Consider the following 113076-nt stretch of genomic DNA (forward strand, 5'->3'; position numbering starts at 1 on the left):
TGTGGATGCCCCGCCCGTGACCGTCATGCGCAGCGACGATACCGTTGAGGACATTGAGCTCGACCTCCTGATCGAGGCCATCTGGCGCCGCTACCAATACGACTTTCGCGACTATTCCCGCGCCTCCGTGCTGCGCCGCCTCCAGCGCGCGCAGGCGCATTTCGGGCATACCAACCTCTCCGGATTACTCGACCGGATCCTCCACCAGAGCGAGTGCCTGCCCGAACTGATCGGGTTCCTGACGATCCAGGTCAGCGACATGTTCCGCGACCCCGAATACTTCCGCGCGATCCGCGAGAAGGTCGTACCGCACTTGCGCACCTGGCCCTCGATCAAGGTGTGGATCGCAGGCTGCGCCAACGGCGAGGAATTCTATTCGCTGGCAATCCTCTTTCGCGAGGAGGGCCTCGAAGACCGCACGCTGTTCTACTGCACCGACATCAACACCGAGGCCCTTTCGCGGGCGAAAGCCGGCATCTTCGAGATCGACCGCCTCCCGGGCTTCTCGCGCAACTACCGCGAGGCCGGCGGCAAGGGCTCGCTCGCCGATTATTACACCGCCAGTTACGGCGTGGCGCGCTTCGACCCCACCTTGCGCAACCGGGTGGTCTTCGCCGACCACAACCTGGCAAGCGACGCGGTCTTCTCCGAGGTCCACTTCGTCTCCAGCCGCAACGTGCTGATCTACTTCGACCGCGCCTTGCAGGACCGCGCGCTCGGGCTCTTTGCCCGCTCGCTGCCGCCGGGCGGCTTCCTCGGACTAGGCTCGAAGGAGACCGTGCTGTTCTCGCCCGAGCGTGACAATTTCGCCGATTTCGCCCCCGAGGAAAAGGTCTGGCGCCGCCGCGCCCATTCAACCCAGGAGGTCGCCTATGCCGAATGAGCCGATCAAGATCCTTGCCGTCGACGACGTGCAGGAAAACCTGATCGCCCTCGAAGCCGCGCTCGATCAGCCCGGCGTCGAACTGGTCACGGCGAGCTCGGGCTTCGACGCGCTCGAATACCTCCTGCGCGATGACTTCGCGCTCGCTCTGCTCGACGTGCAGATGCCGGGGATGGACGGCTTCGAACTGGCCGAGCTGATGCGCGGCACCGAACGCACGCGCGGCATCCCGATCATCTTCCTGACCGCCGTTGCCACCGACGAGCGGCGCAAGTTCCGGGGCTTCGAGGCGGGCGCGGTCGACTACCTGCTCAAGCCCCTCGACATCATGATCCTCAACTCCAAGGTCGCGGTCTTCGTCGAGCTGGCCCGCCAGCGGCGCGAGATCGCCGACCAGCGCGACGCCCTGGGTGCGGCGCTCGGGCGTCTGCGCGCCTATGGCGACAATTCGCTGCTTTCGACCATCGAGATCGACGCGGACTTGCGCATCCTCAACTGGTTCAAGGGCGCCGAGCGCACGATGGGCTACCACGCCCAGGACATGATCGGCCAGCAGCTCGCCAGCGCGCCATTTCTTATCGACGAGGACCTTCCTGCGACGATCAATGCGATTCACGCGCTGCTCGAGAACGGCGGCGGGCGCGCCGTGCAGGACCACCGCTTCCGCCGGTCGGACGGCGCGCGGCGTGAGGGCGAATGGTACGCGACCGCACTGCCCGCCTGCGGACGTACACCCGCCAGCGTCATGCTCTCGATGATCGACGTGACCGAGCGCCGCCGCGCCGAACGCACCCAGCGCCTGCTTATCGGCGAGCTCAACCACCGGGTGAAGAACACCCTTGCCACGGTCCAGGCAATCGCCTCGCAGGGGTTTCGCCACGCCCGTTCGCCCGAGGAATTCCAGGAAGCCTTCTCGGGCCGGATCCAGGCACTTTCGCGCGCGCATTCGCTGCTCAGCGCCACGACCTGGGACAGCGCCAGCCTGCGCCACCTGATCGCCGACCAGGTCGCGATCGGCACGATCGGCGAGGACCGGCTGGACCTCTCCGGACCCGACGTCGACCTGCCGCCCGAAGTCGCGCTGCGTTTCTCGCTGATCCTCCACGAACTGGCGACCAACGCCAACAAATACGGCGCGCTTTCCAACGAGAACGGCACCGTCGCACTCACCTGGACCCGCCAGGGCGAGTGGCTCTCGCTGGTCTGGAAGGAGCGCGGCGGTCCGCGCGTCGCCCCGCCCACCCGGCGCGGCTTCGGCTCGACCCTGATCGAGGGCAGCCTCGCGTCCGACGGCGCCCGGATCGTGGCGGACTATGCCCCCGACGGGGTGTGCTGGCAGCTCGAAGTCCCGCTCGTCACCGGCTCGGAACCCGAAGCGCAGGCACGGACAGCCCCAACACCGCCCCCGTGCGAACCCTCCCCTCTTCCCGAGCCTGAGATCAGTTTGGCCCCCACCGCGGGCGAACCGGCCGCACCGGCCCCGTCCAGCGACGCACTGGCGAACCAACCCGCCCCTGCCGCACCTGCCGCACCGGCCGCCAGCCTGGAGAACCTGCGCATCCTCATCGTCGAGGACGAACCCCTCGTGGCGATGGAGCTGGCCATGGAGATCGAGGACAACGGCGGCATTCCGATCGGCCCGGCCTCCTCGTGCGAACAGGCCATCAACATCATCCGCGAAGTGTCCCCCGACATCGCGCTGCTCGACGGCAATCTCAACGGCGAACGCATCGATCCGGTCGCCGACGCCCTCGCCGCGAAGGCAACCCCCTTCGCATTCGTCAGTGGTTACGACCGCCAACACCTGCCCACCGCGCACAGCCATCGCCCGATGCTCGCCAAGCCGTTCCTGGGCCGCGAGGTCCACGCCGTGATCGCCGCCCTCGCGCACGAGATCTCCGACACGGCGAGCTGAACTCCCCGCGGGAGAACAGGGTTAACTTTCGACCTTCCGAGGATCGGTCGAACCCTCTGCTTGCATCCAAGGAAAAGGGTTACTCGCAAGGCTCCAGAGTGCGCATGGAAGGGGAACCTTCCACCTCGTTTCCCGTTTGACCGAGGCCCCGCCCGCCGCTGCGGGCGAGACGCGCAAGGAGCAGTCACGATGCACGATGGCCCACGCCCCCTGAGTTCCCCATCTTCCTCCTCGCGCGCCGCGTCGCCGCTGGACCCCTCCTTGCGGCGGCAACTGCATGGGCCGATCCTGCCCATGGACGAGCCGGGATTGATCGCGCGCCTCATGCGCTATCTCCGGCCGTTCTGACAGGCCGCAGCCCCGTCACGCAGATTCCCGCCACGCCGATTGATGACGCGAAGCCGCGGTTGGCCTAGACACCGGTCATGACCTCTCGCCCTCCTCCCCGCGTGCTCTTCGTCTGCCTTGGCAACATCTGCCGCTCGCCGCTGGCCGAGGCCGCCTTGCGCGACGCGGCCGAGCGAGCGAGCGTGGCGCTTACAATCGATTCGGCCGGGACCGGCTCCTGGCACGTCGGCAAGGGGCCCGATCCGCGCTCGCGCGCCGAGGCCTTGCGCCACGGGATCGACATTGCCCACTACCGCGCCCGCCAGGTCACGCGCGGCGACTTCGAGCGCTTCGACCACATCATCGCGATGGATCGCCAGAATCTCGCCGATCTCGAGGCGATGGCGCCAAGCGGAGCCGGCGTCCGCCTCTCGCTCCTGCTCGACCATGTGGCAGGCCTCGAGGGCGAGGACGTCGAGGATCCCTACTACGGCGGCGCCGAAGGCTTCGCGACGACCTGGGACCAGGTTCGCCGCGCTGCCGATACGCTGCTACGCGAACTGTCCGCTTCGGACTGACCGCCGCCCTGCATCCGCGCTCAGAAACGGCGCATCCAGTACTGCATCGGCTTGGGGCTCTCGTGCGCCTCGCCATGCTCCTTCCAGGCCAGTTCGGTCAGCAGGCCTTCGACTTTCGCGTAGCCCCGCTTGCGCCAGAATTCGTCGAGCGGGCGGTAATCGACGGGTCGCTCGCGATGATCCTCGGGCCGCATGACCGCCGCGAAAGTCGCGGCCGTTGCCCCCCGGGCCTTCGCCTCGCGCTCGCGCGCGTCGAAGAAGGCATGGCCTATCCCTTGCCCGCGATATTCGGGCAGGAGCACCGATTCGCCGAAGTAGAAGAGGCGCCCGGTATCGAGCCCGCGCGCCTCGAAGGGCGCCCGAAACGCGGCCTTCTGGCCGGCCATGGGCGAGGCCGTCGCCATCCCGACGGCCCTCTCACCCACACACGCGGCGATCACCACACTTCCCGGCTCGGCGACGAATTCGCGCAGATAGCTGCGCTCGTAGGCCATGTCGCCATCGTAGAGATAGGGCCAGGCGGCGAAGACCTCCATGCGCAGCGCCGCAAGGCTTTGCGCCATGCCAAGCACTTGCTCGCCTTTCAGCACCTGCACTTCGATCGCCATCGCGCCCTGCTCCCCATCCCGAAAATCACGAGGCTGCGCCCGCCGCGCGCCGAAGCAAAGCGCAAGGCGAGCCGTCATGCAATCGCGGCGTTTGATTTTGGGTCCGGTTGCTTTATATGCGGCCCGTGAACGACCCCGGTCCGCGCTGTCGTGAAGCGACGCCAGAGCCGGGGTTTGCTCTTTCCATTTTGCTCTATTTCACGTTGCAAGGATCACCCGAATGACCCGTCGCCGCCAGATTTACGAAGGCAAGGCCAAGATCCTGTACGAAGGCCCCGAGCCCGGTACCCTGATCCAGTACTTCAAGGACGACGCCACCGCCTTCAACGCCCAGAAGAAGGGCACGATCCAGGGCAAGGGCGTGATCAACAACCGCATCAGCGAGTACGTGTTCACGCGCCTCAACCACATCGGCGTGCCCAACCACTTCATCCGTCGCCTCAACATGCGCGAGCAGCTCGTGCGCCAGGTCGAGATCATCCCGATCGAGGTGGTCGTGCGCAACGTCGCGGCTGGCTCGATCTCCAAGCGCCTGGGCATCCCCGAGGGCGAGATGCTGCCGCACACGCTGATCGAGTACTGCTACAAGGACGACGCGCTGGGCGATCCGCTCATCGCCGAGGAACACATCGCGTGCTTCGGCTGGGCCAGCAACGAGGAGATGCAGGACATCTCGGCCATGGCGATCCGCGTGAACGACTTCATGGCGGGCATGTTCGCGGCAATCAACATCCGCCTCGTCGACTTCAAGCTCGAGTTCGGCCGCATCTGGGACGGCGACTTCAGCCGCGTGATCCTCGCCGACGAGATCAGCCCCGACGGCTGCCGCCTGTGGGACATGACCTCGGGCGAGAAGCTCGACAAGGACCGCTTCCGCCGCGATCTGGGCGGTGAGGAAGAGGCCTACCAGGAAGTCGCACGTCGCCTCGGCCTGCTCCAGGACGATGGTGGCCCGAGCGAAGTCTTCGACCTCACGCAGCACCGCAAGCTGCGCGGCAAGTAAGCTATTTCATACAACCCCCAGGGATTGTAGAACGAAAACGCCCTCGCTCCCAAACGGAGCGGGGGCGTTTTCGTTAAGCATTCGCGAATTCGGCGCACGCCCCCGCAAGCAAAGAAAATTCACCGCCAAATACATTTCGCGAGGTTCACGACACTTGCGCCCGAAAGTTACCCCAGCCCGACGACACATGAAAAGTCGCACACCGGCCATCGCGGCCATCAGATATCGCATGATTAAATACCATTAACTGAAAAAGCGCATTTGCCGCGAGAATTCTACTGGAAAATCAGGCGGCAAACGTTTGCCGGCTTGAGATGGTTATGAAATTTTCAAGAAACCTGGGGCATCTACTGCCCGTCGGGGCGCTGGCCCGCCGATCTTCGGCGCGGTCTGAAAGCCGGGCAATGAGAGGGAATTCGTGGGTCTTGCGTCCAAGACAGTCTGCCGATTGAGAGCGGTCGGCCAACGCCTGCTCGCGTCCGAACAGGGCAGCATCTACGTGATGTCGGCCGTAGCCCTCCTGGTGATCATCGCCGCGATCGGCGGCGGGGTCGAGATGGCCCGCGCCTACCAGGTCAAGAACCGCCTCCAGAACGCCTGCGACGCGGCCGCCCTTGCCGGTCGCCGCGCGGTCGACGTCAATGGCTACGATACGAGTGCCCAGGCCCAGACCGACAAATTCTTCGGTGCGAACTTCAACGCCGCCACCGAAGGGGTGACGGCATCGGCGTTTGATTCCTCGTCCGAAGACGACGGCGTGACCGTGACCGGCAATGCCAGCGCGACGCTGCCCCTCGTGCTGATGCCGATCTTCGGCTTCGAAACGATCACGGTAAGCGCAGACTGTTCGGCGACCGAGGGCATCGGCAACGTCGATGTGACCTTCGTGCTCGACACCACCGGGTCGATGACCAGCAACAACGTGACCGGCACGAACACGACCCGCCTCTCGGCCCTGCGCACGGCGATGAAGGACTTCTACACCGTGCTCGACAACGCGGTGACCGGATCGAGCGCGCGGGTGCGCTATGCCTTCGTGCCCTACAGCACCACGGTCAATGTCGGGCACCTGCTCTACAACCTCGACCCCGATTACCTTGTCGACACCTGGGGCATCCAGTCGCGCGTGGCCCGCTTTGAAACCACCACGACGCAGACCTACAGCTACACGACTTCGACCAAGTCCTCGTCCAACGGCTGGGGCGGCGGCGGCACGAGCACCAGCTCTGGCACGGCCGCGATGCCTATTACGGAGGAGGCTTACTATTCCACGCCCAACGGGAGTGCCACGTCCTATTCGGGAAGCTACGCCAGCCTGCCCGCCTGCCTCACCGCGATGCCCGACGACACCGCCTGGTCGAACAACGGCTCAACGTCGAGTTCGAGCGGTACCGGGACTACGGGCACCTATACCAGGACCTCCCAGCCGCAGATCATGACCTCGTACACCTGCTACCGCAGCGGGGACGTCTACTACGTCTACGCGTACAAGTCGTATCGTTACTATTACACCTACGCCTATGCCACCAGCAGCACGGTCACCTCGAACAACAAGACCACGACTTACACCGCCACCCCCGGAACCACGACGGCCACGACGACGAGCTACGACCATTTCGATTACAAGGTGGTGAAGTACGACACGTCCTCATTCAAGGCCTTCAATTCGGTGACCACCGCGACCGGGAACAGCGGCGCTGCGGTCTCGACGACCTGGGATGGCTGCATCGAGGAACGCTACACGGTTTCGAACGCCGATCCCGAGTACAGCTCGTCCTCGGACCGGATCACTCCCACCGACGCGCTCGATCTCGATATCGACAGCGCGCCGACTTCGGAGGACGCCACCAAGTGGGCCCCGCTCTGGGACATCGGCTATTACCGCTCGTCAAGCAGTTCGGTGGTGGCGACGAGCGGATCGAGCACGTACTACGCTTGTCCGTCCGCCGCGCGGGCGCTTTCCGAGATGACCGAAACGGCCTTCGACGCCTATGCCGATGGGATGACCTCGGGAGGCAACACCTACCACGACATCGGCATGCTCTGGGGCGCCCGCCTCAGTACCCCGGACGGGATCTTTTCCTCGGTGGTCAACGAGGCTCCCTCGAACGGGCAGAGCGTCTCGCGCCACCTCATCTTCATGACCGACGGCGAGCCGCAGCCGCTCAGCACCTACCATCAGGCCTATGGCACCGAGAAGAACGACAAGCGCGTGACTTCGGACGGCAGCGACGACAAGGACTACCACCAGGCGCGCTTCCGGGCGCTGTGCGACGCGGTCAAGGCCAAGGGCATCCGCATCTGGGTAATCGGCTTCGCCACCGACCTTACCGACGACCTCACCTATTGCGGCTCGGAAAGCAGCATCTACACGGCCAACACCGTCGACGAGCTCAACACCGCCTTCCAGACGATCGCCAAGCAGATCGGCGAATTGCGGCTCTCGCAATGAAGCGCCCCGACCTCTCGTGCAAGAAGGGCGCCGCGGCGGTCGAGCTGGCCTTCGTCGCGCCGGTCTTCCTCGTCCTGATCCTGGGCCTCATGGACATCGCCCAGATGCTCTACGTGCGCGCGATGCTGCACGGCGCGATCGAGGAGACCGGCCGCGCCAGCACGACCGAGGACGCCGACACCGACAGCCTCGACAGCGCGCTCCAGGCCTCGGTCAAGCCGGTCGCCCCCGACGCCACCTTTACGCTTAACCGCGAGAGCTACTACGACTTCACCGACGTGGGCCGCGCCGAAAAGTTCACCGATGCCAACAGCAACGGCACCTGCGACAAGGGCGAGACCTATATCGACGAGAACGGCAACAGCCAGTGGGACGCGGACATCGGCGTCAGCGGCAACGGCGGGGCAGACGACATCGTGGTCTACACCGCCAGCGTGAGCTACACCCCGTTCTTCCAGTTCCCGTTCTACACGATCGGCGACGGGCGCTTCACCGTCTCGGCCAAGACCGTGCGCAAGAACCAGCCTTTCACCTCGCAGACCAGCTACAGCACGACGACGGGGACCTGCTCGTGAGCCGCCCGGCGCCGGGACGGCTTGCCCGCCAGCTGCTGCGTGCGCGTTCGGGCCTCGCCATGCTCGAGTTCGCGCTGGTGCTGCCGGTCATCCTTCTCGTCGGGCTCTACGGCGCCGAACTCACCAACATGGCCGTCGTGCGCATGATGGTGAGCCAGATCGCGCTCTCCACCGCCGACAACGCCTCGCGCATGGAGCAGACCGACAACAGCGGAACGGCGCCCACGGTCACCGAGACCGACATCGAATCCGTACTGACCGGCGCCGTCCTCGAAGGCAGCGCGATCTCGCTTGCCGATAATGGCCGGGTCATCCTTTCCAGTCTCGAGGTCAAGGACGGCACCACCAGCACGCAGATCATCCACTGGCAGCGCTGCACCGGCAGCCTCGCCCTCGATTCCCAGTACGGCCTCCAGGGCGAGACCGTGACCAGCATGGGCAGCGGCGCGAACGCGGTCACGGCCGATGCAAACGACGCCGTCATGTTCGTCGAAGTCTACTACCGCTACACCGGCCTCTTCGGGTCAACCTTCGTGGCCCCCTTCACGCTGCATCGCGAAGGCGCCTTCCTCATCCGCGACGACCGCGACCTCGACAGCCTGTCCGGCACGAAGACCACGGGCTGCTGAGCGACCGCGGCACGCAGGCCACGCCCTGCCCCTGGCCTGGACCGTCGGCCTTGGCAAGCGCCGACGCTTCGGGCACTAGCCGCCGGATGAGATTGCCTATCCTGCCGGTCGCGCTTGTCCTACTCCTGCCCACGCCCTTGGTGGCGCATGCGGATGAGGCAAGGCATCTCCCGGTGGCCGAGGCGAGCTCGCCAGGCCCGCGCACAGATCAGGCCTGGGCGTTCGAGGCCAGCGACATCCCGCTCGACCCGGCGTTTCGCACCGGCCGCCTCGCCAATGGCCTGCGTTACGTGATCCGCCATAATGCCTACCCGTCGGGCACCGGGGTGCTGCGCATGAATGTCGAGACCGGTTCGCTTAACGAGACACCCGCCGAACGCGGGCTCGCGCACTTTCTCGAGCACATGGCCTTCAACGGCTCGCGCAAGGTGCCCGAAGGCCAGATGATCCCGCTGCTCGAGCGCAACGGCCTTGCCTTCGGGGCCGACACCAACGCCTCGACCAGCTTCGAGCGCACGACCTACAAACTCGACCTGCCGCGCAGCGATCCGACCCTGCTCGACACCGCACTCATGCTGATGCGCGAGACCGCGAGCAATCTCACGATCACGCCTGGCGCGGTCGCGCGCGAACGCGGCGTGATCCTTTCCGAGATGCGCGACCGCAACACCTACGCGTTTCGCAACACGCTCGAGAGCTTCCGCTTCCTTTACCCGGAGGCGCGCTTCGTCGACCGCTTTGCGATCGGCACGCCCGAAACCATAGCCGCCGCCACAAGCAAGAGCCTGCGCGCGCTCTACGAACGCGAATACGTGCCCGCCAACGTGACGCTGGTGATCGTTGGCGATTTCGACGTCGACGCGGTCGAGAAGGACATCCAACAGCGTTTCGGCGACTGGGCCGCTCCCTCGCCCGGACCCCAGCCGAGCGCCGGCCCGGTTTCGCCCGAGGACGCCGGGCGCACCGACATCTACCTCGATCCCTCGGTGTCCGAGCGGCTGACCATTGCGCGCAGCGGCCCCTGGCTCGACGAGCCCGACACCGTGGCCCAGCGGCAGGAAAATCTCCTGCGCATCGTCGGCTACCAGATCGTCAATCGCCGCCTGCAACGTCTGGCCCGCCTTGCCGAGCCGCCGTTTCGCGGCGCGGGCTACGGCACCGGAGACGTGTTCAAGGCGGCGCGCACGACACGCCTGGTGGTCGACACCACCGACGGGGGCTGGCGCAAGGGCCTCGCGGCCGCCGTCGCCGAATACCGCCGTGCGCTGGCTCAGGGTTTCACCGAGGGCGAGGTCGCCGAACAGCTTGCGGACATACGCCAGTCGCTCGAGGTCGCGGCACGCTCGGCCGACACGCGCAGCAACGCGGCGCTGGCCGCCGCCGCGCTCGATCTCGTCACCGACCGCAAGGTCCCATCCACCCCGCAATCGGCGCTCGCGCGCTTCATCGCCTTCGAACCCGCCATCACGCCCGATGCCGTGCTTGCTGCGATGAAGCGCGAGGCGCTCGCGCTCGACAACCCGCTGATCCGCTTCGAAGGCCGCAAGGCCCCCGAAGGCGGTGCAAAAGCACTGCGTGGAGCCTACGAGGAGGCCATGGCCGCACCGCTCGCCAAAGCCGCCACCGAGAGCGCGACGCCGTTCGCCTACACCGAATTCGGCACTCCCGGAACAATCGTCAGCGACCATCGCGAGCCGCAACTGGGCATCCGCGAAATCCGCTTTGCCAACGGCGTCATGCTTAACCTGCACAAGTCCGATCTCGAAAAGGACAAAGTGCGCGTCGAAGTTTCGGTGGATGGCGGCAGCCGGCTTGAGACCAGAGGCGATCCCACCGCAACCGAGATGGCCTCGTTCCTCCCCCAGGGCGGCCTTGGCAAGCACAGCCGCGACGAACTCGACACCCTATTTGCCGGCCGTTCGCTCAGCTTCGATTTCCAGGCGAGCACCGATGCCTTCGTCTCGCGCGCGGCGACCACCCCGGGCGATCTCGGACTGCAACTCGAACTGATCGCTGCGCTCATCACCGATCCGGGCTACCGGCCCGAGGGTGAGGTCCAGTACCACCAGGCGATCGCCACCTACTTCGCGCAGATGCGCGCCACGCCCTCTTCCGCGCTTCAGGCGGACCTTGGAGGGATTCTTTCCGGCGACGATCCGCGCTTCACCCTCCAGCCTCCCGCAACATATGCCGGGCTGACTTACGCCCGGCTCAAGCAGGCGATCGGCGAGCGGCTTGCCCATGGCGCAGTCGAGATCGCACTCGTCGGCGACTTCGACGAAGACACCGCCATCGCGCAAGTCGCGCGCACCTTCGGCGCACTCCCCCAGCGCGAGAGCGAATTCGGCACCTTTGCCGACCAGCCGCCCCGCCGCTTCACGCAGGATCGTTCGCCGCGCGTGCTCCACCACACCGGCGCGCGCGACCAGGCCCTGCTGCGCCTGACCTGGCCGACGCGCGACGATGCCGACCCGGAAGAGACCCTCGCGCTCGAACTGCTCGAGAGGGTCATGCGCGTGCGCCTGACCGACAGTCTGCGCGAAGCGATGGGCAAGACTTATTCGCCCGGCGCCTCAAGCTCGCTTTCGCGTTTCTGGAAGGGGTACGGCACGTTCGCGATCAGCGCCTCCGTCGACGTCTCCGACGTTAAGGCGACCCGCAAGGCCATCCGCAAGGTGGTCAAGGCGCTGCGCGCCAAGCCGGTGAGCAAGGATACGCTCGCGCGCGCGCGACAGCCTCTGCTCGAAAGTTTCGACAACGCGCTCAAGACCAACGCGGGCTGGATGGGCCTGGTCGATCACGCGCAGAGCCAGGCGGACCGGATCGAACGCTACGCCAAAGCGCGCGACCGCCTGCTCGCGCTCGATGCCAGCGACGTCCAGACACTGGCCCGGCGCTACCTCGATCCGGATGCGGCCCTCCAGATCACCGTGCTGCCGAGCGAGGCACCGGCCACACCCTGAAACAGGCTAAAGCGTTTCGGCACCGAGACGTTCGAGAACCGGGATCAGTTCGTCGAAATGGCCGATCACCGCATCGCCGCCCAGCGTCTCGGGCGGCGCATCGTTGAATCCGAAGTCGACCACCACGCAAGGCAGGCCCGCCGCCGCGGCCCCTCCCGTGTCGTAGCTGGTGTCGCCGACATAGGCCGCACGGCCACCTCCGGCGCGCTCGACCATCAATTCGATGAGGTCCGGCTGCGGCTTGGCCTTCCCCGGTCCCAGCGTGTCCCCGCCGATCACGGTGAAGAAGCGCTCCGACAGGCCCAGTTCGTCAAACAGCCGCACCGCGAGGTGCTCGAGCTTGTTGGTCACCACGCCGACCTTGACCCCGCGCGCGGCGAGCGCGTCGAGCATCGCCTCGCCGCCCGGGAACAGATGCGTATCCTGCGCGATATTGGCGGTGTAATTGGTCATCAGCTCGCGCTGGAGTTCCTCGAAGCGCTCCGCCGCGACAGGGCCTCCGGTCGCGGCGAGAGCCCGTTCGAGCAACTTGCGCACGCCGCCCCCGACCAGCGTTCGCACGAAGTCCTTGTCCAGCGCCGCACGCCCCTCAAGCGCGAGAGCATGGTTCACGGCCCGGGCAAGATCGCCATGCGTGTCGAGGAGCGTGCCGTCGAGGTCGAAACCGACGATGTCGTAAGGAAATGGTGTCATCCGCCCCTAACTGGTGGCTTGAAGTGGAAACTGCAACAAAATGCTGGCAGATGGCAAAATCATGACTGAATCGAACTCCCCGCTCGCCATCGTCGTCCTTGCCGCCGGCAAGGGCACGCGCATGAAAAGCGCGACGCACAAGGTCCTCCACCCGATCGCGGGCCGTCCGATGCTCGAGCATCTCCTCGCCAGCGCGGACACCCTCGCGCCCACCCGCAGCGTGGTCGTTGCCGGGCACGGGCGCGAGCAGCTCGAGGCCGCTCTGGGCTCGCGTGCGACGATCGCGGTGCAGGAACCCCAGCTTGGCACTGGCCACGCGGTGCAGCAGGCCGAAGCTGCGCTCGAAGGCTTTTCGGGCGACATACTCATCCTCTATGGCGACGTGCCCTTCGTGCGCCCGGAAACCATGCGTGCGATGATCGAAAGGCTCCACGCCGAGGACGCGCCCGCCGTGGTCGTGCTCGGTTTCGAGCCCGAAGATCCGTTGCGCTACGGACGCATCCTTGCCCACGAGGATGGGCGCATCGCGATGATGGTGGAATACAAGGACGCCACCGACGAGCAACGCGCCTGCCGCCTTTGCAATTCGGGGCTCATGGCGGTGAAGGCGCAAGACCTCTTCGCGCTTCTCGCCAAGGTCGGCAACGACAACGCCCAGGGCGAATACTACCTGATCGACATCGTCAACGTGGCCTCGCTCGAGGGGCGGACCTGTGCGGTCATCGTCACCGATGACCCTGACGAAGTGGGCGGCATCAACAGCCGTGCCGAACTGGCCCAGGCGGAAGCGCGCTGGCAGCTGCGGCGCCGCGCGCAGGCGATGGCCGATGGCGTCACGCTCATCGCGCCCGAAACGGTCTTCTTCGCCTGGGACACCGTGCTCGGCCAGGACGTGACGATCGAGCCCAACGTCGTCTTCGGCCCGGGTGTCACGGTGGCTGACGACGTCATGATTCACGCCTTCTCGCACCTCGAAGGCGCCACACTCGAAAGCGGCGTGGCGATCGGCCCTTACGCCCGTCTACGCCCGGGCGCGGTGCTCAAGAAGGGCTCGAAGGTCGGCAATTTCGTCGAAATGAAGAAGGCGGTGCTGGGCGAAGGCGCCAAGGCCAACCACCTCACCTACCTCGGCGACGCCGTGGTCGGCGCCAAGGCCAACATCGGTGCGGGCACGATCACCTGCAACTACGACGGCTATTTCAAGCACCAGACGGTCATCGGCGAGCGCGCCTTCATCGGTTCGAACTCGGCCCTGATCGCCCCTGTGAAGATCGGTGCCGACGCAATCGTCGCGGCGGGCAGCGCGGTGACGCGCGACGTCGCCGATGGCGAACTGCGCCTCGTTCGCGGCGAGCAACTGGTCAAGCCGGGCTGGGCCGACCGCTTCCACGATGCGATGCGCAAGAAGAAGGCCGAAAAGAAGGGGTAAGGCCGCCAAGGCCTCCCCCCTTCCCTTTGCCGCGCGCGCCCGCCGCACATGGCGGACGCAGGTATCTCAAATCACGAACCGATCGCCTGAAGGCGCGAGACGTGCGCGAGCTGTGCATGGGCCGCTTCGCTGTCGGGCTCATACTGGAGCGACTGCTCGATGAGGTCGTGCGCCGCGTCAAGCTCGCCCATCTTCTCCTTGGCGTAGGCCATGCCGCGCAGGGCACGCGCGGCGAGATCGGCATCCGGGCCCCCCACCGTCTTGTCGGCGACCGTCCAGGCCCGATCGAACTGGGTGTAGGCGACCTGCCATTCGCGGCGCGACTTGAACAGTTCGGCGTATTCGTTGGCGAAGTGCGCGTTGGTCGGCGCCATCTCGGTCGCCGCGCGCAAGTCCGCCTCGGCAAGGTCGCCGCGTCCCAGGTCGATCAGCGCGAAACCGCGCCCGAAATGCGCGTCGCACAAGGCATCGTCGATCGCCGCATGGCCTGCGACGCTCGCGGGCTTGTTCGCGGCCACGCAGCGGCGGGGGCGCGAATCACCCGCCAGCCAGGTGTCGGCGGCGCTGATCGCACGGTCGAAATAGGACACCGCCTTCTCGTCCTGGCCCTGCTGGAGCAGCGCGAAGCCTTTCTTCACGTCCGCCTTGAGGTCGGGCGGCGAGATCGGCGCGGTGACGAGCGCAGACGGCGACGGCGCCCGGTGGGGCTCGACAAAGCCGGCACTTTCCGCCTGAACCGAAACGGAAAAACCGCATGCCGCGACCAATACCGCAAGCGCACTGATCCCGATCCGATTACGCGAACGGCCTGAAAACGGATGGGTGGCGTACAGAGGTGCGTACAAGGCGGCTATCCTTCTCCCGGAAAACCGCCCCTGTCCGGCACTACTTTACGTGCGCCTGTCTTTTGCGATGGGACGATCTTCGTTGAAGCACCAAGAATATCCGATGAGCGGCATTTGACAAGAGAGTACGCACTTCGCACATGTCCATACACCGCAATATCCCGTGCTTTCAGCGACACGACCCGGAGCCGTCATGACCAACAACCCCTGGAGCCACGCCCGTTCATCGACCGTTGCCGACGACGTCGACTTCGAGATCAAGGGCCAGGAACTGCAGTTCGTCGAGATCGAGCTCGACCCCGGCGAAAGCGCGGTGGCCGAGGCCGGTGCGATGGTCTGGAAGGACGCCGCGATCGACATGTCGACCGTGTTCGGCGACGGCTCGGGCCAGTCGGGCGGGTTCATGGACAAGCTGCTGGGCGCGGGCAAGCGCCTCGTCACCGGCGAAAGCCTGTTCACCACGGTCTTCACCCACCGCGGCCGGGGCAAGGCCCGCGTCGCCTTCGCCGCGCCCGTGCCCGGCGCGATCCTGCCGATCAAGCTCGACGATATCGGCGGGCGGCTGATTTGCCAGAAGGACGCGTTCCTGTGCGCCGCACGCGGGGTCGAGATCGGCATCCAGTTCCAGCGCAAGATCATGACCGGCCTGTTCGGCGGCGAAGGTTTCATCATGCAGCGGCTCGATGGCGACGGCTGGGTCTTCGTGCAGATGGGCGGCACCGTCGTCGAACGCGAACTGGCGCCCGGCGAGGAGCTTCACATCGATACCGGCTGCCTTGCGGCCTATACGGAAGGGGTCGATTTCGATCTCGTGCGCGCGGGCTCGGTGAAGTCGATGTTCTTTGCCGGCGAAGGCATCTTCTTCGCCCGCCTGCGTGGCCCCGGCAAGGTCTGGATCCAGTCGCTGCCCTTCTCGCGCCTCGCGGGACGCATGCTGGCCGCTGCGGGCCCGCGCGGCGGGCAGAACCGTGGGGAAGGCTCGCTGCTCGGCAGTCTCGGCGATCTCCTCGACGGTGATTGAGCTCCGCGCGGATCTTTCATGCCTTTTCAGGGCAAATCGCAACGATCTGTTAACCCGGCGGCGGCAAGGCAGAACGCATGTTCTGGACCAAGGGCCCCGGCCGCTTCATCGTGCCCGTCACGTGGAGCCTGTTCGGTGCCTGCTTCCTCTTCGGCCGACTGCTCGCATGGCGTTATGGGCGCCCCTGCCCCGGTACCGACCCGCAGGCGCCGATTCATGTCGCCGAGATGGCATGCGGCACCCCGCATATCGCGATGATCGGCAACCTCAACACGCTCTTCGGACTGGGCTTTCTGTGCCTCGGCTTCCTGTTCACCGGACTTCGCCGCAAGGAGAAACGGCGCCTGGCCGCGCGCGCGGCGCTGCTGGCCGACGTCGACGTTGACGCCGATCCGATCCGCGTGAGGCTTGACCGCCGGGTGCAGGAAACCGCGCGACAGGCCGCATCGCCACGCGAGTAAATCTTTTGCTGGCGGCGCCGGCAAACGGGCACTAACGCGAGAGCAGACAGGCCCGGACCGCTTGCACGAGCGCTCCGGCGACAGAGGATACAGGTTCGCCATATGTGTGGAATTATCGGGATCGTCGGCAAGGAAGACGTGGCGGATCGCCTGGTCGATGGCCTGCGCCGCATGGAATACCGGGGCTATGACAGCGCCGGGGTCTGCACGCTTGCGGACGGCGAGATGATCCGCCGCCGCGCCGAAGGCAAGCTGGCCAACCTCGTGCGCGAACTGGCGCTCAACCCCGCTCCGGGCCTCACCGGCATTGCCCATACCCGCTGGGCCACCCACGGCGCCCCCACCGCGACCAACGCCCACCCGCACGCGACGCAGACGCTCGCGCTCGTCCATAACGGCATCATCGAGAATTTCCGCCCCTTGCGCGAAGCCCTCGAAGCGCGCGGACGCACCTTCGAGAGCCAGACCGACACCGAGGTCGTCGCACATCTCGTCTCCGAACAGGTGGAGGCCGGGCTCTCCCCGCAGGACGCGGTCAAGATCGCCCTGCCCCAGCTGCGCGGCGCCTTCGCGCTCGCCATTGCATTTCGCGCGCACCCCGACATGCTGATCGGCGCGCGCCTGGGCTCGCCGCTGGTGGTGGGCTATGGCGAGGGTGAGACCTACCTCGGCTCGGACGCGCTGGCTCTCGCGCCGCTGACCCAGCGCATCACCTACCTCGAGGAAGGCGACTGGGTCGTCATCACCCGCGAGGGCGCACAGATCTACGATGCGCAGAACACGCCGGTCGAGCGCGCGATCGTGCACTCGGGTGCTTCGGCGATCGCGATCGAGAAGGGCAATTACCGCCACTTCATGCAGAAGGAGATCTTCGAGCAGCCGACCGTGGTGGCCCAGACGCTGAGCAGCTACATCCGCCAGGTCACCCAGTCGGTCAGTCTGCCGCAGATGGATTTCGACCTCGGCACGGTCAACCGCATCACGATCGTCGCCTGCGGCACCAGCTACTACGCCGGAATGGTCGCCAAGTACTGGATCGAGACCTTCGCGCGCATCCCGGTCGACATCGACGTCGCCTCCGAGTTCCGCTACCGCGACCCGGTGCTCGAGCCCGGCGGCCTCGCGCTGTTCATCTCGCAATCGGGCGAGACGGCCGACACGCTTGCCGCCCTGCGCCACTGCAAGACGCAAGGCCAGACCATCGCGGTCGTCGTCAACGTCCCCACCAGCACGATGGCGCGCGACGCGGACCTCCTGCTGCCGACTTACGCGGGTCCCGAGATCGGCGTCGCCTCGACCAAGGCCTTTACCTGTCAGCTTGCTGTTCTCGCCGCGCTCGCCGCGCGCCTCGCCGTCCTGCGCGGACGGATGGACCGTGAAGACGAGACCCAGGTCGTCCAGCATCTCGTCGAGACCCCTGCCGCCCTCAACGCGGCGCTCGCCCACGACGAGGAGATCGCCGCCATGGCCCACCTCATCGCGCCCGCGCGCGACGTGCTCTACCTCGGCCGCGGTCCGGATTTCCCGCTGGCGCTCGAAGGTGCGTTGAAGCTGAAGGAAATCAGCTACATCCACGCCGAAGGTTACGCATCGGGTGAAATGAAGCACGGGCCAATCGCGCTGATTGACGAAGCAGTGCCGGTCATCGTTCTGGCCCCTTCCGGTCCGCTTTTCGAAAAGACCGTGAGCAACATGCAGGAAGTGCGCGCGCGCGGCGGCAAGGTGGTGCTGATCTCGGACGCCGAGGGCATCGCCGAGGCGGGCGAAGGCTGCATGGCGACGATCGAGATGCCCCGCGTCCACCCGTTGATCGCGCCGATCGTCTATGCGGTTCCGGTCCAGTTGCTCGCCTATCACGTTGCCTGCGTGAAGGGCACCGACGTCGATCAGCCGCGCAACCTGGCCAAGAGTGTCACCGTGGAGTAAGCCGGTTACGCAAGAGCCCTGAAAAGGGCGCGGGCTATTGCTTATCCTTTACCCGCCGCTAACCAGTGACGCGTAAGGCTCGCCGGGTGAAAAAGCATTCGCAACCGCAGCCCAAGGCGCTCCCCAGTCAACTCCCGACCTTCGCCGTTCTCGGCCTCGTCGACCCCGCCGACGGCGATTGGGAGCGCCTGCGCGGCCTGCAGTTTTCCGGGCTCCAGCAGGCCTCGCTGCTGCGCCGCGTGACCCAGATCAGCGCGATGCTGGCGATGCTGGCGATCTGCTATGGCCATGTGCCCGCGCTGGTGCTGGCGGCGTGGTTCCTCGTGACCGGCTTTACGCTGTGGCGCGGCTATCGCATCAGCCAGTTACTCTATGGCACCGATCGACGAGGCATCACCCGCAAGGAAGTTGATCGCCAACTCCATGGCTTTGCCCTCAACGCGCTGGCCTGGGCGCTTCCCTTCGCGATCTTCGGCCCCTTCCTCGATCCCGAACTGCAGTTGAAAATCTGGGCCATCCTGGCTGTCCTGATGACCGCCTCGGGGCTCCTCATGCCCGCAGTACCCATGGCCGCGCTGTTCTTCGGCGGGCTGATCGGCCTCTCCGAAATCGTCTTCTTCCTGTTCGTCCGCGCCTTTGACATGGCCGCGATCAGCCTGGTCCTTGCGGGGATCATCGTGTGGGGCGCGATCAAGTCCGCGCAACGCTACCTCAACGCCAAGATCGCGCAGGCGGGCCTATCCGAGAAGGAGGAAGTGGTCTCGATGCTCTTGCGCGAATACGAGGAAAGCGGGGCCGACTGGCTCTGGCAAACCGACACTGCGCGCCGCACCCGCTCGGTCTCCCCGCGCTTCGCCTTCGCGCTGGGACGCGAGGCAAGCGAGGTCGAGGGCATGCCCTTCGTCGAACTCATCGCCGGATCGAACTGGAATTCCGGTGAGTTCCATCCGAGCCTGCGCGAACTGGCCGAGCGCATCACCCGGCGCGAGAGCTTTTCCAATCTCCTCGTGCGCGTCACCGTCAACGGGCGCCATCGCTGGTGGGAACTGTCCGGCACCCCAAAACTCGACGAGAACGGCGCCTTCACCGGCTTTCGCGGCGTGGGCTCGGACGAGACCGAAGCGCGCGAGAGCTCGGACAAGATCGCCTACATGGCGCGCTACGATACGCTGACGGGGCTGCCCAACCGCATGATGCTGACCGAAGCGCTTGACGAGGCCCTCGCTTACGCGCGCAAGTGGCGCACGCGCTGCGCCTTCCTGATGATCGACCTCGATCGCTTCAAGGCCGTCAACGACACGCTGGGGCATCTGGTGGGCGACATGCTGCTGGCGCGCGTCTCCGAACGCATTCGCGAGCAGATGGGCGAGCACGACATCTGCGGGCGCCTGGGCGGGGACGAATTCGCCATCGTCATGCGCGACGCCGACGATCCCCGCCAGGTCGAGTCGCTCGCCGAGCGGGTGATCGATCGCCTCGCCCTGCCCTACGAGATCGATCACCACACGCTCTACGTCGGGGCCTCGATCGGCTCGGCCTTCGGCCTGCAGGACGGCGAGGATGTCGAAACGCTGATGCGCAACGCCGATCTCGCGCTCTACCGCGCCAAGGACGGAGGCGGCAACGCCTACCACCGCTACGAGCCGGCGCTGCACGCGCACGCCGAAGAACGGCGCAAGCTCGAATTCTCCTTGCGCCACGCGCTCGATCACCGCGAACTCTCGCTGCACTTCCAACCTGTGGTCGAGGCCGCAAGCGAGCAAGTAGTCAGCTTTGAGGCGCTCGTGCGCTGGAACAGCTCGGAACATGGCTTTGTCAGCCCGGCCAAGTTCATCCCGCTGGCGGAGGACACCCGGCTCATCGTGCCGATCGGCGAATGGGTCCTGCGCGAAGCCTGCCACCAGGCCATGCACTGGCCCGACCACGTGCGCGTCGCGGTCAACGTCTCGGGCGAACAGTTGCTGGACCACAACTTCGCGGCAAGCGTCGTAAGCGCGCTGGCCGAAAGTGGGCTGGCCCCCGAACGGCTCGAGATCGAAGTGACCGAAAGCATTTTCCTGCGCGACGGGACGAGCGCGAACCAGGTGCTCAAGCGGATCATGTCGCTCGGGTGCGCGATCGCGCTCGACGACTTCGGGACCGGCTATTCCTCGCTCGGGTACCTGCGCAAGCTGCGCTTCTCGACAATCAAGATCGACCGATCGTTCGTCCAGAGCGCGGCGGCGGGCAACGTGGAAAGCGTCGCGATCATCCGCGCCGTGGTCGCCATGGCCGAGAGCCTCGACATGTCCACGACCGCCGAAGGGGCGGAGACCGATCGCGAAGTCGAGATGATCCGACGCCTGGGCTGCCGCAAGATTCAGGGCTACTACTTCGGCCGCCCGATGAGCGCGGCCGATGCCGGCGCGATCTTCGTCAACCAGCACTACCTCGCCCGCCAGCGCGTAGCCTGACGACCTCACAGGTCCGATGAAAAAACCGCCCGAAAGCGAGAGCTTGCGGGCGGTTTTTCAATTGATCTGCGAACGTATCGAGCGATCAGGCCCCGATCAGGCCCTTGATCGCGCTCTCGAACAGAGCGCGTCCGTCGGTGCCGCCGTGGGTCGCCTCGATCGCGCGCTCGGGGTGCGGCATCATGCCCAGCACGTTGCCCCGGGCGTTGAGAACGCCCGCGATCCCGCGCACCGAACCGTTGACTTCCTCGGCGTAGCGGAAGGCCACCTGGCCCTCGCCCTCGAGGCGGTCGAGCGTCTCGGCGTCGGCGAAGTAGTTGCCGTCGTGGTGCGCGACGGGGATCGAGATCACCTGCCCGGCCGCGTAGCCCGAGGTGAACAGCGAATTCGCGTTCTCGACCTTGAGCGCGACGTCGCGGCACACGAAGCGGATCACCGAGTTGCGCAGCAGCGCGCCCGGCAGCAATCCGCTTTCGGTCAGGACCTGAAAGCCGTTGCATACGCCCAGCACCGGCACGCCCTTGTCGGCGGCGGCGATCACCGCCTGCATGATCGGCGAGCGCGAGGCGATCGCACCGCAGCGCAAGTAGTCACCGTAGGAGAAGCCACCCGGAAGCGCGATGAAGTCGAGGCCCTCGGGCAGCTGCGAATCGCCGTGCCACACGCGGGCGCACGGGCTTCCCGATACCTTCTCCAGCGCCACCGCCATGTCGCGGTCGCAGTTGGAGCCCGGGAACGTGATGACGGCCGAGCGGAACGCCATCAGGCGGCCACCTTCTCGATGCGGTAGTTCTCGATCACCATGTTGGCGAGGAGCTTCTGGCACATCTCGTCGAGCGCTTCGTCGCTCACGTTCTCCTCGACGTCGAGCTCGAACAGGCGGCCGGCGCGAACGTCGTTGACGCCCGAGAAGCCGAGGCCTTCGAGCGAGTGGTGGATCGCTCGGCCCTGCGGATCGAGGACACCGGGCTTGAGGCTGACGTGGACGCGGACTTTCATCACGGGGGCCTTTCGCTGAATGCGGCAGATTCGGTAAAATGCGCCTATGGCCTCGACACGGCCCCGGGGCAAGGGTGCGCGCGCGCTTTCGGCGTTGAATGCGCCAGCGCTTGGTGCCATCGCTTCGAGGCAACACCCATGCGGAAGGCCTCCCCCATGTCGATTTCCTTTGCCGGCCAGGTCGCCATCGTCACGGGCGCGGGGACCGGGCTTGGCCGCGCCTATGCGCTCGAGCTGGCCCGGCGCGGGGCGAAAGTGCTCGTCAACGACCTTGGCACGGGCCGCGACGGCACCGGAGAGGCCGAGGCGGCCGCAAAAGTCGTCGAGGAAATCCGCAGTTTCGGTGGCGAAGCGCTGGCCGACCCCGGAGACGTGTCCGACTTCACGCAGATGGAAGCGATGGCCGCGCGCGCGATCGAAGCCTGGGGGCGCATCGATGTGCTCATCAACAATGCCGGCATCCTGCGCGACCGCACCTTCCACAACATGGACATGGCTGATTTCGAGGCGGTGGTGCGGGTCAACCTGCTCGGCAGCGCGGGTGCCACCAAGGCGGTCTGGGCGCAGATGCGCAAGCAATCCTATGGCCGGGTGCTGATGACGACGTCCTCCTCGGGCCTCGGCGGCAATTTTGGACAGGCCAACTACGGCGCGGCGAAGCTCGGCGTGCTGGGCCTGGCCCGAACGCTGCGCCTGGAAGGCGCCAAGTACGACATCCGCGTCAACTGCATCGCCCCCACTGCGGGCACGCGCATGACCGCCGACATCTTCCCCGAGGAAGCCTACGCAACCTTCAGCCCCGAGACGGTCGTGCCCGCTGCGCTCTTCCTCGTTTCGCCCGAGGCGCCTAGCGACGCCGTCCTGGGCGCCTCGGGCGGGGTCTACCAAAGCGCCTACGTCACCATGAACGAAGGGGTCTTCATCCCGGCCCCGGCCTGCACGCCCGAAGCGATCGCCGCCGCCTGGCCCCGGATCGATGCGCGCGACGCACTTGCCATCTTCGAAAACGGCATGGAGCAATCGCACCATGCACTGGCCAAGATCCGAAACGAAATTCCGTGATTTTCTGAGCCCTTGCTTGACGCCCTGCGATCTCGAAGACAGTCTCGCGGGACAAAGCCGAGCGGCCGTCAGGGGGTGATGGTCGCGGCCGCGGGCAAACGGGGACTGTCGATTTGGCTTACATGGAATTGGAACGGGGGCTACGCGTACTTACGGGTCGAGCCCGTGCCGTCACGATCACGCTGGTTCTATTCGGCGCGGCGAACGTGATTTGCGCTGCCGGAGTACTTGCTGCGCTCGCGGCCGGAGAGGGCTTCGGCGATGCCGATGGCTACATCTCAGGCGTCCTCGGCCTCGGCATCCTCGCAATCGTGGCAACAGCCATTGCCAGCGTGGTTGCCGTCAGCCTCTGGATCTACCGCGCCCACGCCAATCTGCGCGCCACGCGGGACGAGAGCTTCGAGCATTCGCCGACCTGGGCGATCCTCTGGTTCTTCGTGCCGATCGCCAACCTGTTCAAGCCCTACCAGGCCATGCGCCAGTTGTGGAACGACAGCCACCTGCAGAGCGACGGCTACACCGCAAGTGGCCCTTTCGAGGTTAAGATCTGGTGGGGCTTTTGGATTGCAGGCAATTTTGCGACCCGCCTCTTCTTCCCGCTTGGCCTGCTTCTCTTCGTCGTCGACGCCTATTTCCTGTACCGCCTGGTGAGCGCGGTTACGCAGGCCCAGACACACGAGATGAACGCGAGCTACGCCTTCGCCTGACCGGCGGTCTTAGTCGACGATCTTGAGCAGCTTGCGCTCGAGCGGACTGAGCACGCCGGACAGTTCGTGGCCACGCTTCAGAATCTGGCCCGATTCGCCGAACAACGTCCACATGCCCTGCTTGCCGCGCAGCGACGGACGTTTCTCGATACGCGCCTGCGGGCGCTCGGCCGCGCGGCGAAATACCGAGAAATGCGCTGCGTCCTTCTCGAAGTTCATCGCGTAATCGCGCCAGAACCCGGCGGCGACCATGCGGCCGTAAAGATTGAGGATCTTCTGCAACTCGAACCGGTCGAACGCCACCTGGAGCGGCTTGCGCCCGGGAAAGGCGACGACACTGGCATCGACGGAGCTGGGAGTTGGTGCAACGGGACCCGACACGCGCGCGCTCAGATACCCTTGCAGACGGGCTCGGGTTCAGGCTCGGGAGTGCGCTCGGCCGCGCGTTCGAGCGCCTCGTGCGCGGCGGTCAGCGCCTGCGTCATCGTCGCCACTTCCTTGCGCAGCGCCTCGATCTGCTCCTCCAGTTCGTCGACGCGCTGGTTCGGCGCGGGCTCGCACGGCTCGCGGCACGGCGTGCCGTAGGGCATGAACTTCTTGGAATAGGTCTCGGCGGTCACCAGCGTCGAACGGGCCTTGACGCCCACCATCGTCGCCCCCTCGGGCACGTTCTCGGTGACTACCGCGCTGGCGCCGATGCGCGCGCGCTTGCCGATCGTCACCGGACCGATGATCTGCGCGCCCGAACCGACGATCACGTTGTCCTCCAGCGTCGGGTGGCGCTTGCCGCCAACGCCATTGGTGGGGTTCGAGCCGCCCAGCGTCACGCACTGGTAGATCGTCACGTTGTCACCGATATGCGCGGTTTCCCCAATCACGGTGAAGCCGTGGTCGATGAAGAAGTTCTTCCCGATCGTGGCGCCGGGATGAATGTCGATCGCGGTCATGAAGCGCGAGAAGTGGTTCACCGCGCGCGCGAGGAAGAACAGCTCGGCATTGAACAGGCGGTGCGAGATCTTGTGGAAGAACAGCGCCCAGACACCGGGGTAAAGCAGCACTTCCCAACGCGAGCGCGGCGCCGGGTCGCGCGCGACGACGGAATCCAGGTAGCGGACGAGTTTCCCAAACATGGGGCAAATCTCCCATCAATCTTCGCGCGATGCAAGCTTTCGCCTTGAAAGCCGCCGCCTATCGGTAAAGTCCCTAGGTCGGACGACCGTTCCCGAACTCGGCCAGAGCCTCGCGCCAGATCGCCAGGGTGGGCGGCTGCTTGCGCTCGAGACTCAGCCGGTCGATCGCGGCGACCAGACGTTCGGCCCCCAGATGGCTACGAACCGCGCGCGCTGCAAGATAGGCGCTCGCCGAAGGGTCGAGCACGAGGTGGCGCATCTGCGCATGGACGTCGATCAGCTCGGCGAGCATCTCGTCGTCCGGCTCCTCGATCTCGAGCTGGAGCGCGGAGCCCAGGCGCGAGGCGAGATCGGGCAGGCGCACGTGCCAGCGCCCCTTGGCCTTGCCCCGCTTGCGATTGGAGATGAGCAGAAGTGCGCGCCCGGTCTCCTGCGCCCGGTTCCAGGCGTGGAACAGCACGTCCTCGTCGACATGTTCCGCGTTGTCGATCACCTCGCCCCCGCCGCCGTCGGCGAACCAGTGGCCGAGCAGCGTCTTGCCCGAGCGCGGTGGGCCGTAAAGGATCGCGGTGTGAAACGGCCAGCGCTCGGGGTCGGTCAGCGCGTCGATGGCGGCCGCGTTGGCCTCGCCCACCACGATGCGTGGCGGGCTGTCGCTCGACGCGGACAGCGGAAGGGCAATCTGCCTGGGCATCGTCGAAAGCCTAGCGGGAAATCCGGAGCGTAGCGCCCGAACCCGAAACCTGCCAGCCCTGCCCGCGAAGCGCTCCGGCCAGACGGTCCGAACCGCCGCGCACCGAGACGCGCATCACCGACGTGCCGCCGATGGCGAGGCTGACCGTCGCCGCGCCTTCGACACCGGGCACGCCGCGCACGGCGGCGAGCGCCGCGTCGACTGCGCCTGCATCGGGCGTCACGAACTGGACGCTCACCGTCTCGAGCGGAACGCCGCTGACGTCCTCGGCCGGGATCGTGGGGGCAGGCGCGACGGGCTGGACCTCGACCGGCGCAGGCTGCACGCCCCCACCCGACACCAGCTTGTCGCGCAATTGCGCGAAGGCCCGGTCGAGCTCGACGTTACCGCCCGTCAGGGTCGAATCGGGCGAAAGCTGCCCCGACGCCAGCGCCTGGCGATAGAGCCCATCAATACGCTCGACCGCCTGCTCCATCATCTCTGGCAGTGCCTGCTCGGACGAGGCCTGGAGGCTGAAACCGCCCAGGTACGTGTTGTCGGGCCCGAAGCGCGCGGTAAAAGTGCCCTTGATCGGACCACCGGGCCACTGCCGCTCGAGCCGCGCCATCGGCATGAGCACGTCCGAGGCATGGAACTGGCTGAGCACGGTACGCCACCACAGGCGGCTGCGCCGTCCGGGCTGGCCCGCGGTCAGAATCAGCGATTCGCCGCCCGAACCCGAGGGACGCACGTAGTCGACCGGGCTTGCCGAGGCCTGGTATTCGGCCCAGGCGCGCTGCCAGGGGCCGCGCACCTCGAAGACCTGCTGCACCCCGCCCGAAAACAGGACGGGCACCACCAGCATCGGCGCCGAGCGCGGAATTCCGCCGCCTCCGCCCACGTACTGGCTCGATTTCGCCTTGTCGAAGATCACGCCCAGCGTCGCGATGTAGCGGCGCGGACCGACCTGCTCCTTCTCGATCACGACCGAGGAGACCATCGCGTCGATCGATTCGGTGGGCATGTCGGGCCCGCCGAGCTTCTTCCAGGCGAGCTTTTCCGCGTCCTTCCAGCCCTGCAGGCGCGCTTCGGCGCCGTTCTTGCCGGTCACGTCGACCTTGATACCGTCAACCTGGATGTCGGCCGAATTGGCGAGCGGGGCGATCCCGCGATCCCCCTCGACTTGCGCGACAAGGCTCGAAATCCCGAGCCCGGCGAGGCCGGCCACGGCGCTGCCGGCCAGCACATAACCGAGCGTTTTGCGCGAGATGAAGCCCGCGCCCTTGCGGTCGGGCCGCGGTGACAAGGAGGAAAAAGATAGCGTCATGTTCAAAACCGTGGGCCTTTTGCCCAAACGGGAATGGAAATCCAAGCCACAAAGCATTATGCGGCCGCAATGTCCGACGATAACTCTCAGAAGAGCTACTCCTACGAGCAGGCCGGTGTGTCGATCGCCGCCGGCAACGCGCTCGTCAAAGCCATCGCCCCCATGGCGCGCGCCACCGCGCGTCCGGGCGCCGACGCCGACCTGGGCGGCTTCGGCGGTTTCTTCGACCCCAAGGCGGCCGGGTACAAGGACCCGCTGCTGGTCGCGGCCAACGATGGCGTGGGCACCAAGGTCAAGCTTGCGATCGATCACGACCGCCACGACCAGATCGGCACCGACCTCGTCGCGATGTGCGTGAACGACCTGATCGTCCAGGGCGCCGAGCCCCTCTTCTTCCTTGACTACTTCGCCACCGGAAAGCTCGAGAATGGAGTCGCCGAGCGCGTCGTCGCCAGTATCGCCGAAGGTTGCAAGATCGCGGGCTGCGCGCTCATCGGCGGCGAGACCGCCGAGATGCCGGGCATGTACGGCGAAGGCGACTATGATCTTGCCGGCTTCTGCGTGGGCGCGGTCGAACGCGGCGAACAGCTGACCGGCGAAAAGGTCCAGGAAGGCGACGTCCTCCTCGGCCTTGCCTCCTCGGGCGTGCATTCGAACGGCTACTCGCTGGTGCGCCGTCTCGCCGCCGACAAGGGCTGGAAGCTCGACCGCCCCGCCCTGTTCGACCAGGAAACCCTGCTGATCGACGCACTGATCGCGCCGACGCGCATCTACGTGAAGAGCCTGCTGCCGTTCGTCCGACAGGGCCGCATCCACGCGCTCGCGCACATCACCGGCGGTGGCCTGCTCGAGAACATTCCGCGCGTCCTGCCCAAGGGCCTGCACGCGCGCATCGACGCCGACGCCTGGCCCCAGCCGCGCCTGATGGCGTTCCTCCAGGCCCAGGGCAACATCGAGCCGGGCGAAATGGCGCGCACCTTCAACTGCGGCATCGGCATGGTGCTGGCCGTCAGTGCCGACGAGGCCGCCTCGCTCAAGGCCGACCTCGAGGCCGCCGGCGAGAGCGTCTTCGTCATCGGCGCGATCGAGGCAGGCGAAAAGGGCTGCACCGTCCAAGGTTCGGCCGAGGCCTGGTCCGCGCGCGAAGCGTGGCAGGCCGTGCACATTGGCTGACACCGTGGCGACGTCCGGGGTGTCCGAAGCGGGCCGGAGCAAGGCGAAAGTCGCCGTGCTCGTTTCGGGCAGCGGGACCAACATGGCCGCCCTGCTCTACGCCAGCCGCGCCGAGGATTGCCCCTACGAGATCGTCCTCGTCGCCTCGAACGACCCCGAGGCCAAGGGCCTGAAGCTCGCCGCCGCCGAGGGCGTGGCGACTTTCGGCCATTCGCACAAGGGCATGAAGCGCGCCGAACACGACGCACTGATGGACGAGGCGATTCGTGCCAGCGGCGCGCAGTGGGTCGCGCTTGCCGGCTACATGCGCATCCTCACCCCCGGTTTCGTCGCCGGCTGGCAGGGGCGCATGGTCAACATCCATCCCTCGCTGCTGCCCAAGTACACCGGGCTCCACACGCACGAGCGCGCGCTCGAGGCGGGTGACAGCCATGGCGGCGTCACCGTCCACCTCGTCACCGCCGAGCTCGACGAGGGTCCGATCCTGGGCCAGACGCCGGTCGCCATCGTCCCCGGCGACACCCCCGACACGCTGGCCGCGCGGGTGCTCATCGCCGAGCACCAGCTCTATTCACGCTGCCTTGCCAAGCTCGTCGCGCGCGAGAGCGATCCCGCCTGGCTGCTCGCCCGGATCGAGGAACTGGTCGCGAACCTGCCCGAAGTCGAAGCGCGCCCCTCGCACGGTTCGCCCGGCTGGCGCGTAGGCGGCAAGTACTTCGCCCATTTCAACGACCAGCACCACGGCACGCCCCATATCGCGGTCCTGGTGCGCACGACCGGGCTCGACGAGATCGAGAACCTCGTCGAACGCGACCCCGAGACCTATTTCAAGCCTGCCTACTATGGCGCCTCGGGCTGGGTCGGGGTCATTCTCAATCGCCCCGGCGTGGACTGGGACAGCGTGCGCGAATGGCTCGAGCGCAGCTGGCAGAGCGTGGCGCCCAAGCGCCTCACCCGATTGATGGTCGCCGCCCGGGACTTCTGATCCCGGCGCGGAGCGCCGGCTCTTCGCGGACTTTTCGTAGCGCGCCCCCGCCTCTCAAGGCAACTTCGGCGCGTCCGGACCGCTTGCGATGACGGTTTGCACTGCAACCTCGTGCGCCGGATCGCGCTCGGGCGCGGCCAGATGCGAGAACGCGAACGATACCAGGAACGAGGCGAAGGACACGCAAAGGAACGTCTTGAAGTGCATGGCGGTTCGTTTCCCCCGCAATGGGCCGGATGGTTTCCGCAATATTTCCCACGATACGCGAATGAACACGTAGTGAAAACTTGTTAATCCCCCCTACCGATCGCACCCCGACACGAAAAAAGGGACGACCTTTCGGGCCGTCCCTTTTTCAATTCGCGTGATTCGCAAGTGGCCTTGCCGGCCCCTTGCGCGAATCAGCCAACGATTTCTTCGGGCTTGAAGAAGTAAGCGATCTCGATCGCCGCGTTCTCGTCCGAGTCCGAACCGTGCGCCGAGTTGGCTTCGATCGATTCGGCAAAGGTCTTGCGGATGGTGCCTTCGGCGGCGTCGGCCGGGTTGGTGGCGCCCATCACGTCACGGTTGGCCTTGACGGCGTCTTCGCCCTCGAGAACCTGCACGACCACGGGGCCCGAGATCATGAACGAGACGAGATCGCCGAAGAAGGGACGCTCGGCGTGGACGGCGTAGAAGCCTTCGGCCTGTTCCTTGGTCATCTGGATGCGCTTCGAAGCGACGACGCGAAGGCCGGCTTCCTCGAGCATCTTGGTGATGGCGCCGGTCAGGTTGCGACGGGTGGCGTCGGGCTTGATGATCGAGAACGTGCGGGTAACCGCCATGGGATTTGTCCTTGATAAGTGGAAAGCGGGAAACTGTTGCGCGCGCCCCTAGCTTGCTTCGCGAAAGACCGCAAGCGCGAGTGGCCAAGGCCGGCGATTGCCAATCCGGCGAAAGCGCCTAGGCTCGCACCCCATGCCTTCTTTCCTGTGCGCCGACCGCCCCCATCGCCTCCGCCGCCTCGCCCTCATCGGCCTTGCCACGCTGCTGTGCGCGGCATCACCCGTTCCTCCCGTCGCAGCCCCCTCGTTCGCGCCGTGGATCGACGGCACCGCGCCCGACGAACCGGACATGCAGGTCCAGGCCATTGATGGCGATACCTATGTTCTTCGCCAGTCTGTCCGCACCAACTTCGAAGCGCCCTTTCTTTACCTGATCTTCGGGTCGAAGCGCGCCCTTCTCATCGACACCGGCGCGGGCGGGTTGCAGATCCGCCCCACGATCGAGCGGGTGATCGCCGATTGGCGCGCACGCCACGGCGGCCGCGCGATCGAACTGGTCGTGGCCCATTCGCACGGGCACGGCGATCACCACGCCGGCGACGCCGAGTTCGCCGGAAGGCCGAACACGCACGTCGTGGGGCTGTCGGCGGCCGACGTCGCCCACTTCTTCGGCGTCGAGCCGTGGCCCGAGGACATCGCCCCGTTCGACCTTGGCGGACGCACGCTCCAGATCCTCGCCACTCCGGGCCACGAGGACGCCCACATCATGGTCTATGATCCCGTAACGCAGCTGCTGTTTTCGGGCGACATGCTCTACCCCGGCCGGCTCTATGTGCCCCGCGACAAGTTCGCCGACTTTCGGGCAAGCGCCGAGCGCCTCACCGCCTTTGCCCATACCCACCCGATCCGCGCCCTGCTCGGCGCCCACATCGAGATGACGCGCACTGCGGGCAAGGACTACCCGATGCGCGCGGCGAGGCACCCGGACGAACATGGCCTTGCGCTCGCCCCTTCGGTAATCGACGAGTTGGCCAAGGCCCTCGAGACCGCGCCCACGCCGCCGGTGATCGACCGGCACGCCGATTTCATCGTATATCCGCTGGAGCCGCGCCCGAAGGCGCCGTAAATCAGGCTTCGCCCGCGAGTTCGTCGTCGCCGCAGCGCGAGCCCGAACGCAGCACGTCGCGCCGGGCCTGACCTTCGAGGAGGTTCGAGGGGAAGTCGGGCGAAAGGCTGCGCTCGAGCTTGCGGCACAAGTTGGCGTGTTCGAGCAGTGCGCTCGCGATGTCGCGCAGCCAGCCTTCGTGCAGCGCCATCTCGCCCGAGAGCAGGCGACTGACGGTCCGTTCCGAACAGCTGAGCGTGCGCGCCACCGCGCGCGGCCCGCCCAGCGCATCGACGGCGCGGGCAAACAGGCTGAGCTGTTCCTGGGGTGTCATGAAACCGGAGCCCTCTTCACAAGCCGCACGCGGGCCGATGGGCCGGTGCGATGATCCTCGCGGCTGTGCTGGGACGGACCGGTGTTGTCAATGCGCCGGGCCGCAGCTTCGCCCCGCCATCCCCGGCGTAGCGTCGCGCCTTGGCGGAGGCGCCCTATTCCGAGGCCTTCTTGGCCCAGCGCCCGTCTTCCTGCGCCCAGTATTCCTTGGTTACGCCTTCGCGCCCGCGCAGATCCTTCCAGACTTGGCGGGCCTCCTGCAGGGTCGCGTCGTCGAAAAGGTAGAACACGCGCTCGAAACGGGCCTCGCTTTCGCGCCAGTGGCCATCGGCCAGGAACAGGAAGCGCGCGCCGTTGACCGGCTCGACCTCGCCCGAAAGCAGGATCGGCTGGCGATCGGGATGGGGCTCGCTGGCCTCGCCATTGGCGAGGAAGCTGTGCGGCGAAAGCGTCCACAGCCCGCGCGCGATCTCCGCGCGCTGCGTGTCCTCGCCCGAGACGACGAGGACACGTTCGCCCGCCTCCAGCGACTTCTTCGCCAGAAGCGGGACCACGCCGTGGGCGGGGTCGCGGCTGAGCTGGTAGAACATCACGCGCACAGCCGCGGCCCCCTCCCGGTTCTCAGCCTTCCGCGGTGTCGCGGATGAAGCGATCGAGCAGGCGCACGCCGTAGCCGGTCGCGCCCTTGCCCCAGGTCGCGCCGGGCTTGTCGGCCCAGACCATGCCCGCAATGTCGAGGTGCGCCCAGGGGCGGCCCTTGTCGACGAAGCGCTGGAGGAACTGCGCCGCCGTGATCGAACCACCGAAACGGGGGCCGACGTTCTTCATGTCGGCGATCGCACTTTCGATCAGCTTGTCGTAGGTCGGGCCCATCGGCATGCGCCACAGCTTATCGCCGGTGGCGAGGCCGGCCGCAGTGAGATCCGCCGAAAGCTCGTCGTCGTTCGAGAAGAGACCGGCGTATTCCTGGCCCAGCGAAATCATGATTGCGCCGGTCAGCGTGGCGAGGTCCATGATCCGGACCGGGTCATAGGTCTGCTGCGCGTACGTCAGCACGTCGCACATCACGAGGCGGCCTTCGGCGTCGGTGTTGATCACCTCGACGGTCTGGCCCGACATCGTCGTGACCACGTCACCGGGGCGCTGCGCATTGCCGTCGGGCATGTTCTCGACGAGGCCGCACAGGCCGATCACGTTGGCCTTGGCCTTGCGCCGGGCGAGCGCGAGCATGGTGCCTGCCACCGCGCCGGCGCCGCCCATGTCCCACTTCATGTCTTCCATGCCGCCGGGCTGCTTGAGGCTGATGCCGCCGGTGTCGAACGTGACGCCCTTGCCGACGAAGGCCACCGGCTTCTCGCCTTCGGTGCCGCCCAGCCATTCCATCACGAGCAGGCGCGCGGGCTTGACCGAACCTTGCGCGACGCCGAGCAGCGCGCCCATGCCGAGCTCGGCCATTTCCGCGTCATCAAGCACGCGCAGGACGAGGCCGGTGCCTTCCATGCGCGCCTTGCAGCGCTCGACGAAGCTTTCGGGGTAGATCGTGTTGGCGGGCTCGGTCACCAGCTCGCGGGTGAAGGCGACGCCCTCGGCCACGGCCTGTTCGACCGCCCAGAGCGCTTCGGTGCCTTCGGGGGCGCCGACGAGGTCGATGGTGGTGAGCGTCGGCTTCTGCTCGGGCGTGAGCGTCGTGCGGTAGGCATCCCAGCGCCACGAGCGCAGCACGCCGCCGGTGAGCGTCGCCACGGCCTCTTCCTTGGTGAAACCGCTGCCGGTGAGATCGAAGGCCACCGCCTCCTCGCCCGATGTCAGGAACTTGCCGAGGACCGCCGCGGCCGCGCGCTCGATCGCCGCGCCGCGATCGCTCGCGTCCGCGCCGCCGAGCCCCGCCAGCACCACGCGCGCCGTCTTGCCGCCGCGTTCGACGAAGCCGTCGAAGAGCTGCCCCGGCTTGCCCGTGAAGCGCGAAAGCTTCGCGCCCTCGGCCAGGATCGGCTCGAGGTCGGCCGGGACAGCGTCCTGGTTGACGAAACGGACGACGAGGCGCGCGCCGGAAGGGGTAGCCGCGTCAAGAAACTGGATCTTCATGAATTCTCCTGAACTCGCATCGGTCGCGTAGCAAAGCGCATCAGCCGATCCGCATGGATCGACCAGGCTGTGCGCTTCACCGCAAGCATGGATTGCAGTTAGGCACAGGCAGTGCGATAGGCAAGCCATGCTCCCTGCCGCATCGTACCCGCTGCAAGCCCTGTCCCGCCGCTTGCAACCTGTTTCGCTGAACGCCCTCGCCCTTGTTCTGGGCACCGGCGCGGCGGCCGCTTTCGCCCCGTCCACGGCCTTGGCGCAGGCGCTCTCGCGCCCCGCCGAGCAAGCGCCGATCACGCAGGCCCCGCCCAAACCGGCGCCCGAGACCGCCGATGCCGTGCCGATCGCCTTCGAGGCCGATACTGTGGAATACGCCGAAAAGGGCGATACCGTCACCGCCTCGGGCAATGTCGTGCTGCGCCGCGAGGGGCAATCGGTGCGCGCTGATTCGGTCACCTGGAACCGTGAGACCGGCAAGATCGAGGCCACCGGTGACGTGCGCATGGTGGACGAGCGCGGGAACCAGCTCTTCACCGACAGCGTCGAGCTGACCGACGAGCTGAAGTCGGGCATGCTCGAGAATCTCCTGCTGGTCCTGCGCGAAGGCGGCCGTCTTGCCGCCAAGGATGGCGAGCGCCTGGGCAACGGCGACGTCATCCTCAACCACGCGGCCTATACCGGCTGCTCGGTCGTCGCCAGCGATGGGTGCCCCAAGGAGCCGACCTGGAAGGTCGTCGCCAAGACGGTGACGTATTCCGAGGCGGAGCAGCGCGTCCGCTTCAGCGATGCGCGCCTCCAGCTTTTCGGGGCCGTCCAGATCCCGCTGCTGGGTCTCACCATCAGCACCGACGGCGACGCGGTGTCGGGCTTCCTCATTCCGGACTTGCGCTCCTCGCCCTCGAACGGGATCGAGGTGGCGGTCCCCTATTACTGGAAGATCGACAAGAACCGCGATCTCACCGGCACGCTGCACACGTTCACCGAGGCCGCGCCGATGGCCTCGATGGAATACCGCGCGCTGACCGACCACGGCGCCTACCAGATCACCGGCTACGCCACCTCGAGCACGCGCATCCCGATCTCGGGATCGAACACCACCGATCCGGCCGGACAGGACGCCTTTCGCGGCTACATCTTCGCCAACGGCAAGTTCCAGCTCGACGACAACTGGAGCGTGACGGCCTCGATCCGTCGCGCCACCGACCGCACGTTCCTGCGCCGCTACGACGTCAGCCGCGACGACCGCCTGCGCTCGATGATCGACGTCGAGCGTATCGACCAGGACAGCTACCTCTCGATCGCCGGCTACGCGACGCAGACCATGCTTTCCTCGCGCGACCAGGGGCAGATCCCCATCGCCCTGCCGGCCGTCGACTACCGCCACCGCTTCGACGACCCCATCCTGGGCGGCACGATCACCACCCAGGCGAACGCCCTCGCACTCACCCGCACCGACGGGCAGGATACCCAGCGCGCCTTCACCAGTGCGCAGTGGTCACGCCGCCTGATCACCGGCATGGGCCAGACGGTGACTTTCACCGGCCTCGCGCGGGGCGACATCTACCATTCCAACGAGAACGAGGCGACCCAGATCCTGCCCTATCGCGGCGAGGCCGGCTGGCAGAGCCGCGCCTATGCCCTGGCCGCGGTCGACGTGGAATGGCCGCTCGTCGGGACGATTTTCGGAGGCAACCAGGTCTTCACGCCGCGCGTCCAGTTCGTCGCCTCGCCCGACGTGAAGAATTTCGCGATCCCCAACGAGGATTCGCGTGCGGTCGAACTGGAAACCAGCAACCTCTTCGCGCTCAACCGCTTCCCCGGCTACGACCGGATCGAGGACGGCACACGCGTCACCTACGGCCTCGACTGGAGCTTCGAGCGCCCGCGCTGGCGGATCGCCACGCAGATCGGACAGAGCATTCGCTTCTCTGGCGACCAGTTCGACACGTACGACGGTAGTGGCCTGAGCGGCACCATCTCGGACATCGTGGGCCGCACCGAGGTGCGTTACCGCGACTTCGTGAAAGTCATCCACCGCTACCGGCTCGACAAGGACAACCTCGCGATCCGGCGCAACGAATTCGACGCCGTCGTCGGCAACAGCGGCACTTACGCCGAGATCGGCTACACCAAGCTCAACCGCAACTTTGCCTCGACAACGCTGGCCGACGGCACCGAGACGGGCGTCGCCGACGACCTGCTCGACCGCGAGGAAGTGCGCGCTGCGGGCCGCGTGGCCTTCGCGCAGCACTGGTCGCTGTTCGGCTCGGCGGTGATCAACCTCACCAACAGCGACGACGACGACACCTCGGGCTCGAACGGCTTCCAACCGCTGCGCACCCGCATCGGCGCCGCCTACGAGGACGACTGCCTGCAGATCTCGCTGACCTGGCGCCGCGACTACACCTCGAACGGCGACGCCCAGAAGGGCAACTCCTTCGCCATCCGCTTCAGCCTGAAGAACATCGGGGTGCACTAGGGCGACGCCGGACGTTGGCAGCCGTCCACAAAGCCGCTATCGGGTGGGCTCGTTTTCAGTTAAGCCGCGCCGCGACAGGTTTCGTTAAGCCGTCCAGCGGCATGGACCTACTTTCGATGCGTGCCTCGCGTGCGCAGCAGTTTCCCGCTTTGGGCGGGTCCGGCGCGAAGCCGGAAGAATACGGGATTGAGATCACGGTGGTAGCAGTCAATCGCAGCAGGTTCTTCAAGCGCACTCTTTCGGGTTTCGCCTCGCTGGCGGTGCTCGCCGGCGCGCTGGGCACCGGCGTGGCCCACGCCCAATCCTCCGCGCAGGGCGCGATCGTCATCCCCGATGACGTGAAGATCTTCGGCAACGACAATCCCAACGTCCGCAAGGCGACCGCCGTGGTCAACGGCGACGTGATCACCGGCACCGACGTCGACCAGCGCCTCGCGCTGATCCTCGCGGCCAACCAGAACAAGCTTTCCGACGAGGAAACCAAGCGCCTGCGCCTCCAGGTGCTGCGCAACCTCATCGACGAAACGCTTCAGATCCAGGAAGCCAAGGCCAACGAGGTCGACGTCAGCCAGGCCGAGGTCGACCAGTCCTATGGCCGGGTCGCCTCGCAGAACTTCAACCAGAACACCGGCGCGATGGATGCCTACCTCAAGCGCATCGGTTCCTCGCCCGAATCGCTCAAGCGCCAGATCCGTGGCGAACTGTCCTGGCAGCGCCTGCTCCAGCGCAACATCGCCCCCTTCATCAACGTCTCCGAAGACGAAGTGAACGAGACGATCCAGCGCCTCAAGGCCTCCAAGGGCACCGAGGAATACCGGATCGGCGAAATCTACCTCGCCGCCCCCTCCGAAGCGCGCGAGCAGGTTTACAACAACGCCTCGCAGATCGTGAAGCAGATCAAGGAAGGCGGCAGCTTCGTCGCCTACGCCCGCCAGTACTCGCAGGCCTCGACGGCTGCGGTGGGCGGCGACCTGGGCTGGATTCGCCTTGCCCAGCTCCCCGACGAACTCGCCGAAGTCGCCCGCTCGATGCAGCCGGGCCAGCTCGTGGGTCCGGTCGAAGTCCCCGGCGGCTTCGACATCCTCTACCTGATCGACAAGCGCCAGGTCCTCACCGCCGATCCGCGCGACGCGGTCCTCGCGCTCAAGCAGATCTCGCTCAACTTCCCCAAGGGCGTATCCGAGGCGCAGGCCAACAAGCTCGCCGAGGACTTCTCCAAGACGATCAAGACCGCCAAGGGCTGCGGCGACGTCGACAAGGTGGCCGCCACCATCGGCGCCCAGGTCGTCACCAACGACCAGGTCAAGGCCCGCGACCTGCCCGCGCAGATCCAGAACGCGATCCTGCAGCTTTCGCCGGGCGAAACCCTGCCCCCGTTCGGCTCGGTCGACGAGGGCGTGCGCATGCTCATGCTGTGCGGCCGCGACGATCCGCAGGTGGAAAGCGGCCCCAACTTCGACCAGCTGATGGCGCAGATGGAAGACGAGCGCATCAACAAGCGCGCGCAGCTCTACTTGCGTGACCTTCGCCGCGATGCCGTCATCGAATACAACTGACCCGGGCGCGGACCGCTGAGCCGATGGCGGGCGTCCTTTCAACAGCCCAGGCCGCCCCGATCGCCGTTTCGCTCGGCGATCCGGCCGGGGTGGCTCCCGAACTGATCGCCGAGGCCTGGACCCGGCGCAAGGAGGCGGGGCTTGCCCCCTTCTTCGTCGTGGGCGGCGCGCTCGCGCTCGGCATGGCGGCGGCGTCCCGCGGGCTTTCGCTGCCTGTTCGCCAGATCGAGCGCGCAGGCGAGGCGTCGGACGTCTTCGACGAAGCGCTTCCCGTTCTCGGCGATGCAGACTGCGCGCCCGAATTCGGCGTGCCCGACGAATCCGGCGCGCGCCTCGCGCTTCATTCGCTGCGCGAGGCGACCGATCTCGCCCGCACCGGGAGCGCGGGCGCCGTTGTCACCGGCCCGATCGCCAAGGCCCGTCTCGCGACAGTCGGCTTCACCCAGCCCGGCCAGACCGAATTCCTCGCCGACGCCTGCGGTCTCGCGCACGAGAGCGCGGTGATGATGCTGGCCGGCCCCTCGCTGCGCACGGTTCCGCTCACCGTCCACGAGCCGCTTGCGAGGGTCCCGGGGCTCGTCACCGCCGAGTTGATCCTGGCCAAGACGCGCATCGTTGCCCGCGCGCTGGCGCGCGATTTCGGCTTGTCCGCCCCGCGCATCGCGATCACCGGGCTCAATCCCCACGCCGGCGAGGACGGACGCATGGGCCGTGAGGAAATCGAGGTCATTGCCCCGGCCATCGCCCGCCTCCAGGCCGAGGGGTTCCACGTCAGCGGCCCGCACCCGGCCGATGCCCTGTTCGCCGCGCACGAGCGCGACGGCTACGACGTCGCCTTGTGCATGTACCACGACCAGGCACTGATCCCGATCAAGACGCTCGATTTCGACGCCGGCGTCAACGTCACGCTGGGGCTGCCGATCGTGCGCACCTCGCCGGACCACGGCACCGCCTTCGGCATTGCCGGAAAGAACCGGGCGAGCGCGGGCGCGATGATCGCCGCGCTGCGCATGGCCGGTGATTGCGCCGCACGGCGCGCCGCCCCCCTGCCCAACGAAAGTCCTGCATGAGCGCCCCGCTTCCTCCCTTGCGCGAAGTCATTGCCCGCCACGGCCTTTCGGCCTCGAAGGCGCTCGGTCAGAATTTCCTGTTCGACGAACAGCTTCTGGACCGGATTGCGGCCATTCCCGGCTCGCTGGACGGCGCGAAGGTGCTCGAGGTCGGCCCCGGCCCCGGCGGCCTCACCCGCGCCCTGCTGCGCGCCGGAGCCGAAGTGACCGCGATCGAGATGGACCGGCGCTGCCTGCCCGCGCTGGCCGAAGTCGAGCAGGCCTTTCCCGGCAAATTGAAGGTCATCGAGGGCGACGCGATGAAGATCGATCCCGCCTCGCTGTTCGATGGGCCCTACCACATCGTCGCCAACCTGCCTTACAACGTGGGCACGGCGCTGTTCACGGGTTGGCTTTCGGGCGAGACCTGGCCCCCGCAGTGGCGCTCGCTGACGCTGATGTTCCAGGAGGAAGTGGCACGCCGCATCGTTGCCGAAGCGGGAACCTCGGCTTATGGGCGCCTTGCCGTGCTTGCCCAGTGGCGCGCAAAGGCGAAACTGGCGCTCAAAGTCCATCGCAGCGCCTTCACCCCGCCACCCAAGGTCATGTCCGCGATCGTCCACGTCGTGCCCGGCGAGGCGCCGGAGGGTGTTTCCATGCGCGTCCTCGAGCGCGTGACCGAGGCCGCCTTCGGCCAGCGCCGCAAGATGCTGCGCCAGAGCCTCAAGGGCGTACCCGGCGCGCTGGACGCGCTCGAGAAGCTCGGGATCGATTCCCAGCGCCGTGCCGAAACGCTCAGCGTTAGTGAATTCGTGGCGATCGGCGCCGCTCTGTCCTAATCGAGCGGCGCCGCGTAACGCGCGACCGGAGCGCCGTGTCGCGCTTCGAGTGCCGCTGATCCGAGACGGGCCAGCACGAAGCCCGCACTGGCAAGCGCCGCCGCCAGCACGAAGGCGTTGAGTATGCGTCGCGAAGGCGTCACGTCGCTCGTCAGCGTGCGCAGCAGCCCTGCAGGGCCCCGATAGGTGTCCGCGACATGCGCCATCGCGACACGCCGGACCGGCACCACGCGCCCCGCCTGCAGACCGGCCACGTCGATCGGCTCGTCCAAGGCGATGCCGCAACGCCCGGCACCCCGCCAACGCACCTGACCGCGCAGGCATACCCCCCCGACGATCAGTTGCACGCGCATGCCTCTGCGTGGAGGATCGGCGACGAGCGCCAACACGCCGCGCGAGGAGGCATTGGCAAGAATCGCGTCCTGACGGTCGGTACCGAACGCCATCTCGGCCTCCACCGCGATGACCGTGCGCGCTTCCTGCCTTTGCTTGTGGATCATCATCGATCAGTCTTCCAGGCGGATTGTCCATCCTCTCTATCGGCACAGTGTCTTATCGATTGCGCCCTTGGACAGTTAATTTACCGCAAGTGCGAAATGCGACAACCCCTAGGGATTTTACGTAGCCTGGACGCAAAGCGGGCCCCGCTCCTCTCCGAAGCGGGGCCCGTGCCTGATACGATCGCACTCGCCGTGCGACGCCCTGCCGTCAGCCGACGAGAACCAGCGATTTCTTCCTCAGGCGCCAGGCGTGCAACAACGGCTCGGTGTAACCGCTGGGTTGCTCGACGCCCTTGAAGACCAGGTCGCAGGCGGCGCGAAACGCGAGGCTGGTCTCCCAGTTGCCCGCCATCGGCTCATAGCGCGGATCGTCCGCGTTCTGGGCATCGACCTTGGCTGCCATGCGCTCCAGTGAATCGCGCACCTGCTCCTTCGTGCAGACCCCGTGCAGCAGCCAGTTGGCCATGTGCTGGCTGGAAATACGCAGCGTCGCCCGGTCTTCCATCAGTCCGACGTCGTCGATGTCGGGGACCTTCGAACACCCGACACCCTGGTCGATCCAGCGCACGACATAGCCGAGCAGCCCTTGCGCGTTGTTGTCGAGCTCTTCCCGGATCTCCTCGGCCGACCAGTCGGCGCCTTGGGCAAGCGGGATCTGGAGCAATTGGTCGAGCCCCGGGATCGGCTCGGCCGCGACTGCCTCGCGCAGCGCGAAGACGCCGACCTGATGGTAGTGCATCGCGTGCAGCGTGGCCGCCGTCGGCGAAGGAACCCAGGCGGTGTTCGCCCCGGTCCGCGGGTGACCGATCTTCTGCGCCAGCATGTCGCGCATCCTGTCGGGCGCGGCCCACATGCCCTTACCGATCTGCGCCAGGCCCGATAGTCCATGCTTCAGGCCAATCGCGACGTTGCGCTTTTCGTAGGCTGCAATCCAGGTCGAGCCCTTGATCTGCGCCTTGCGGATCATAGGTCCGGCGCGCATCGAGGTGTGGATCTCGTCGCCGGTGCGATCAAGGAAGCCGGTGTTGATGAAGACGATGCGGTTCTTCACGGCCTCGATGCAGGCGCCGAGATTGGCCGAGGTACGGCGCTCCTCGTCCATGACGCCAACCTTGATGGTGTGCCGCGCGAGCCCCAGCAGGTCCTCGACCGCATCGAACAGATCGTCGGTGAAGGCGCATTCGGCGGGGCCGTGCATCTTGGGCTTGACGATGTAGATCGAACCGCTGGCGCTGTTGCCGTACTTGGTCAGCCCGCGCACGTCCTGCGTCGAGATCGCGCTGGTGACGACCGCATCGAGAATGCCTTCGGGGATTTCGCCGCCGTCCTCGAGCAGGATCGCCGGGCTGGTCATGAGATGGCCGACATTGCGCACGAACAGCAGCGAGCGCCCCGAGAATTCCTTGCGCTCGCCCGTCGGCGTGATCACCTCGCGGTTGCCTGCCAGTGCGCGGGTGAGCGTCTTGCCTCCCTTCTCGAAAGTCTCGGACAAGTCGCCACGAATGACGCCCAACCAGTTGGCGTAGGCCGCAACCTTGTCCTGGGCATCCACCGCCGCGACCGAATCCTCGAGGTCGACGATGGTGGTCAGCGCCGCCTCGAGAACGATGTCCGACAGGCCGATCGCATCCGATCGGCCGACCGGGCTCGCGGTGTCGAAAACCAGCTCGATGGCAAGGCCATTGTGGACGAAGACGAGCCCCTTGGTTGTGGTCCCGAGGAATTGCGCCGGGTCGGCCAGGTCGATCGCGGCGCGATCCTCCAGTTCGGCCCAGGAACCCGAGGCCAGCGGCAGCGCCTCATCGAGGAAAGCCCGTCCCGCCGCGACGACCGCCCGGCCGCGTTCGGGATCGTATCCCGGCCCCTTGGCGGGCGGCGCATCGAGCGCATCGGTACCGTAGAACGCGTCGTAAAGGCTGCCCCAGCGCGCGTTCGCGGCGTTGAGCAGGAAGCGCGCGTTGAGCACGGGGACGACCAGCTGCGGGCCTGCCATCGTCGCGATCTCGGGATCGACATTGGCCGTCGCAATGGCGAAATCGCCGGGCTCGGGGACGAGATAGCCGATCGCGCCGAGAAACGCCTGGTATTCGGCCTGGTCGAATGGCTTTCCGGCCCGCGCCACGTGCCAGGCATCGATTTGTGCCTGAAGATCGTCGCGCGTATCAAGCAGCGCGCGGTTGCGCGGGGCGAACCGGTTCACCAACGCGGCAAAGCCCGCCCAGAAGGCATCTGTGCCCAGGCCGATCGGGGGAATAACCTCGTTCTCGATGAAGCGCGCAAGGGCCTGGTCAACCTGGAGGCCGCAGCGCTCGATCCTGTTCGTCATAAAACCTCACACCATAATGCACGTCAGGCGCGACTCTGGCGCGGCGTGCTTGAAACATTACCATGAATGTCCTGGGGAGGATTGCGGCCCTATGCCGCATTTCGGAGCGAAAGGCAAGCATCGGGAAAGCGCAAGCGCGAAACGTCTCATCCGAAAGGGTGTAGCCTCGCCTTACAGCGATTGTCGGAAAGGCTTACAAGCAACGAAGGGTTAGCCATCAAAACCGGCCGGAACCTGCGATTGGCATGATCGTTGCTCATGACGGAGGCGTCTAAGAGGATGGAAATGCTTCGGAAAGTCTCTCGCCTGTTCGTCATCAAGACCCATTGGGAAGCGTACATGATCATTTACGCTCTTGCGACGGGTGCGGCCGAACGCGGCAACCTTTATCTCGCGCAGTACCCGGGGTTTGGCGGCAAGCTGCTCTACCTCGCCTGCACGGGTGCAGTGTTCATGGCGGGCGCCAAGATTCTCGACTGCATCAAGTACGAGAAAGCCGCAAGGGCCGCCGCCGCGCCTTCGTCGAACGCCGCCGAAGCCTATGCCAACGCTCCCGGCTCCACGGCTCGGGAAGCCGCTTGAGGCACGCGTGCGGGGCGACGCGCCAAGCTCGATCACGATAAAGGAAGGTGGGGTGATTCTGTTGACAGGCTCACCCCGGGCCCCTGGAATCCGCTTCTGTTGCCCGGTGGGTCCAACCGCGCTTTAGCTTTGTAACTTCAGGGCGTTAGCCCCTAGAATTACGCGGCGAGAGCGAGTGCTTCGTTGTCGTTGGCACTTGTGAGTTTTGAGCCTTTAACGGGTTACTCAGCCCGGACGAAAACATCGCTTTTCAACACACGTCGATCCTAGTTCGGCCCCGTCAACACCCCTGCGACAACAGGGTGTCCCACATGCCCTTGCAGGCCTGCGGGACGGGTGATGGTGGAGCCGCCGGGTACCGCCCCCGGGTCCGCTGCATCTATTGCACGACACAATTTATCGTCATAGTCGGCCGGAGCCGACAGTGCCCATATAGGGCCTTTGTTCTGAATGTGAAGTGAGCGCGTTACGCCGCCGGGGGAGCTTTCCCCGACTTGCGCAGCTCCTCGAGGATTTCGCGCAAGGTATCGAGCTGCGGATCGGTGGGAACGGCGGGGGCTGCCGCGGTTTCCACGGCCTGCTTCTTCTTGGCTTCCATTTCGTCGATCACCTTGTTCACCGAGCGCAGCAGCATGAACAGGATGAAGGCGATGATGAGGAAGTTGATGATCTGCGTGATGAACATGCCATAGCCGATCATCGCCACGCCCGCCGCCTTGAGCGCGGCGTAGTCGGTGGGGCTCCCGGTGTAGTCGGCGGGAATGTCGCTCAGGCGAATGAAATACTGGGTGAAATCGAGATCGCCGATCATCCAGCCGATGATCGGCATGATGACGTTCTCGTTAAGCGCGGTGACGATCTTGCCGAAGGCGGCACCGATGATCACGCCGACCGCGAGATCGAGCACGTTGCCGCGCGCGATGAACTTCTTGAATTCGTCGAATAGTGTCATGCTGTTGCCTCTGTCAGACGCGTGAATGCCGGGGACATTCTTTCATAACGAACCCTCGTCGGACGGCAACGCACTTTGGTCGGGGGAAGTTGCCGCCCCGGTTGATCGGCGCAGGCGCATCGCTATCTATAGCCGGCAATGGAGGCGCGGCGGCATGGGCCCGCCGCGCAGTGGAGAATTCGCCCGATGACCCTGTCGAACGTGGCCCGCAAGGGGCGCATGCTGTTCGTGGCGCTCGCCGCGCTGTCGCTGGCCGCCTGCGGCTTCAATTCGGTACCCACCAAGCAGGAAGCCGCCAAGGCCAAGTGGGCCGACGTGGAAGCCGCGTTCCAGGAACGCGCCAACCTCGTGCCCAACCTCGCCGCCGTCGCCAAGGGCGCGGCCGAGCAGGAAAAGGCAATCCTGACTGGCGTCACCGAGGCGCGCGCCAAGGCCACCTCGATCCAGATCAGCGGGGACGACCTCAGCGATCCGGCCAAGATGGAGGCCTTCTCGCAGGCGCAGGGCCAGCTTTCGGCGGGCCTCGGGCGCCTGATGGCAAGCTTCGAGGCCTATCCCGACATCAAGTCGAACGAGAATTACCGGATGCTCCAGAGCCAGCTCGAGGGCCAGGAAAACCGCATCCGCATCGCGATCCGCGACTACAATGCCTCGGTCCAGGTCTACAACACCGAGGTACGTACTTTCCCCTCGATGATCGGCGCCAAGTTGCGCGGGGCTGACGAGATGGTGCCCTACAAGGCGACCACCCCCAACGCCGAAGTGGCGCCGTCCCTCGAAGGCAAGCTGTAAGGCAAGTGAACCGCATCCGCGCGTTTCTCGGCCTCCTGGCCCTCCTGCTGTGCGCCCTGCTTATCCCGCAGGGCGCATCGGCGGCCCCGCAGTTTCCCAAGCTGACGGGGCGCGTGGTCGATGATGCGCAGATCATTCCCGAGGCCGAGGAGGCCCAGCTCACGCAGCAACTGGCCGCGCTCGAAAAGCAGTCCGGTCGCCAGCTGGTGGTGGTCACCCTCCCCAGCCTCCAGGGCTACGAGATTTCCGACTATGGCTACCAGCTCGGCCGCGCCTGGGGCATCGGGCAGAAGGGCAGCAACAACGGCGCCCTGCTCATCGTCGCGCCCAACGAACGCAAGGTGCGGATCGAGGCGGGCTACGGGCTCGAGCCGATCCTGACCGACGGCATGAGCCGGCTCATCATCGACGAGGACATCCTGCCCGCTTTCAAGGCCGGCAACATGCCCCAGGGCATCGCGGCCGGAACGGCGGCCATCGCCAAACTCATCACGCTCCCCCCCGAAGAGGCGAAGAAACTGGCCGCGCAGGCTGACCAGCAGGCCTCCGAAGGCGGCAGCGGGATCGGCGCGGGCACCGTCTTCTTCATCCTCATCATCCTGTTCTTCGTCGTTGCACCGATGATCAACGAGGCGCGCTCCGGGCGCGGACGGATGCGCCGCTCGCGCGGGCCCGGCTTCATCTGGATCCCCGGCGGCGGCTGGGGCGATGACGACGACCACTGGGGTGGCGGCGGTGGCTGGGGCGGCGGAGGCGGCTTTGGCGGAGGCGGTGGCTTCTCGGGCGGCGGCGGCAGCTTCGGCGGCGGCGGCGCGAGTGGAAGCTGGTAGGAGACAGACATGATGAAACCGGCTCCTTCCTATCTCTCCCCCGAAGACCACGCGAAGATAAGCGAGGCCGTTGCCAGGGCCGAGCTGCAAAGCGCGGGCGAGATCGTCACCATTCTTGCCGACCGCTCGGACGGCTACACCGACGTCTCGCTCACCTGGAGCGCGGGCGTCGCTCTCCTGACCCTCGCCGCGCTGACCGCCTTTCCCGAATTCTACATGGGCCTCTACGACAAGGCGCTGGCCGACTGGGGGCACGAATGGACGCCGCGCGCGATCATCGGCCTTGCCGCTGGCGTCGCGGCGCTGAAATTCGCAGGCGCCTACCTCCTGCAGCTCTGGACCCCGCTCAAGTTCGCGGTGATCCCGGGTGCGGTGAAGACCGCCCGCGTCCACGAACGCGCGGTGCGCGCCTTCCGCATCGGCGCCGAGAGCCGCACCGTGGGGCGCACCGGCGTGCTCGTCTACCTCTCGATGCGCGAACACCGCGCCGAGATCGTCGCCGACCAGGCGATCGCCGCCAAGGTCGATCCGCAAGTCTGGGGCGATGCCATGGCCGCCCTCCTCGCCCACGTGCGCGAAGGCCGCGTGGCTGAGGGCATGTGCGCGGCGGTGGAGCAGGTCGGCGCGATCGTCGCCCCCCACTTCCCCCGCGCCGACGACGACATCAACGAACTACCCGACAGGCTGATCGAAGTATGACCCTTCCCCCCGATGCCCTCGCGCCCGAACAGATCATGTGGGAGGGCAAGTTCATCACCGCCAAGACGCGGGGCCGCTGGGAATTCGTCGGCCGTGCGCGCGGCATTCGCGCCGCGGTGATCCTTGCTGTCGACGCAGAGGACCACGTGATCCTCGTCGACCAGTACCGGGTGCCGCTGGGCACACGTTGCCTCGAGCTTCCCGCAGGTCTCGTCGGTGACGAGGCTGGTAGCGAGGGCGAGGACGCCGCGAATGCGGCCGCGCGCGAGCTTGAGGAAGAGACCGGTTACCGCGCGGGTACGATGGAACACGTCGGCGAGTTCCACTCTTCGCCCGGCATGGTCAGCGAAAGCTTCACGCTGTTTCGGGCACGCGATCTCGTCAAGATCGGCGACGGCGGCGGCGTCGACGAGGAGAACATCCTGGTCCACCGCGTGCCGCTTTCCGGGCTCGCCGAGGCCATCGCCGATTTCAGGGCCAAAGGCTACGCGATGGACGTGAAGCTGCTCGCCCTGCTTGGCCCTTCTCTGCTGGCCTGAACCCTTGCGCACGCGCCCGGGCATCTGCCAGCGCAAGCAGCGCTTCGCCACGGAGGCCGAAGCGCTGGCCGTCGCGCAAAAGGCCCCCTTCCCCTTGCGTCCCTACCGCTGCGAACTGTGCGGTATGGTCCACCTCACCGGGCGGACCAAGGGGATGAAGCTGCCCGCCTTCGAAATCGAACGGCGCCGGGCAGCCAGGGCCGCGCGCGAAGCCAAGTCCTGAGAGCCCAGCCGCCCCCCGAGCCCAACGCCCGAGCCGCATCGCCAGGATGCCGGGCGGGAAATGCCCCGATCACAGGGTGGTGAGGATTGCCCCGAAGTCCTTTGCGCCGCCACCGGACTCGACGAAAGCCTCGTAGATGGCCCGGGCATGCTCGCCCATCGGCACATTGGCACCAGCACCGGCGGCCCCTCCCATTGCGAGATTGAGGTCCTTGAGCATGAGCGCGGCCGCAAAGCCGCCCGCGTAACCGTTGTCGGCCGGGCTTGCCGCACCGACGCCTGCCATCGGCGTATAATCGTTGAGCGACCAGCAATAGCCGGTCGAGCGGGAGGATATCTCGTAGAAGGTCTGCGGATCGAGCCCCGCCTTCTGCGCAAGCTTGAGCGCCTCGCACGTGCCGATCATGTGGATCGCGAGCAGCATGTTGTTGCACATCTTGGCGATCTGTCCCGCCCCGCTCGCGCCGGCCCGAATGACCGCCTTGGCCATCGGCTCGAGCACCGGCGCGGCGCGCGCGAAGGCCTCGTCCGTCCCGCCGACCATGAAAGTCAGCGTGCCCGCCGCCGCCGCCGCGATGCCGCCCGAGACCGGCGCGTCGACCATGAAATAGCCGGCCGCGTGCGCCTGCGAGGTCACCCCCCGTGCGGTCTCGAGGTCGATCGTCGAACAATCGACGAGGATCGCGCCCGAGGGAGCCTTGCCGATTACCTCCTGCGTATAAAGCGTTCGCACGATCTGCCCGTTTGGCAGCATCGAGATAACCGCATCCGCCCCAGCGATCGCCTCGGCCACGCTCGAGCACGGCGTGCAACCCTGCTCTTGCGCACGCACGAGCGCTTCCTGCGAAAGATCGAACGCGCGCACGGCATGGCCCGCCTTCACGAGATTCGCGGCCATGCCGCCACCCATGTTGCCAAGGCCGATGAAGGCGATGTTCATGGCATTACTCTCCCGATCGTTGAGGGAGCGGCCTTTGCGACCGTCTCCCGCTGACAACACCCCCTCGTCCCTTAGGAAGCGGGGGAACCTATCTTACTTGCCCTTCCAGGCCCCGGCGCGCTTCTCGACGAAGGCAGCCATGCCTTCGACCTTGTCCTCGGTCGCGGCGAGAACCTGAAACAGGCGGCGTTCCATGACGAGCCCGGTGTCGAGCGTGGTCTCGAAGGCGAGATTGACCGCCTCCTTGTTCGCCTTGACCGCGAGCGGGGGCAGCGCGGCGATCTTCGCGGCGGCCTTCATCGCCTCGTCCAGCAACTGGTCGGCAGGTACCACCCGCGCGACGAGACCGGCGCGTTCGGCTTCCTCGGCGCCCATCATCCGCCCGGTCAGGCACAAGTCCATCGCCTTGGACTTGCCCACTGCGCGGGTCAGGCGTTGCGATCCACCCATGCCCGGCAGGACACCGAGCGTGATCTCTGGCTGGCCGAACTTCGCGTTCTCGGAGGCGATGATGAAATCCGCCATCATCGCCACTTCACAGCCGCCCCCGAGCGCGAAGCCGTTGACCGCCGCGATCCAGGGCTTGCGCGTGGCCTTGACCACTTTCGAGGTCCAGTCGGCGAAGAAGTCTTCGGCGTAGAATTCGGCCGAAGGCTTGCCCGCCATTTCCTTGATGTCGGCGCCGGCCGCGAAGGCCTTTTCGCCCGAACCGGTCACCACCGCGCAGCCTTGGGAGGGGTCAGCCTCGAAGGCGGCCATCGCCTGCACCATCTCGGCCATCACCGTCGAATTGAGCGCGTTGAGCGCCTGCGGGCGATTGAGCGTGATGAGCGTGACGGCGCCCCGGATCTCGACGAGGAGCGTTTCGTAAGTCGCGGCTTGGGTCATAGGGGTTTCCATTCCTCACTGGCAGGCAGGGGCGCGAAGATCGCGGCGATCGCCTGTTCGCTCACGCCTTCGGGCGCAGCGGGTTTCCATTTCGGCGCGTTGTCCTTGTCGACGAGAACCGCGCGCACGCCTTCGGCAAAATCGGGCAGGACCAGCACGCGGCTCGCAATCGCGTATTCCATCGCCATTTCCTCCGCGAACGTCTCGAGCTGCAGCGAGGCGTTCAATTCATGGAGTGCCACCTTGCAGGCCTGCGGGCTCTTGGTGCGCAAGCTGGCGAGTTCCTTCGCCGCCCATTCGCTCTCGTCACGGTCGAGCGAGGCAAGCACTTCCTCCAGCGTGTCGAACGCGAAATGCTTGCGGATCGCACCTTCGTGCGCGGCGATGCGAGGGTCCGGCGGTGTCACGGCGAGCGAGGCGAGGACGCCGTCGATCTCGTGACCGGCCCCGATCCGCCGCTTGGCCTCCTCCTGCGCTGCGGAGGGCAGGTAATGCGTCGCAAGGCCAGTGTAGAGGCATTCCGAACCGTCGAACCGCGCGCCGGTCAACGCCAGATAATAGCCCACGCGCCCTTGCAGGCGCGAGAGGTACCAGCCTCCCCCCACGTCCGGGAACAGACCGATCCCGGTTTCGGGCATGGCGAAACGGGTGTGCTCGGTTGCCACACGGAACCGTGCGGGCTGCGAGATGCCCACGCCCCCACCCATGGTGACCCCGTCCATGAACGCGACCACCGGTTTGGAGTAGGTGAAGAGCATGTGGTTGAGACGGTATTCGAGCAGGAAGAAGCGGCGACCCGAAATGCCCCCATCCTCGAGCGCCGACTTGCGCAGCAGCGTGATGTCGCCTCCGGCGCAAAAGCCTCTTCCCTCGGCGTGTTCGATGATCACCACGCCCACGCTGTCGTCCTGCGCAAAGTCCTGAAGTGCAGCGATCATCGCCTCGCACATCGCGGTGGTGAGAGCGTGGATCGCCTTGGGACGATTGAGCGAGATCACGGCGGCAACGCCCTCGCGGCGGGTCAGCACTTCATCGGTCATGTCCGCTTCCCTAGCGCCTACTTGAGGAGCTCGCGACCTATAATCATGCGCATCACCTCGTTCGTCCCCTCGAGTATCCGATGGACACGCAGATCGCGCCAGAAGCGCTCGATCGGGTAGTCGCGCAAATAGCCGTAACCGCCGAAAAGCTGGAGCGCGCGGTCGACCACCGAGGAACCGGTGTCGCTGGCGATCATCTTGGCCATCGCGGCGAAGCGGGTTTTGTCGGGCGATCCGGCAGTGACCTTCGAGGCGGCCAGGTAGAGCAGCGCACGCGCCGCCTCCAGTTCGGCGGCCATGTCGGCAAGGCGAAACTGGGTGTTCTGAAACTCCGCCAGCGGCTGGTCGAACTGCCGGCGCTCCTTGACGTAGGCAATCGCCTCGTCGAGGCAGCGCTGCGCCCCGCCGAGCGAACAGGCGCCGATGTTGAGTCGCCCGCCGTCGAGCCCGGCCATCGCGAAGCGAAAGCCGTCGCCTTCGGCGCCGACCCGGTTCGCCTCCGGAACCCGGCACTCCTCGAGGATGACTTGCGCGGTGGGCGAAGCGTTCCAGCCCAGCTTGCGCTCGGGCGCCCCGAACGAGAGGCCCTCCATGCCCTTTTCAAGCAGGAAGCAGGAAATCCCGCGCGTCTTGTGATCGCCAGTACGCGCCATTACGAGGTAGACGTCGTTGACCCCGCCACCCGAGATGAACTGCTTGGTGCCGTTGAGGAAATAGCCATCGCCCTCGCGCCGCGCGGTGGTGCGCAAGGCCGCTGCGTCCGATCCCGAGGACGGCTCAGTGAGGCAATAGGACCCGATCGTGTCCATCGCGACGAGGCCCGGCAGGTAACGCGCCTTGAGGCTCTCGTCGGCAAAGCTGTCGACCATCCAGGCCACCATGTTGTGGATCGAGATGTAGGCGCTGGTTGCGGGGCACCCATAGGCCATCGCCTCCATCGCGAGCGCGGCCTCGAGCCGGCCCAGGCCGATCCCGCCGCCTTCCTCGGACACGTAGATCGCGCCAAGACCGAGTTCGCCGGCCGCCTTCCAGACTTCGACCGGATAATGGCTGGTCTCGTCCCAATGCGCGGCGTAGGGGGTGATTCGATCGGCTGTGAATTTCTCGGCCATGTCGCGGATCGCGACCTGGTCCTCGGTAAGGCAAAACGGATCAGTCATCTCTTCCTGCAAACTCTCATGTCTTGGCGCCTCTCACGGGCACTTGGTATAAGTCAGGGGACCAGGGGCCGCATCCGCGCCCCGGTCGGTTCGGACGAGCGTCTTGCCACCGTCGGGGCTCGCCAGGGAAACATTGAGGTCCCATGTCTGGCCCTCCCCCTCGAACTGGAAGGCCGCCCGGACCGAACTCTCGCCGATCTCGTCGATCGTGCCGAGCTTGGCGACCGACTCGTAGAACTCGATCCTGGCCGGGTCGATCGTGATCAGGCCCTTGGCCGCTGCGGGATCGCCCGTACAGTCAAGCGGGACGAGCCCCCAGCGACCACGCAAGAGCGGCGGGATCGAATGCGCATCCGCCAGCGCCGAAGCGGCCGTGGTCGGCGCACCGACCTCTGCGGACGGTTCGTCCACGGGTGCCTGTGCGGTGTCGTTGGGGGACGGGCTCGGCGCCTGGTCCGGTTGCGACGAACACGCCGCCAGGGTCAGCGCCGAGGACAACGTAAATGCAAGGACGAAACCGCTACGATACATCGGGAATTCCTTCATGGCCGCGTTTGCAATCGTACTTCGGGAACGTGCGCAAGGCGTTTCCTGTTCCTTCACGACCGGCTTGGCAAGGCAAGTCCGCTGACGGCAGGCCCGCGCGATCCCCATTCGACGATCGCGCACAGACAGGCCCGTGACCCAGACCAATGCACAGAATCGTAGGAGTGCCGCACCTGCAGCCTGGCGACCAGGGCCGCCCGTCCAGCGGGCTGCGACAACGGGCCCAAAAACAAAACCCGCGCGAAATGGCGCGGGTTCATGAAAATCATTTCGGCTGTGCGACCTTTGCGGTCGTCACAGCCAGATCCAAAACGGCACCCTCTCCCAAGGTGACCTCTCCCTGAATGCTGCCCCGATCGGGGATCGATATCGGGGTGGTGCTTGCGGCATGATCCGCGACTGCACCACCCACGATTACGTGGCCAATCCGTCGCATCCTCTCCACCTTCGCATTCGCAGCGCTTGTATTCTTTATATTTCTTGTACCGATTTTGCGTTGGCCCGACCTTGTTTATCGTGACTTCCGTTCGGCTTGAGGGCCTGATAGCCCCCCGACGAATTGCAGGCAAGGCTCATTTAAGGGATGCTAACCTGCAAAAATGCAGCTACTGCAAAAATGCAGCAGTTTAGAGAAGGCGCCTAAAAATGAGCATACCCACCGCAGACTGGAGCGACTACCAGGCCTTCCTGGCCATTGCCCGCGGCGGACAGCTCAGCCGCGCCGCACGCAGCCTGGGCATGAACCCGACAACCGTCGGCCGCCGCCTGCGCCGCCTCGAGGCCGCGCTCGGCACCACCCTCTTCGAACAGACCCGCACCGGACAAGCGCTCACCGAGGCGGGAGAGAACCTGTTGATGGCCGTCGAGAGCATGGACCGGGCCGCCGCGCGCATCGCGACCCCGAGCGAGGAAGGCGAAGGCCTCTCGGGCACCTTGCGCATTTCCACCACCGAAGGCTTCGGCATCTGGTTCCTCGCCCCCCACCTCTTCCGCTTCCAGGCCAAGCATCCGCGCCTGGGCATCGACATGGTCGCCTCTTCCGGCGAGGCGCTCAGCCCCAGCCGCCGGGAGGCCGATGTCGCGATCGTCCTCTCACGTCCGCAGAAGGGCCCGCTCGTCGCGCACAAGCTCGCCAACTACCAGCTCGGGCTTTACGCCACGAAGGGCTACCTCGAGACGCACGGCTGGCCGCGTCGTCCGGCCGACCTGCTCAAGGGCCACAACCTCGTCGGCTACATCCCCGACCTGCTCCACGCCCCCGAACTGCGCTACCTCGACGAGATCCACCCCGGCCTCAAGGCCACCTTGCGCTCGCCCAGCATCACCGCGCAGCACAGCTTCGTGGCGAGCGGTGCCGGGCTCGGCGTGCTGCCCACCTTCATGGCCCGCGCCGACCCGCGCATCGTCAACGTACTGCGCGATGTGCGACTCATGCGCGCCTTCTGGTTCGTCACCCACGAAGACATCCGCCGCCTGCCGCGCATCACCGAGTTCCGGCAATGGCTTGACGAAATCGTCCATGCGCGCGAGGACGTACTTACGCCCTGATACGTGCCCAAAGGCCCGGAAATGCGAATATGAAAAGGATTACAAACCTTGACCACGACGACTATTGATCCAGCGCAGTTCAGAAAGGTTCTCGGCAGTTACCCGACCGGGGTCTGCGTCATCACCGCGCTCGACGGCGAGAAACCCGCCGGCATGGTCGTCGGCTCGTTCACCTCGGTCTCGCTCGATCCGCCTCTCGTCGGATTCTTCCCCGACAAGTCGTCCTCGTCCTGGCCGCTGATCGAGCAGCACGGGCATTTCTGCGTCAACGTCATGGGCTCGGACCAGCAGGGCGTGTGCCGCTCGGTCGCGGCCAAGGGCGACGAAAAGTTCGTCGGCGTCGAATATGTCCTGTCCGACAACAACCTGCCGATCATCGCCAACGCGATCGCGAGCATCGAGTGCAAGCTCCATTCGGTCACCGAGGCGGGCGACCACTGGTTCGTGCTGGGCCAGGTGCTGCGCATGGAAACCGTGCGCGACGACGATCCTATGCTGTTCCACCGCGGGCGTTACGGCGGGTTTGCCGAACGCATGTGACGACCGGCCGGATCGCGCCCCCGGCTACGACGAAGGCCGCGCCTGCCCTGGCAAGCGCGGCCTTTCGTGCATCTGCGCCTTTAACGCACTTCGGATCAGGCCGAAGTCGGTTCGGCCGGGCTGTCGGGGCGGGGAAGCCGATGGGTCTTGTGACGCTTGAGGCCGATCAACGGTCGCAGCGGCCCCACCTCGCGCCCCACGAGGTAGAACGCCCAGGACCCGAACGCCACCGATCCGCACAGGATCAGGAACTCGGGCAAGGCGGTCAGCCCCCAGCCCCGGATCGGGTACATGACCAGGACCATGATCGTCTGGTGCGCGATGTAGACCGGGAACACCGCCTCCGAGAGCGTCGTGCGCCAGCGGTGGTTGTGGTTCCAGAACCGGTCCGCGATGCCGAACAGGGCGATCACCGCAGCCCAGCTCTCGGCCGACTTGGCGAAGACCAGCCATTCGTATTCGCGCGCCGGGGTGGCCACGCGCCCCGGATAGAGCCAGCAGTCACGCGCCACCCACAGGAAGCCGAGGACCGCGATCACGGCCGCGATCTTCCACTGCCGCGCGATCGCCTGGCGCAGCGGCTCCGATCCGCGCAGCAGGAAGCCGAACAGAAACATGCCTCCATAATGGAGGTGAGCGGCGCGGTCGCGCAGCACCTCGTGCATGTCGGTCCAGCCGAAGCGGACTTCGCTGCGCACCAGGTAGACCAGCGCGATACCGAGCGGGATCAGCAAGGGGCCCGCCAGCAGCCACTCGCAAGCCTTGCCGATCGCCGCGCGCACCGGGCGCGGCAATGCCAGCAACAGGACGCACAAGGCCAGCGTGTAGCCCAGGAGGTAGATCACGAACCACAAGTGCATCACCCGCGGCACGTATTCGCCCAGGATCTGCCGGTAGCTGAAGGCGTCGTGCAGGAAATAGTATAGATAGCCGTGCGTATAGCCGCCGTTGACGAGCCCCATGTAGGGCTGCGGGGGAACGACGAAGATCAGCCCGAACAGAAGCGGGATGCCGAGGCGCTTGAGCCGGCTCCAGCCGAACTCGAAAACCCGGCCCTTGTCGCGCGACAGCAAGGCCGCGCTGGCATAGCCCGAGATGGCAAACAGCAAGGCGAGGCGCCAGGCGCTGAGGCCGAGGAGCGGGATCTCGGCCCACCACACCACCCCGCGCGTGGGCGTCTGGTAGCCCCAGGCGGTGAACGAATATCCGACGTGGTAGAGGATCAGGAGGATGAACGCACCGATGCGCAGCCAGTCCATGCCGTAGTGACGCTGTGAGGGGGCGGGAATCATCCAGGTACCATGCAACGGCCGTCGGGGCGGCCAGGATCGAGGTCCTTTAGGCGGGTTGCCCGGTCGGCGCAATCGCTGCTCGGCGCTCGGCGAGGGGCGCGATTGCACGACCGCCATGATCTCTCCACTTCCGAGCAGTCATTCTTGGCCAGCGCTGTCATCACGGGCCAGAATGCCCGGATGGCTCGCGCACCATCCAGGACACCACCCGAGACCGACACGAGCGCAAACGGCGCTGCGCACTCGGCGGATGCCGGCCGGGACGATGCGCCGCCCGGGTTTCCGGTCCAGCTGACCATGAAGGAGATCGCCCTGCTCACGGGCGTATCGGCGCAGACGATTCGCCGCTTCTTCAAAGAGCCCGCACACCTGAGCGAGCGAATGCACCGCCGCCTCAAGGCCGTCCTCGGCGAAATGGGGCTCGCGACGATTGCACGCGCCCCGCAAGTCGCAGGCGACGATCGCGAGACAGCGCAACCACCCGCTCCGGCGTCCGCCACAGGCGCGTGCGTTGCAGAGGTTTCACCAGCTTGCGGTCCGCACGAGATGGCCGCGTCGACGGACGATGCGCCGAGCTCGCTCCCGCCTGAACCGGCGACACCTCCGCCCGCAGCCGGTCTCGATTGCGCCGAAAGCCCCCCTTCGCAAGCCCGCCAGACCCCGCGCCCGGGAGCGCCGCTCACGATTGCCGAGATCGCCGACCTCGCCGGCGTGTCCACCAAGACGGTAAGCCGCTACCTCAACCAGTCGCCCCTCCTCAGCGACACCATGCGCGGGCGTATCGAGGAGGTCATTGCGCGCACCGGCTTCGTGCCCAATGCGCAAGCCAGAGCCCTGGCCCTGCGGCGCAATTTCCTGGTCGCGCTCATCCAGGATGGCCGTGCGGGCGAGATCGCACAGGCGGTCGAGGCGGGCATGCTCGAGGCCATGAAGGAGAGCGAACTCGCGCTTGTGCTGCACAGGCTCGATACCGCCCCGGCCGAGCGCGACGCGAACCTGCGCACCTTTCTCCTGCGCCACCACCCCTGCGGGGTCGTGCTATTGCCTCCCCTGTCCGAAGAGGAGGCCATCGCGCGGTGCTGCGCGCAGGCCGGAACCACCGCCATCCGTCTAGGCAAGGTACCCGGCAATGCCGGTCTGGCCGCCGACGACCGCGCGGCCATGGCAAGCCTCGTCCACTGGCTCGTCGCCTCCGGACACACCCGCATTGCCCTCGTCGGTGGCCCGGAAAGCTCGCTTTCGGCACGCGAGCGTGAGCTGGGCTACCTTGATGCGATGGCCGATCACGGCCTCGACAGGGGCCCCGCACTGATCGAGCCGGGGGACAATTCGCTGGCCTCCGGTCTCGCAGCGGGGCGCGTTCTGCTCGAACTCAGCCCCCGCCCCAGCGCAATCATCGCCTGCAACGACGCCATGGCCGCCGGACTTCTTCAAGCGGCAAGCGAAGCGGCCGTCCCGGTTCCCGACACCCTCTCCGTCATCGGCTTCGACGACACCCCTTTGGCGACGATGACCTGCCCCCCCCTGACCAGCGTGCACGTGCCCTGGCGCGCGCTCGGGGCCGAAGCGATCCGCCAGATACGCGAGAGCTTCACGCCGCCATCTGTCGCGGTCAGCGATCCCGCGCCTGCATTCGAGGCCAGACTTGTGGAACGCGGTTCGGTTCAGGCGCTGACACGCGCCCTCGTTTCGGACGCCGGGCTCGAGGGCAAGTCCGCGCGCCGCACATCAGGATTTGACCACGCCTCGTCCCCGTTCGCCCCTGCGATTGAAACCTTCGCCGCCCTTCCTAAATTCCCGGAATGACGCTGCAATTCGTGAGGAGTTGATACGCAGATGAACGGTTTGAAGACAGTTTTTCTGCTCTCGGCGCTGAGCGCGCTGTTCATGGGGCTGGGCTACTTGTTCGGCGGTACCGGCGGCGCCCTGTTGGCGCTCGTCGTCGCGGCGGGCATGAACCTCTTTACCTTCTGGAATGCCGACCGGATCGTCCTTCGCATGCACAATGCGCGCGAGGTCGACGCCGCGAGCGCCCCGCGCTTCTACGCTATCGTCGAGCGCCTCGCCCGCGACGCCGGCCTGCCCATGCCCCGCGTCTATCTGGTCGAGACCCAGGCCCCCAACGCCTTCGCCACCGGGCGCAATCCCGAAAACGCCGCAGTCGCCGCGACCACCGGGCTCCTTGCGATGTTGAGCGAGGAGGAAATCGCCGCGGTCATGGCGCATGAACTGGGGCACGTGAGCAATCGCGACACGTTGATCATGACGATGGTCGCCACGATCGCGGGCGCGATCTCGATGCTGGCCAATTTCGGCCTGTTCTTCGGCCGAAGCGGCGAGGACCGCCCCAACCCGCTGGCGGCCGTCGCCGCCGTGATCATGGCCCCCTTCGCGGCGATGATCGTGCAGATGGCTATCAGCCGCACCCGCGAATACGGGGCGGACAAGGCTGGGGCGGAAATCTGCGGCAATCCGCAGGCGCTGGCCTCGGCACTGGCCAAGATCGCCGGGCCCGCCGCGCATACACGCAATCCCGTGGTCGAGCGCAACCCGGCGACGGCACAGCTCTACATCGTGCCTTCGGGTGTGTCGGACCTGTTTTCGACGCATCCGGCCACCGAAAAGCGCATTGCCGCGCTCATGGCTATGGAAGGCGGTCACGTCATCGCCGGCAGGGCCAGCCCGCGCCCCGCGGCGCGTGCGACCACTTCGGTTCCGGTATCCGCAGGCAAGCGAGCGAGGACTTCCGCGCTCGACCCGAACCGTCCGCGCTGACGGACGGCGTGGGCCGGGCGGGCGGGCCGCGAACGCCCCTCACCTGCCCGGCCCGGTTCCGATCACTTGACCCCGGTGATCCCGTGGCGCGCCAGGAAAGCGAAGATCGTGTCCCACACGTGGACGCTGATCTTCGGGCCCTTCACCGCGTGGGTGTGCCCCGGGTAGAACATCATCTCGAACGGCTTCGCCTCGTTCTGGAGCTTGGCCGCAAGCGCGGTCGAGTTCTCGAACACCACGTTGTCGTCGGCCATGCCATGGATGAGGAGCAGCGGATCGGCGATCTTCGGGGCATTCTCGAGCGCGTCCGAGGCCTTGTAGGCCTCGGGCACCTGCCTCGGGTCACCCATGTAGCGCTCGGTGTAGTGGCTGTCGTAAAGCTCCCACTTGGTCACCGGCGCGCCCGAGATCCCGGCGGCGTAGAGCCCTTGATCGGCCTCGAGCATCTTGAGCGTCATGTAGCCGCCATAGGACCAGCCGTAGGTCACGATCTTGCCCGGATCGACGTAGGCGAGCGACTTGAGATAGAGCGCGCCCGCCTTCTGGTCGGCCACTTCCACGGTGCCCATCGCCTCGTGGATCTGCTTCTCGAAGTCGACGCCGCGGTGCGCGCTGCCGCGGTTGTCGATGCGGAAGTAGATGAAGCCCTTGTCGACAATCGCCTGCGGCAGTGCGCCCAACCAGGCCTTCGAGACGGTCTGGACGTGCGGGCCGCCGTAGTGCTCGAAAAACACGGGGTACTTCTTGCCCGGCTCGAGCTTGGGCGTGATCATCATCCAGTGCAGGTCCGAGCCGTCCTCGGCCTTGACCGTGCCGAAGGTCGTCTCTCGGTGGCTTGCCATGTATGGCGCGTAAGGATGACTGGCATCGAGGCGGTTTTCCTCGACCCAGGCCAGGCGCTTGCCGGTGCCATCGGCGATGTAGCTTTGCGGGGGCTGGTCCGTCGAGGAGCGCGAGACGACGAGCGTGGAGGCGTCCTTGCTGGCGACTGCCCCATTGGCCCAGCCCATCTCGGTCAGCCGCTTGGGCTCGCCCGGATGCGCCAGGTCGACCGAATAGACCTGCGGGGCAAGCACGTCGTCCTTCGTGCCGGTGAAGATCACCCGGCCCGCCTTCTCATCGACGCCGACAAGGCTCGAGACCTCCCAGTTGCCGTGTGTCAGCGGCGCCCATTTGCCTTTGGCGAAACGGTAGAGGTGCCCGAAGCCGCTGCGCTCCGACCACCACACGAGGCTGCCGTCCTTGAGGAAGCGGTAGTTGTTGGTAAGGTTGATCCAGCTCCCTTTGGCCGCCGTCTCGGTGAACAGCACGGTGGAGGCGCCGGTTTCGGGATCGACCGCAAGCATGTCGAGGCGGTCCTGCACGCGGTTCTCGCGCTGGACGTAGAGCGTCTTGCCGTCGCGCGCCCAGTTGACCCGGGCCAGGTAGATGTCCGGGTCCGATCCGAGGTCGACCTTCACGCGGGCAGAACCATCGGGTTTCATCACGTAGAGCGCGACCTCGACGTTGGGCGTGCCCGCCGCGGGATAGCGCTGGGCGTAGATCTTGGTGCCCTCGGCGCCGATCGCCGCGCGCTGGACCACACCGACCGGCGCCTCGTCGTAGCGCTCGACCGCGATGTGCGCTTCGCCGGGCGCCCACCAGTAGCCGGTCATCCGGTCCATTTCCTCCTGCGCGACGAACTCGGCCTCGCCCCAGTGGACCGTGTCGGAAGCTTCCTCGGGGGTGATCGCCTGCTGCCCCTTGCCGGTCCTTCCGACCATCAGGCGACCGTCGCGCACGTAGGAGACGTAAGTGCCCGCCGGGCTCAGCGCGGGATTGAGCTCGTCGCCGGCGTCGTTGGTCAGCCGCGTGACCTTGCCGTCAAGCCCGGCGAGGTAGAGGTCGCCGTCGAGCGGAACCATAAGCGAGGCCGAATCCTCGTTCCAGGCGTAGTCGACGATGCCCTTGAGGTCGCCGATGCGCTGGCGTTCGCGCTGCATCTTCTCGGCTTCGCTGAGCTCGCGGCCGGTCCCCAACGACAGCGAATCGACGAGCATGCGCCACTTGCCGTTTCGGCGATCATAGCCCCACAGGTCGTAGCGCTCGCGGTCGTCGTCGCGGTTGCGCAGCAGCGTCAGATAACGGCCATCGGGCGAAATGCGCACCTGGCGCGGGCTCGGTCCGTTGAGCGCGGGGCTGGCGAAGACGCGGGTGAAATCGAGCGTGGGGGCGGTGGTCTCTTGAGACATGGTCGTCTTTCCGGCGGTGTCCGCCTTGGCGAAGGACAGGGTCGGCAGCGCGACCGGCAGGGCGGCGCACAGGCCGGCCATCAGCAGATGTCGTGTTTTCATGGGCATGGGGAATAGCAGACTGGCGCGCCGTTTCCAGACGCGCGCGCGATCAGTCCGCAGCGGTCAACGCGGCAACCAGGTCCCGGACTTTCTTCTGGCGCCATTGCGGGCGCGGTGCGACCAGCCAGTAGGCGCGTCGGCACGGCGTGGCCTTGGCCGCGAGGTCGTCGCGGTCCCACGCCGCGAGGCCCTGGGCCAGCAAGACGGGCACCCGCACGCGCCCCAGGCCCGCGTTGGCGGCGGCGACGGCTTGCCCGGCATCGCTGACGATGATCGGCGGCTTGGCATCTTCGGTGCCTTCGCCATCGCCCTTGCCGCAAGGGTCGGGGTCGCCCGGCCAGCCGATCCAGTCGCCCTCGCCGATCTCGACCCAGTCCGCCGCGCCCAGTTGCACGCCCTCGAGTTCGCCGGGCCCCTCGGTCCAGCGCACGGCAAGGTCGAGATTGGCCTCGGTGAAGTCGGTCATCTCGCCATCGACGAGCGCGTAACGCACTTGCGGATTGGCCTTGCGGAAGGCGCCGAGACGTTCGGCCAGCCAGGCCGCGAAGAATTCGCGCGGGGCCGCGATCGTGTAGACGAGGCTGGACTGGCCCGCCTGCATCGACTGGACCGCATCCTCGAACTGGAGGAAGCCGCTGCGCAGTGCGGCAAGGCCCGCGCCCGCCTCGTCGGTCAGTTCGAGCCCCTTGCTGGTGCGGCGGAACAAGACGACCCCGAGGACATCCTCGAGCGCGCGGATCTGCTGGCCGACCGCCGCCGGGGTCACCGCCAGTTCGTCCGCCGCGCGGGTGAACGAGAGGTGGCGCGCAGCCGCGTCGAAGACACGCAGGGCGTTGAGAGGCAAGTGCGAACGCTTCATGGCGCTTTCCTATGCGCAGGCCGTGCGGGGAGCAAGCGCCGCGAAGGCGCGCGCGCTGTACGGTTCGACTTGCGCGCGATCAGCCCGCCGTGGCCGGGGCCGCGAGCGGAAAGAAGGGAATCTGCGCACAGAGCTCGCTCCCATCCTCGCAAAGGAAGACATAGTGCCCTTCCATGCTGCCTTGCGGTGTCGGCAGCGGGCAGCCCGAGACGTAGTCGTGCGAGGCGCCGGGCATGAGCAGGGGCTGTTCACCCACTACGCCGTCCCCGTCGACGACGCTGACGTCGCCGTTGCCATCGGTGATGCGCCAGTGCCGGGTCATCAGCCGGATCGCCTGGTCGGTCCCGTTCTCGATGCGGATGTGGTAGACCCAGAACCATTTCCCCGCCTCGATGCGCGATTGCTCGGGCAGGAAGTTCACGGCGACGCGAACCGTCACGCCTTGGGAAACGGCGGCATGCTGGAACAGTTCTTTCATGCCGCTCAGACTAACGGCAAATCCCGGCGGGGACAACCGGGTTCCCCCGCTGCGCCCGCTGAACCACCTCTCAACGAAGCGATTTTGCCGCGCAGACGAGCTCCCAGCCAAAGCCCTCCGGGTCGTACGAAGTTACGACGCGCGCGCTCAGCTTGACCCGAGGCACATCGACGATGATGCGGGTTCCGAAACCCTGGTGATCGGGCGGTGCCACGCGAGGGCCACCCGACTCGCGCCAGGAGATGCGGAACACGGGCCCTTCGTCCCCCTCCTCCAGCGACCAGGTGATCGCCACAAGCCCGGAAGGCTCGGACAATGCGCCATACTTGAGCGCGTTGGTTCCCATCTCGTGCATCGCCATCGCAAGCGCTTCGGCCGCACCGGGCGAGAGGACGAGCGCAGGTCCGGCGCATTCCACTTGCGCGCGCGAATCGCCGAGCGAACGCAATTGCGCCTCGACCATCTCGAGCACCGGAATATCGGACCAGGCCCGGCGCACGAGCACGTCCTGGTTCGCCGCGAGGCCGCGGATGCGCTGTTCGAGCCGCTCGATGAAATCGGGTCGCCCCGCGTCGCTGCGCCGGGCCAGCGACTGGATGATCGCGAGCATGTTCTTCGAGCGGTGGTTCACTTCCTGCAAGAGCAGCTCGATGCGCTCCTCGGCGTCGCGCATCTCGGTCACGTCGGTGTTGGTGCCGAACCAGAAGACCACCTTGCCCTCCTCGTCGAGGATCGGCTTCATGCGCGAGAGGAACCAGCGCCAGCTGCCGTCGGCCGCGCGCAAGGGGAAGGTATCCTCCCAGTGCTCGCCCGACTGGAAATGCCGGCTCACCTTCTCGACCACGCGATCGATATGGTCGGGGTGGTGGACGCTCTTCCAGCCCCAGCCCTGCATGTCCTCGAGCGTGGTGCCGGTGTAATCGAACCAGCGCTGGTTGTACCAGAAGATCCAGCCGTCGCTGTCGGCGATCCAGGCGAGCTGGCTGATGTTGTCGGCGAGGAGACGGAAGCGCTGTTCGCTTTGTTCGAGGCGCTGCTGCGTCGCGCGCTTGGCCGAGATGTCGCGCGCGATCTTGCTCGCCGCGACGACCCGCCCCTCGGCGTCGCGCACGGGCGAGACGGTCACCGCGACGTGGACGTGGCTGCCGTCCTTGCGCAGGCGGATCGTCTCGAAAGTCGCCATGCGCAGGCCCTGGGCGACATGCGCGATGATCGCGTCCTCCTCGCCCTGCCGATCCTCGGGGATGAGCGTGCGGATGTTGCGGCCGACGATCTCGTCGTGGGACCAGCCGAAGACACGCTCGGCGGCCGCATTCCAGCTCAGGATTTCGCCGTCGAGCGTCTTGCCGACGATGGCATCGTCGCTCGATTCGACAATGGCGGCAAGAAGCGCCGCCGGGTCGGCTCCGTGGGCGAGCCGCGTCAGAGACCCGCCTTCCCGAGCGCCTGATCCATATCCTCGATCAGGTCGTCAATGTCTTCCAGGCCGACGTTGATACGCAGCATGCCTTCCGAAATCCCCATCGCCTCGCGGCCTTCCGGCCCCATGTTATGGTGTGTGGTCGAGGCAGGATGACACATCAGCGAGCGCGCGTCGCCGATATTGTTCGAAATATCGATGAGCTTGAGCGCGTCGAGCAAGGCGTGCGCCTTCGCGCGGCCGCCTTCGACCTCGAAGCTGAAGATCGGGCCGCAATCGGCCATCTGCTTCTGGGCCAGTGCCTTTTGCGGATGGCTGTCGAGCCAGGGGTGCATCACGCGCTTCACGCGGCCTTCCACGAACTGGCCCAGCTTCAAGGCGTTCTCGCTCTGGCGACGGGCGCGCAAGTCGAGCGTCTCCAGCCCCTTGAGCACGACCCAGGCGTTGAACGGCGAGAGGTTGGGACCGGTGTTGCGCTGAAACGGCAGCAGCTTGTCGTTGATGAACTCTTCCGATCCGCAGACCGCGCCCGCCAGCACGCGGCCCTGCCCGTCCATCAGCTTGGTGGCCGAGTAGGCGACGACATCGATGCCGAACTCGAGCGGACGCTGCAGCACGGGGGTGCAGAAGGCGTTGTCGACCACCGTGGTGATGCCGTGCGCCTTGGCAAGAGCCGCGATCGCGCCGAGGTCGGCGACGTCCATGGTCGGGTTTGCCGGCGTCTCGAAGAAGAACACCTTGGTGTTGGGGCGGATCGCCGCTTCCCAGGCCGAGAGGTCGGTCGCATCGACCACCGTCACGTCGACCCCGAAGCGCGGCAGGAGGCTGTCGCCGAGCCAGCGGCACGAGCCGAAGGCTGCGCGCGCCGAAACCATGTGGTCGCCCGCCGAGAGCTGGCACAGCAGCGCCGCGGTCATCGCGGCCATCCCCGAGGCCTGCGTGCGGCACGCCTCGGCGCCTTCCATCAGCGCGATGCGTTCTTCCAGCATCTGCACCGTCGGGTTCTGCAGGCGCGAGTAGGTCATGCCGTCGTCCTCGCCCGCGAAGCGCGCGGCAACCGTGGCGGCGGTGTCGTACGCGTAACCCGACGTGAGGAACAGCGCCTCGCTGGTCTCGCCCATCTCGGAACGCCAGGTTCCGCCACGAATGGCCTGGGTGGCGGGGCGCCAGTTGCGGGTCTGGGTGCGGTCCTGTCCGGTCGTGCGTTTCATGGGATCACGCTCTAGGAGCCTCGGCGAGTCGGCGCAAGCGACTGCGCACGCACGCAAGCACCTGCAAAAGCGCCAGAGCTTGCTTGCGCCCGGCGATGGCAGCGCCTATTCGGCGGAGCCGATGCCGCTCCATTCCCGCAACGATCGCGACCCCCTGCTGTGGTGCACCGCGATCGCCCTCGCCTTCCTCGTCCTGTCGCTCTGGCGCCTCACCGTGCCGGGAAGCTTCTATTTCGACGAGATCCACTACGTTCCCGCCGCCCGCAAGCTGCTCGAACTGGTGCCGGCGAACCGCGAGCACCCCATGTTCGCCAAGGAAGTGATCGCGGGCTTCATCTGGCTCCTGGGCGACAAGCCGCTGGCCTGGCGCATAGGCCCGGCACTCGCCGGTTCGCTCGGCCTGTTCGGCTTCGCGCGCTTCTTGTGGCATCTCTCGCACAAGCGGCGCGCCACGATCCTCGGCGCACTCCTGCTGGCCACCAATTTCATGTGGTTCGTGCAAAGCCGCATCGCCATGCTCGACATGATCGAGGCGGGACTGTGCATGGTGGGCCTTTGGCAGTTCACCGCGGCCTTGCGCAGTCAGGCGACCGGCCAGGCCCGCGCGCACCTCGTTGCGGCGGGCCTGGCGATGGGCCTCTCGCTCGGCGCGAAATGGAGCAGTGCGCCCGCGCTCATGGTGCCCGGCCTCGTGTTCCTCATCATCCGCCTGCGCGAGGGCGGCCCGTTCTTCCCTGGTCGGCGCAGCCGCGTGGGAACGATCCCGGGCATCTCCCTGCTCGAGGCCGCGCTCTGGCTGGGCCTGTTCCCGCTCGCGGTCTACTGGCTGACCTACCTTCCGGCGATGTTCTACACCCACCGCCCGGTGACCCCGCTCGGCTTTCTCGCCCAGCACGAATACATGATCAAGCTTCAGGACAGCGTGCTCAAGCCGCATCCCTACCAGAGCCTCTGGTACATGTGGGCGGCCGACTGGCGCGACATCTGGTACCTGTTCAAGGTCATCGGCGGCAGCCAGCGCGGGATCGTCATGCTTGGCAATCCGGTCTCGATGATCTCCGGGCTCGGCGCGCTCGTCTGGGGGCTGTGGGCCACCGTCTTCCGCAGGCGCTGGGACGCCGCGATGCTGCTGGTACTCTACGCGGCGTGCCTGGGTATCTGGGCGTTCAACGGCAAGCCGATCCAGTTCTACTACCACTACCTGCTTCCGGGCGCCTTCCTGATGGGCCTGCTCGCGCTCGCCATCGCCCCCCTGACCGAGCGGCGCGACCGCTGGCGCTGGCTTGGGCTGGGCATTGCCGGGCTCGCTTTCGCGATGTTCCTCGGCTTCTTCCCGATCCTCTCGGCCCTGCCCTTGCCCAGCCGCGACTTCTACAATGTCTGGATGTGGCTGCCGAGCTGGCGCTGACGCCAGCCCGGCACCGCCACGGCCACGCCGTCAGGCGGGCAGGCGATGCTTCGCGTCGCCGTGCGCCAGCATCGCGAGCCAACCCTCGAGCGTCAGCGCCCGCTGGTATTCGTCCTGCATCGCATCGGTGAGGACCTCGACCACGCGTTCGCCCTCGATCCACAGTTCGATGACCCCGAAAGCGCCGCCGCGCTTACGGTATTTGGCCGGCCAACCTTCGCGCGTCGCAATCGCGAAGACTTCGCCCTGGCTGAGCCGCGTCGCCATCGCGAAATGGCTCGAACTGGGCATGCGCATGCCCGGCACGCCGAGGAAATCGGCATCGCCCTCGGCCTCCACCAGCATGGTGCCGAGCGGATAGACCTCGACCAGCGTGTTGCGATCGTCATCGGCGTGGGCGACCCACGAGCCCTGCGCCACGGGCGGAAACGGCGTCGCCCGCCCGCCCATCAGTTCGGCCAGCACTTCGGCGACGCGCTGCGGTTCGCGCGCGTCCATCGAGACATGAAAGATCACGGTACTCTCCCCATCCATCAAAGGTGGCGGGAGAATGCCGTGAAAGAGTGGCCAGCGGCGCGTACCGCTCGGCAAAGTGCGCGATCGGATCGACCAGCGCCCGCTCCGGGTCCTGCGCGTCCGACGAACGGCGCGCGAAAGCCCTGAATCAGTACTTGCCCCAGACGAACTTGGACGAAAGCGCGAAGTTCCAGACCGCGCCCAGGATGATGCCCACCAGCACCGCGACGACGTCGTGGAAACCCATGGCCTTGAGCACGGCGGCCGCGCCCACGTTGGTCAGCAGGCCCAATGCGCAGGCGAGCGTGAATTGCGCCCAGCCCTTGAGCAACGGCCCGAAGCCGCGCAAGCGCTTGTCCGAATAGGTCAGCTCGTTGTTGACGACGAAGTTGAACGTCATCGCGATCACTGCGGCGAGCGCGTTGGCGGTGTTGAACACCGCGCTCTCCGACCAGTTACCGTAGACGAAACGCTCGCCGAAGACGACGTGGAGCAGGATCCACAGCGCCGCGAACTGGACCACGACGCCCATCGCCCCGACGGTTCCGAACAGCGCGAAACGGGTGGGAATGATGCGCCCCAGCCACTTGTCGTAGAGGCCCACGAGAAATTCGAACACGACGGTCTGGTCCAGTTTGCTTTCGCCCTCGGCACGGGCCGCGAAATTGAGCGGAAATTCCTTGACCCGCAGAGGGGTATCGGAAGTCGCGAGAATGTCGAGCAGGATCTTGAAGCCCACGCCCGAGAGCCGGTGCGCATCGGCGCGCAGCAGCTTGGTAGGCAGCATGAAGAAGCCGCTCATCGGGTCGGTCAGCTCGACGCCGGTGACCTTGTTGGCAATCCGGTTGGCGAGCCCCGAAACCTTCACCCGGTCGGGCCGACCCCAGGCTTCGGTGCTCGCCCCTTCGGCGAAGCGCGAGGCATAGGCCAGATCGAAATCACCGGTCCTGAGCGCAGCAAGCATGCCCACCAGCAGCGCGGGATCGTGCTGGTGGTCGGCGTCCATCACCGCGACGAAGGGCGCCGCGGTGGAGCACATGCCCTCGATCGCGGCGCTCGCCAGGCCGCGCCGCCCGATGCGCTGGATGCAGCGCACGCGCGGGTCGGCCTGCGCGATCATGCGCACCTCGTCAGAGGTGCCGTCCGGACTGTTGTCGTCGACGTAGATCACCTCCCATGCGATTCCCTGAAGCTCGCGATCGATCCGCTCGACCATCGTCGCGATGTTGCGACGCTCGTTGTAGGTCGGAAGGACGATGGCAAGCTCGAGCGGCCGCAGCGCGGCAGCGGCGGGGATCTCGGCAACGGAAGAGGCGGGGTGCGAACCGGAAAGCGTCATGGATTGGAAACTACGTCGTGGGACTCGGGAAACAGGGCGAGGCTCTTACAGCCGCGCGAGCACCGCGTCACCGATTTCCTTCGTTCCAGCGCTGCCGCCCAGGTCGCCGCCCTTGATGCCATCTGCAAGAGCGGCGGCCACGGCGTTCTCGATACGCACCGCTTCGGCTTCGAGGCCGAACGAGTGACGCAGCAGCATGGCGGCCGACAGGATCGTCGCCATCGGGTTGGCAAGGCCCTTGCCCGCAATGTCGGGCGCCGAACCATGGATCGGCTCGTAAAGACCGTAAGTACCCTCGGCGAGGCTCGCCGAGGCGAGCAAGCCGATCGAGCCCACGCACATGCTGGCCTGGTCCGAAAGGATGTCGCCGAAGAGGTTGCCGGTGACGATCACGTCGAACTGGCCCGGGTTCTTGACCAGCTGCATCGCCGCGTTGTCGACGTACATGTGGCTGAGTTCGACCTCGGGGTACTCCTTGGCGACCTCGATCACCACGTCGCGCCAGAGCTGCGAGGTCTCGAGCACGTTGGCCTTGTCGACCGAGCACAGCTTCTTGCCGCGCGTCATCGCCGCCTTGAAGCCGGCGTGGGCGATGCGGCGCACTTCGTCCTCGGCGTAGGACATCATGTCCCAGCCCTGACGGCGGCCGTCCTCGAGCGTGCGCATGCCCTTCTCGCCGAAGTAGACGTCGCCGTTCAATTCGCGCACGATCAGGAGGTCGATCTTCTGCGCGACTTCGGGGCGCAGCGAGGTCAGGCCCTCGAGGCCCTTGAACACGCGCGCGGGGCGCAGGTTGGCGAAGAGACCCAGCTCCTTGCGCAGGCCAAGCACGGCCTGCTCGGGCCGCAAGTGACGCTCGAGGTGGTCGAGGTCGAAATCGCCGACCGCGCCGAACAGCACCGCATCGGCCGAGCGCGCGATGTCGAGAGTCGCCTCGGGCAGCGGGTGACCATGCTTGCGGTAGGCCCCGCCGCCGACGTCGCCTTCGACCAGTTCGAGACCCTCGAGACCGAGCGCCTCGAGAATGCGAACCGCCTCGCCCGTCACTTCGGGGCCGATACCGTCGCCTGCAAAAACCGCGATGCGCATGCCTGTCATCCTGCTGCTGTCTTAGTCTGAAATACGACCCAGCCGCTCGCGCAACTGGGTGCGGGCCGCCATAGCGTCTTTGCGGCGTTCGGCAAGCGGGTAGAGCGCCAGCTCGCGCCCGATCCTGTCAAAAGCGCCAAGGATCGCCGGCCAGTTTGTGTCGGTCGGACGGGGAACCGGCACGCCATAGCCCAGCTCACGCAGCAGCAGCACCTCGTAGGACAGGAGCGGCAAAACCCAGCCGCGCGCCGAAGGGGCAAGGCACACCGCATCGAGCAGCCCCTCGAGGGCCTCGTGCAGGGCGGGATAGGGCTGGCGCTCGGGCAGCGCCGCCGCGGTCAGCGTCGTCAGCCAGACCAGCGCGGCGGCGGGAAGCGGCTCGCCCAGCCAAGGCCCGCGCGAGCGCACCAGCTCCACTTTGGCAAAGGGCAATTGCCCTTCCGAACGCGCGCGCGCGTCGATCGCGACGATGTTACCGGGAATGAGGACCGGGCGCAGCGTGCGGCCTCGCGCGCCCGCGACGTAGGCTGCGACAATGCCCGCCTCGTGCGTCAGGAAGCGCACGATCGCGGCGGTCTCGCCATGCGCACGGATCGCGCAGACGATGGCTTCGGTCCGAAGTTCCATCAGGCAAGCAAGCCCGCCATCCCCTGCAGCACTCGCAGGGGATCAGGCACGCCCACAGCGATGCGCTGGCAGATCAGCCGCCGCGCAACTGCTTGGCTTCGATCTCGTCGAGACGGGACTTGAGCGCTTCGCATTCCGCGCGGGCGGTGGCGGCCATTTCCTTGACCGCCTCGAATTCCTCGCGGCTGACGAAGTTCATGTCCCCCATGAACTCCTTGGCCCTTTCGCGCATGCTGTCACGCGCTTCGCGGGTCATGCCGGCAAACGTGCCAGCAGCGCTGTTCATCATCTTGACGAAATCGGCGACAAAAGGGTTTTCGCTTTGCATGCAACCTAAATGGTACAGCCAGCCTCCGCGTGCAAGAGGCTAGGACGGCGTTCGCAGACCGGAATCGACAGCTCGCCGATCCCACCTGCGCGTGCAGGCACCCACCCTAGATCGTGTAGCGGATTTCGGCGCCCGATGACCGCACGCCGTCCTTGTCCGGATTGGCCTGAAGGAAAGCGAAGTTGAGATAGGTCGCGAAGGCCACCCACAGGAGATAGGGCACCAGCAGTAGCGCCGCCCGCGTCCGCACCCTCCAGAACAGCAAGATCGTGACGAGCACCAGCACGTCGAGCACCCCGATCACCACCAGAGCGCCGGTAATCCGATGCATCGCGAAGAAGACCGGCGACCAGGCTAGGTTGACGAGGAGCTGGACGACGAAGACCGCAAAAGCGATCCCCCGCCCGGGCGCCCCGCGCGCGGCGAGAACGATTGCAAGAGCCAGTCCGATCAGGACGTAGAGGATCGACCATACGATCCCGAAGGTCGCAGGTGGCGGAAAGGCCGCAGGCTTGACCAGCGAAGCGAACCAGGGGTTGTCGGGCCCGCTTTGCGCAAGGCGCCCCGAGAGAAACCCCAGCAGCACGACCGTCGGCACGCACACGAGCGCCCATCGCAGGAAACTGGCACGCAACTGACCGGAGGAGGCAAGCAGGTTCATAGCCGGAAGTTTCTCTCAAAATCGGGAACTGTCAAAGCCCCCGGCGACCAAAATCGATGAAATCTAATGCGTTAATTGATATGATTCACAAGCCGAAAACGGCGAACGCGCCTGCATCGGCCATTTTTGCTCGAAAACGGCTGCATTTTCAGACCGCTCCCGCGCCGCGCCAGGCCGAAACGAGGAACTCGACATTGCCTTCGGGCCCGGTGATCGGGCTTTCGACGATGCCCTGGATCGTCCAGCCCGCACCTTCGAGCCATTCGCGCACTTCCTCGCAGACCCGGTGATGGAGCGCGGGATCGCGCACGACACCGCCCTTGCCGACCTCGCCCCGGCCGACCTCGAACTGCGGCTTGATGAGGGCAACGACACGGCAATCGGGCGCAGCCAGTTTCAGGGGCACTTCAAGGACCTTGGCCAGACCGATGAAGCTCGCATCGCAAACCACCCAGTTGCAGGGCGCATCGATATGCTCGGGCGTGAGGATGCGCGCACTGGTCTGCTCGAGCACGGTGACACGCGGGTCCTGCCGCAGCTTCCAGGCGAGCTGGTTCGTCCCCGAATCGACCGCGAAGACCCGCGTTGCGCCGTTGGTCAGCAGGACGTCGGTGAAGCCGCCGGTGGAGGAGCCGATGTCCATCGCCACCGCGCCAGCCGGATCGAGACCGAAGTGCGCAATCGCATGCGCCAGCTTGATCCCCCCGCGCGAGACCCAGGGATGATCGCGCCCGCGCACCTCGAGCGGCGCGTCGGTCTTGAGCGCCTGGCCCGGCTTGGCGATCTTGGTTTCGCCCGAAAAGACATGCCCCGCCATGATCAGCGCCTGCGCGCGGGTACGGCTTTCGGCAAGACCACGATCGACCAGCAACTGATCGACGCGCAACTTGGCCGCGCCCTTCGCTGCAGCCTTGGAAGCGTTGCGCGGGTTTTCGGTGGATGGAGACTGGGACGCGTCGGACATGGGGCACTGCACACTTGAGAAGAGGCGCGTGTCATTCCATACCAGGCGCATGAAGGCAAATCCGCGTCGTCGCGCTCTCCCCACCCGTCTCGTTTCGATACCGGTGCTCGCTCTTGCAGCGCTGGCTTCCGGGTGCGTCCCGCCGCCCGCTTCGGCCCCCGCTCCCGCCCCGGCACCGACACCCGCCGCACAGCCCGTCCGCCCGGCCCCGCTCCCGGCAGCGACCGCCCTGCCCTCGCCGAGCAACTGGCGCGACGCGCCGATCACGCCCGGGACCTGGGCCTGGACCCCGAGCGGTCCGCGCTCGGTGGCGAATTTCGCCGCAGGCGCATTCGAGATGCGCTGCGACACACAAAGCGCGACGATCACCCTCTTTCGCCGCGCCAATGCCGCCGGAGCTGGACCGGCCAGTATGGCGATCACCACCATGAGCGGCACCCAGACCCTCGCCGCGCAAGTTCGGCAGGGCTATTTCACCGCGACATTGCCCGCCCGCAGCCCGCTGCTTGACCAGATGGCGTTCAGCCGCGGCCGCTTTGCCGTGGCGGTGAGCGGCCAGCCCACACTCTACATTCCCAGCTGGACCGAAGTTTCGCGCGTGATCGAGGACTGCCGCTAGTCGCCCTTAGAAAATCGGGCGCAAGTCGCCCGAACCGGCTTCCTTCGCGATCCCAAGAACTTATCCAAGAGGCGTCCCCTACGGCGGCGCCGACGGCTGCCTTGCGCGGTGAAAAGCACAAGACGAGCCTCCCCGTAAACAGCCTTTTCATCGCGCGGCTTAGCTGGGGAAAACTTGCGCGAAGCCCTGATAATGACGCGAAAAAACTTGATTGCAAGACTTGTGGTGCAATGCGGAATGAGCCACATTTTCCATTAGGACGACGGAACCCGGGAAACGCGCCCGGCGGTCACCGAAGTCCAGTCGCTCTCGGGCGGCGAACACTATGGCTCAACAGCGCGAAAGGAGGTGATCCGATGTCTCATGGTTCAGCATGGAGGTCGGCAATTTCCGTCGCGAGGCATTATCGCGCTTTCTGACGCGATAAAGGCTCTCGCCGGCGGCACTTCCGGCCGCTGACCATGTGAAAGGCCGTACCGGCATGCCGGTGCGGCCTTTCTCAGTTTCGGATTCCGGTTTCGTGCGCCGCCGTGGCTTTGGGACGGGTCGACTGGCATCGCTCCAGAAGCGCTTGCCTCCCCTCGCCCGACACGGCATGAGAACACGATCATGCAACCGCACGTGCACTCCACGCAAGAAAAGAGCCCGCTCCGAGCACCCAAGTGCCCGGAAACACTGGCCTGGCTGCCAACGCTTGCCTCTGTGATGCGGCGTGCTAAAGCTGAAACACCACGTATCAAAATTTCTTTTGGGTTGCGCATCGCGTAATTTTCATACAACTGCCCTTCGCACCCCCAAACAGAGGACAGAGTTTTCATGGCGACTTGCGCCGAAGCCGAGCTGACATTTTCGATCCAGCCCAACCCCGCCCCCGCGAGCGACGAGACGCGCGCGGCGGTATTGGCGAACCCGGGCTTCGGCACGCACTTCACCGACCACATGGTTACCATCGACTGGACCGAAGGCACCGGCTGGCACGACGCCACGATCGCCGCGCGCCAGCCCATCGCGCTCGATCCCGCGGCCGCCGTGCTGCACTACGCCCAGGAAATCTTCGAGGGCCTCAAGGCCTACAAGCAGGCCGACGGTTCGATCGCGCTGTTCCGCCCCGATGCCAACGCCGAACGCTTCAACCAGTCGGCCGAGCGCCTCGCCATGCCCACGCTTCCCGAAGATCTTTTCATCGCCGCGATCGAGAAGCTCGTCGAACTCGACAAGGGCTGGATTCCCGAAGCCGAAGGCGCCTCGCTCTACCTGCGCCCGTTCATGATCGCGACCGAGGCCTTCCTTGGCGTGCGCCCGGCCAAGACCTACAAGTTCATCGTCATCGCCAGCCCGGCCGGCAACTACTTCAAGTCGGGCGCGCCGGCGGTCTCGATCTGGGTTTCCGAATACACCCGCGCCGCGCCGGGCGGCACCGGCGCGGCCAAGTGCGGTGGCAACTACGCCGCCAGCCTCGTGCCCCAGGGCGAAGCGCTCGCGCGCGGGCATGACCAGGTCGTCTTCCTCGACGCCGCCGAGCACAAGTGGATCGAGGAACTGGGCGGCATGAACCTGTTCTACGTCTTCGACGACGGCACGATCCTGACCCCGGCGCTGACCGGCACGATCCTGCCGGGCATCACGCGCAAGAGCCTGATCGCCCTGCTGCGCGAAGAAGGCCTGACCGTGAACGAGGGCCGCTACAGCCTTGACCAATGGCGCGCGGACGCGGCGAGCGGCAAGCTGGTCGAGACCTTCGCCTGCGGCACCGCGGCGGTCGTCACCCCGGTCGGCAAGGTCGCAGGCAAGGACGGCGAGTTCACGATCGGTACCGGCGGCCCTGGCCAGCTGACGCGGAAGGTCAAGGACCGCCTCGTCGCAATCCAGCGTGGCCAGGCACCCGACACCCACGGCTGGATCCGCAAGATCGGCTGATCGCCGTCAGGCGACCTGCCACGAAAAAGCCCCGCCCGGCATCGCGCCGCGCGGGGCTTTTTCGTGGGAAATTCACGCGCGCCCCTTGCCCGCGCGTTCCGGCATGCCATCTGGAGGCCGATCCCCCCCTTCGGCTACGCGAGAACACCATGACCAGCACCGCCCCCTACCCCATCGGCACACCCGGCACGCCCTGGGGAGAGGCCGAAGTCCAGGCCTGGCGCGAATCGCAAGTCCGCCGCCGCCGCTACGCCGAACTTGTCGAACCGCGTATCAAGGCCCTCGCCGATCGCTTCGAGCTCACCGAATACGGCGCGCTCGACTATGCGGGCGAGCACTTCACGCTCTATGGCCTCGCCAGTGCCCCGCTCGACCCGGCCCTCCCGACCGCGCTCGTGACCGGCGGAGTCCACGGCTACGAGACCAGCGGCGTGATGGGCGCGCTTGAGTTCCTCGAGACCCGCGCGGCCGACTACGCGGGCAAGGCCAACCTCCTCGTCGTCCCTTGCGTCAGCCCCTGGGGCTTCGAGCGGATCAACCGCTGGAACCACGACGCGATCGACCCCAACCGCAATTTCAAGCCGGACAGCCCGGCGGCCGAATGCCGCGCGCTGCTCGATCTCGTCGCCGCGCGCAAAGGACCTTTCCTGCTCCACATCGACCTGCACGAGACAACCGACAGCGACGAGGAGGAATTCCGCCCCGCGCTGGCTGCGCGCGATGGCGAGGACTACGAACCCGACACGATCCCCGACGGCTTCTACCTCGTTGACGATGCCGAGAACCGCCAACCCGAATTCCACGCCGCGATCATCGAAGCCGTCGCCAAGGTCACCCACATCGCTCCCCCCGACGCGCAGGGCAACATCATCGGTTCGCCCGTCGTCCAGCCCGGCGTGATCGAATACCCTCAGGGCAAATACGGAATGTGCGCGGCGATCACCGGTGCGCGCTTCACCACCACTACCGAAGTCTACCCCGACAGCCCGAGCGCCACGCCCGAGCAATGCAACGCAGCGCAAGTCGCCGCCGTTTGCGCCGCGCTGGACTTTGCGCTGGCCTCGGCCTGAGGCAAAGCCGGCGATCAGTGCCCGGCTGCCGCCAACTCGCGGCGCGCCTGCGCCAACTGCGCCGCGAACACCGGATCGGCCTGGAGCCGCGCGAACGTGGCCGAGGCGATCACCCGCCCTGCCACGGTATCACTCTGCCAGTGGACCCGGCACACCACGCGGCTGACGCCGAAGTCGTAACCGCGCTGGAGCACCGCGTCGGCCCGGTCGGGCACCAGTTCGGCGAGGACCAACGCAAGCGTCCAGCCGATCGCGGTGTGGCCCGAGGGGTAGGATCCGTCATGGCGCAGCGCCTCCTCGTCACCCGGCGTGCACGAGCCGCCGCCATTCTCGACGAAGGGGCGCACCCGCTGGTAATTGTTCTTGGCCTTGTAGGTCGAGAGCCCCCCATCCGCCATCGCCCGGCGCAGCAGCATCTCGACGTGCGGCTTGCTGCCATCGCTGAGCGAGGTTCCCACCAGCGGCTCGAACGACTGCACGACGTGTGGCCAGTTGAGGTCCGCGTCCGAGGTCGCCAGTGTCAGACGTGCAGCGCTTGCCAACTTGGCCGCCTCGAAGGCCTCCTGGTCTGCGGCCTTGGCCGCGCTGCCCGCTGCAGGCGGTGGCGGCAGCAGCGCGAGACTGTCGGGCAAGGCGGCAGGTGGGAGGTAGCCCTTGGGCAAGGGAATGTCCTTGCTGAGAACCCCGACCTCCTCAACAGTCACGGGCGGCACCATCGCCGCTGCGGAGCCTTGCCCCGTCGACGTCGCCGCGGTCGTGCATCCGCCCAGGACCAGCAGGCAAGTGCCGACCAATTCCGTAAGAATCCATTTCGTTCGCATCGCCCGCCTATCCTTGACCTGCAGTCCAAAGCCCGCAGACTAGGTCAACCTAGGTGCCCCAGGCATCAGGTCTAACCCGCAGATCGGCCAGCAAGGCTTCGCCGGGACCCCGGCAATTCCCGAGACCGTCCAGCGGCTTGCCGCGGCCCGGACAGCTGGCACGTCCCCCTTGTTGCGCGAGCCTTGCAAACCTACCTAGCCTGCTCCCCTTTCCCGCGCGCGCTGCGCCGCCCCAACCAGGAGCCCCCGCCATGGCCGACACCCCCTACACGCCCCCGAAGGTCTGGACATTCGATGCACAGAACGGGGGCACTTGGGCGAGCATCAATCGCCCCACCGCCGGCGCGCGCGAGCAGAAAGAGCTTCCACATGGCGAGCACCCCTTCCAGCTCTACTCGCTGGGCACGCCCAACGGGCAGAAGGTGACGATCATGTTCGAGGAACTGCTCGCCGCCGGTGTCACCGAGGCCGAATACGATGCCTGGCTCGTCAACATCGGCGAAGGCGTCCAGTTCACGAGCGGCTTCGTCGACATCAATCCCAACTCGAAGATTCCCGCCCTGCTCGACTGTTCGGGCAAGACGCCGGTACGCGTGTTCGAATCGGGCGCGATCCTCTTTCACCTCGCCGAGAAATTCGGGATGTTCCTTCCCCAAAGCGGACCGCAGCGCACCGAATGCATGTCCTGGCTGATGTGGCAGATGTCGACTGCGCCGATCATCGGCGGCGGCTTCGGACATTTCTACGCCTACGCGCCCGAAAAGTTCGAATACCCGATCAATCGCTTCGCAATGGAAACCAAGCGGATCATGGACGTAGCCGATAAGCGCCTCGCGGAGACGCGCTACCTGGCTGGTGACGACTACACGATCGCCGACATCGCCGCCTACGGCTGGCTGGGCGGTTTCGTGCGCGGCGATGCCTACACCGACGCGGCCACCTTCCTCGACGTTGCAAGCTATGCCAACCTGATGCGCTGGGGCCTCGAACTGGGCGAGCGCTCCGGCGTGAAGCGCGGCCTCGTGGTCAACCGCGATGCGCCTGGCAAGATCCGCGAACGCCACAGCGCGGCCGATATCGACGCGATTTTCGGCGCCTGATCGAACCTTCTTCCGGCGTGGAAAGGCCTCACTATCGAAAAGGGCCTTTTCACAGCCGGGATAAGCGGCTAAGCGCGCACTCCCATCGCAAGGCACGACGCGGTCTTGACGATTCTGCTGGGGCGTAGCCAAGCGGTAAGGCAGCGGTTTTTGGTACCGCCATGCGCAGGTTCGAATCCTGCCGCCCCAGCCATTCTCGATTCTCACCACCTCTCAAGCCGTCCAAGGGCGGCTCTTGGAAATGGCGGAATTCCGCCATTTACCTAGGCCTTCGCGTCCCTCTACGTCCCGGGAGGGGGCCTTGCAGCTCGGCCCCTAGTTGGTCAATTTGTTGGTACGAAATCACCTATTTCCAATACCGGAACGCGTCTCAGGATTCGAACCTGTGACTTCGGGGGGAGTTGCCAACAATGCTCACCAACATTGCCATCAAGGCCTTCAAGCCAAAGGACAAGACCTACAAGCGCTCCGATGCTGCCGGGCTCTATATCGCGGTCAATCCCACCGGCTCGAAAATCTGGTACCTAGCCTACCGTTTCGGCGACAAGCAGAAGACGATCTCGGCCGGTCCCTATCCGAAGGTTTCGCTTCTGGCCGCCCGTGCCTGGCGCGACGAGATGAAGAAACTGCTGGAGTTGGGCCTCGATCCATCGGAAGAGCGCCGCCACGAGCAGCGTGAAGCCAGGATCAAGGCGCGCGGCGACGTGACGAACACCTTCGAGCATGTCGCTCGCGAGTGGCTGGAGACACGCTCGCTCGCCTGGACGCCGCGTTATGCCGATCTCGTCACCGGACGGCTCGAAAGCGACATCTTCCCCGTCATTGGCAAATGCAACATCGCGCACATTCGTCCGCGTGAAATCCTCGAGGCGATCCGCCGGATCGAGGACCGGGGCGCCGTGGAAATGGCCCACAGGGTAAAGAACCACTGCAGCGAAATCTTTCGCTACGCGATACCCGACGGACGCTGTGAAACCGATCCATGCCGTGACATCGGCCCCGCCTTGCGAAAGCCCCCGCCAACACGTCACCGCCCGAAAGTTTCGGCGCGCGACCTGCCCGCCTTCTATGCCCGGCTCAACGGTGATGATGGGGCCAGACTGAGCCATCTGGCCCTTCGCTGGACGATCCTGACGATGGTGCGCACGCAAGAGACCCGATTCGCCCAATGGGCTGAATTCGAGGATCTCGATGGACCCGAGCCGCTATGGCGTATCGGTGCCGATCGCATGAAAATGCGCAGCGAACACCTCATCCCCCTGCCCCGGCAGGCTATTCCGCTCCTGGAAGAAATCCACGAGCTCAACATCTTTCGAAAGGCGGGAAATCCCCGGCACGGCCGCTTCCTGTTCCCGGTTGCGGGGACGCGCAGCATGGTGATCAGCGAGAACCGCATGCTCGACATCATGTACAGGATTGGCCTGCGCGGCAAAGCGACGGTCCACGGCTTTCGGGGCCTTGCCAGTACCGTTCTCAACGAGAGCGGCCGCTTTCAGCCCGACTGGATCGAAATGCAGCTCGCCCATCAGCCGCGCGGGGTGCGCGCAGCCTATAACGCCGCGCAATATCTCACCCATCGCCGTCAGATGATGCAGTGGTGGGCCGACTATCTCGACAAGGCCGAAGCACGAGGAATGTCTGAGCGCGAGCACGTATCCAGCCCTTTTGGCTCGACCGCGCTCGAGACCTTTCCCCCGCTCAGAACGCGTAAGAGAGCTTGATCCTGCAGGTCGCCTCAAGCATCGCCATGGGGAGAATTCGCGAAACCGAAGGGGTCGCGCATCCAGGCCTCGACCTCGGATTCACGCCAGGCCGAGCAACGCGCAGAGATCTTGACCTGAGCCGGGAAAGCGCCGGCCTGGATCCTCCTGTAAAGCGTTGCTCGCGCAAGCCCGGTGCGTTCCATGACCGCGTGAAGACGCAGGAAACGTTCGGGCTTGGGCGCGGGCGCCGGGCAAAGCTCTTCTTCCTCGATCGGCTCTGGTTCGAATATGCGCCTCTTCGCGATCATTTCGACTTCTGCCCTTGGCGAAAGGCCCGGTCGGCATCGAGATAACCGGCAAGCATGGCCGGGATGAGTTCGGCAAGCTCAATCGGTTTGCCATAAGCCTGCGCATAGGCATTCGCGTAGTCTTCCAGGTCGCGATGAAGATCGGGAAGGATGCGGATCACAATCTTGACTGGCGTCGTTTCGGGAAGCTTGGCGAGACGTATGGCGCTCATTGCGCGTTCTCCTTTATCCAGGGTTCAAGAACGAGGTCCTGGCGCACGAGCAGGCGAACCGGCGCGCCGGGCCGCACTTCGATCGTCGGGGCGACGTCGAGATCGCGCCGGGTAATGCTGTCGCCAGCCCGACTGACGCTGCCTTGCGTGCCCTGCCGGATCGCATCGACAAGGTCGCTGTCGCCGCTCAGGCTCAATTCGGTTCCAACGCTCAGCAGCGTGGCAATCGCAGCCCCCTTCAACAGCCGGCCGGTATGCGCGTTCAGCTTGTCTTCGAGCCCGGCAAAGCCCTGCGGGTCGCTCGCTGGCATGTTATCAAGGCGCAGAGAACGCCCATCGGGCAGGACCAGACGCTGCCAGCCCAGCAGGGCCCGACTTTGCCCGTAGGTCACGTGTGAATCGTAGTTGCCAATGAGGCGCGATCCTTGTGGGATGAGCAGGACCCGGCCCGTGATGGTGTCGAAGACATTGCGGGTGACCTGAGCAATCACCATGCCGGGAAGGTCCGAATTTATGCCAGTCAAAAGGCTGGCCGCGATGACGCTGCCCGCCATGAGAACATGCGACGAGGCCGCAGGCTCGAGGACGTGGGCATTGCGGGTACTTCGCGTCTCGAGCTGGCGCGCAAAGCCTTCCTTGCCGGATGCGACGGCAGGTTCGCTTCCCTGTTTCTCGGGGACTGCGGCTTTATCGGCATGCTGGACATCGGAGGCTGGCACCTCAGGAGGGGACGAAGGCGCGGGATTTACGTTCGTCAGCAAGGGCGACTGGCGAGCCTTGCGCAGTTGCTCCTCTTTTTCCTGACGTGCTTGCTCTCGTTCCTGCGCGACCCGTTCGGCTTCACGAGCCGGCTTTTTTTCCTGCGCGCGCAGGATGGGACGGCCCAGATCCCCGGGCAAGGCCGGACCAAGCTTCGCAGCCTCGCCATAGTTTGACGGCAACGCATCGAGTCCATCGTCAGCGGGCTTGCGGTTAGCCTGGGCCAGATTGGCAGGAGGCTCTTTCCTGTCCTCCTCATGCGAACTCAGCGCGTATCCTGTAACCCCAGCAAGAACCAGTGCAGCGACCGACGCGCCGCCGATAACAAGCTCCTTCTTGAAGCGTTGTGCCAGAGGCAAGGGTGCCCTGATCGCGAGACTTTCGGGGTCGACCTTGCCCGCCTTGGCCGCGATATCATTACCCGCCTCTCGATCGCGGACCGACCCATTGCCTGGATCGCCAGTGTCACGTGTTGCAGGTCCCCCGACACCGGCCTCGAGAGAGGATGGCAGCACAGTTCCTTTTGGCATTTGCGACTGTGAGCCTTCATCCATCATGGGCGCCCTCCCCGCGTGATGCGCACGACCTTCTGGTCCTTGGTCCCCAAGCGCAGTTCGGCAGTCTCGAATATCCTGTCGACGATGTAGAAGCGCCCCTTCATGCGATAGTTGACCAGTTCGGCCTTCCCGTGCCCATCGACCAGGAACAGAGGCGGCGCTTCACCCTGACCGATCGAGGCCGGGAATTCGATGTAGGTCCGCGCGCCATCGTCGAAGGCGCGCACCGGGCGCCACGTCGCATGGTCCCCCGTGATCACATAGCCGAAGTAGAGCTGTTCAACGCCGATGCCCTGCGCGACCGGCGCGACCGGCGCGCTCGCCTCTGCTGCCTTTTTTGCCCGCGCAACCGCGAGCAAGGCATCGAGCGGATACGTCCAGGCCAGCGCCGTCATGCCATCCCGCTCGGCGCTCGTAAGCTCAAGATGGTAGGTCCGCCTGTTGGTTGTGATCACCAGATTGGTCGACAGACCTTGCGTGAACGGCTTGACCAGCACGTGGGTCTGCTCGGCCTCACCCTCCCCGCTTCGCGTGTCGCCAATGATCCAGCGTGCGGTATCGCCCGCAGCAACCGCGATCAGCCCTTCGCCCGGCTGGAGGGCAATATCCGTGATCATCCCGGGCTGGGTAGGTACATGATAGACCGCCCCGTCAGACCACAGAAACATCTGGCGCGCATTCATGTAGTTCGCGAGAGCAGGCTCCACCGGCTTGCGTACGCCCACGGCTGAGGGAATGGAAACGGCCTGGGCTGGCGTTACACCGACGACAAGCGACACGATGGCAGCGATACAAGGCTTCATGGCTTCACCTCCGATAATGTAGGGGACAGATCCGGCGTCGCGCCAAGCCGCGAGGTTGGCGAGTGTTCGCTCGTCAGCGGGCTTTGCTGTGTTGGTCCATCGCCAGCGGGCTCGAGTTCGCGGCTCCAATCGATCCCGTCGACATAGAGCCCAAGCGGGTTGCGCCTCAGGGTTTCGCGGTCGCGCGGCGCCTTGCGCACAACGGTCACCATGGCCGTCCAGTGCTCTTGGCCAGATGGGCTTCCGTGTTCATAGGCCGTTTCGACCCACTTGACCTGGAACGACTGCTGCGAAGCCCTGACGACGCTCGTGATCTGGACTGTGACCGTTCGCTCGCCGATCCGTGTCAGCGCGCCCGACTGTCGGGCATAGGCACTCAGGAAGGCGCCCCCTCTCTGTGTCGTGAAATCATAAGCCTCGAGCCACTGACGCCGCATGACGACCGGGTCGAGCGAAAGGGCCCGAACGTGCTCGACGAACTTGCCTAGCGCCCAGGCGATTTGCGAGTCACTTGGTGTGTAGTCGACTTCGGCTTCGCTGACCGCCCGTGGTTCGCCAAGCCGGTCGACCGCGACGACGTAAGGCACGACCCGGCTCTGGAGCGATTGCCACAGCAGGCCGGCCGTCATGGAGCACGACAGCCCCAGACATCCAAAGGCCATGAGGCGCCAATTTCGGGCCTGAACGCGGGCCGAGCCGATGCGCTCATCCCATAGCTGGCCTGCGCGCTGGAAAGGCGTTTCGGGTTGGGGAGTTCGGCCGTATGCCTGAAGGCTGCGTTTGAAGCGCATGGTTCAATCGTTCCTTTCGCTGATGTCGGGAGAGATGCCACCGCCGCCGCGATCGCCTTGTTGAATTGCATGGACAGCCATTTGGCCGCGATGGCGCGAAGCTTGCTCTGCGCGAAGGCTCCTCGCCCACTGCGGCGCCGTCTCACCGCCGCCGGAAGCCGGCGACGGTGAGTTCGTATTCTGGTAAGCTGCTGCGCCCGCCGCACGGCCGCGCGAAGCGGCCTCGGAAAGCCCAAGCGTTTGCGAGACGCGTTGGCGGACGGAATTACCGGTAGCGCGCCCCACACCGCCAAGGCCAGCTTTCACGCTGCCATCCGAGCTCTGCTTACCAAGCGAATAGGCACTCGAGGTCGCCGCCCCCATCGACGTCCCGGCACGAATCGAACCAAGAGCACCGCCTCCCAGCATCCGTGCGCCTGCAAGACCGCCGCCTCCTGCAAGCATACCAACGCCGCCGGCGCCAAGCGCCGTCCCAAGGGCCGCTCCGGCTCCCAGTTGCGGCGCACCTGCGGCAAGACCACTTGCGACAGACGGCGCGAAGATGCCCAGACCAAAAAGCGCAAGGCTCGCAAGGACCAGGCTCATGGCCTGGGCGATGTCGGGCTCCTGCCCTTCGAGCGCGCCGGCGTACTGCTCGAAGAAGCTCGAGCCGATGCCGACGATCACGGCGAGCACCATAACCTTGATGCCCGAGGAGACGACGTGGCCCAGCACGCGTTCAGCCAGAAAGCTTGTCCGGTTCCACAACGCGAAAGGCACGAGAATGAACCCGGCGAGGCTCACCAGCTTGAACTCGATCACGCACACGAACATCTGCACGGCAAGAATAAAGAAGGCGAGAATGACGAGCAGCCAGGCGACGAGAAGCACGGCGATCGTCAGGAAATTGTCGAAGAAGCTCGTGAACCCGAGCAACTTGGCGACCTGATCGAGCATGGGCCATGCGGCGGAAAATCCCGTGCCAGCCAGATGTCCCGGCTTCAGGAGATCCTGCGCCGAAATCGTCCCTCCCCCGGCCGTCACCCCGGCTTGCGCGAAAGAGGCGAAGATCACCTCGGAAAGCGTCTGGAAATTGTTGATGATATAGGAGAACGCGCCGACAAAGAGGATCTTGCGAACGAAGCGCCCGAGAACGTTGTCATCTCCGCCAAGCGTCCAGAACAGCGCGGCCAGCGTCACGTCGATCCCGACAAGCTTTGCCGTCAGGAACTGAACGTCGCCCCCCAGGAGTCCAAATCCACTGTCGATGTAGCGCGTAAAGGCGCTCAGGAACTGATCGATGATATTAAGATCATCCATGACGTCAGAATCCCTTCGGGTTGATCAGTAAGGATGGATCCGCGTGACCCGGACCGGGGAGCAAATCCGGGCCACGCGGCGCGGCGACGGGGAGGACGAGCGCCACCGCTGTCTCGTTGATGTCAGTCCGGCGTGTAGGCGTTGCCTGAACCAAGGAACCGGGACGTCGCCGCCTGGGCCTGAGCCGAAGCCTGGGCGCGATTGGCCTGGGTGATCGCCTCGGCCCGAAACTGCGCCGCCATCATCTGCTGGATCTGGAACTGCTGCTTGGCCGCGATCGCGAGGAGCTGGTTGGTCGCCTGCTGGGCCTGCAACGCCCCTTCCGCGTCCTGGCTACGCTCCGCCACTTTGGCCAGATCCTGCGCGTCATCCTCGATCGTCTCGGCGATCTGCGCCTGGACGCGGGTAGTATGGCGGTAGGCCTGCACTTCAGTCTCAAGCCGGGTGCGCGCGGCAGCCACCTCATCGTCGAGCTTCAACGACGGACTGAAGGCATCCGGATAAAGCGCATCGAACTGCGTCTCGACGCGCGCTGTACTGAACTGGATGCCCTGGGCCTCGTTCATGAGTGCCTCGATCTGGCGCAGTGTACGGTTGAGTGCATCGAGTTCGGGAAAATCGATGCGCGAGAGGTTTTTCGCCTGATTGGTCAGGCTCTGTGCCTCGTTCTGGAGCGATGTGATCTGGTTGTTGATCTGCCGTAACGCGCGGGCCGCAGAAAGAACGTTCTGGGCATAATTCGAGGGGTCGTAGACGATGATCGCCTGAGCGGACTGGAGCGGGACCGTAAAGCCGGCTGCCACGACAAGCAGTGCAACTGCGCTGCGCAGCGCTCCAAAGGAGCACGAAGAACAACGGTTCATTGGATTTCTCCTGACTGGTTGGGATACCGTGCGCAGGTGCGCGTTTCCCCTGGCCAGTTCTGGCCAGGGAACGAGGCGAGATAGTCGATTGCCCACTGCGCGCTGGTTCCTTGCAGGAACCGGGCGAGAAACGGCGTGCCTCCGGCCTGAGTAAGCAAAGTGTCGATACGCGCCTGACTGGCCGGATCCGACGCGCCGCAAAGCGCAAGCGCCAGCGGACCAAGCCCGAGTTCGAAGAGACGATTGCCGCGCGCCGATTGGAGATAGTAGTCCCGCTTGGGCGTCGCCCGGGCGAGAAGATTGATCTGACGTGCGTTCAGCCCGAAGCGTTCGTAGATTTCCCGGCTTCCCGGTTCGAGCGCGCGGTCATTGGGCAGGAGAATACGCTGGGGACAGCTTTCAAGGATCGCGGGCGCAATCGGGGAATTTGCGATGTCGGAAAGACTCTGCGTCGCGAAGAGGACCGATACGTTGCGTTTGCGCAGAACCTTGAGCCATTCGCGAATACGCGCAGCGAACAATGGGGAATCGAGGAAGATCCAGGCTTCGTCGAGGACCAGCAACGTCGGCCGTCCATCGAAGCGTTCCTCGAGGCGATGGAACAGGTAGTTGAGGACGGGCGCCACGGCTCCCGAGCGCCCCATCAATCCGTCGGTCTCGAAGCAATGCAGGTCCGAGAAATGAAGCGCGTCGTCGCTCGCATCGAGCAGCGCGCCATACGGGCCGTCGATCGTATAGGGCGAAAGTGCCGTTCGCAGCGACGAGGATTGAAGCAGCAGGCACAAACCGGTGAGCGTTCGCTCCGCTGCTGGCGCTCCCGAAAGACTGGTTAGCGCCGACCAGACCTGGTCCTTGATCTCCGGCGTGACGGTCACGTTTTCCTGCGCGAGCAACGCTGCGATCCATTCGGCAGCCCAGCCTCTTGCCGACAGATCATCGATCCTGCGCAGCGGTTGAAAGGCAAGGCCGCGGCCAGGTCCCTCGCCAGCCCCCAGATCTTGGTGCACCCCGCCGCAGGCAAGCACCATGGCACGCGCTGAAAGCCCCTTGTCGAAAACATAGATCTGCGCATCTCGATAGCGCCGAAACTGCATCATCATGAAAGCCAGCAGCACCGACTTTCCGGCGCCCGTCGGTCCCGCCACAAACATGTGTCCGACATCGCCGACATGGGTAGAAAGCCGAAACGGTGTCGAGCCGGACGTGCGCGCATGGAAGAGCGGACTGGCGCGCAGATGCGAATTGCGGGCCGGACCTGCCCAGATGGCCGAGAGAGGCATCAGATGCGCTAGGTTGAGCGTGTGCATCAACGGCTGGCGAACGTTGGCGTAGACATGGCCTGGAATTGACGAGAGCCAGGCCTCGACCGCGTTGACACGTTCGCGCACCGTGGTGAAACCGAGGCCTCCAAGCACCCGCTCTATCTGACGCATGCGCTCGTCGACGGTTTCGCTCTTCGAAGCCGTCAGCGTGATCGTCGTTGCCATGTAGCCAAAGGCCACATGATTTCCTCCCAAGGCCTGCAAGGCGAGATCTGCATCGAGGACCTTGTTGTCCGCATCGCTATCGAGCAACTGGCTCGGCGTGTTGTAGAGAACCTCGCGCAGCATCGTGCCAATGGACTTGCGCTTGTTGAACCATTGCCGTCGCAGGCGGGTCAGGGCCCGGGTCGCTTCGTCCTTGTCCATCGCGATGAAGCGGGTGACCCAGCGGTAGGGAAAGTCGAGGCCGTTAAGCGCGTCGAGGAGCGCGGGACGGCTGACATTTGGGTAACCAAGGACCGATAGAGTTCGCAAATGCCGACCGCCAAGTTGCGGCTCGAGCCCACCGACCAGCGGCGTATCGACAAGCACGGCGTCGAGATACATCGGCGTTTCGGGGACACGGACCGAATGCTCGCGATCCGAAATGGTCCGATGCAAAAAGGTTAAAAGCTCGCCGTTCTCGAGCGCCCGGACTTCAGGCATGAACCCTGCGAACAAATCGAGCGCGCGATCCGTCTCCGCCGTAAAATTCGCCATGGCCACTCGCCAGTCGCGTGCCTTGCTCCCATCTCCCGTTTCCAGGAAGTGCCGCCCAGCCGCGTCCTCGCTGTCCGCAGGTGGCATCCAGGTCAGACTGAGGTGGAAGCGGCTTTCGAAATGACGTCCTTCAGCCGTGAATGCCGCGCGCCGCTCCCGATCCACGAGCCAGCTTGCAGGATCGGGGAAGTCATCATCGGGATAGGCCATGGCTTCACGCCGCTCGGCCTCGAAGAACAGCGCCCAGCCCGAACCGAAACGACGCAGCACGTTATTGGCCCGCGCTGCGACCGCAACCAGGCCAGCTTCGGTCGTCGATTCCAGATCCGGACCACGAAACGAGAGGACACGCAGGAAACTGCCATCCTTATTGAGAACGATGCCGGGGGCAACAAGCGCGGCCCATGGCAGATGATCGGCCAGACGCCCTGCCCGGCTCGCGTATTCGCGAAGGTTCAGCATGGAAAATACCCCTTCTGGCGAAGGTGGCGCAGAAGGACCGGCGCGAAATGCGGGTCGCGGCGCGCGGCAAGGACCGAGAGGCTATGCCCGCAGGCCCAGATGACGAGGCCGGCCAGCCACTGCTGCAATCCCAGGCCCACCGCCATTGCCAGCGTCCCGTTGACGATGGCGAGACCTCGCGGTGCCCCCGCCAGCAGGATCGGAACGGAAAGGCTTGCATGGACAGGGACCTCGAAGCCCTCGGGCTGGCCAGCCGTGCTCATGCGATCAGCGCTCCGCCGCCAAAGCTGAAGAATGAGAGGAAGAAGCTGGATGCCGCAAAGGCGATTGAGAGCCCGAATACGATCTGGATCAGCCGGCGAAAGCCCCCTGCCGTCTCACCAAACGCCAGGGTAAGACCAGTCATGATGATGATAATGACCGCAACGATCTTGGCGACAGGCCCCTGGACCGATTCGAGAATCTGCTCGAGTGGCTCCTCCCAGGGCATGCCCGTCCCCGAAGCCCATGCCGGAACTGCGAGGCTGAGGCCGACTGCCGATGCAAGAAGGGCCCTCGCCGGGCTTGGCAAGGTGCGAAGCGTGATTGAACGTGAAATCATGGCGTCATTCTCCTTTTCGTGTGGGGGAAACGTGCATGTCGGTAAGGCTGTATTCGGCCGTGACCGGGTCGAGACCGTCGACCCGCACGACCTCGCCGATCCGCCGGAAGCGGCCGCGCCCGGCGATGAAGACAACTATGTCGATGGCATCGGCGATTAGATGGCGCGGGACCGTCACGACAGCTTCCTGGACCAGCCCTTCAAGCCGTCGCAGGGCAGCGGCCGCGCCATTCGCATGTATCGTCGCAATCCCGCCGGGATGGCCCGTATTCCAGGCCTTGAGCATGTCGAGTGCTTCGCCCCCGCGCACTTCGCCCACCACAATCCGGTCTGGCCGCAGGCGCAGGGTCGAGCGAACGAGATCCGAAATCGATACCGTTCCGGCCCGCGTGCGCAACGCAACGGTATCGGGCGCTGGACATTGCAGTTCGCGGGTATCTTCGATCAGGATAATGCGCTCACCAAGCGCCGCCATCTCGGCGAGCAGCGCGTTGGCCAGCGTCGTCTTGCCCGAAGAGGTTCCGCCAACGATCAGGACATTCGAGCGTTCGGCCACGGCGAGGCGTAATATGTCCGCCTCTTTCTTACCCATGACCGCATCGCGTACGTAGTCTTCAAGAAGATAAACCCGAGAGGCCGGTTTGCGAATGGCGAAGCACGGCGCGCTCGTGACCGGCGGGAGCACCCCTTCAAAGCGCTCACCCCCGCCCTGTTCGCGCAGCGGCAGTTCAGCGGATACGATCGGCCGGGTGGCATGCGCTTCGCTTTGGATATGGCTTGCAACGAGCCGGACGATCCGCTCCGCCTGCTCGGGATCGATGCGGATGTCTGTATCGACCCTGCCCTCCCCGAGCATGTCGACGCGCAGCGCCCCATCAGGATTGACCATGATCTCAATGACGCGCGGATCCCGCAGCGCAGCCACGATTGCAGGCCCCATGGCACTCTCGAGCATCGCCCGCAGGCGCGCATGGCTCTGACCGGTCCTCAATGACCTGCTCCGGGGGCGAGCGTTCGCCGCCCCTGCCCAACCTGGCGGGCGACTTGAGCAAGGAAGGCCTCGAAACGCCTGGCAGCTGCCGCGCGGCCAGCCTTGTCATCTTCGGCAAGCGGCGGATGGATCGCGAGTTCGTAGCGAATGAACAGCGCGAGCGTCTCAAGTTCGATCTGGCTGTCGCGCTGCAACCGTTCGAGCAAGGTGGCGATGCGATCGAGTCGCCGACCAAAGCGCTCGTCGAGTTCAGACCGCGCTTGCCGATCCAGCCAGGCGGTCAACGCCTGAGCGAGAATATCTGACTTCGAGGTACCGGGCTGGCGAGCGAGTTCGACGAGGCGTTCGCTCGTTGACCTGGGCAAGAAAAGCTGGTGGCGGACTTTGGCGGCCATGGTCACAGTTCCAGTTCGAACTGCTGCGCGCGCTCGGCGCCCATCGTATAGGTCGCATTGACCAGGCGCTGCTGGACCATCTTGTCCATCGCCTGCTTTTCCGCTGCGAAATTGTCGGTTTCGTCGAGCCCTAGAAGGTCATCGCTCACTTGCGGTTCGACACTGGCGTGATCCGGCTCATCATCGGGCTGGCGCTGCTGATCGACGCCGCCATCGTTCTGCTCGCTGACTTTTGCATCATCGGAAATTTCACACGATGAGGCCGAGGCGTGGTCGTCCCGCGCCAATCTTTGATCAATCGAACGCACCTCGTCCTGCCAGTCGGATGAACGACTTTCGGGGCTGTCCGGATATTTCCCTTCCCCCAAAGCTGGCGGAGCCTGAACGCGCCGCGTGAATGCGCTATCTTGATAATAGCGCAGCTTTTTGGCCCGGATCGGCGGCATACCCGAAACCAGCACGAGTTCGTCGTCAGGATCGAGTTGGAGTATTTCGCCGGGCGTCAGGAGCGCCCGCGCGGTTTCCTGTCGGCTGACCATGACGTGCGATAGCCAAACGGCGAGCCTGTGCCCGGCGTAATTGCGCATCGCGCGCTGCTCGGTTGCCGTGCCCAACGCATCGGAAATGCGCTTAGCGGTCCGCTCGTCGTTTGCCGCAAAGGCAACACGGACATGACAGTTGTCGAGGATGGAGTTGTGCTCTCCATAAGCCTTCTCAATCTGGTTGAGGCTCTGCGCGATGAGGAATGCGCGCACGCCGTACCCTGCGAGAAATGCGAGGCTCGTCTCGAAGAAGTCGAGACGCCCGAGTGCTGGAAATTCATCAAGCATAAGAAGCAGGCGATGGCGTGTCTTGGCCTTTTCATCAGCCTTGCGATCACCAGGCAGCTCTTCGGTGAGACGGCGTCCGATCTGGTTCAGAACGAGCCGGATGAGGGGCTTTGTGCGGCTGATGTCAGAGGGGGGCACGACGAGGTAGAGCGAAACCGGGTAGTGCGCCTCGACCAGGTCCGCGATGCGCCAATCCGAGGCGGACGTCATCGCCGAGACGATGGGGTCGCGGTAGAGCCCCAGGAAGGACATCGCGGTCGAAAGCACGCCCGACTGTTCGTTCACCGACTTGTTGAGGACTTCGCGTGCGGCCGAGGCCACTACCGGATGAACGCGCGGCTTCTCCTCGCTACCGAGATGGTTTGTCGCCATCATCGCGTGCAACGTCGCGACGAAGCTGCGCGAAGGATCGGACAGGAACATTGCAACGCCCGAGAGCGTCTTGTCCGCTTCCGCATAAAGAACGTGAAGGATCGCCCCGACCAGCAACGAATGGCTGGTCTTCTCCCAATGCCCGCGCCGCTCCAGTGCCCCTTCGGGATCGACGAGAATGTCGGCGATGTTCTGTACATCGCGCACTTCAAAGAGGCCGCGCCGCACCTCGATCAACGGATTGTAGCGCGCTGAGTGGGGGTCGGTCGGGTTAAAGAGCAGGCAATGCGAGAAGCGCGAGCGCCATCCTGCCGTCAATTGCCAATTCTCACCCTTGATATCGTGGATGACGGCCGAGCCGGTCCAGCTCAGCAGCGTAGGAATGACAAGACCCACGCCCTTGCCAGACCGGGTGGGCGCAAAGGCCATGACATGTTCAGCGCCGTCATGGCGCAGATAGCCCCGGTCTAGGCGACCGAGGAAGACGCCGCGGTCAGCCAGTACACCGGCCGCACGAATATCCCGGCGCGTAGCCCAGCGCGCCGAACCATAGGTGGTAACATGGCGACGTTGGCGAGCTCGCCAGACCGACCCCGCGACAGCCGCCGCAAAAGCCAACAGCCCGCTTGCAGCCGCCATTGCGCCAGCCGTTTCGAAAACTTCCGGCGCGTACGCTTCAAATTGGAACCACCAGACGAACAGAGACCAGGGCCTATAAACACGCAAACCGGCAAGATGGACCACCGGGGATCCCAACTCGGACTGGTATGCGAGCTGAGCCGCAGCCCATTGGGTTGCGGCCCAGACACCACAAAGAATGACGAGAAAAACGATGGCCATCTGGCCGATCAGCAGCTTTGTCGGGGTCATGCCTGTCTCCAGAGTTCACGTACGGGTCGTGAATCTGAAACAGTTTCCCTCGAAACCCTTGGACCAGGCAGCCCTGCTGTGGGGTCAGACCATACCTTTGCGGTGACGATCAACCTGCGACGAACGAGCGCAAGGACCTGGCGCGGCAGAACACGCAATTCACTGGGCTCGGTCGCTGCGCCGCTCGATGCCGACGTCAGGAATGACTGTGCAACATATGGCCCCCCCTAGAGCCATTTGATCGTGGCCTTTTGTCATCGCAGCGCGATCAAAATGAGCCTCACACCAAACTTTGCGCGACAGCCAAGTCAGCAAAAGCGCCGTTTTCCTAAAGGGTGCCAACTAGGTCTTGGTACGGACGCTATGCGAGGAGAATCCACAGGCCCATGAGCACCATCATCACATTTTCGGTCAACGAGACAAAGCCCAACGGAACGTTCGAATTGCCACCGACACAAGCACACTTAAGTTCACGTTTTTGGATGTATACCGCGTAGAATACCGAGATTGCGCCGATGGTCCCGATGAACAAGGCGATTGGCACCGATAACCAGCGAAGCACGTGTGCCGTCATGAGAACTCCGGCCAGCCCTTCGCCGAACGGATAGAAATACGCGTAGGGCACCCAGCGCCGCGCGAGCAAATCGTAACTCAGAAACATAGTGGCGAAGCTGTCCACATCACGTAGCTTCTGCACGGCAAGCAAGCACATCGAAAGTGATATAAACAACTGGATTGCGGACGTCGTCACCAGCGCACCGGTTGCAAACCAGCTCACGGCAAGCGCCAGCGCGGCCCCCATTGCGAAGATCGCGAGCACGGGCTTGTAGGTGCTGGCTTCTGGGTCCTTCACCTTTTTGCCAAGGAATCGGCGCAGGTCATCGTAACCCCCAATTCTCTGGCCCTCGATGAACGTCTGTGGCGTCGTCTTGACGTCATAACGCGTTTTGAAGTCGTCGACCTGCTGACGGGTCTCAAGCCATTGGTCGTCAATCCGGTATCTCTCGCGACGAAGTAAAAAGATGGTCTTGAGCCCCCACGGGCAAATATGCTTTTCCATGACCATGCGGTAGACGACGGCCGACTTTTCCGCAGTGCCCGTCCTGCGCGGTTGCGCCTTGCTATGCTCATTCATTCTTCGCTCCTCGTGCTGCGTCAAATCGCCTAGCTGGTGCGAACTGGAAGGTACGACTGGGTCTCGGCATCCCTCTTCTTTGGCGCCTACGGTCAGGAGAGTAAGACCCAGCCAGCCCTGCCCCTACCCGGGAGGAAACGGGTTCATCGTCATCGGGCGAACCCAATCCAGCGGTCCCTGACCGATCGATTGCGCTGTGTCCGGCCACGAAAGGAACAAGTGTGCTCACTCGTCGCATAACTAGGAATACCTCAGAAACACACGAGAGTTCCCCAGGCGCAACGCACCAATCCGGCGAACCGTCCAATTACGCGAACGGATAATGCAGAATGACCTGCGCCAGCGCCTGATAAACCCATCGCGAATAAAGCAGATCCTGCCGCCTACAGTACAAGCATGAAAACACTTGTTGGCTCAAACCCGGTGCATTTCTTCTTCTCCCAGTCCGACAGGACAGCGCATCGCCCCAAATGCGACCTCTCCCACGCCACGCTGGGCGCCGGTCATTCTATCGTGCTACGTCTTTGCCACTGCGTTCGGCGCGCCAAGGAGAGCATTCCATTGTGTTGAAAATGTTCAATATCAGGAACGCCAGCCACCTTCTCCTGGAGCGAGCGGGCTGGTCCTGCCGAAGGCTTTGACCGGACCATCGCCTTGCCGTCACCATGCGCCCTTGGCGCCGCGGCGACGTCTCCAGTCCTTGGCATTCCGACATCGGCAAGCAACCCGACTTTCACGTGGGTTGAGTCCCTGACCTAGCCCGAAAAGCGCGAGCGTATCCACGCCGTGATAGAGGAAGTCGATCACGGTTGCGGGATGCACGCCGGAGGATCGGCCCCGTTTCGCGCGAACTGCCTGGTAGCATACCGCAGTGCCTGAGGCAGCTTGCTCAAATTTCCGCTCTGACCTCCTCTTGTCGCCCAGTGGATTGCGATCAGAGCGGATGATCTCGCCGCGCATGCCGAGCGGCTCCTCGCACAGGGGCGGAACCATGTTCGCCCTGCGGCCTTGATAACGCAAGCCATGCCACAAGGCATCAAACATCCCCTTCACAAAAATGGAGACGACTCATGATCGGCAAGATTATCGGCGCTGTGATCGGCAGGCATGCTGCGAAGAACATCGACGGCATCACTGGCACCTCGGGCACCATCATCGGGATCGCCGCCCCCACCTTGCTCAAGCGGATGGGCCCGATAGGCCTCATCACTCTCGCCGCCGGCGGCTACTTCTACAAGAAGCATTCCGAGCGCCGTGAAGCGCGCCGGGCAAGGCCCATCAGCCAATAGATCAAACCATGCCGCCGCCGAAGGCATAGCCACCATGGGCTTAAAAAAGCCGGCGAGCGCGAGATGGCAAGGATCACGACGACGATCAACCCTAGGCACGCGTGCCGAAGGGGCGATAGACATCGACCTCCTTGCGCGCTGTTACCTGATGCGGGGCTCTTGCGCGCGTGCCTTAAAACCGCTTTGCGGCGTCACACCGTGGGGATCGCCGGGCCCAAAATGACCTTGGCGACTGGAAAGTCGTCGAAAAAATGCGCGGCACGCCCGACGCTGGTCACTTCCTCCCGACAGCGGGAACTTTGTGCCGCACTCGGGGATTGGAACAAGCGAGACGGCAAAGTCTCCGGTGCCACTCACCGGACAGCCGTTCCACAGCGAAAATCAGGGCTGCCCCGCCTTGCGATTGCGCAGGCTTGTGGTCCGCGCCCCGCTTGTGGCCATTCTCTCTCCGGCAGGAAGGCAAGTACGATGCAAGGCAAGACCGATCTAGCGCAGGGTATCCCCGAGGATGCGATTGCCCCCGGCGGAATGCTCGCGGGAATGTACGAGGGCGAACATGTCGTGCTCGCGCGGCTTGAAGATGGTCGCCTTCGGGCCGTGTCCGGCTCCTGCACGCACCTGGGTGCACCGCTCGAGACCGGAAAAGTGAGCGATGGCCAGCTGCGTTGTCCGTGGCATCACGCGCGCTTCTCGCTCGAGGATGGCGAGGCGGTCGGCGGGCCGGCTCTGGAGAATCTGGGATGCTACCGCGTCGAACAGAGCGATGGACTGATCCGTGTCACTGGCCGGCGCCATACGCCCGCTCCCCGGCGCGAACTGGCCGTCGAGACCCCGATCGTCATCATCGGCAGCGGCGCGGGCGGATACGCCATGGCCGACATGCTCTCGCGCCTTGGTCATGGCGAAGACACCCTGGTCCTGAGCGCAGAGAGCGATCCGCCCTACGAACGTACGTTCGTCTCCAAGCAATATCTGGCCGGTCGGCAATCGCGCGACGAAGCTCTCCTGCCTGCACCCGGCCAGGGGCTCGGCGAACCGGCGTCCATTCGCCTTGGCACGCCGGTCGTTTCGCTCGACCCGGCCACGCGCTCGCTCACCCTCGAAAGCGGCGAAACGGTCTCCTACGGCACGCTCGTGCTCGCGACCGGCGCACGCGCGGCGATGCCGGACTTCCCCGGAGCGCAAGACGCGCGCGTCCACACGCTGCGCACGCTGGCGGATGCCGACGCGATCCTCGCACAGGTTCAGGAAGGCAAGCGCGCGGTGGTTCTGGGCGCGAGCTTCATTGGCCTTGAGGTCGCTGCCTCGCTCACCCAGCAGGGGCTGGACGTCGATGTCGTGGCACAAGACGCCGCGCCGCTGGCCTCCATCCTGGGCGAGGAGACCGGCCAATATGTTCGACGTCTCCACGAAGAGCATGGTGTCACCTTTCACATGGAGCGCACCGTCACCGCCTTCAAGCACGACGCGGTCTGGCTTGACGATACGACACGCCTGCCAGCGGACCTCGTGATCGCCGGAATAGGTGTCTTGCCCAGGCTCGACCTTGCGCTGACCGGCGATCTGGCGCTTTGCGAAGCCAGCGGCGGCGTGCGTGTCGACGGAAATCTGCGCACCAGTGACCCGCATGTCTACGCCATCGGCGACATCGCCAGCTATCCCGATCCGCGCACCGGCAAGCCGCTGCGCGTCGAACACTGGGTCCACGCGCAGCGCATGGGACAATACCTCGCCCGCGCATTCACCGGTGCCGCGCAAGCCCCGTTCGCCCAGACGCCGTTTTTCTGGACCGGCTACTTCGGAACGCAGATGCGCTACGTCGGCCATGCGAAGCCGGAGGCGAGCCGCCTTGAAGGCGATCCGGGGGCAGACGATTTCGCGGTATTCTTCCGCGAAAAGGGCGAAGATCGCGCCGTGCTGACCGTCGGGCGCGACATGCTCGCCCTCCAGATGGAAGAGCGCTGGGATGCGCAGGACATGTGACCATCGGCGCCCGATGCACGACAGGTCTTTCCACAAGCCTTCGGAACACCTAGGGGCTGCTCTATCCCCGGGGGGCCATTTACGCATGGCTGAGAGGTGGTCAGCAGACCGCAACCCGCTGAACCTGATCCGGTTGACACCGGCGTAGGGAGGGCCAGCGGTCATTTGTTTCCGTTGTCCCTCCACATGGAGTGGACGCGAGAAAACGATGACTGGCAATACCCGATTTCCAAGCCGAACCGTCCTGGCGTTTGCGCTCCTGACTTTTGAGCCAGCCGCGATGGCGCGCGCATCGGAAGCTGCGAACGCATCGGAGGCCTCGAACACGAACGCAGATCGCCCGGAAATCCGCGTCATCGGCCATCCCGACCCCGAAGGCTTGCTGCCCGACCAGACCGCGCCCAAGGCGGTCAGCGCCATTTCGTCGGATTTCATCGTCAAGCAGGCGCCAACGCTCAACGCGTTCCAGCTGGTCAACCTGCTGCCAGGCGCCAATGTCTCATCGAGCGATCCCTACGGGCTGTCCGCCAGTTCCAGCCTTACACTGCGCGGACTGGGGCAGGACCAGATCGGTGTCCTGATGGAAGGCGCGCCCCAGAACGACATCGGCTACTACTACGCCTACCCTTCGCAATTTGCCGATGCCGAGAACGTGCGCCAGGTCGCACTGGCGCAAGGCGCGGCCGACATTGACGCGCCGGTCGTCGCCGCTGCGGGCGGCGTGCTTTCGCTCACGCTCGACGATCCCAAGCCCGAGATGGGAGGGCTGCTCGATCTTTCCGTCGGATCTTACGATGAACGGCGCCTCTTTGCCCGGTTCGACACCGGCGTGCTGGGGGCAAGCGGGATCAAGGCCTTCGTCTCCTATTCGCGCAACCGCGCGGACAACTGGCGCGGCGCAGGCTTCGACACGCGCCAGCACGTCGATGCGAAGATCCTGGGCGAATGGGGCGATGGCAACCGCGCCAGCCTCGCTGTATCCTACAACGACGCCAACACTTCTACATACCCCAGCCCGACGCTTGCCCAATGGCAGGAAAGCGGGCGCGGCTTCAATTACGATGCGCACTACACCGATGGCGACACCAACTACTGGCGGCTCTATCGCAGCCCTTTCCGCAACCTCTATTTCGCTGCCCCGGTCCATCTCCAGCTGAGCGACGGCCTGAGCTTCGACAGCTCGGCCTATCTCCAGACCGGCCATGGCAATTCCCCCTACGGCACGCAGCTTTCCACCACCGGAAACTACCTTGGCGAGGAGGAACTGACGCAGCCGATCACCCTGCCGGGCGCGGTCGATGGACTTGCTACCGTTCTTGGCAACTACACCGGCAAGCAATTTCGCGTCGGCGACGTGAGCAAGCTCACCCTGAAGGCTGGAGCGCATACGATCACGCTCGGCCTCTGGTTCGATTACGGCACCGACCGCGTCACGCAGTCCTACACCTCGATCGGGTCCGATGGGCGCCCGCTCGACCAGTGGGGCTATCAGGACAAGGCGATCCGGACCGCCGATGGTCGCCTGCTCGCCTACGAGAACCAGCGCACGCGAACCGTGACAAGAAGCTTCTTCGCGGCCGACAGCATCGCGCTGTCCCCAAGGCTGGGTATCGACATCGGCTTCAAGGGCGTGAGCATGGTGCGGCGCGGCACCAATTATCTGCCCGGACCGCAGGCGCAGGTTCACACCGACAGCTTTGCCCCGCTGCCCCGCGCGGCCATCCATTTCAAGCTGGACGATCGCCAGCAGCTGTTCGCGAACATCACCACCAACTTTCGCCCCCCCAACGAATTCGCGCTCTACGACAGCTACTACGACGGCGAGCTGGTGACGCAGGGGACGAACGCGCTCAAGAACGAATACTCGGTGTCCGAGGAACTGGGTTATCGCTACATCGGCGCGAGCCTGTCGTTTTCGATGACCGCCTTCCACTACCACTTCCGAAACCGGCAAGTGGCAACAGTCGTCGAGAGCGGCGGTGCGCAGATCGCGTCCACGATCAACGCGGGCAGCCAGACTTCCTTCGGCCTTGACGGCGAGATCGACTATCGTCCGAGCGAGGGCATCAGCGTCTATGCATCCGGCGAGTATCTGCACACGCGCCTCGACGACGACCTGCCCATCGGCGGCGACTATCTGCCGACCAGGGGCAAGCGTGCGGTCGCAAGCCCCAGCGTCCAGTTCGCCACGGGCGCCACGTACGATGACGGGCGACTGTTCGGCAGCTCGGCGCTGAAATACGTCGGCCGCCAGTACGCGACCTTCATGAACGACGAGAGCATAAAGGGGTATGCAACGCTCGATCTGTCAGTCGGTGTGCACCTGGTCGGACTGATCGATGCACGGCGCACCGACCTGCGGTTCAACGCTCTCAACGTGACCAACCCGCATGTGCTTTCGGGCGTCTATGCGTTCAGCACCAGCGCGCAGGACACTCCTGGCCGGAACGGCACGGTCATCGCGGGTTCGGCCCCATCCTACTACATTGGCGCGGGCCGCGCCTTCGTGGCGACGCTGTCACGCGCGTTCTGACTATGAGCGGCATGGCACCTCATCGCGTTCACGGCATGGGCACAGCGCTCGAAGCGCCGGCATGGCCGGCGATAACCGCAGCCGAGGCGGAGACGACGCTCGCCCTCTTTCCCGACGCCGGGCGCCGGCTTGACCTGCGCTGGCATTCGCCGCGCCCGTTTTCCGCCGCCACGCTGGTGCAGACCGATGCCGGAGAGTTCTTCCTCAAACGCCATCATCACCGTTTGCGCACGCCCGCCGCGCTGGCGCAGGAACACGCGTTCATGGAGCATCTCCTCGCCGCCGGATTACCCGTGCCGGAGATCCTCAAGGCCCGCGATGGCACGACCATCGTCGCGCAGGGTGAGTGGACCTACGAAGTGCATCGCAAGGGCACGGGCAGCGACCTCTACCGTGAGCGTCTCTCCTGGACACCGTTCCTGACGCCGACCCATGCCTTCGAAGCGGGTGTCGCGCTTGCCCGGCTGCACCTTGCCGCGCAAGGGTTCAACGCGCCCCCGCGTGGCCCGCACCCGCTCGTCGCCAGCTTTACCATTCTGCCGACGCGCGACCCTCTGGCCAGCGCCGCGCACTATATCGCGGCCCGCCCCGCCCTCGCCGCGTTCCTCAAGGACAAGCCCTGGCAGCAGCAACTGGCCCGCCTGTTCGCCTCGCTGGGCCAGGGACTTTCCCAGCGATTGCAGGACCAGCCGCCGCTCTGGACGCACAACGACTGGCACCCCTCTAACCTGCTCTGGTCTTCGGACGGCGCGGTGGCCACGGTCTTCGATTTTGGCCTCGCCGCGCGCTCCTGCGCGCTCCACGATCTTGCCACGGCGATCGAGCGGACGGCCATTCCCTGGCTGCAACGGGAGGACGAACCCGCCGACGCGCAGGCCGCGGCGGCGCTCCTCTCCGGGTACCGGACGCTGATCCCGCTTGACGCCACCGATGTGGAAACCCTCGTCCATCTGCTGCCGCTCGTGCACATCGAGTTCGCGCTGTCCGAAGTGCATTACTTCGCGGGCATCCTTGCCGATCCAGCACAGGCCACCCTAGCATGGCAGGACTATCTCATCGACCATGCCGACTGGTTTCTCACCCCGCCCGGCCGCGAATTCCTCGAGCGTTTCGAGCGCGAGGTCCGGAGCTGATGTCTGCCCTCGAAATCATCGCCGTCATCGTCAGCTTCCTCGGCATCTGGCTGACCGCCAGACGCCGGATGCTGTGCTGGCCGGTCAACCTTCTCGCCTGTGCGCTCTATTTCCAGCTTTTCCTTGAGGTCCGGCTCTACGCCGACATGGTGCTGCAGGCCTTGTTCGGAATCGCCATCCTTTATGGCTGGATCGCCTGGATGCGCGGCAAGGACGAGGAAGGCGACGTCGTCGTCGTGCCGTTGACGGGCCTCGAGGCCTGCGTCGGACTGGCGGCGGGCGCCCTTGGCGCTGCGGCCATAGGGTGGTTCACCAGCCATCATACCAACGCGGCGCTCCCCTGGATGGACGCGACGCTCAGCAGCTTCAGCCTCCTTGCCCAATATTGGACCGCGCGCCGTCATGCATCCAGCTGGCTGCTGTGGATTGTGGTGGACGTGGTCTACGTCGGCATGTTCGTGTTCAAGGGGCTTTGGCCGACAGCCGGTCTCTACGCGGCGATGGTCGCCCTGGCAGTCCTGGGGTACAGGAACTGGCTCCGCTCCGATGCAGGCCGAAACGCCGCGACACGCCGGAAGCCATAAACGGACATCCAGCTGGACATCAGAAGGAAATTGGCACCCGCCGGAGCTGAAGAAATGGACTGGCCAAACCGGCTTTGACAATCCGTCACTGGTCGTGGCAAACCTGCATTTGCAGTGACTTGCGAGGTACTACTCGGTCCGGGCTACGCGCGCCGTTCATGACACCCCGCACGCGGACGCTTGAACAACCAGACCGCAGGCGATGCCCCCCATGCCTTCACAGAACCGCTATTATTCCGGGCCAATTTCCCCCCATTTTGACGGGCAGCGTTTTACCAACCTTGCCGGATAGCCCGAAACGGACCGATCGATACGCGACATCCTGCGTTGGTATCGCACGGCGCCCAGGACCAGATGGCCGAAATCCGTGCCTGTGTCCCCCACACTTCCCGCCCGGCGGGTAGCGGGTTTGCGCATAACCATGGTCGGCCATGCCTCCCTTTTGATCCAGGCGGGCGGGGTCAATATCCTGACCGATCCGGTCTGGTCCAACCGGGCCAGTCCGGTTGCCTTTGCCGGGCCGCGCCGCGTCACGGCCCCTGGTATCCGGTTGAAGGATCTGCCGTCCATCGATGTAATCCTGGTTTCCCATAACCATTACGACCATCTCGACATTTCGACCCTGCGGCACCTTCACGCACAGCATGCTGCGAGATTTCGCCGACCTGGAACGAAAGGCCGCATCGCCTGAGACGCGCGTACTTCTGCTGTGCAACCCGCACAACCCGGGCGGACGCGTCTGGACACGCGCGGAACTGGAGCAGCTCGCCCGGATCTGTGCGCGCCACGGCGTCAGGGTGGTGAGCGACGAGATACATGGCGATCTGGCGTTCTGCGAGCACTCCTTCACCCCTTTCGCGGCACTGGCTCAAGACGCTGCACTGAGCTGCATCACCTGCACCGGGGCCGGCAAGGCCTTCAACATTTCGGGGCTTCAGAACGCGTTTGTGGTCGTGAACGATCCCGAATTGCGAGCATCTGTCGAGGCAGCCATGACCGCGCATCAGATCCGCGACCTGAACCCGATGGGGCTGGCCGCCACGACGGCAGCCTACACCGAGGGGGAAGCATGGCTGAACGCACTCATCGCCTACCTGGAAGGCAACTGGCGCCTGCTGCGCCAGGCCTTTGCCAGGCACCTCGAGCACATCGATGTGATCCATCAGGAAGGAACATACCTCGCCTGGATCGACAGCCGAAGCCTGGGCATGTCCAGCGAGGCGCTTGCCGACCGGTTGGTTCGCGAGGCTGGCGTGCGCGTCATTCCCGGCTCGATCTTTGGGGCACAGGGGGACGGCTTCGTGCGCGTCAACTTCGCCTGCCCGCGCGCACGACTCAAAGATGGTCTCGACCGGCTGATCTGCGGCCTCTCCCGTTAGTTGAAGCCATCATCGGTGAGCGCCATGCAAGTCGGCGTTCGCATTTCGAACGCCAATCTCCCGCTAGCGCCGCCGAGCCCTGCATTTTCCAATCTGTAATGAGTGCGCACCTCTCGGCTATGATCAATGTCCCGGGCTCTGTCGTCGCTGCGCTGCAGAGCAGCCAAGCGCAGATCGAGCTTGTGCGCTTAAAGTCACCCAGACCGTGCGGGTGGAACCGGAGGGCCTTCATGCGATCATGAACCGCGGAACGAAGCCGTTCCTTGCTGTGAGCGTCGATCTCAAAGGCGATCAAACCGCAGACAATCAATAACCCTTGTCAGCCACTCAGCCGCCGAATTCCGATCGCTGAGACCGGACCGGCAGCTTTCCTCCCTCTCCGCTTGAACCAAGGATCAAAAGGTCACGCCGACATCAGGAAGTCCCTCATGCGCTGCTCGACGTCTTCATTCGCGGGGCTGTAGATCATCATGACGAGATCCTGCCGTCCTTCCACGGCAAACGTCGAGAATTCCAGTTCGAGTTTACCGAGATCCGGATGATGAAGACGTTTCACGCCAGAGCCGTGGCCGACCACTTCGTTGTCGCTCCACAGGGTCGCAAACAAGGGGCTCATCGCCGAGAGTTCCTCGACGAGCTGACGGATTTCCTGACCCGCTCCTGCTCGTGCTGCATCCGCCCGGAAGGACCCGACAACGAAGCGGGCAATACGCATCCAGTCTTCTTGCGCGGCCTGAATGCGCGCACTCGAGAACATCAGGCGCAGGATGTTGCGGTCCTCTTTGGGGAGCGCTCCATAATCGGTCATGATCGTTGCCGCAGCCCGGTTCCAGGCAACGACATCCCAGGTCGCGGTGCGGATTATCGCGGGGCTGACCGGCATGGCATCAAGAACGCGCTGCAGGCGCGGAGTGATCGCCTCTGAGTGATTGTACCGCACTTCGGGGGAATGGCCAAGCGCCAGGAAATAGAGATGCTCGCGCTCGGGCTCCGTCATCATCATGCCCGTGGCGATGCGTTCGACGACATCTGCCGAAGGGGCTCCCCCGCGCCCCTGTTCAAGCCATGTGTACCACGTGGCGCTGATATTGGCGCGCTGGGCGACTTCCTCCCGGCGCAGACCCGGAGTCCGGCGACGGCTTGTCGAGTAGCCGAAGCTCGCCGGGTCGAGGCGCATGCGCCGGTCACGCAGGAACACTCCAAGTGCGTTGTTCGTCGAAGAAGCCATGTCTGCCTATTGATATTTATACCTGTATAAGGTCCCTACTTTAACAGGATGATGAGGTTGGCGATATCACGTTCCGAACGCAATCGGAGAAATGTCATGCGGATTTTTCTGACCGGCGCGACGGGCTTCATCGGCTCGCGTATTCTGCCCGAGCTTCTGGCTGCCGGCCATGAAGTGCTGGGCCTGACGCGATCGGAGGACGGCGCTAGGGCGATTGCCCAAGCCGGGGCGACTGCGCATCGCGGATCACTGGAAGACCTCGCGAGCATGCGCGCGGGCGCAGAAATGGCAGATGCCATCATCCACACCGCCTTCGACCACGATTTTTCCCGTTTCGTGGAGAATTGCGAGAAGGATCGCAAGGTGATCGGCGCTTTCGGAGAGGTTCTGAAAGGCAGTCCCCGGCCACTCCTGATCACCTCCGGAACGGGCATCGGAATTGCGGAAGAAGGTGGCATCGCTATCGAAAGCGTCGTCAACTTCAACCACCCGAACCCGCGCATCGCCTCTGAACAGGCTAGCCAGACATTGCTTGAGGAAGGGGTCAATTTATCGGTGATGCGCCTGCCGCAAGTCCACGACACGCGTCGGCAAGGCCTCATCACGAGCTGGATCGAAATCGCGCGCACAAAGGGCAAAGTCGCCTACGTCGGTGAAGGGGCCAACCGTTGGCCAGCTGCCCACGTCAACGACGTTGCCCGCCTTTATGCGCTCGCGATCGTCGGAGCGGAACCCGGTACACGCTTTCACGCGGTCGGCGAAGAAGGAGTTCCCGCCCGCGCCATCGCGCAGGTCATTGCCGAAGGCATGGATCTGCCGATGGTTTCGCTGCCCCGCCACGAAACGCAGGACTACTTTGGATGGCTCGCCATGCTAGCGGGGGAGGACATGCCTGCCTCCAGTGCCAAAACCCGCGAAATCACTGGATGGGTGCCGACCGGCCCTGATCTGCTGACCGATCTCAAAGCGATGAACTACGCGGCCAATTCCCTCTGAACGTGTCGGAAGGAAGAGGAAATTCGCAGCTCAATCCGCTGTCTGCTCCGAATCCGCTGGCAGATTTGCCGTCACGATCTCAGAATGGCGCCCCCTGCATTTGCGACCCTTGCCGGCCGCTCAGCCGCTGATTTTCATCTCCCAGGTCCGGACGTTCCGTTGTGCCAAGTTTGCTGCCTCCAAACCGGACGCCGATATCGCCATTCTCGCTAGCCCGCAGTCAAGTTACATCCGCACAGCAAGCTGCTACGTCTTAAGCCATTGTGGGCCTCTTCGTTGCGCCAAGCCGCAGTTCCTCGGCGACGGGCCGATCATCTCGGACTTCGCTCCTACGGATCGTGCGGTTAGCTCTGGTTCATCCGGAGATTGGGCATTTGGAGATCTACAGGGGCATGCGCTGGATCATTTGTAGTTTATTGGGAATCTGCAGCCTTCAAGGCAGCTACGCGATTGCCGGCACAGATCACACGCCCGGTCAGGGTTTTGAGGTGCTCAGCTATGATTTGGCCCTTACCCCCGACATCGAGAACGCCAGCGTTGCCGGACACGAGGTGATCCGGCTTCGGACAACGGAAGACGGCGTGCGCCAGTTCGTGTTCACCGGGAACGCTCTCGACATAACCCAGGCAACACTGGATGGCGCCCCCCTGGCGCCCGGGATCGAAAGCGGCAGCTTGATCTTTCGCCTTCCCAAGGCACTGCGCCGAGGGCTGACCGCAACCCTTGACCTGACCTACCAAGGACATCCGGCCCGCGGCTTGGTACGCTCCGAGACGGGCCTCTACACGAGCTATTTCGCCTGTGAATGGATGATCTGCCTCCAAGACCAGTTCGGGGATAAGGCTCGTTTGGCGCTAGCCCTTCGCGTACCCAAGGGCATGAAAACCCTCTCGGTCGGACGCCTGGTTTCAATACAGTCCGGGCCAGATGGAAGCGAGGTTCATATCTGGCGCTCGCCCCGGCCCTATTCGGCCTATCTTTATGGGTTCGCCGTCGGCAGGTTCAATCGTATCGATACGCAGGCGGGGGTTTCGCGCCTGACCTATCTCAGCGATAGCGTAGACGCCTCGATATTGGCGCGCCGGTTCGCGCCGACGCCCGACCAGGTGCACTTCCTTTCGCGGAAATTGGGCCTATCGCTTCCCGTACCCACATACAGCCAATTGCTGGTCGAAGGCAGCGAGGCGCAGGAAGCTGCCACGTTTTCGGTGCTCGGCATCGACGTGCTTCCCGCCGATCCTGGTGCGCCCGTAGACGATTGGGCCATCGTTCATGAGTTGACCCATCAATGGTTTGGCAACCTCATCACCTGTGAGACCCTTCAGGACTTCTGGCTCAACGAAGGCCTCACCGTTTTCATGACAGCCGCCTGGAAGGAGCATCGATACGGCCGAGATGCCTACGAAGCCGAGATAGCAGTTGCGCGGACACGATGGGAAAAAGCCAGCGCCAAAGGCCTTGATCGGCCGCTTGCCTGGGGCGGTCGGTATCCGTCTCTCGGCGCACGTCGGGCGATCCAGTACAGCAAGGGAGCGGTGTTCATGGATCACCTTCGCTCCTTGCTCGGAGAACCGGCCTTCTGGAAAGGCCTGCGTGATTATGTCCGCAAGAACGCTGGCGGAACCGTCACCAGCATTGATCTGGAAAATGCCATGGAGGCCGCCAGTGGCCGGGATCTTCACGCATCGTTTAAGGAATGGGTTTTTGGCGAACCCGATTCAAAACTGAGTGCTGCGCAGTAGCCGCGCAACCGTTGCTTTCTGCGTAAGCAGTCGACCCTTCCCGGCCATTCAGACGCCGATTTCGCGTTCCCAGGAGCGGACCGGCAGCTTTCCCATCCCAGATACGTAGGACGGGCCGGTTGCGGAATTTCCGCATTTCGACAGAAAGTGCTGTCTGCCGCCTGTCCGCTTTCAGGCAAAGCTATTGCCCGCTCAGAGGACCGCAATGGTGAAGGGTTTCGGGCGTTTGCGTACGAGAAATCGGCTGAACGACCGCTTCGGGCCGAAATCCGCCTATCAGTCCCAGATTTTGGAAGCTAGATACCTCTAGTGCAATAGTATCTGTTCCGACACACCCCTGCTGATGAGCAATTAATTTAACAGGCAAATAATAAATTTATCGCCAAGATCTATATTTTGACAATAATAACAATGCACGACTCTTAATTTTATGTGCATTATCCACATCAATGCGATCGAATATTATGCTCCAAATTACACCTCTGTCACTTACTTGCATTCCGCAGCTATAATATGGTGTATCTTTGCAGAAAACGTCGATATCGTCTCGTTTGAAGCGATCTACTTTATTAAATCGGTTACTGTTTATATTTGAAACGATAACCTCCCCCGTCTTCTTTTGCATTCGATCAGCAAACTCGTCTTTTACGAGCAGAAAATCCTCATTTGGCGGCTCTAGTCGAACGAACGTCCTGCCATGATCGGGCTGGACGATATTCAAGATATCCCCATCTGGAAATTCGTAAGGTAATTCGCCTAAACGCACTTTATCCGGCGCCTTACTATCACTACTACAACCCGTCACACCGATTGCTGACGCTATCATTATCACCGAGAATATCGGTTTCGATAAAGATCTCATCCTGAAATTCCTTTTGCCGCTGCTTTGGTGCTGCCTCAAGGCAGGCCTTGTCAATTGGGCTGATCAGATATCGAAAAAGACTGAACGAATAACTCAGCTCCGCCGTTAGTTTGGGCCGGTTGCTGAGCGTCGCGTTTCGAGAAGTGAAAGTGTATAGCTGCCAGCGCTTCGGCTGAAACTATCGGCAGGCATCGTCCCCTTGCAGCCTCTCAAGTGCTGATCTTGGCTCGCCGGGCAAGCTCGATCCTACTTTCCCTTTTTTGTATTAACGGTCAGCTTCTCTAGCGTCGTAATCGCGGACATTACCGGACCGACGCCTGGGCACCGGCCGCAGTGCGCCTGCGGGCTTCCCCGGCGAGGATCCCGATTGCGGAGAGAGCGCCACCGGTAAAGCCGGCCACGCTGAAAGCGATGATGACCGGCTGCGCACTCTCGGCAAGAACGCGAGGATACCGGGCGATTTGCTTGACCAATTGTGCCATGATTGATGCCTCCTGATGTCGGATTCCATCTAGGCACGCCGCGAACTTTACGAAATCTGTATAAAGTCACTCCAACTTTTCAGGATAATAGAAAACACGATTGTCAGCATCCTTGGCCGTTCCGTCTCGATCGGCGTGGCCTGAATGGTGATCCTGACTTGGCTTTCAGACGTCCCCTCCCCCGTCACGGCGCAAGATTGGGACACGCACGCCACGGATCGACGGGCTAAAACCGCCATCCCATATGGCGAACTTGCGCTACGGCAGAACCAGTTCGCTCGCCAGAAAATCAAGAAACGCCCGCACGGTGCGTGAGGGATGCTGTTCCCCAAGATAGAGCGCATGGATATCTTCCCCGTCACCGGGGTGGAAGGAGGACAGCAGTTCGACCAGGCGGCCGGCAGCAAGGTCCTTGGCAACATGGAAATGCCCGAGGCGGGCTATCCCACCATTTGCCAATGCCATCAACCGAACCACTTCACCGGAATTGCCCAGGAAAGGTCCGTTGACTGTCCGCGAGACAACACGACCGTCTACCGTGAAGGGCCAGGTGTCGACCGAGCGGCGAAAGCTGAAGCGCAGGCAGGCATGGTTTTCGAGATCGCCAGGTTCCTTCGGAGCGCCATGGCGTGCCAGATACCCCGGACTGGCCACCAGGACCATGCGGCTGCGCCCAAGCTTCTTGGCCTTGAGGCCCACATCGCGCAAGGGCCCGATGCGGATCGCGATATCCGCGCGCTCGCTGACCAATTCGATCAGGGTGTCGGACAGGGCAAGCTCGACCGTTACGGCCGGAAACCGTTCCAGAAAACGCGGCAGGATCGGCAACAGGCAATGCGTGCCGAAGGGAACCGATGCATTGACGCGCAATAGCCCTTTCGCCTCCTGCTCCTCCCCGCCGAAGCTGCCTTCGATATCGCTCAAATCGTCCATCAGTGCCGAAACGCGGTCGCGGTACGTTTCGCCATCGGCGGTCAGCGCCAAGGCACGGGTCGTACGCGCGATGAGTTGCACTCCAAGCCGCGCCTCCAGACGTGAAACAGATCGGCTGACTGCGGACGGCGTGACGCGCAGCATCCGGGCGGCGGCTGCGAAGCTGCCGCTGTGCGCGACACTTAGAAAGATCTCCATGTCCCCGAAGCGATTGTCCATTGGCCACTCATGATTTCAAGACACTTCTAAAGTGCACAGTTGCGATCTAATCATCAATAACCGCCTCGCCTATTTCCGCTCCCATCAACGGATAAACGGAGCGACGTACCATGGACCTGCAACTCAAGGGCAAGACCGCGCTGGTGACCGGATCGACAGCGGGAATCGGCTTCGCGATCGCCGAAAGGCTGGCCGCCGAAGGCGCGAGCGTCATCATCAGCGGTCGCAATCAGGACAAGCTGGACGCGGCCGCCGAGCGCATCGCCAGGATTGGCTCGGTGAAGGCCGTTCTGGCTGACGTCGCCACGGCGGACGGCGCGGCGAACCTGATCGAGGCAGCGCCCGAAGCCGATATCCTCGTCAACAACCTGGGCATCTATGAAGCGAGGCCCTTCACGCAGATTTCGGACGCCGACTGGCATCATATGTTCGAAGTCAACGTGGTGAGCGGCGCGCGGCTCGCCCGCCATTATTTCCCGCGCATGCTGGAGAAGGACTGGGGCCGGATCATCTTCATCGCCAGTGAAAGTGCGCTCGTCGTCCCGGGCGAGATGATCCACTACGGCATGACCAAGACGGCGCAACTCGCCATTGCACGCGGCCTTGCCGAGCAGACGCGCGGGACCGGCGTGACCGTCAATTCGGTGATGCCCGGCCCGACACGCTCGGAAGGCATTGTCGAGTTCATCCGTTCGGTCGTGGACAACAAGGATGCGCCGGAAGCGGAGCGCGAGGCCGAATTCTTCCGCAAGTATCGCCCGTTGTCGCTGATCCGGCGACTGATCGAAGCGGACGAGATCGCCGCACAGGTCGCGCTGCTGGCGAGCCCGTGGGGCGCGATCACCAATGGCGCTGCTATCCGGGTCGAAGGCGGCATCGTTCCCACCATCGCGTGAGCGCAGTCATAGATCGCCCAGACCGGCGAGCTCCCTGTCGGCCCTCCCCAGCTCGACAAAGCGATCGATCAGCCACGTCGCCGCCGGGCCGGGGAGGGCATCGCGTCGCCAGATCGCCGCGAAGCGATAGGTGCCGCCGACGTGGTCGGGCATGTCGAGGCGGACCAGCGTGCCCGCGGCAAGATCGGCTTCCACCATGTCGAGCGGCATGTTGCCCCACCCGATGGCCTGGCGCAACAAGGCGTGCTTGGCGCCAAGGTCCGCCATGCGCCAGGTTCGCGCGCTGAAGACGGAAAAGTCGCGCCCTTCGGTGAACCGGGAGCGATCGCTGAGGACCAGCTGGATGTAATTGCGCCCTGCGCCGGGCGGAATGGGCATCATGCGCGCCAGCGGGTGGTCGGGCGCCGCGACGGGGATCATGGGTATCGAGCCGGCCGAGCGGCTTTCCAGTCCCTCGACGCCGGCCGCCAGCGGCCCCGACAGGCCGATGTCGGCTTCGCCATCAAGGACGAGCGATGCGATCGCGCCGAGCGCTTCGCCATGCAGATGCAATTGGACGGTCGGGAACTGCTGAACGAATTCCTTCAACACCTGCCCGAGCCGATCGGCGGGGAGCATCACGTCGACGGCCAGATTTACTTCGGCTTCAAGGCCGCTGAGCAAGCCCTTCGCCTTCGCCTTCAGGCCGTCGACGCCCTGCGCGATCAGGCGCGCTTCGGACAAAAGCGTGCGCCCCTCGGCGGTGAGCCTGGGGCGGCGCGTGCCCTCGCGCTCGAACAGGGTGACGCCAAGCTGCGCCTCGAGGTTGGTGATGCCGTAACTGATGACCGAGACCGCCCGGTTGAGCTTGCGCCCAGCGGCCGCGAAGCTGCCGGTATCGACGATGGCCAGAAAGATATTCAGCTGGTCTAGCGTGGGATTGCCGGGATCGCTCACTATTCCAATTCCTCGAATGAACTGTTGAAAATTATGCCCCTGATCTGAAAAGAATAGGGGGGCTACACCGGTGGGGCAAGGCGCGATCGCACCCGCATCGCCCAATCGGAGACAAGACCATGATCGAACTTCGCCCCTTTGACGGCCTCGGTGCTGCCAACCACGGTTGGCTCGATGCCCATCACCACTTTTCCTTTGCGGACTATCATGACCCGCAGCGCCATAACTGGGGTGCCCTGCGGGTCTGGAACGATGACACGATCGCCCCTGGCACCGGCTTTCCCCCGCACCCGCACCGCGACATGGAGATCATCACGTACGTGCGGGAAGGTGCGATCACGCACAAGGACAGCCTTGGCAACGAGGGCCGCACCGAAGCGGGCGACGTCCAGGTGATGAGCGCCGGGACCGGCATCCGCCACTCGGAATACAACTTGGAGGATGTGACGACCCGGATCTTCCAGATCTGGATCGTGCCCACCAGCAAGGGCGGCACGCCGACCTGGGGCGCGCGGCCCTTTCCCAAGGGCGAGCGGGCGGGTCATTTCGTGACCCTCGCCTCGGGTTACGCCAACGATGACGATGCCCTGCCGATCCGTACCGATGCGCGCGTGGTCGCCGCCACGCTCAAGGCGGGCGAGACGGCCGAATACGCGCTTGGCGCCGATCGCAAGGGCTACCTCGTTCCCGCAGCGGGCGCGGTCCGCATCGAGGACGTGCGCATCAATGCCCGCGACGGCGTCGCGATCCGCGATCTCGATGTGATCCGCGTGACCGCGATCGAAGACAGCGAGATCGTGCTGGTCGACGCGGCCTGAGCGCCGGCCCCCAAATCCGGGAGGGGCCCGCAGGGCGCGGGCTCCTCCTGCCCGACAGGAACACCTGACATGACGCAAATCCACATCACCAGGGAAGACGGACCGCGCAAGGGTCGCTACGTCGCGCGTGTTGCGGGCATCGATGCCGAAGCCGAACTGACCTTCACGCACCGCGGCCCGGACCTCATCAGCGCCGATCATACCGGTGCCCCCGAAATGCTTCGCGGGACCGGTGCGGCGGCAGCGCTCGTCGACTTTCTGATCGCAGATGCCCGCGAACGCCACTTTCGCATCATTCCGATCTGCCCTTACGTGCGGGCGCGCTATGCCAAGCACCCCGAATGGCACGACGTGATGACCGTGGCGCCAGGCGAAACGCCACGCATCGTCACGCAATAGTAGCTTCACGGGAGACAACACCGATGGCACGCAAGACACGGGCAACGATCGCAGACGCGCAAGGCAGTGCGCTGGCGGTCGCAATCGAGGTTTCCGGGCATCATCTGTTCGGCGACGAACCGCATTCCGCAGGCGGAAACGACCTCGGCCCCAACCCCTTCGACCTGCTGACTTCGGCGCTTGGCGCGTGCACTGCGATCACGGTGCGCTGGTACGCCCGCCAGCAAGGCTGGCCGCTCGAGCATGTGAACGTGTCGGTCGAGCACGTGAAAAGGCAGGCCGCAGGAGACGAGGTTGCCCATGACAGCTTCGTGAAGACGGTCGCCATCACGGGGTCTCTCCTGAGCCCGGACCAGCGCCGACGCCTTCTCGAAGTGGCCGACAAGTGCCCGGTTCACAAGACCCTGACCGGCGACATCCGCATCGCCACCCTTCCAGCCTGAGATCGCCCCCGCCGCCGGTAACCGGCTGCGGGGGGCTCCCTTGTCCTGATCAGGCGAGATCGTAGCGGTCGGCATCCATGACCTTGCTCCAGGCGGCGATGAAGTCCGCAAGGAAGCGATCATCACCATCACTGGCAGCATAGACTTCGCACAACGCGCGAAGCTGCGCGTTGGAGCCGAAGCCGAGATCGACCCTGCTGGCGGTCCATTTCTCCTCGCCCGTCGCCCGGTCAAGGCCAATGTAGAGGTCGCTAGTGGCCTCGTCCTTCGTCCACGTCGTCCCCATATCGAGGAGGTTGACGAAGAAATCGGTCGAGAGCGTGCCGGGACGCGCTGTCAGGACGCCGCGAGGGTCCCCGTCATGATTGATGCCCAGGACGCGTAGGCCGCCCAGCAGCACCGTCATTTCGGGTGCGGACAGCCCGAGGAGCTGCGCCTTGTCCACCAGCAGGGCATCGGTCGGCAGCGGAATGTTCGCGCCAAGGTAATTGCGAAACCCATCGGTCCTGGGCTCAAGCCAGGCGAAGTTCTCGGCATCGGTCTGCTCGGCGCTGGCGTCAACCCGGCCCGGCGTGAACGGCACCTGGAGGTCACGCCCTGCCATCTTGGCTGCGCGTTCGATGCCGACGCCGCCGCCCAGCACGATGAGGTCGGCGATCGAGACATCGCCGAACCCGTCCTTGATCCTCTCGTACACGGCCAGCACGCGGGCCAGTTCGGCCGGTTCGTTCACCGCCCAGTCCTTCTGCGGGGCAAGCCGGATGCGCGCGCCGTTGGCGCCGCCGCGATGGTCGGACACGCGGTGGGTCGAAGCCGAGGCCCAGGCTGTGCGCACCAGGTCCGCCACCGAAAGCCCGCTCGCCGCGATCCTCCCCTTGAGAGTGGCGATGTCCGCCTCGCCCAGCGGGGCGTAGGTCGGTGCGGGCAGCGGGTCCTGCCACAGCAGGTCCTCAGTGGGCACGTCGGGGCCGAGGTAACGGAGCTTGGGGCCCATGTCGCGGTGGGTGAGCTTGAACCAGGCGCGCGCGAAGGCATCGGCGAACGCTTCCGGATTCGCGCGGTAGTTTTCCAAGATGCGGCGGTATTCGGGATCAATCTTCATCGCCATGTCGGCGGTGGTCATCATCGTGGGCACGCGCCGCTCGGGGCTGTGCGCGCCAGGAGCCTGCGTTTCGACCGGGTTGCCCACCGGCTGCCACTGGTGCGCGCCCGCCGGGCTGGTGACGATCTCGTAGTCGTGATCGAGCAGCATGTCGAAGTAGCTCATGTCCCAGGTGATGGGCGTGGGCGTCCACGAACCTTCGAGGCCCGAGGTGATGGTATCATCGCCCATGCCGCTGCCCGCGGTCGAAATCCAGCCTAGCCCCATCTGCGCGATGTCCGCGCCTTCGGGCTCGGCGCCGACCAGCGCGGCATCACCGCCGCCATGGGTCTTGCCGAAAGTGTGGCCACCTGCGGTCAGCGCGACCGTTTCCTCGTCATTCATGCCCATGCGCGCGAAGGTCTCGCGCACGTCGCGCGCCGAGCCCACCGGATCGCTGTTGCCGCCCGGTCCTTCGGGATTGACGTAGATGAGGCCCATCTGGATCGCGGCGAGCGGGCTTTCGAGATCCATGTCCTTGTCGGGCTGGATGCGCGTTTCGGCGCCTTGGCCGACCCACTGCTCCTCGGTGCCCCAGTAGACGTCGGTCTCGGGGGCATAGACGTCCTCACGCCCGCCGCCAAAGCCGAAGATCGGCCCGCCCATGCTCTCGATTGCGACATTGCCCGCGAGGATCATGAGGTCGGCCCAGGACAGCGCAGCGCCATACTTCGCCTTGATCGGCCAGAGCAGTCGGCGCGCCTTGTCGAGGTTGCCGTTGTCGGGCCAGGAATTGAGCGGGGCGAAACGCTGCTGCCCGGCGCCTGCACCGCCACGCCCGTCGCCCGAGCGATAGGTCCCCGCCGAGTGCCAGGCCATGCGGATGAAGAACGGCCCGTAGTGCCCGTAATCGGCCGGCCACCAGGGCTGGCTGTCGGTCATCAGCGCGGTGAGATCGGCCTTCACGGCAGCAAGATCGAGCGCCGTGAAGGCGGCGGCGTAATCGAACCCGGCGCCCATCGGGCTCGGGTCCTTGCCCCCTTGTGCGAGGATCGAAAGGTCAAGCTGGTTCGGCCACCAGTCCCGGTTGCTGCGCCCGGTGAGCGTTCGGACCGGGTTGGCGTGGAACGGGCATTGGCTGTCGGTGGTCATGGCGATGGACTTCCTCCTTGGAGACGTTGGATTTCATTTGCCGTGCGGCGCGGCGGCAACCGGGCTGCGCAGGAAGGCGAAGGTCGCGCCCAGCACGATCAGACCGGCCAGCGCGAGAGGACAGGCAAGCCCGCCCAGGCGAAGCAGCAGAGCGCCCACGGTTGCACCGGCGAAGATCGCCAGAACCGCGCCGAAGCGCCGCAGAAAATTGGGCGTCGTGCGGCCGGTCTGGTCTGCAGCGATACCCGTGATGGTGAGCGTCAGGACCGTTGTCGTCAGGTCCGGCACCTTGAGCTGGCGGATCGTCGCGTTCCTGAGGCCCATGGCAAACCCGGTCAGGGCGATGACCGTCAGAACGGCCGGCTCGGGCGCCTGCGTCGCCACGTCGATCGACAACGCGACGAGGGCGGCCGACCATAGGAGCGCGGCTTCGGTCACCGCTGCGCGCATCAGCCACTGGCCCAGCGGCCGGGCGGATTGCGCGCGCCCCAGTTTGCCTGCGCCCCAGGCCCCGGTCATGAACGCGGCCAGCGCCAGAAGGGCCGGCGCAAAACGGAAGCCGCTCGTCCCGGCGGCGGCGAAACCCAGGAAGACGACGTTGCCGGTCATGTTCGCCGTGAAGACCTTGCCCAGCCCCAGCACCGAAGCCGCATCGACAAGGCCGGTCGTTGCCGAAAGCAACAGGAGCAAACGCGGCAGGGCATCGGATGACGCAGGAACTGGGGGCGTGGACATCAGGGTCTCCTGAGGGAAAGGTCAAAAAGAGGGTCAGAAGCGAAAATTGCTTTCGAGGCCGAACATCCGGATGGCGCGGGCACGTCCCGTCGCGCGAATGAAGGACCCTGCAGAAAAGCTGGAAACCGAAGCGGACAGCTCCAGTTCGGCCGTCGCCTGCCATGCGATCCCCGCTTCGACTTCGGTGCCGATGTAGCGGGCATGGCTGGTTCCGGCTGCCCGAACCAGATTGCCGGGAATGTCGTAGATGCCGTCTGCCGTCGAATAGCGCCAATAGGCGGCCGCCCCGAGACTGGCGGAAAGCTTGGGGGAAAGGCTGAGGCCAA

Annotated in this window: 110 protein-coding genes, 1 tRNA gene, 1 other RNA gene and 1 riboswitch (2 of these 113 running past the window's edge); of the genes, 53 read left to right on the plus strand and 59 right to left on the minus strand. The window is 65.1% G+C overall.

Annotation, left to right across the window (positions count from 1 at the left end):
- The 4 genes from HT136_RS09200 to HT136_RS09215 form a co-directional block, all read left to right on the plus strand.
- Nucleotides 1-20: the end of a response regulator gene (locus HT136_RS09200; protein ID WP_214199463.1), read on the plus strand. The gene continues 3118 nt to the left of window position 1, outside the view; the window shows 20 of its 3138 coding nt (coding positions 3119-3138); the start codon falls outside the window, past its left edge; it ends in the stop codon at nt 18-20.
- Nucleotides 21-25: 5 nt separating this feature from the next.
- Nucleotides 26-883 (plus strand): CheR family methyltransferase, encoded by an 858-nt coding sequence (locus tag HT136_RS09205; RefSeq protein ID WP_214199584.1) that lies wholly within the window; start codon nt 26-28, stop codon nt 881-883.
- Nucleotides 873-2798 (plus strand): response regulator, encoded by a 1926-nt coding sequence (locus HT136_RS09210; RefSeq protein ID WP_214199464.1) that lies wholly within the window; start codon nt 873-875, stop codon nt 2796-2798. The genes HT136_RS09205 and HT136_RS09210 overlap by 11 nt, the downstream gene beginning before the upstream one ends.
- 425 nt (nt 2799-3223) lie before the next feature.
- Nucleotides 3224-3703: a low molecular weight protein-tyrosine-phosphatase gene (locus tag HT136_RS09215; RefSeq protein WP_214199465.1), complete on the plus strand. Its 480-nt coding sequence runs from the start codon at nt 3224-3226 to the stop codon at nt 3701-3703.
- A 20-nt stretch (nt 3704-3723) separates the two neighbouring features.
- Here the strand turns inward: HT136_RS09215 and HT136_RS09220 are convergent, their stop codons facing one another.
- Nucleotides 3724-4311 carry a GNAT family N-acetyltransferase gene (locus tag HT136_RS09220; RefSeq protein ID WP_214199466.1) on the minus strand — a complete coding sequence of 196 codons (588 nt, stop codon included), beginning with the start codon at nt 4309-4311 and terminating at the stop codon, nt 3724-3726.
- Nucleotides 4312-4531: 220 nt separating this feature from the next.
- Here HT136_RS09220 and purC point away from each other — a divergent pair, with 220 nt between their 5' ends.
- From purC to HT136_RS09245, 5 genes are all read left to right on the plus strand, one after another.
- The gene (purC, locus tag HT136_RS09225) at nt 4532-5314 is read left to right on the plus strand and encodes a phosphoribosylaminoimidazolesuccinocarboxamide synthase (RefSeq protein WP_214199467.1); all 783 of its coding nucleotides are present in this window, start codon (nt 4532-4534) and stop codon (nt 5312-5314) included.
- A 418-nt stretch (nt 5315-5732) separates the two neighbouring features.
- A complete protein-coding gene (locus tag HT136_RS09230) occupies nt 5733-7766 on the plus strand; it encodes a pilus assembly protein (RefSeq protein WP_214199468.1) in 2034 nt (677 codons plus the stop codon).
- Nucleotides 7763-8341, plus strand: a complete 579-nt coding sequence (locus HT136_RS09235) for a TadE/TadG family type IV pilus assembly protein (RefSeq protein ID WP_214199469.1) — start codon at nt 7763-7765, stop codon at nt 8339-8341. Before HT136_RS09230 ends, HT136_RS09235 begins: the two co-directional genes overlap by 4 nt.
- On the plus strand, nt 8338-8970 hold the full coding sequence (locus HT136_RS09240) for a TadE/TadG family type IV pilus assembly protein (RefSeq protein ID WP_214199470.1): 633 nt from the start codon (nt 8338-8340) through the stop codon (nt 8968-8970). Before HT136_RS09235 ends, HT136_RS09240 begins: the two co-directional genes overlap by 4 nt.
- A 173-nt stretch (nt 8971-9143) precedes the next feature.
- Nucleotides 9144-11933 carry a M16 family metallopeptidase gene (locus tag HT136_RS09245; RefSeq protein ID WP_343222149.1) on the plus strand — a complete coding sequence of 930 codons (2790 nt, stop codon included), beginning with the start codon at nt 9144-9146 and terminating at the stop codon, nt 11931-11933.
- Nucleotides 11934-11939: 6 nt separating this feature from the next.
- On the opposite strand, the gene HT136_RS09250 is transcribed toward HT136_RS09245, so the two are convergent.
- A complete protein-coding gene (locus tag HT136_RS09250) occupies nt 11940-12626 on the minus strand; it encodes an HAD-IA family hydrolase (protein ID WP_214199472.1) in 687 nt (228 codons plus the stop codon).
- 61 nt (nt 12627-12687) lie between these two features.
- Here HT136_RS09250 and glmU point away from each other — a divergent pair, with 61 nt between their 5' ends.
- Complete coding sequence (gene glmU, locus HT136_RS09255; RefSeq protein WP_214199473.1) at nt 12688-14055, plus strand: bifunctional UDP-N-acetylglucosamine diphosphorylase/glucosamine-1-phosphate N-acetyltransferase GlmU; 1368 nt, start codon at nt 12688-12690, stop codon at nt 14053-14055.
- A gap of 71 nt (nt 14056-14126) precedes the next feature.
- Here glmU and HT136_RS09260 read toward each other — a convergent pair whose 3' ends face one another.
- Nucleotides 14127-14900 (minus strand): tetratricopeptide repeat protein, encoded by a 774-nt coding sequence (locus tag HT136_RS09260; RefSeq protein ID WP_246543502.1) that lies wholly within the window; start codon nt 14898-14900, stop codon nt 14127-14129.
- Nucleotides 14901-15093: 193 nt separating this feature from the next.
- On the opposite strand from HT136_RS09260, the gene HT136_RS09265 reads away from it, so the two are divergent.
- The 4 genes from HT136_RS09265 to HT136_RS09280 all read left to right on the plus strand — a co-directional run bounded on the left by HT136_RS09265 (nt 15094) and on the right by HT136_RS09280 (nt 20761).
- Complete coding sequence (locus HT136_RS09265) at nt 15094-15921, plus strand: AIM24 family protein (protein ID WP_214199474.1); 828 nt, start codon at nt 15094-15096, stop codon at nt 15919-15921.
- 77 nt (nt 15922-15998) lie between these two features.
- Nucleotides 15999-16382 carry a hypothetical protein gene (locus HT136_RS09270; protein ID WP_214199475.1) on the plus strand — a complete coding sequence of 128 codons (384 nt, stop codon included), beginning with the start codon at nt 15999-16001 and terminating at the stop codon, nt 16380-16382.
- A 102-nt stretch (nt 16383-16484) separates the two neighbouring features.
- Nucleotides 16485-18308: a glutamine--fructose-6-phosphate transaminase (isomerizing) gene (glmS, locus tag HT136_RS09275; protein WP_214199476.1), complete on the plus strand. Its 1824-nt coding sequence runs from the start codon at nt 16485-16487 to the stop codon at nt 18306-18308.
- 86 nt (nt 18309-18394) lie between these two features.
- Entirely contained in the window at nt 18395-20761 is a 2367-nt protein-coding gene (locus HT136_RS09280; protein ID WP_214199477.1) for a putative bifunctional diguanylate cyclase/phosphodiesterase, read from the plus strand.
- Between the two features lie 85 nt (nt 20762-20846).
- Here the strand turns inward: HT136_RS09280 and purQ are convergent, their stop codons facing one another.
- Nucleotides 20847-21524, minus strand: coding sequence for a phosphoribosylformylglycinamidine synthase subunit PurQ (purQ, locus tag HT136_RS09285; RefSeq protein ID WP_214199478.1), 678 nt, complete (start codon nt 21522-21524; stop codon nt 20847-20849).
- Nucleotides 21524-21760 carry a phosphoribosylformylglycinamidine synthase subunit PurS gene (purS, locus tag HT136_RS09290; protein ID WP_214199479.1) on the minus strand — a complete coding sequence of 79 codons (237 nt, stop codon included), beginning with the start codon at nt 21758-21760 and terminating at the stop codon, nt 21524-21526. The genes purQ and purS overlap by 1 nt, the downstream gene beginning before the upstream one ends.
- Nucleotides 21761-21916: 156 nt before the next feature.
- Between purS and HT136_RS09295 the strand changes: the two genes are divergently transcribed.
- Nucleotides 21917-22822 (plus strand): SDR family NAD(P)-dependent oxidoreductase, encoded by a 906-nt coding sequence (locus HT136_RS09295; protein WP_214199480.1) that lies wholly within the window; start codon nt 21917-21919, stop codon nt 22820-22822.
- Nucleotides 22823-22944: 122 nt separating this feature from the next.
- Nucleotides 22945-23529: a DUF4328 domain-containing protein gene (locus HT136_RS09300; protein WP_214199481.1), complete on the plus strand. Its 585-nt coding sequence runs from the start codon at nt 22945-22947 to the stop codon at nt 23527-23529.
- Nucleotides 23530-23538: 9 nt separating this feature from the next.
- Here the strand turns inward: HT136_RS09300 and HT136_RS09305 are convergent, their stop codons facing one another.
- From HT136_RS09305 to HT136_RS09320, 4 genes are all read right to left on the minus strand, one after another.
- Nucleotides 23539-23910 (minus strand): DUF2794 domain-containing protein, encoded by a 372-nt coding sequence (locus tag HT136_RS09305; RefSeq protein ID WP_343222150.1) that lies wholly within the window; start codon nt 23908-23910, stop codon nt 23539-23541.
- Nucleotides 23911-23918: 8 nt separating this feature from the next.
- On the minus strand, nt 23919-24659 hold the full coding sequence (gene epsC, locus HT136_RS09310; RefSeq protein ID WP_214199482.1) for a serine O-acetyltransferase EpsC: 741 nt from the start codon (nt 24657-24659) through the stop codon (nt 23919-23921).
- A gap of 73 nt (nt 24660-24732) precedes the next feature.
- Nucleotides 24733-25353 (minus strand): P-loop NTPase family protein, encoded by a 621-nt coding sequence (locus tag HT136_RS09315; RefSeq protein WP_214199483.1) that lies wholly within the window; start codon nt 25351-25353, stop codon nt 24733-24735.
- A gap of 10 nt (nt 25354-25363) precedes the next feature.
- Nucleotides 25364-26659, minus strand: coding sequence for a heavy-metal-associated domain-containing protein (locus HT136_RS09320; RefSeq protein ID WP_214199484.1), 1296 nt, complete (start codon nt 26657-26659; stop codon nt 25364-25366).
- Between the two features lie 69 nt (nt 26660-26728).
- Between HT136_RS09320 and purM the strand changes: the two genes are divergently transcribed.
- Both purM and purN read left to right on the plus strand, forming a co-directional pair.
- A complete protein-coding gene (purM, locus tag HT136_RS09325) occupies nt 26729-27832 on the plus strand; it encodes a phosphoribosylformylglycinamidine cyclo-ligase (RefSeq protein ID WP_214199485.1) in 1104 nt (367 codons plus the stop codon).
- On the plus strand, nt 27825-28817 hold the full coding sequence (gene purN, locus HT136_RS09330) for a phosphoribosylglycinamide formyltransferase (protein WP_281423391.1): 993 nt from the start codon (nt 27825-27827) through the stop codon (nt 28815-28817). Before purM ends, purN begins: the two co-directional genes overlap by 8 nt.
- Before the next feature lie 54 nt (nt 28818-28871).
- Here the strand turns inward: purN and HT136_RS09335 are convergent, their stop codons facing one another.
- Complete coding sequence (locus HT136_RS09335) at nt 28872-29024, minus strand: hypothetical protein (protein WP_214199486.1); 153 nt, start codon at nt 29022-29024, stop codon at nt 28872-28874.
- Between the two features lie 194 nt (nt 29025-29218).
- The gene (gene ndk, locus HT136_RS09340) at nt 29219-29641 is read right to left on the minus strand and encodes a nucleoside-diphosphate kinase (RefSeq protein ID WP_214199487.1); all 423 of its coding nucleotides are present in this window, start codon (nt 29639-29641) and stop codon (nt 29219-29221) included.
- A gap of 133 nt (nt 29642-29774) precedes the next feature.
- On the opposite strand from ndk, the gene HT136_RS09345 reads away from it, so the two are divergent.
- Entirely contained in the window at nt 29775-30707 is a 933-nt protein-coding gene (locus tag HT136_RS09345; RefSeq protein WP_214199488.1) for an MBL fold metallo-hydrolase, read from the plus strand.
- Nucleotide 30708: 1 nt separating this feature from the next.
- On the opposite strand, the gene HT136_RS09350 is transcribed toward HT136_RS09345, so the two are convergent.
- The 3 genes from HT136_RS09350 to HT136_RS09360 all read right to left on the minus strand — a co-directional run bounded on the left by HT136_RS09350 (nt 30709) and on the right by HT136_RS09360 (nt 33104).
- On the minus strand, nt 30709-31020 hold the full coding sequence (locus tag HT136_RS09350) for a hypothetical protein (RefSeq protein WP_214199489.1): 312 nt from the start codon (nt 31018-31020) through the stop codon (nt 30709-30711).
- 154 nt (nt 31021-31174) lie between these two features.
- Nucleotides 31175-31609 (minus strand): DNA polymerase III subunit chi, encoded by a 435-nt coding sequence (locus HT136_RS09355; protein ID WP_246543548.1) that lies wholly within the window; start codon nt 31607-31609, stop codon nt 31175-31177.
- Nucleotides 31610-31640: 31 nt separating this feature from the next.
- A complete protein-coding gene (locus HT136_RS09360; protein ID WP_214199491.1) occupies nt 31641-33104 on the minus strand; it encodes a leucyl aminopeptidase in 1464 nt (487 codons plus the stop codon).
- Between the two features lie 127 nt (nt 33105-33231).
- Between HT136_RS09360 and HT136_RS09365 the strand changes: the two genes are divergently transcribed.
- The 4 genes from HT136_RS09365 (at nt 33232) to rsmA (ending at nt 39024) form a co-directional block, all read left to right on the plus strand.
- Nucleotides 33232-35580, plus strand: a complete 2349-nt coding sequence (locus HT136_RS09365; RefSeq protein ID WP_214199492.1) for an LPS-assembly protein LptD — start codon at nt 33232-33234, stop codon at nt 35578-35580.
- Nucleotides 35581-35777: 197 nt separating this feature from the next.
- Nucleotides 35778-37136: a peptidylprolyl isomerase gene (locus HT136_RS09370; RefSeq protein ID WP_214199493.1), complete on the plus strand. Its 1359-nt coding sequence runs from the start codon at nt 35778-35780 to the stop codon at nt 37134-37136.
- 23 nt (nt 37137-37159) lie between these two features.
- Nucleotides 37160-38206 (plus strand): 4-hydroxythreonine-4-phosphate dehydrogenase PdxA, encoded by a 1047-nt coding sequence (gene pdxA, locus HT136_RS09375; protein WP_214199494.1) that lies wholly within the window; start codon nt 37160-37162, stop codon nt 38204-38206.
- Nucleotides 38203-39024 carry a 16S rRNA (adenine(1518)-N(6)/adenine(1519)-N(6))-dimethyltransferase RsmA gene (rsmA, locus tag HT136_RS09380; RefSeq protein WP_214199495.1) on the plus strand — a complete coding sequence of 274 codons (822 nt, stop codon included), beginning with the start codon at nt 38203-38205 and terminating at the stop codon, nt 39022-39024. The genes pdxA and rsmA overlap by 4 nt, the downstream gene beginning before the upstream one ends.
- Here rsmA and HT136_RS09385 read toward each other — a convergent pair.
- Entirely contained in the window at nt 39021-39527 is a 507-nt protein-coding gene (locus HT136_RS09385; RefSeq protein WP_214199496.1) for a hypothetical protein, read from the minus strand. The two genes, rsmA and HT136_RS09385, sit on opposite strands and share 4 nt — an antisense overlap.
- A 205-nt stretch (nt 39528-39732) precedes the next feature.
- Entirely contained in the window at nt 39733-41850 is a 2118-nt protein-coding gene (locus HT136_RS09390) for a malate synthase G (protein ID WP_214199497.1), read from the minus strand.
- Nucleotides 41851-42135: 285 nt separating this feature from the next.
- Between HT136_RS09390 and HT136_RS09395 the strand changes: the two genes are divergently transcribed.
- A complete protein-coding gene (locus HT136_RS09395) occupies nt 42136-42432 on the plus strand; it encodes a hypothetical protein (RefSeq protein ID WP_246543503.1) in 297 nt (98 codons plus the stop codon).
- A gap of 85 nt (nt 42433-42517) precedes the next feature.
- Here the strand turns inward: HT136_RS09395 and ssrA are convergent.
- Together ssrA and mscL are read right to left on the minus strand one after the other, a co-directional pair.
- Nucleotides 42518-42893, minus strand: a transfer-messenger RNA (tmRNA) gene (gene ssrA / locus HT136_RS09400).
- 5 nt (nt 42894-42898) lie between these two features.
- Nucleotides 42899-43384, minus strand: a complete 486-nt coding sequence (gene mscL, locus HT136_RS09405; protein WP_214199498.1) for a large conductance mechanosensitive channel protein MscL — start codon at nt 43382-43384, stop codon at nt 42899-42901.
- Nucleotides 43385-43570: 186 nt separating this feature from the next.
- Here mscL and HT136_RS09410 point away from each other — a divergent pair, with 186 nt between their 5' ends.
- Genes HT136_RS09410 through HT136_RS09430 form a run of 5 tightly spaced genes read left to right on the plus strand, consistent with a single transcriptional unit; the run spans nt 43571 to nt 46467 of the window.
- Nucleotides 43571-44176 carry a LemA family protein gene (locus HT136_RS09410; protein WP_214199499.1) on the plus strand — a complete coding sequence of 202 codons (606 nt, stop codon included), beginning with the start codon at nt 43571-43573 and terminating at the stop codon, nt 44174-44176.
- Between the two features lie 5 nt (nt 44177-44181).
- On the plus strand, nt 44182-45006 hold the full coding sequence (locus tag HT136_RS09415; RefSeq protein ID WP_214199500.1) for a TPM domain-containing protein: 825 nt from the start codon (nt 44182-44184) through the stop codon (nt 45004-45006).
- Between the two features lie 9 nt (nt 45007-45015).
- On the plus strand, nt 45016-45705 hold the full coding sequence (locus HT136_RS09420) for a TPM domain-containing protein (RefSeq protein WP_246543507.1): 690 nt from the start codon (nt 45016-45018) through the stop codon (nt 45703-45705).
- Nucleotides 45702-46244, plus strand: a complete 543-nt coding sequence (locus HT136_RS09425) for an NUDIX hydrolase (protein ID WP_214199501.1) — start codon at nt 45702-45704, stop codon at nt 46242-46244. The genes HT136_RS09420 and HT136_RS09425 overlap by 4 nt, the downstream gene beginning before the upstream one ends.
- Before the next feature lie 4 nt (nt 46245-46248).
- A complete protein-coding gene (locus HT136_RS09430; protein WP_214199502.1) occupies nt 46249-46467 on the plus strand; it encodes a hypothetical protein in 219 nt (72 codons plus the stop codon).
- A 69-nt stretch (nt 46468-46536) separates the two neighbouring features.
- On the opposite strand, the gene mmsB is transcribed toward HT136_RS09430, so the two are convergent.
- The 5 genes from mmsB to HT136_RS09455 are packed head-to-tail and all read right to left on the minus strand — an operon-like array spanning nt 46537 to nt 51025.
- Nucleotides 46537-47463 (minus strand): 3-hydroxyisobutyrate dehydrogenase, encoded by a 927-nt coding sequence (gene mmsB / locus HT136_RS09435; protein ID WP_281423392.1) that lies wholly within the window; start codon nt 47461-47463, stop codon nt 46537-46539.
- 36 nt (nt 47464-47499) lie between these two features.
- Nucleotides 47500-48294 carry an enoyl-CoA hydratase-related protein gene (locus tag HT136_RS09440; protein ID WP_214199504.1) on the minus strand — a complete coding sequence of 265 codons (795 nt, stop codon included), beginning with the start codon at nt 48292-48294 and terminating at the stop codon, nt 47500-47502.
- Nucleotides 48291-49334, minus strand: coding sequence for an enoyl-CoA hydratase/isomerase family protein (locus tag HT136_RS09445; RefSeq protein WP_214199505.1), 1044 nt, complete (start codon nt 49332-49334; stop codon nt 48291-48293). The genes HT136_RS09440 and HT136_RS09445 overlap by 4 nt, the downstream gene beginning before the upstream one ends.
- A gap of 17 nt (nt 49335-49351) precedes the next feature.
- Entirely contained in the window at nt 49352-50494 is a 1143-nt protein-coding gene (locus HT136_RS09450) for an acyl-CoA dehydrogenase family protein (protein WP_214199506.1), read from the minus strand.
- Between the two features lie 33 nt (nt 50495-50527).
- Nucleotides 50528-51025 carry a hypothetical protein gene (locus HT136_RS09455; RefSeq protein WP_214199507.1) on the minus strand — a complete coding sequence of 166 codons (498 nt, stop codon included), beginning with the start codon at nt 51023-51025 and terminating at the stop codon, nt 50528-50530.
- Nucleotides 51026-51685: 660 nt separating this feature from the next.
- Between HT136_RS09455 and HT136_RS09460 the strand changes: the two genes are divergently transcribed.
- Nucleotides 51686-52588 (plus strand): LysR family transcriptional regulator, encoded by a 903-nt coding sequence (locus HT136_RS09460; RefSeq protein WP_214199508.1) that lies wholly within the window; start codon nt 51686-51688, stop codon nt 52586-52588.
- A 48-nt stretch (nt 52589-52636) separates the two neighbouring features.
- Nucleotides 52637-53128: a flavin reductase family protein gene (locus HT136_RS09465; RefSeq protein WP_214199509.1), complete on the plus strand. Its 492-nt coding sequence runs from the start codon at nt 52637-52639 to the stop codon at nt 53126-53128.
- A 95-nt stretch (nt 53129-53223) separates the two neighbouring features.
- Here the strand turns inward: HT136_RS09465 and HT136_RS09470 are convergent, their stop codons facing one another.
- Nucleotides 53224-54420 carry an acyltransferase family protein gene (locus tag HT136_RS09470; protein WP_214199510.1) on the minus strand — a complete coding sequence of 399 codons (1197 nt, stop codon included), beginning with the start codon at nt 54418-54420 and terminating at the stop codon, nt 53224-53226.
- A gap of 180 nt (nt 54421-54600) precedes the next feature.
- Here HT136_RS09470 and HT136_RS09475 point away from each other — a divergent pair, with 180 nt between their 5' ends.
- A complete protein-coding gene (locus HT136_RS09475; protein WP_246543508.1) occupies nt 54601-56226 on the plus strand; it encodes a substrate-binding domain-containing protein in 1626 nt (541 codons plus the stop codon).
- Between the two features lie 30 nt (nt 56227-56256).
- Complete coding sequence (htpX, locus tag HT136_RS09480) at nt 56257-57195, plus strand: zinc metalloprotease HtpX (protein ID WP_214199511.1); 939 nt, start codon at nt 56257-56259, stop codon at nt 57193-57195.
- A gap of 62 nt (nt 57196-57257) precedes the next feature.
- Here htpX and HT136_RS09485 read toward each other — a convergent pair whose 3' ends face one another.
- The 5 genes from HT136_RS09485 to metZ form a co-directional block, all read right to left on the minus strand.
- Nucleotides 57258-59528, minus strand: coding sequence for a S9 family peptidase (locus HT136_RS09485; RefSeq protein WP_214199512.1), 2271 nt, complete (start codon nt 59526-59528; stop codon nt 57258-57260).
- 49 nt (nt 59529-59577) lie between these two features.
- On the minus strand, nt 59578-60387 hold the full coding sequence (locus tag HT136_RS09490; protein ID WP_214199513.1) for a LysR family transcriptional regulator: 810 nt from the start codon (nt 60385-60387) through the stop codon (nt 59578-59580).
- Between the two features lie 79 nt (nt 60388-60466).
- On the minus strand, nt 60467-60865 hold the full coding sequence (gene apaG / locus HT136_RS09495; protein WP_214199514.1) for a Co2+/Mg2+ efflux protein ApaG: 399 nt from the start codon (nt 60863-60865) through the stop codon (nt 60467-60469).
- A 70-nt stretch (nt 60866-60935) separates the two neighbouring features.
- Entirely contained in the window at nt 60936-62291 is a 1356-nt protein-coding gene (locus tag HT136_RS09500) for a PAS domain S-box protein (RefSeq protein ID WP_246543558.1), read from the minus strand.
- Nucleotides 62288-63496, minus strand: coding sequence for an O-succinylhomoserine sulfhydrylase (gene metZ, locus HT136_RS09505; RefSeq protein WP_214199515.1), 1209 nt, complete (start codon nt 63494-63496; stop codon nt 62288-62290). Before metZ ends, HT136_RS09500 begins: the two co-directional genes overlap by 4 nt.
- A 79-nt stretch (nt 63497-63575) precedes the next feature.
- Here metZ and HT136_RS09510 point away from each other — a divergent pair, with 79 nt between their 5' ends.
- On the plus strand, nt 63576-64904 hold the full coding sequence (locus HT136_RS09510; RefSeq protein WP_246543512.1) for a phospholipid carrier-dependent glycosyltransferase: 1329 nt from the start codon (nt 63576-63578) through the stop codon (nt 64902-64904).
- Nucleotides 64905-64934: 30 nt separating this feature from the next.
- Here HT136_RS09510 and HT136_RS09515 read toward each other — a convergent pair whose 3' ends face one another.
- The 7 genes from HT136_RS09515 to HT136_RS09545 form a co-directional block, all read right to left on the minus strand.
- Nucleotides 64935-65420, minus strand: coding sequence for a hypothetical protein (locus HT136_RS09515; RefSeq protein WP_214199516.1), 486 nt, complete (start codon nt 65418-65420; stop codon nt 64935-64937).
- 148 nt (nt 65421-65568) lie between these two features.
- The gene (locus HT136_RS09520; protein ID WP_214199517.1) at nt 65569-66759 is read right to left on the minus strand and encodes a glycosyltransferase; all 1191 of its coding nucleotides are present in this window, start codon (nt 66757-66759) and stop codon (nt 65569-65571) included.
- A gap of 45 nt (nt 66760-66804) precedes the next feature.
- Complete coding sequence (gene leuB / locus HT136_RS09525; RefSeq protein ID WP_214199518.1) at nt 66805-67848, minus strand: 3-isopropylmalate dehydrogenase; 1044 nt, start codon at nt 67846-67848, stop codon at nt 66805-66807.
- A 21-nt stretch (nt 67849-67869) separates the two neighbouring features.
- Nucleotides 67870-68475 carry a DNA repair protein RecO gene (gene recO / locus HT136_RS09530; RefSeq protein ID WP_214199519.1) on the minus strand — a complete coding sequence of 202 codons (606 nt, stop codon included), beginning with the start codon at nt 68473-68475 and terminating at the stop codon, nt 67870-67872.
- 73 nt (nt 68476-68548) lie between these two features.
- Nucleotides 68549-68803 carry an accessory factor UbiK family protein gene (locus HT136_RS09535; protein ID WP_214199520.1) on the minus strand — a complete coding sequence of 85 codons (255 nt, stop codon included), beginning with the start codon at nt 68801-68803 and terminating at the stop codon, nt 68549-68551.
- A 106-nt stretch (nt 68804-68909) separates the two neighbouring features.
- Nucleotides 68910-69464, minus strand: a complete 555-nt coding sequence (locus HT136_RS09540) for a TspO/MBR family protein (protein WP_214199521.1) — start codon at nt 69462-69464, stop codon at nt 68910-68912.
- A 148-nt stretch (nt 69465-69612) separates the two neighbouring features.
- Nucleotides 69613-70428 carry a TlyA family RNA methyltransferase gene (locus tag HT136_RS09545; protein ID WP_246543513.1) on the minus strand — a complete coding sequence of 272 codons (816 nt, stop codon included), beginning with the start codon at nt 70426-70428 and terminating at the stop codon, nt 69613-69615.
- A 49-nt stretch (nt 70429-70477) separates the two neighbouring features.
- Here HT136_RS09545 and HT136_RS09550 point away from each other — a divergent pair, with 49 nt between their 5' ends.
- From HT136_RS09550 to HT136_RS09560, 3 genes are all read left to right on the plus strand, one after another.
- Nucleotides 70478-71047: a hypothetical protein gene (locus HT136_RS09550; RefSeq protein WP_246543515.1), complete on the plus strand. Its 570-nt coding sequence runs from the start codon at nt 70478-70480 to the stop codon at nt 71045-71047.
- Nucleotides 71048-71863: 816 nt separating this feature from the next.
- Nucleotides 71864-72964, plus strand: a complete 1101-nt coding sequence (locus HT136_RS09555; RefSeq protein WP_214199522.1) for a branched-chain amino acid aminotransferase — start codon at nt 71864-71866, stop codon at nt 72962-72964.
- A 149-nt stretch (nt 72965-73113) separates the two neighbouring features.
- Nucleotides 73114-74034: a M14 family metallopeptidase gene (locus HT136_RS09560; protein ID WP_214199523.1), complete on the plus strand. Its 921-nt coding sequence runs from the start codon at nt 73114-73116 to the stop codon at nt 74032-74034.
- Nucleotides 74035-74048: 14 nt separating this feature from the next.
- Here HT136_RS09560 and HT136_RS09565 read toward each other — a convergent pair whose 3' ends face one another.
- Complete coding sequence (locus HT136_RS09565) at nt 74049-74738, minus strand: acid phosphatase (RefSeq protein ID WP_343222152.1); 690 nt, start codon at nt 74736-74738, stop codon at nt 74049-74051.
- A gap of 368 nt (nt 74739-75106) precedes the next feature.
- On the opposite strand from HT136_RS09565, the gene yghU reads away from it, so the two are divergent.
- The 3 genes from yghU to HT136_RS09580 all read left to right on the plus strand — a co-directional run bounded on the left by yghU (nt 75107) and on the right by HT136_RS09580 (nt 77676).
- A complete protein-coding gene (gene yghU, locus HT136_RS09570) occupies nt 75107-75955 on the plus strand; it encodes a glutathione-dependent disulfide-bond oxidoreductase (RefSeq protein WP_214199525.1) in 849 nt (282 codons plus the stop codon).
- Between the two features lie 118 nt (nt 75956-76073).
- A tRNA-Gln gene (locus HT136_RS09575) sits at nt 76074-76148 on the plus strand.
- Between the two features lie 217 nt (nt 76149-76365).
- Nucleotides 76366-77676: a tyrosine-type recombinase/integrase gene (locus tag HT136_RS09580; protein ID WP_214199526.1), complete on the plus strand. Its 1311-nt coding sequence runs from the start codon at nt 76366-76368 to the stop codon at nt 77674-77676.
- A 14-nt stretch (nt 77677-77690) separates the two neighbouring features.
- Here the strand turns inward: HT136_RS09580 and HT136_RS26270 are convergent, their stop codons facing one another.
- From HT136_RS26270 to HT136_RS09650, 14 genes are all read right to left on the minus strand, one after another.
- Complete coding sequence (locus HT136_RS26270; protein ID WP_214199527.1) at nt 77691-77966, minus strand: helix-turn-helix transcriptional regulator; 276 nt, start codon at nt 77964-77966, stop codon at nt 77691-77693.
- Nucleotides 77963-78178, minus strand: a complete 216-nt coding sequence (locus HT136_RS09590; protein WP_214199528.1) for a DUF2274 domain-containing protein — start codon at nt 78176-78178, stop codon at nt 77963-77965. The genes HT136_RS26270 and HT136_RS09590 overlap by 4 nt, the downstream gene beginning before the upstream one ends.
- A complete protein-coding gene (locus HT136_RS09595; protein ID WP_246543517.1) occupies nt 78175-79494 on the minus strand; it encodes a TraB/TrbI/VirB10 family type IV secretion system protein in 1320 nt (439 codons plus the stop codon). The genes HT136_RS09590 and HT136_RS09595 overlap by 4 nt, the downstream gene beginning before the upstream one ends.
- A complete protein-coding gene (gene trbG, locus HT136_RS09600) occupies nt 79491-80297 on the minus strand; it encodes a P-type conjugative transfer protein TrbG (protein ID WP_214199529.1) in 807 nt (268 codons plus the stop codon). The genes HT136_RS09595 and trbG overlap by 4 nt, the downstream gene beginning before the upstream one ends.
- Nucleotides 80294-81088, minus strand: a complete 795-nt coding sequence (gene trbF / locus HT136_RS09605) for a conjugal transfer protein TrbF (RefSeq protein ID WP_214199530.1) — start codon at nt 81086-81088, stop codon at nt 80294-80296. Before trbF ends, trbG begins: the two co-directional genes overlap by 4 nt.
- Nucleotides 81089-81091: 3 nt before the next feature.
- Entirely contained in the window at nt 81092-82387 is a 1296-nt protein-coding gene (trbL, locus tag HT136_RS09610) for a P-type conjugative transfer protein TrbL (RefSeq protein WP_214199531.1), read from the minus strand.
- A gap of 122 nt (nt 82388-82509) precedes the next feature.
- A complete protein-coding gene (gene trbJ, locus HT136_RS09615) occupies nt 82510-83250 on the minus strand; it encodes a P-type conjugative transfer protein TrbJ (RefSeq protein ID WP_214199532.1) in 741 nt (246 codons plus the stop codon).
- Complete coding sequence (gene trbE, locus HT136_RS09620) at nt 83247-85733, minus strand: conjugal transfer protein TrbE (RefSeq protein ID WP_214199533.1); 2487 nt, start codon at nt 85731-85733, stop codon at nt 83247-83249. Before trbE ends, trbJ begins: the two co-directional genes overlap by 4 nt.
- On the minus strand, nt 85727-85996 hold the full coding sequence (locus HT136_RS09625) for a VirB3 family type IV secretion system protein (RefSeq protein ID WP_214199534.1): 270 nt from the start codon (nt 85994-85996) through the stop codon (nt 85727-85729). The genes trbE and HT136_RS09625 overlap by 7 nt, the downstream gene beginning before the upstream one ends.
- Entirely contained in the window at nt 85993-86334 is a 342-nt protein-coding gene (locus tag HT136_RS09630; protein WP_214199535.1) for a TrbC/VirB2 family type IV secretion system protein, read from the minus strand. The genes HT136_RS09625 and HT136_RS09630 overlap by 4 nt, the downstream gene beginning before the upstream one ends.
- A 4-nt stretch (nt 86335-86338) precedes the next feature.
- Nucleotides 86339-87289 carry a P-type conjugative transfer ATPase TrbB gene (gene trbB / locus HT136_RS09635; protein ID WP_214199595.1) on the minus strand — a complete coding sequence of 317 codons (951 nt, stop codon included), beginning with the start codon at nt 87287-87289 and terminating at the stop codon, nt 86339-86341.
- Between the two features lie 32 nt (nt 87290-87321).
- Nucleotides 87322-87720: a CopG family transcriptional regulator gene (locus tag HT136_RS09640; RefSeq protein ID WP_214199536.1), complete on the minus strand. Its 399-nt coding sequence runs from the start codon at nt 87718-87720 to the stop codon at nt 87322-87324.
- 2 nt (nt 87721-87722) lie between these two features.
- On the minus strand, nt 87723-89792 hold the full coding sequence (locus HT136_RS09645) for a conjugal transfer protein TraG (RefSeq protein ID WP_214199537.1): 2070 nt from the start codon (nt 89790-89792) through the stop codon (nt 87723-87725).
- A gap of 361 nt (nt 89793-90153) precedes the next feature.
- The gene (locus HT136_RS09650) at nt 90154-90927 is read right to left on the minus strand and encodes a MauE/DoxX family redox-associated membrane protein (RefSeq protein ID WP_214199538.1); all 774 of its coding nucleotides are present in this window, start codon (nt 90925-90927) and stop codon (nt 90154-90156) included.
- Nucleotides 90928-91997: 1070 nt separating this feature from the next.
- On the opposite strand from HT136_RS09650, the gene HT136_RS09655 reads away from it, so the two are divergent.
- From HT136_RS09655 to HT136_RS09685, 7 genes are all read left to right on the plus strand, one after another.
- Nucleotides 91998-92216 carry a hypothetical protein gene (locus HT136_RS09655; RefSeq protein ID WP_214199539.1) on the plus strand — a complete coding sequence of 73 codons (219 nt, stop codon included), beginning with the start codon at nt 91998-92000 and terminating at the stop codon, nt 92214-92216.
- A gap of 468 nt (nt 92217-92684) precedes the next feature.
- Nucleotides 92685-94199, plus strand: a complete 1515-nt coding sequence (locus tag HT136_RS09660; RefSeq protein WP_214199540.1) for an FAD-dependent oxidoreductase — start codon at nt 92685-92687, stop codon at nt 94197-94199.
- Nucleotides 94200-94257: 58 nt separating this feature from the next.
- Nucleotides 94258-94367: riboswitch (TPP riboswitch) on the plus strand.
- A 112-nt stretch (nt 94368-94479) separates the two neighbouring features.
- Entirely contained in the window at nt 94480-96732 is a 2253-nt protein-coding gene (locus tag HT136_RS09665) for a TonB-dependent receptor (RefSeq protein ID WP_214199541.1), read from the plus strand.
- Nucleotides 96733-96734: 2 nt separating this feature from the next.
- Nucleotides 96735-97865, plus strand: coding sequence for a phosphotransferase enzyme family protein (locus HT136_RS09670; protein ID WP_214199542.1), 1131 nt, complete (start codon nt 96735-96737; stop codon nt 97863-97865).
- Complete coding sequence (pnuC, locus tag HT136_RS09675; RefSeq protein WP_214199543.1) at nt 97865-98449, plus strand: nicotinamide riboside transporter PnuC; 585 nt, start codon at nt 97865-97867, stop codon at nt 98447-98449. Before HT136_RS09670 ends, pnuC begins: the two co-directional genes overlap by 1 nt.
- Nucleotides 98450-98870: 421 nt before the next feature.
- Nucleotides 98871-99140: an MBL fold metallo-hydrolase gene (locus HT136_RS26275; protein ID WP_246543521.1), complete on the plus strand. Its 270-nt coding sequence runs from the start codon at nt 98871-98873 to the stop codon at nt 99138-99140.
- A complete protein-coding gene (locus HT136_RS09685; RefSeq protein WP_214199544.1) occupies nt 99094-99828 on the plus strand; it encodes a MalY/PatB family protein in 735 nt (244 codons plus the stop codon). Before HT136_RS26275 ends, HT136_RS09685 begins: the two co-directional genes overlap by 47 nt.
- Nucleotides 99829-100231: 403 nt before the next feature.
- Here HT136_RS09685 and HT136_RS09690 read toward each other — a convergent pair whose 3' ends face one another.
- Entirely contained in the window at nt 100232-101056 is an 825-nt protein-coding gene (locus HT136_RS09690; RefSeq protein ID WP_214199545.1) for a helix-turn-helix transcriptional regulator, read from the minus strand.
- Between the two features lie 57 nt (nt 101057-101113).
- Between HT136_RS09690 and HT136_RS09695 the strand changes: the two genes are divergently transcribed.
- Together HT136_RS09695 and HT136_RS09700 are read left to right on the plus strand one after the other, a co-directional pair.
- Nucleotides 101114-102052, plus strand: coding sequence for an SDR family oxidoreductase (locus HT136_RS09695; RefSeq protein WP_343222153.1), 939 nt, complete (start codon nt 101114-101116; stop codon nt 102050-102052).
- Between the two features lie 392 nt (nt 102053-102444).
- Nucleotides 102445-103794 (plus strand): M1 family metallopeptidase, encoded by a 1350-nt coding sequence (locus HT136_RS09700; RefSeq protein ID WP_214199546.1) that lies wholly within the window; start codon nt 102445-102447, stop codon nt 103792-103794.
- 376 nt (nt 103795-104170) lie between these two features.
- Here HT136_RS09700 and HT136_RS09705 read toward each other — a convergent pair whose 3' ends face one another.
- The 3 genes from HT136_RS09705 to HT136_RS09715 all read right to left on the minus strand — a co-directional run bounded on the left by HT136_RS09705 (nt 104171) and on the right by HT136_RS09715 (nt 106290).
- Complete coding sequence (locus HT136_RS09705; RefSeq protein ID WP_214199547.1) at nt 104171-104656, minus strand: hypothetical protein; 486 nt, start codon at nt 104654-104656, stop codon at nt 104171-104173.
- Between the two features lie 302 nt (nt 104657-104958).
- On the minus strand, nt 104959-105138 hold the full coding sequence (locus tag HT136_RS09710) for a hypothetical protein (protein ID WP_214199548.1): 180 nt from the start codon (nt 105136-105138) through the stop codon (nt 104959-104961).
- A gap of 258 nt (nt 105139-105396) precedes the next feature.
- Entirely contained in the window at nt 105397-106290 is an 894-nt protein-coding gene (locus HT136_RS09715; protein ID WP_214199549.1) for a LysR family transcriptional regulator, read from the minus strand.
- A gap of 110 nt (nt 106291-106400) precedes the next feature.
- Here HT136_RS09715 and HT136_RS09720 point away from each other — a divergent pair, with 110 nt between their 5' ends.
- Entirely contained in the window at nt 106401-107186 is a 786-nt protein-coding gene (locus HT136_RS09720; protein ID WP_214199550.1) for an SDR family NAD(P)-dependent oxidoreductase, read from the plus strand.
- Between the two features lie 6 nt (nt 107187-107192).
- Here the strand turns inward: HT136_RS09720 and HT136_RS09725 are convergent, their stop codons facing one another.
- Nucleotides 107193-108122 (minus strand): LysR family transcriptional regulator, encoded by a 930-nt coding sequence (locus HT136_RS09725; RefSeq protein ID WP_214199551.1) that lies wholly within the window; start codon nt 108120-108122, stop codon nt 107193-107195.
- A 119-nt stretch (nt 108123-108241) separates the two neighbouring features.
- Here HT136_RS09725 and HT136_RS09730 point away from each other — a divergent pair, with 119 nt between their 5' ends.
- The 3 genes from HT136_RS09730 (at nt 108242) to HT136_RS09740 (ending at nt 109782) form a co-directional block, all read left to right on the plus strand.
- Entirely contained in the window at nt 108242-108940 is a 699-nt protein-coding gene (locus tag HT136_RS09730; protein WP_214199552.1) for a pirin family protein, read from the plus strand.
- 69 nt (nt 108941-109009) lie between these two features.
- Nucleotides 109010-109339 (plus strand): GNAT family N-acetyltransferase, encoded by a 330-nt coding sequence (locus HT136_RS09735; RefSeq protein ID WP_214199553.1) that lies wholly within the window; start codon nt 109010-109012, stop codon nt 109337-109339.
- A 23-nt stretch (nt 109340-109362) separates the two neighbouring features.
- A complete protein-coding gene (locus tag HT136_RS09740; RefSeq protein ID WP_214199554.1) occupies nt 109363-109782 on the plus strand; it encodes an OsmC family protein in 420 nt (139 codons plus the stop codon).
- 49 nt (nt 109783-109831) lie between these two features.
- Here HT136_RS09740 and katG read toward each other — a convergent pair whose 3' ends face one another.
- The 3 genes in view from katG to HT136_RS09755 are tightly spaced (at most 33 nt apart) and all read right to left on the minus strand, a layout consistent with a single transcriptional unit that may run on beyond the window.
- Nucleotides 109832-112015, minus strand: coding sequence for a catalase/peroxidase HPI (katG, locus tag HT136_RS09745; RefSeq protein ID WP_214199555.1), 2184 nt, complete (start codon nt 112013-112015; stop codon nt 109832-109834).
- Nucleotides 112016-112048: 33 nt separating this feature from the next.
- Nucleotides 112049-112750 (minus strand): YoaK family protein, encoded by a 702-nt coding sequence (locus tag HT136_RS09750; protein ID WP_214199556.1) that lies wholly within the window; start codon nt 112748-112750, stop codon nt 112049-112051.
- 33 nt (nt 112751-112783) lie between these two features.
- A protein-coding gene (locus HT136_RS09755; RefSeq protein ID WP_425516887.1) for an alginate export family protein crosses the window boundary here: on the minus strand, nt 112784-113076 show its 3' end. Its footprint extends 1075 nt past the window's final position; the window shows 293 of its 1368 coding nt (coding positions 1076-1368); the start codon falls outside the window, past its right edge; its stop codon occupies nt 112784-112786.

The organism is Novosphingobium profundi (assembly GCF_018491765.1).
Taxonomy (GTDB): domain Bacteria; phylum Pseudomonadota; class Alphaproteobacteria; order Sphingomonadales; family Sphingomonadaceae; genus Novosphingobium; species Novosphingobium profundi.

Bases quoted from the DNA above. Each gene is read 5' to 3' on its own strand.
- HT136_RS09360 (WP_214199491.1), bottom strand. From the start codon at position 33,104: ATGAAGATCCAGTTTCTTGACGCGGCTACCCCTTCCGGCGCGCGCCTC.
- HT136_RS09705 (WP_214199547.1), bottom strand. From the start codon at position 104,656: ATGAGATCTTTATCGAAACCGATATTCTCGGTGATAATGATAGCGTCA.
- HT136_RS09560 (WP_214199523.1), top strand. From the start codon at position 73,114: ATGACCAGCACCGCCCCCTACCCCATCGGCACACCCGGCACGCCCTGG.
- HT136_RS09625 (WP_214199534.1), bottom strand. From the start codon at position 85,996: ATGAGCACGGCTGGCCAGCCCGAGGGCTTCGAGGTCCCTGTCCATGCA.
- HT136_RS09455 (WP_214199507.1), bottom strand. From the start codon at position 51,025: ATGTATCGTAGCGGTTTCGTCCTTGCATTTACGTTGTCCTCGGCGCTG.
- HT136_RS09540 (WP_214199521.1), bottom strand. From the start codon at position 69,464: ATGAACCTGCTTGCCTCCTCCGGTCAGTTGCGTGCCAGTTTCCTGCGA.
- HT136_RS09320 (WP_214199484.1), bottom strand. From the start codon at position 26,659: ATGACGCTATCTTTTTCCTCCTTGTCACCGCGGCCCGACCGCAAGGGC.
- HT136_RS09640 (WP_214199536.1), bottom strand. From the start codon at position 87,720: ATGGCCGCCAAAGTCCGCCACCAGCTTTTCTTGCCCAGGTCAACGAGC.
- pdxA (WP_214199494.1), top strand. From the start codon at position 37,160: ATGGCGGGCGTCCTTTCAACAGCCCAGGCCGCCCCGATCGCCGTTTCG.
- HT136_RS09335 (WP_214199486.1), bottom strand. From the start codon at position 29,024: ATGCACTTCAAGACGTTCCTTTGCGTGTCCTTCGCCTCGTTCCTGGTA.
- trbJ (WP_214199532.1), bottom strand. From the start codon at position 83,250: ATGAACCGTTGTTCTTCGTGCTCCTTTGGAGCGCTGCGCAGCGCAGTT.
- HT136_RS09425 (WP_214199501.1), top strand. From the start codon at position 45,702: ATGACCCTTCCCCCCGATGCCCTCGCGCCCGAACAGATCATGTGGGAG.
- HT136_RS09390 (WP_214199497.1), bottom strand. From the start codon at position 41,850: ATGACGAACAGGATCGAGCGCTGCGGCCTCCAGGTTGACCAGGCCCTT.
- HT136_RS09660 (WP_214199540.1), top strand. From the start codon at position 92,685: ATGCAAGGCAAGACCGATCTAGCGCAGGGTATCCCCGAGGATGCGATT.
- htpX (WP_214199511.1), top strand. From the start codon at position 56,257: ATGAACGGTTTGAAGACAGTTTTTCTGCTCTCGGCGCTGAGCGCGCTG.
- epsC (WP_214199482.1), bottom strand. From the start codon at position 24,659: ATGTTTGGGAAACTCGTCCGCTACCTGGATTCCGTCGTCGCGCGCGAC.
- HT136_RS09270 (WP_214199475.1), top strand. From the start codon at position 15,999: ATGTTCTGGACCAAGGGCCCCGGCCGCTTCATCGTGCCCGTCACGTGG.
- HT136_RS09730 (WP_214199552.1), top strand. From the start codon at position 108,242: ATGATCGAACTTCGCCCCTTTGACGGCCTCGGTGCTGCCAACCACGGT.
- glmU (WP_214199473.1), top strand. From the start codon at position 12,688: ATGACTGAATCGAACTCCCCGCTCGCCATCGTCGTCCTTGCCGCCGGC.
- HT136_RS09550 (WP_246543515.1), top strand. From the start codon at position 70,478: ATGAAGGCAAATCCGCGTCGTCGCGCTCTCCCCACCCGTCTCGTTTCG.
- HT136_RS09580 (WP_214199526.1), top strand. From the start codon at position 76,366: ATGCTCACCAACATTGCCATCAAGGCCTTCAAGCCAAAGGACAAGACC.
- HT136_RS09300 (WP_214199481.1), top strand. From the start codon at position 22,945: ATGGAATTGGAACGGGGGCTACGCGTACTTACGGGTCGAGCCCGTGCC.
- ndk (WP_214199487.1), bottom strand. From the start codon at position 29,641: ATGGCGGTTACCCGCACGTTCTCGATCATCAAGCCCGACGCCACCCGT.
- trbL (WP_214199531.1), bottom strand. From the start codon at position 82,387: ATGGATGATCTTAATATCATCGATCAGTTCCTGAGCGCCTTTACGCGC.
- HT136_RS09535 (WP_214199520.1), bottom strand. From the start codon at position 68,803: ATGCAAAGCGAAAACCCTTTTGTCGCCGATTTCGTCAAGATGATGAAC.
- HT136_RS09215 (WP_214199465.1), top strand. From the start codon at position 3,224: ATGACCTCTCGCCCTCCTCCCCGCGTGCTCTTCGTCTGCCTTGGCAAC.
- HT136_RS09210 (WP_214199464.1), top strand. From the start codon at position 873: ATGCCGAATGAGCCGATCAAGATCCTTGCCGTCGACGACGTGCAGGAA.
- trbG (WP_214199529.1), bottom strand. From the start codon at position 80,297: ATGAAGCCTTGTATCGCTGCCATCGTGTCGCTTGTCGTCGGTGTAACG.
- HT136_RS09395 (WP_246543503.1), top strand. From the start codon at position 42,136: ATGCTTCGGAAAGTCTCTCGCCTGTTCGTCATCAAGACCCATTGGGAA.
- leuB (WP_214199518.1), bottom strand. From the start codon at position 67,848: ATGCGCATCGCGGTTTTTGCAGGCGACGGTATCGGCCCCGAAGTGACG.
- purS (WP_214199479.1), bottom strand. From the start codon at position 21,760: ATGAAAGTCCGCGTCCACGTCAGCCTCAAGCCCGGTGTCCTCGATCCG.
- HT136_RS26270 (WP_214199527.1), bottom strand. From the start codon at position 77,966: ATGATCGCGAAGAGGCGCATATTCGAACCAGAGCCGATCGAGGAAGAA.
- metZ (WP_214199515.1), bottom strand. From the start codon at position 63,496: ATGAAACGCACGACCGGACAGGACCGCACCCAGACCCGCAACTGGCGC.
- HT136_RS09470 (WP_214199510.1), bottom strand. From the start codon at position 54,420: ATGATTCCCGCCCCCTCACAGCGTCACTACGGCATGGACTGGCTGCGC.
- HT136_RS09235 (WP_214199469.1), top strand. From the start codon at position 7,763: ATGAAGCGCCCCGACCTCTCGTGCAAGAAGGGCGCCGCGGCGGTCGAG.
- HT136_RS09670 (WP_214199542.1), top strand. From the start codon at position 96,735: ATGAGCGGCATGGCACCTCATCGCGTTCACGGCATGGGCACAGCGCTC.
- HT136_RS09520 (WP_214199517.1), bottom strand. From the start codon at position 66,759: ATGACGCTTTCCGGTTCGCACCCCGCCTCTTCCGTTGCCGAGATCCCC.
- glmS (WP_214199476.1), top strand. From the start codon at position 16,485: ATGTGTGGAATTATCGGGATCGTCGGCAAGGAAGACGTGGCGGATCGC.
- HT136_RS09365 (WP_214199492.1), top strand. From the start codon at position 33,232: ATGCTCCCTGCCGCATCGTACCCGCTGCAAGCCCTGTCCCGCCGCTTG.
- HT136_RS09345 (WP_214199488.1), top strand. From the start codon at position 29,775: ATGCCTTCTTTCCTGTGCGCCGACCGCCCCCATCGCCTCCGCCGCCTC.
- HT136_RS09685 (WP_214199544.1), top strand. From the start codon at position 99,094: ATGCTGCGAGATTTCGCCGACCTGGAACGAAAGGCCGCATCGCCTGAG.
- HT136_RS09590 (WP_214199528.1), bottom strand. From the start codon at position 78,178: ATGAGCGCCATACGTCTCGCCAAGCTTCCCGAAACGACGCCAGTCAAG.
- HT136_RS09220 (WP_214199466.1), bottom strand. From the start codon at position 4,311: ATGGCGATCGAAGTGCAGGTGCTGAAAGGCGAGCAAGTGCTTGGCATG.
- trbE (WP_214199533.1), bottom strand. From the start codon at position 85,733: ATGCTGAACCTTCGCGAATACGCGAGCCGGGCAGGGCGTCTGGCCGAT.
- HT136_RS09485 (WP_214199512.1), bottom strand. From the start codon at position 59,528: ATGAAAACACGACATCTGCTGATGGCCGGCCTGTGCGCCGCCCTGCCG.
- HT136_RS09710 (WP_214199548.1), bottom strand. From the start codon at position 105,138: ATGGCACAATTGGTCAAGCAAATCGCCCGGTATCCTCGCGTTCTTGCC.
- HT136_RS09490 (WP_214199513.1), bottom strand. From the start codon at position 60,387: ATGAAGCGTTCGCACTTGCCTCTCAACGCCCTGCGTGTCTTCGACGCG.
- HT136_RS09295 (WP_214199480.1), top strand. From the start codon at position 21,917: ATGTCGATTTCCTTTGCCGGCCAGGTCGCCATCGTCACGGGCGCGGGG.
- pnuC (WP_214199543.1), top strand. From the start codon at position 97,865: ATGTCTGCCCTCGAAATCATCGCCGTCATCGTCAGCTTCCTCGGCATC.
- HT136_RS09655 (WP_214199539.1), top strand. From the start codon at position 91,998: ATGATCGGCAAGATTATCGGCGCTGTGATCGGCAGGCATGCTGCGAAG.
- HT136_RS09250 (WP_214199472.1), bottom strand. From the start codon at position 12,626: ATGACACCATTTCCTTACGACATCGTCGGTTTCGACCTCGACGGCACG.
- HT136_RS09700 (WP_214199546.1), top strand. From the start codon at position 102,445: ATGCGCTGGATCATTTGTAGTTTATTGGGAATCTGCAGCCTTCAAGGC.
- yghU (WP_214199525.1), top strand. From the start codon at position 75,107: ATGGCCGACACCCCCTACACGCCCCCGAAGGTCTGGACATTCGATGCA.
- trbB (WP_214199595.1), bottom strand. From the start codon at position 87,289: ATGCTCGAGAGTGCCATGGGGCCTGCAATCGTGGCTGCGCTGCGGGAT.
- HT136_RS09350 (WP_214199489.1), bottom strand. From the start codon at position 31,020: ATGACACCCCAGGAACAGCTCAGCCTGTTTGCCCGCGCCGTCGATGCG.
- mscL (WP_214199498.1), bottom strand. From the start codon at position 43,384: ATGACACTATTCGACGAATTCAAGAAGTTCATCGCGCGCGGCAACGTG.
- purC (WP_214199467.1), top strand. From the start codon at position 4,532: ATGACCCGTCGCCGCCAGATTTACGAAGGCAAGGCCAAGATCCTGTAC.
- HT136_RS09740 (WP_214199554.1), top strand. From the start codon at position 109,363: ATGGCACGCAAGACACGGGCAACGATCGCAGACGCGCAAGGCAGTGCG.
- HT136_RS09450 (WP_214199506.1), bottom strand. From the start codon at position 50,494: ATGACTGATCCGTTTTGCCTTACCGAGGACCAGGTCGCGATCCGCGAC.
- HT136_RS26275 (WP_246543521.1), top strand. From the start codon at position 98,871: ATGGTCGGCCATGCCTCCCTTTTGATCCAGGCGGGCGGGGTCAATATC.
- HT136_RS09410 (WP_214199499.1), top strand. From the start codon at position 43,571: ATGACCCTGTCGAACGTGGCCCGCAAGGGGCGCATGCTGTTCGTGGCG.
- HT136_RS09265 (WP_214199474.1), top strand. From the start codon at position 15,094: ATGACCAACAACCCCTGGAGCCACGCCCGTTCATCGACCGTTGCCGAC.
- rsmA (WP_214199495.1), top strand. From the start codon at position 38,203: ATGAGCGCCCCGCTTCCTCCCTTGCGCGAAGTCATTGCCCGCCACGGC.
- HT136_RS09440 (WP_214199504.1), bottom strand. From the start codon at position 48,294: ATGACCCAAGCCGCGACTTACGAAACGCTCCTCGTCGAGATCCGGGGC.
- HT136_RS09420 (WP_246543507.1), top strand. From the start codon at position 45,016: ATGATGAAACCGGCTCCTTCCTATCTCTCCCCCGAAGACCACGCGAAG.
- HT136_RS09385 (WP_214199496.1), bottom strand. From the start codon at position 39,527: ATGATGATCCACAAGCAAAGGCAGGAAGCGCGCACGGTCATCGCGGTG.
- HT136_RS09355 (WP_246543548.1), bottom strand. From the start codon at position 31,609: ATGTTCTACCAGCTCAGCCGCGACCCCGCCCACGGCGTGGTCCCGCTT.
- HT136_RS09650 (WP_214199538.1), bottom strand. From the start codon at position 90,927: ATGAATGAGCATAGCAAGGCGCAACCGCGCAGGACGGGCACTGCGGAA.
- HT136_RS09555 (WP_214199522.1), top strand. From the start codon at position 71,864: ATGGCGACTTGCGCCGAAGCCGAGCTGACATTTTCGATCCAGCCCAAC.
- HT136_RS09690 (WP_214199545.1), bottom strand. From the start codon at position 101,056: ATGGCTTCTTCGACGAACAACGCACTTGGAGTGTTCCTGCGTGACCGG.
- HT136_RS09720 (WP_214199550.1), top strand. From the start codon at position 106,401: ATGGACCTGCAACTCAAGGGCAAGACCGCGCTGGTGACCGGATCGACA.
- HT136_RS09315 (WP_214199483.1), bottom strand. From the start codon at position 25,353: ATGCCCAGGCAGATTGCCCTTCCGCTGTCCGCGTCGAGCGACAGCCCG.
- trbF (WP_214199530.1), bottom strand. From the start codon at position 81,088: ATGCGCTTCAAACGCAGCCTTCAGGCATACGGCCGAACTCCCCAACCC.
- HT136_RS09735 (WP_214199553.1), top strand. From the start codon at position 109,010: ATGACGCAAATCCACATCACCAGGGAAGACGGACCGCGCAAGGGTCGC.
- apaG (WP_214199514.1), bottom strand. From the start codon at position 60,865: ATGAAAGAACTGTTCCAGCATGCCGCCGTTTCCCAAGGCGTGACGGTT.
- HT136_RS09445 (WP_214199505.1), bottom strand. From the start codon at position 49,334: ATGACCGATGAAGTGCTGACCCGCCGCGAGGGCGTTGCCGCCGTGATC.
- purQ (WP_214199478.1), bottom strand. From the start codon at position 21,524: ATGGCGTTCCGCTCGGCCGTCATCACGTTCCCGGGCTCCAACTGCGAC.
- HT136_RS09715 (WP_214199549.1), bottom strand. From the start codon at position 106,290: ATGGACAATCGCTTCGGGGACATGGAGATCTTTCTAAGTGTCGCGCAC.
- HT136_RS09205 (WP_214199584.1), top strand. From the start codon at position 26: ATGCGCAGCGACGATACCGTTGAGGACATTGAGCTCGACCTCCTGATC.
- HT136_RS09630 (WP_214199535.1), bottom strand. From the start codon at position 86,334: ATGATTTCACGTTCAATCACGCTTCGCACCTTGCCAAGCCCGGCGAGG.
- HT136_RS09645 (WP_214199537.1), bottom strand. From the start codon at position 89,792: ATGACCCCGACAAAGCTGCTGATCGGCCAGATGGCCATCGTTTTTCTC.
- HT136_RS09475 (WP_246543508.1), top strand. From the start codon at position 54,601: ATGGCTCGCGCACCATCCAGGACACCACCCGAGACCGACACGAGCGCA.
- HT136_RS09665 (WP_214199541.1), top strand. From the start codon at position 94,480: ATGGCGCGCGCATCGGAAGCTGCGAACGCATCGGAGGCCTCGAACACG.
- katG (WP_214199555.1), bottom strand. From the start codon at position 112,015: ATGACCACCGACAGCCAATGCCCGTTCCACGCCAACCCGGTCCGAACG.
- purM (WP_214199485.1), top strand. From the start codon at position 26,729: ATGTCCGACGATAACTCTCAGAAGAGCTACTCCTACGAGCAGGCCGGT.
- HT136_RS09750 (WP_214199556.1), bottom strand. From the start codon at position 112,750: ATGTCCACGCCCCCAGTTCCTGCGTCATCCGATGCCCTGCCGCGTTTG.
- HT136_RS09545 (WP_246543513.1), bottom strand. From the start codon at position 70,428: ATGTCCGACGCGTCCCAGTCTCCATCCACCGAAAACCCGCGCAACGCT.
- HT136_RS09460 (WP_214199508.1), top strand. From the start codon at position 51,686: ATGAGCATACCCACCGCAGACTGGAGCGACTACCAGGCCTTCCTGGCC.
- HT136_RS09595 (WP_246543517.1), bottom strand. From the start codon at position 79,494: ATGATGGATGAAGGCTCACAGTCGCAAATGCCAAAAGGAACTGTGCTG.
- recO (WP_214199519.1), bottom strand. From the start codon at position 68,475: ATGGAACTTCGGACCGAAGCCATCGTCTGCGCGATCCGTGCGCATGGC.